At 51.1% G+C, this 115,343-nt stretch carries 100 protein-coding genes, 1 tRNA gene, 1 other RNA gene, 1 pseudogene and 1 other annotated feature (1 of these 104 running past the window's edge); of the genes and pseudogenes, 25 read left to right on the top strand and 78 right to left on the bottom strand.

The genetic code is table 11. The annotated features are described in order from the left end of the window. The 15 genes from minD to hemL form a co-directional block, all read right to left on the bottom strand. Nucleotides 1–362 carry the start of a septum site-determining protein MinD gene (gene minD, locus K0T92_RS15855; RefSeq protein ID WP_219873454.1) on the bottom strand. It extends 433 nt beyond the left edge of the window, so the window shows 362 of its 795 coding nt (coding positions 1–362); the start codon lies at nt 360–362; the stop codon falls past the left edge of the window. Nucleotides 363–441: 79 nt separating this feature from the next. Next, entirely contained in the window at nt 442–1,101 is a 660-nt protein-coding gene (locus tag K0T92_RS15850) for a septum site-determining protein MinC (protein ID WP_343223722.1), read from the bottom strand. A 153-nt stretch (nt 1,102–1,254) separates the two neighbouring features. Further along, on the bottom strand, nt 1,255–1,779 hold the full coding sequence (mreD, locus tag K0T92_RS15845; RefSeq protein WP_219873453.1) for a rod shape-determining protein MreD: 525 nt from the start codon (nt 1,777–1,779) through the stop codon (nt 1,255–1,257). After that, nucleotides 1,776–2,666 carry a rod shape-determining protein MreC gene (gene mreC, locus K0T92_RS15840; protein WP_219873452.1) on the bottom strand — a complete coding sequence of 297 codons (891 nt, stop codon included), beginning with the start codon at nt 2,664–2,666 and terminating at the stop codon, nt 1,776–1,778. The genes mreD and mreC overlap by 4 nt, the downstream gene beginning before the upstream one ends. Nucleotides 2,667–2,718: 52 nt before the next feature. After that, nucleotides 2,719–3,753: a rod shape-determining protein gene (locus K0T92_RS15835; protein ID WP_219873451.1), complete on the bottom strand. Its 1,035-nt coding sequence runs from the start codon at nt 3,751–3,753 to the stop codon at nt 2,719–2,721. 42 nt (nt 3,754–3,795) lie between these two features. Next, a complete protein-coding gene (gene radC / locus K0T92_RS15830) occupies nt 3,796–4,485 on the bottom strand; it encodes a RadC family protein (RefSeq protein ID WP_219873450.1) in 690 nt (229 codons plus the stop codon). Between the two features lie 24 nt (nt 4,486–4,509). After that, nucleotides 4,510–5,139, bottom strand: a complete 630-nt coding sequence (locus K0T92_RS15825; RefSeq protein ID WP_219873449.1) for a Maf family protein — start codon at nt 5,137–5,139, stop codon at nt 4,510–4,512. Between the two features lie 39 nt (nt 5,140–5,178). After that, entirely contained in the window at nt 5,179–5,421 is a 243-nt protein-coding gene (locus K0T92_RS15820) for a DUF4321 domain-containing protein (protein ID WP_219873448.1), read from the bottom strand. A gap of 60 nt (nt 5,422–5,481) precedes the next feature. Continuing rightward, on the bottom strand, nt 5,482–6,951 hold the full coding sequence (locus K0T92_RS15815; RefSeq protein ID WP_219873447.1) for an SPOR domain-containing protein: 1,470 nt from the start codon (nt 6,949–6,951) through the stop codon (nt 5,482–5,484). Between the two features lie 918 nt (nt 6,952–7,869). Beyond that, nucleotides 7,870–9,270 carry a UDP-N-acetylmuramate--L-alanine ligase gene (murC, locus tag K0T92_RS15810; RefSeq protein WP_219873446.1) on the bottom strand — a complete coding sequence of 467 codons (1,401 nt, stop codon included), beginning with the start codon at nt 9,268–9,270 and terminating at the stop codon, nt 7,870–7,872. Between the two features lie 7 nt (nt 9,271–9,277). After that, nucleotides 9,278–10,654 (bottom strand): bifunctional folylpolyglutamate synthase/dihydrofolate synthase, encoded by a 1,377-nt coding sequence (locus tag K0T92_RS15805; RefSeq protein WP_246628205.1) that lies wholly within the window; start codon nt 10,652–10,654, stop codon nt 9,278–9,280. Between the two features lie 55 nt (nt 10,655–10,709). Further along, on the bottom strand, nt 10,710–13,370 hold the full coding sequence (locus K0T92_RS15800) for a valine--tRNA ligase (RefSeq protein ID WP_219873445.1): 2,661 nt from the start codon (nt 13,368–13,370) through the stop codon (nt 10,710–10,712). Nucleotides 13,371–13,481: 111 nt separating this feature from the next. Further along, nucleotides 13,482–13,720: a binding site (T-box leader), on the bottom strand. 149 nt (nt 13,721–13,869) lie between these two features. Continuing rightward, nucleotides 13,870–15,309 carry a LysM peptidoglycan-binding domain-containing protein gene (locus tag K0T92_RS15795; RefSeq protein ID WP_219873444.1) on the bottom strand — a complete coding sequence of 480 codons (1,440 nt, stop codon included), beginning with the start codon at nt 15,307–15,309 and terminating at the stop codon, nt 13,870–13,872. Between the two features lie 86 nt (nt 15,310–15,395). Continuing rightward, nucleotides 15,396–16,424: an RluA family pseudouridine synthase gene (locus K0T92_RS15790; RefSeq protein WP_246628195.1), complete on the bottom strand. Its 1,029-nt coding sequence runs from the start codon at nt 16,422–16,424 to the stop codon at nt 15,396–15,398. Between the two features lie 9 nt (nt 16,425–16,433). Continuing rightward, nucleotides 16,434–17,735, bottom strand: a complete 1,302-nt coding sequence (hemL, locus tag K0T92_RS15785) for a glutamate-1-semialdehyde 2,1-aminomutase (protein WP_219873443.1) — start codon at nt 17,733–17,735, stop codon at nt 16,434–16,436. Nucleotides 17,736–17,850: 115 nt separating this feature from the next. Between hemL and K0T92_RS15780 the strand changes: the two genes are divergently transcribed. Then, complete coding sequence (locus K0T92_RS15780) at nt 17,851–18,504, top strand: Crp/Fnr family transcriptional regulator (protein WP_246628203.1); 654 nt, start codon at nt 17,851–17,853, stop codon at nt 18,502–18,504. Nucleotides 18,505–18,525: 21 nt separating this feature from the next. Here K0T92_RS15780 and hemB read toward each other — a convergent pair whose 3' ends face one another. The 18 genes from hemB to K0T92_RS15690 form a co-directional block, all read right to left on the bottom strand. Beyond that, entirely contained in the window at nt 18,526–19,521 is a 996-nt protein-coding gene (hemB, locus tag K0T92_RS15775) for a porphobilinogen synthase (protein WP_219873441.1), read from the bottom strand. Then, nucleotides 19,518–21,110 carry a uroporphyrinogen-III C-methyltransferase gene (gene cobA, locus K0T92_RS15770; RefSeq protein WP_246628194.1) on the bottom strand — a complete coding sequence of 531 codons (1,593 nt, stop codon included), beginning with the start codon at nt 21,108–21,110 and terminating at the stop codon, nt 19,518–19,520. Before cobA ends, hemB begins: the two co-directional genes overlap by 4 nt. Beyond that, complete coding sequence (gene hemC, locus K0T92_RS15765; RefSeq protein ID WP_281423156.1) at nt 21,107–22,075, bottom strand: hydroxymethylbilane synthase; 969 nt, start codon at nt 22,073–22,075, stop codon at nt 21,107–21,109. The genes cobA and hemC overlap by 4 nt, the downstream gene beginning before the upstream one ends. Next, nucleotides 22,075–22,728 carry a precorrin-2 dehydrogenase/sirohydrochlorin ferrochelatase family protein gene (locus K0T92_RS15760; RefSeq protein WP_219873440.1) on the bottom strand — a complete coding sequence of 218 codons (654 nt, stop codon included), beginning with the start codon at nt 22,726–22,728 and terminating at the stop codon, nt 22,075–22,077. Before K0T92_RS15760 ends, hemC begins: the two co-directional genes overlap by 1 nt. 68 nt (nt 22,729–22,796) lie before the next feature. Beyond that, the gene (gene ccsA / locus K0T92_RS15755) at nt 22,797–23,510 is read right to left on the bottom strand and encodes a cytochrome c biogenesis protein CcsA (RefSeq protein WP_343223721.1); all 714 of its coding nucleotides are present in this window, start codon (nt 23,508–23,510) and stop codon (nt 22,797–22,799) included. Between the two features lie 199 nt (nt 23,511–23,709). Then, complete coding sequence (hemA, locus tag K0T92_RS15750) at nt 23,710–25,122, bottom strand: glutamyl-tRNA reductase (protein WP_219873438.1); 1,413 nt, start codon at nt 25,120–25,122, stop codon at nt 23,710–23,712. A gap of 152 nt (nt 25,123–25,274) precedes the next feature. Further along, entirely contained in the window at nt 25,275–25,679 is a 405-nt protein-coding gene (gene speD / locus K0T92_RS15745) for an adenosylmethionine decarboxylase (RefSeq protein WP_219873437.1), read from the bottom strand. A 292-nt stretch (nt 25,680–25,971) separates the two neighbouring features. Then, a complete protein-coding gene (locus tag K0T92_RS15740) occupies nt 25,972–26,562 on the bottom strand; it encodes a non-ribosomal peptide synthetase module (protein ID WP_219873436.1) in 591 nt (196 codons plus the stop codon). Between the two features lie 184 nt (nt 26,563–26,746). Further along, complete coding sequence (yihA, locus tag K0T92_RS15735) at nt 26,747–27,349, bottom strand: ribosome biogenesis GTP-binding protein YihA/YsxC (RefSeq protein ID WP_219873435.1); 603 nt, start codon at nt 27,347–27,349, stop codon at nt 26,747–26,749. Between the two features lie 62 nt (nt 27,350–27,411). After that, nucleotides 27,412–29,769, bottom strand: a complete 2,358-nt coding sequence (lon, locus tag K0T92_RS15730) for an endopeptidase La (RefSeq protein WP_219873434.1) — start codon at nt 29,767–29,769, stop codon at nt 27,412–27,414. Between the two features lie 71 nt (nt 29,770–29,840). Next, nucleotides 29,841–31,544, bottom strand: a complete 1,704-nt coding sequence (gene lonB / locus K0T92_RS15725) for an ATP-dependent protease LonB (RefSeq protein WP_219873433.1) — start codon at nt 31,542–31,544, stop codon at nt 29,841–29,843. A gap of 137 nt (nt 31,545–31,681) precedes the next feature. Further along, the gene (gene ispG / locus K0T92_RS15720; RefSeq protein ID WP_219873432.1) at nt 31,682–32,797 is read right to left on the bottom strand and encodes a flavodoxin-dependent (E)-4-hydroxy-3-methylbut-2-enyl-diphosphate synthase; all 1,116 of its coding nucleotides are present in this window, start codon (nt 32,795–32,797) and stop codon (nt 31,682–31,684) included. A 98-nt stretch (nt 32,798–32,895) separates the two neighbouring features. After that, complete coding sequence (clpX, locus tag K0T92_RS15715; RefSeq protein ID WP_219873431.1) at nt 32,896–34,152, bottom strand: ATP-dependent protease ATP-binding subunit ClpX; 1,257 nt, start codon at nt 34,150–34,152, stop codon at nt 32,896–32,898. Between the two features lie 22 nt (nt 34,153–34,174). Then, nucleotides 34,175–34,762, bottom strand: coding sequence for an ATP-dependent Clp endopeptidase proteolytic subunit ClpP (clpP, locus tag K0T92_RS15710; protein WP_219873430.1), 588 nt, complete (start codon nt 34,760–34,762; stop codon nt 34,175–34,177). A gap of 482 nt (nt 34,763–35,244) precedes the next feature. After that, nucleotides 35,245–36,546: a trigger factor gene (tig, locus tag K0T92_RS15705; protein WP_219873429.1), complete on the bottom strand. Its 1,302-nt coding sequence runs from the start codon at nt 36,544–36,546 to the stop codon at nt 35,245–35,247. Between the two features lie 92 nt (nt 36,547–36,638). Then, complete coding sequence (locus K0T92_RS15700; protein WP_343223720.1) at nt 36,639–37,553, bottom strand: WbqC family protein; 915 nt, start codon at nt 37,551–37,553, stop codon at nt 36,639–36,641. A gap of 244 nt (nt 37,554–37,797) precedes the next feature. Then, nucleotides 37,798–38,697: a TetR/AcrR family transcriptional regulator gene (locus tag K0T92_RS15695; RefSeq protein WP_219873428.1), complete on the bottom strand. Its 900-nt coding sequence runs from the start codon at nt 38,695–38,697 to the stop codon at nt 37,798–37,800. 16 nt (nt 38,698–38,713) lie between these two features. After that, entirely contained in the window at nt 38,714–41,854 is a 3,141-nt protein-coding gene (locus tag K0T92_RS15690) for an efflux RND transporter permease subunit (RefSeq protein WP_219873427.1), read from the bottom strand. A 173-nt stretch (nt 41,855–42,027) separates the two neighbouring features. On the opposite strand from K0T92_RS15690, the gene K0T92_RS15685 reads away from it, so the two are divergent. Then, nucleotides 42,028–42,104: transfer RNA gene (locus tag K0T92_RS15685), tRNA-Arg, on the top strand. Between the two features lie 138 nt (nt 42,105–42,242). Here K0T92_RS15685 and K0T92_RS15680 read toward each other — a convergent pair. Continuing rightward, nucleotides 42,243–42,440, bottom strand: coding sequence for a hypothetical protein (locus K0T92_RS15680; protein WP_219873426.1), 198 nt, complete (start codon nt 42,438–42,440; stop codon nt 42,243–42,245). Nucleotides 42,441–42,697: 257 nt separating this feature from the next. On the opposite strand from K0T92_RS15680, the gene K0T92_RS15675 reads away from it, so the two are divergent. The 3 genes from K0T92_RS15675 to K0T92_RS15665 all read left to right on the top strand — a co-directional run bounded on the left by K0T92_RS15675 (nt 42,698) and on the right by K0T92_RS15665 (nt 45,495). Beyond that, nucleotides 42,698–43,159 carry a hypothetical protein gene (locus K0T92_RS15675; protein WP_219873425.1) on the top strand — a complete coding sequence of 154 codons (462 nt, stop codon included), beginning with the start codon at nt 42,698–42,700 and terminating at the stop codon, nt 43,157–43,159. Nucleotides 43,160–44,102: 943 nt separating this feature from the next. After that, nucleotides 44,103–44,270 (top strand): hypothetical protein, encoded by a 168-nt coding sequence (locus tag K0T92_RS15670; protein WP_219873424.1) that lies wholly within the window; start codon nt 44,103–44,105, stop codon nt 44,268–44,270. A gap of 211 nt (nt 44,271–44,481) precedes the next feature. Continuing rightward, nucleotides 44,482–45,495 (top strand): ATP-grasp domain-containing protein, encoded by a 1,014-nt coding sequence (locus tag K0T92_RS15665; protein ID WP_219873423.1) that lies wholly within the window; start codon nt 44,482–44,484, stop codon nt 45,493–45,495. A gap of 169 nt (nt 45,496–45,664) precedes the next feature. Here the strand turns inward: K0T92_RS15665 and K0T92_RS15660 are convergent, their stop codons facing one another. Together K0T92_RS15660 and K0T92_RS15655 are read right to left on the bottom strand one after the other, a co-directional pair. Continuing rightward, a complete protein-coding gene (locus K0T92_RS15660) occupies nt 45,665–46,009 on the bottom strand; it encodes a hypothetical protein (RefSeq protein ID WP_219873422.1) in 345 nt (114 codons plus the stop codon). Then, the gene (locus K0T92_RS15655; RefSeq protein ID WP_219873421.1) at nt 46,006–46,356 is read right to left on the bottom strand and encodes a hypothetical protein; all 351 of its coding nucleotides are present in this window, start codon (nt 46,354–46,356) and stop codon (nt 46,006–46,008) included. The genes K0T92_RS15660 and K0T92_RS15655 overlap by 4 nt, the downstream gene beginning before the upstream one ends. A 167-nt stretch (nt 46,357–46,523) precedes the next feature. On the opposite strand from K0T92_RS15655, the gene asnB reads away from it, so the two are divergent. Continuing rightward, nucleotides 46,524–48,368, top strand: a complete 1,845-nt coding sequence (asnB, locus tag K0T92_RS15650) for an asparagine synthase (glutamine-hydrolyzing) (RefSeq protein ID WP_219873420.1) — start codon at nt 46,524–46,526, stop codon at nt 48,366–48,368. Between the two features lie 426 nt (nt 48,369–48,794). Here the strand turns inward: asnB and K0T92_RS15645 are convergent, their stop codons facing one another. From K0T92_RS15645 to K0T92_RS15630, 4 genes are all read right to left on the bottom strand, one after another. Further along, entirely contained in the window at nt 48,795–49,256 is a 462-nt protein-coding gene (locus K0T92_RS15645) for a YdeI/OmpD-associated family protein (RefSeq protein WP_219873419.1), read from the bottom strand. Between the two features lie 42 nt (nt 49,257–49,298). Continuing rightward, a complete protein-coding gene (gene rdgB / locus K0T92_RS15640) occupies nt 49,299–49,952 on the bottom strand; it encodes an RdgB/HAM1 family non-canonical purine NTP pyrophosphatase (protein ID WP_219873418.1) in 654 nt (217 codons plus the stop codon). After that, nucleotides 49,949–50,695, bottom strand: a complete 747-nt coding sequence (gene rph / locus K0T92_RS15635; protein WP_219873417.1) for a ribonuclease PH — start codon at nt 50,693–50,695, stop codon at nt 49,949–49,951. The genes rdgB and rph overlap by 4 nt, the downstream gene beginning before the upstream one ends. Before the next feature lie 229 nt (nt 50,696–50,924). Next, the gene (locus tag K0T92_RS15630) at nt 50,925–51,977 is read right to left on the bottom strand and encodes a GerMN domain-containing protein (RefSeq protein WP_219873416.1); all 1,053 of its coding nucleotides are present in this window, start codon (nt 51,975–51,977) and stop codon (nt 50,925–50,927) included. A gap of 144 nt (nt 51,978–52,121) precedes the next feature. On the opposite strand from K0T92_RS15630, the gene K0T92_RS15625 reads away from it, so the two are divergent. Beyond that, nucleotides 52,122–52,661: a phosphatidylglycerophosphatase A family protein gene (locus tag K0T92_RS15625; RefSeq protein ID WP_219873415.1), complete on the top strand. Its 540-nt coding sequence runs from the start codon at nt 52,122–52,124 to the stop codon at nt 52,659–52,661. Between the two features lie 1,082 nt (nt 52,662–53,743). On the opposite strand, the gene hemG is transcribed toward K0T92_RS15625, so the two are convergent. The 3 genes from hemG to hemE are packed head-to-tail and all read right to left on the bottom strand — an operon-like array spanning nt 53,744 to nt 57,310. Further along, nucleotides 53,744–55,276 carry a protoporphyrinogen oxidase gene (gene hemG, locus K0T92_RS15620; RefSeq protein WP_219873414.1) on the bottom strand — a complete coding sequence of 511 codons (1,533 nt, stop codon included), beginning with the start codon at nt 55,274–55,276 and terminating at the stop codon, nt 53,744–53,746. A 38-nt stretch (nt 55,277–55,314) separates the two neighbouring features. Next, complete coding sequence (gene hemH, locus K0T92_RS15615; RefSeq protein WP_219873413.1) at nt 55,315–56,247, bottom strand: ferrochelatase; 933 nt, start codon at nt 56,245–56,247, stop codon at nt 55,315–55,317. Further along, on the bottom strand, nt 56,240–57,310 hold the full coding sequence (gene hemE, locus K0T92_RS15610; RefSeq protein WP_219873412.1) for a uroporphyrinogen decarboxylase: 1,071 nt from the start codon (nt 57,308–57,310) through the stop codon (nt 56,240–56,242). The genes hemH and hemE overlap by 8 nt, the downstream gene beginning before the upstream one ends. Before the next feature lie 300 nt (nt 57,311–57,610). Here hemE and K0T92_RS15605 point away from each other — a divergent pair, with 300 nt between their 5' ends. The 5 genes from K0T92_RS15605 (at nt 57,611) to K0T92_RS15585 (ending at nt 64,062) form a co-directional block, all read left to right on the top strand. Continuing rightward, entirely contained in the window at nt 57,611–59,317 is a 1,707-nt protein-coding gene (locus K0T92_RS15605) for an alkaline phosphatase (RefSeq protein WP_219873411.1), read from the top strand. An 87-nt stretch (nt 59,318–59,404) separates the two neighbouring features. After that, a complete protein-coding gene (locus tag K0T92_RS15600; protein ID WP_425517659.1) occupies nt 59,405–60,124 on the top strand; it encodes an ABC transporter ATP-binding protein in 720 nt (239 codons plus the stop codon). Beyond that, complete coding sequence (locus K0T92_RS15595; RefSeq protein ID WP_219873409.1) at nt 60,121–61,326, top strand: ABC transporter permease; 1,206 nt, start codon at nt 60,121–60,123, stop codon at nt 61,324–61,326. The genes K0T92_RS15600 and K0T92_RS15595 overlap by 4 nt, the downstream gene beginning before the upstream one ends. A 16-nt stretch (nt 61,327–61,342) precedes the next feature. Beyond that, nucleotides 61,343–62,263 carry a hypothetical protein gene (locus K0T92_RS15590; protein ID WP_219873408.1) on the top strand — a complete coding sequence of 307 codons (921 nt, stop codon included), beginning with the start codon at nt 61,343–61,345 and terminating at the stop codon, nt 62,261–62,263. A gap of 575 nt (nt 62,264–62,838) precedes the next feature. After that, the gene (locus K0T92_RS15585; RefSeq protein ID WP_219873407.1) at nt 62,839–64,062 is read left to right on the top strand and encodes an MFS transporter; all 1,224 of its coding nucleotides are present in this window, start codon (nt 62,839–62,841) and stop codon (nt 64,060–64,062) included. Nucleotides 64,063–64,118: 56 nt separating this feature from the next. Here the strand turns inward: K0T92_RS15585 and K0T92_RS15580 are convergent, their stop codons facing one another. Both K0T92_RS15580 and K0T92_RS15575 read right to left on the bottom strand, forming a co-directional pair. Then, nucleotides 64,119–64,523: a ribosomal maturation YjgA family protein gene (locus tag K0T92_RS15580; protein ID WP_219873406.1), complete on the bottom strand. Its 405-nt coding sequence runs from the start codon at nt 64,521–64,523 to the stop codon at nt 64,119–64,121. 80 nt (nt 64,524–64,603) lie between these two features. Beyond that, nucleotides 64,604–65,230, bottom strand: a complete 627-nt coding sequence (locus tag K0T92_RS15575; RefSeq protein WP_219873405.1) for an O-methyltransferase — start codon at nt 65,228–65,230, stop codon at nt 64,604–64,606. A 116-nt stretch (nt 65,231–65,346) separates the two neighbouring features. On the opposite strand from K0T92_RS15575, the gene K0T92_RS15570 reads away from it, so the two are divergent. Together K0T92_RS15570 and K0T92_RS15565 are read left to right on the top strand one after the other, a co-directional pair. Then, nucleotides 65,347–66,492, top strand: coding sequence for a THUMP domain-containing class I SAM-dependent RNA methyltransferase (locus K0T92_RS15570; protein WP_219873404.1), 1,146 nt, complete (start codon nt 65,347–65,349; stop codon nt 66,490–66,492). Between the two features lie 91 nt (nt 66,493–66,583). Continuing rightward, nucleotides 66,584–68,566 carry an LTA synthase family protein gene (locus tag K0T92_RS15565; protein ID WP_219873403.1) on the top strand — a complete coding sequence of 661 codons (1,983 nt, stop codon included), beginning with the start codon at nt 66,584–66,586 and terminating at the stop codon, nt 68,564–68,566. Nucleotides 68,567–68,666: 100 nt separating this feature from the next. Here the strand turns inward: K0T92_RS15565 and K0T92_RS15560 are convergent, their stop codons facing one another. The 11 genes from K0T92_RS15560 to K0T92_RS15510 form a co-directional block, all read right to left on the bottom strand. After that, entirely contained in the window at nt 68,667–68,891 is a 225-nt protein-coding gene (locus K0T92_RS15560) for a YuzB family protein (RefSeq protein WP_219873402.1), read from the bottom strand. A gap of 42 nt (nt 68,892–68,933) precedes the next feature. Beyond that, nucleotides 68,934–69,236, bottom strand: coding sequence for a HesB/IscA family protein (locus K0T92_RS15555; protein WP_219873401.1), 303 nt, complete (start codon nt 69,234–69,236; stop codon nt 68,934–68,936). Between the two features lie 104 nt (nt 69,237–69,340). Then, a complete protein-coding gene (locus tag K0T92_RS15550; RefSeq protein WP_219873400.1) occupies nt 69,341–69,583 on the bottom strand; it encodes a hypothetical protein in 243 nt (80 codons plus the stop codon). Between the two features lie 142 nt (nt 69,584–69,725). Then, complete coding sequence (locus K0T92_RS15545) at nt 69,726–70,940, bottom strand: M14 family metallopeptidase (protein WP_219873399.1); 1,215 nt, start codon at nt 70,938–70,940, stop codon at nt 69,726–69,728. A gap of 457 nt (nt 70,941–71,397) precedes the next feature. Beyond that, complete coding sequence (racE, locus tag K0T92_RS15540; RefSeq protein ID WP_343223719.1) at nt 71,398–72,207, bottom strand: glutamate racemase; 810 nt, start codon at nt 72,205–72,207, stop codon at nt 71,398–71,400. 183 nt (nt 72,208–72,390) lie between these two features. Continuing rightward, nucleotides 72,391–73,467 carry a copper amine oxidase N-terminal domain-containing protein gene (locus K0T92_RS15535; protein ID WP_219873397.1) on the bottom strand — a complete coding sequence of 359 codons (1,077 nt, stop codon included), beginning with the start codon at nt 73,465–73,467 and terminating at the stop codon, nt 72,391–72,393. A 199-nt stretch (nt 73,468–73,666) separates the two neighbouring features. Then, nucleotides 73,667–74,059 carry a YtxH domain-containing protein gene (locus K0T92_RS15530; protein ID WP_219873396.1) on the bottom strand — a complete coding sequence of 131 codons (393 nt, stop codon included), beginning with the start codon at nt 74,057–74,059 and terminating at the stop codon, nt 73,667–73,669. A 250-nt stretch (nt 74,060–74,309) separates the two neighbouring features. Continuing rightward, the gene (locus K0T92_RS15525; protein WP_219873395.1) at nt 74,310–74,795 is read right to left on the bottom strand and encodes a DUF948 domain-containing protein; all 486 of its coding nucleotides are present in this window, start codon (nt 74,793–74,795) and stop codon (nt 74,310–74,312) included. A 326-nt stretch (nt 74,796–75,121) separates the two neighbouring features. Then, complete coding sequence (locus tag K0T92_RS15520) at nt 75,122–75,790, bottom strand: helix-turn-helix transcriptional regulator (protein WP_246628191.1); 669 nt, start codon at nt 75,788–75,790, stop codon at nt 75,122–75,124. 148 nt (nt 75,791–75,938) lie between these two features. Further along, nucleotides 75,939–76,364 carry a DUF86 domain-containing protein gene (locus tag K0T92_RS15515; RefSeq protein WP_219873393.1) on the bottom strand — a complete coding sequence of 142 codons (426 nt, stop codon included), beginning with the start codon at nt 76,362–76,364 and terminating at the stop codon, nt 75,939–75,941. 139 nt (nt 76,365–76,503) lie between these two features. Further along, nucleotides 76,504–76,791 (bottom strand): Dabb family protein, encoded by a 288-nt coding sequence (locus K0T92_RS15510; RefSeq protein ID WP_219873392.1) that lies wholly within the window; start codon nt 76,789–76,791, stop codon nt 76,504–76,506. Nucleotides 76,792–76,923: 132 nt separating this feature from the next. Between K0T92_RS15510 and K0T92_RS15505 the strand changes: the two genes are divergently transcribed. Next, a complete protein-coding gene (locus tag K0T92_RS15505) occupies nt 76,924–77,175 on the top strand; it encodes a hypothetical protein (RefSeq protein WP_219873391.1) in 252 nt (83 codons plus the stop codon). 44 nt (nt 77,176–77,219) lie between these two features. Here K0T92_RS15505 and K0T92_RS15500 read toward each other — a convergent pair whose 3' ends face one another. The 6 genes from K0T92_RS15500 to K0T92_RS25080 form a co-directional block, all read right to left on the bottom strand. Continuing rightward, nucleotides 77,220–77,603, bottom strand: coding sequence for a cupredoxin domain-containing protein (locus K0T92_RS15500; RefSeq protein ID WP_219873390.1), 384 nt, complete (start codon nt 77,601–77,603; stop codon nt 77,220–77,222). A gap of 128 nt (nt 77,604–77,731) precedes the next feature. After that, nucleotides 77,732–78,121, bottom strand: a complete 390-nt coding sequence (locus K0T92_RS15495; protein WP_219873389.1) for a YhjD family protein — start codon at nt 78,119–78,121, stop codon at nt 77,732–77,734. Between the two features lie 164 nt (nt 78,122–78,285). Continuing rightward, nucleotides 78,286–78,681, bottom strand: a complete 396-nt coding sequence (locus K0T92_RS15490; protein WP_219873388.1) for a phage holin family protein — start codon at nt 78,679–78,681, stop codon at nt 78,286–78,288. A 79-nt stretch (nt 78,682–78,760) separates the two neighbouring features. Further along, the gene (locus tag K0T92_RS15485; RefSeq protein WP_219873387.1) at nt 78,761–79,912 is read right to left on the bottom strand and encodes a Ger(x)C family spore germination protein; all 1,152 of its coding nucleotides are present in this window, start codon (nt 79,910–79,912) and stop codon (nt 78,761–78,763) included. Nucleotides 79,913–79,916: 4 nt separating this feature from the next. Further along, nucleotides 79,917–81,320, bottom strand: a complete 1,404-nt coding sequence (locus K0T92_RS15480; RefSeq protein WP_343223718.1) for a spore germination protein — start codon at nt 81,318–81,320, stop codon at nt 79,917–79,919. Beyond that, on the bottom strand, nt 81,289–82,410 hold the full coding sequence (locus tag K0T92_RS25080; protein ID WP_246628190.1) for an endospore germination permease: 1,122 nt from the start codon (nt 82,408–82,410) through the stop codon (nt 81,289–81,291). Before K0T92_RS25080 ends, K0T92_RS15480 begins: the two co-directional genes overlap by 32 nt. A 194-nt stretch (nt 82,411–82,604) precedes the next feature. Between K0T92_RS25080 and K0T92_RS15475 the strand changes: the two genes are divergently transcribed. Beyond that, a complete protein-coding gene (locus K0T92_RS15475; protein WP_219873385.1) occupies nt 82,605–84,602 on the top strand; it encodes a Calx-beta domain-containing protein in 1,998 nt (665 codons plus the stop codon). 146 nt (nt 84,603–84,748) lie between these two features. On the opposite strand, the gene K0T92_RS15470 is transcribed toward K0T92_RS15475, so the two are convergent. From K0T92_RS15470 to K0T92_RS15455, 4 genes and pseudogenes are all read right to left on the bottom strand, one after another. Then, entirely contained in the window at nt 84,749–87,013 is a 2,265-nt protein-coding gene (locus tag K0T92_RS15470) for an alpha/beta hydrolase family protein (RefSeq protein WP_219873384.1), read from the bottom strand. A gap of 103 nt (nt 87,014–87,116) precedes the next feature. Beyond that, nucleotides 87,117–88,325, bottom strand: coding sequence for a metallophosphoesterase (locus tag K0T92_RS15465; RefSeq protein ID WP_246628189.1), 1,209 nt, complete (start codon nt 88,323–88,325; stop codon nt 87,117–87,119). Between the two features lie 230 nt (nt 88,326–88,555). Continuing rightward, nucleotides 88,556–88,837, bottom strand: a pseudogene (locus tag K0T92_RS15460) (pyridine nucleotide-disulfide oxidoreductase); the annotation flags it as partial. A 160-nt stretch (nt 88,838–88,997) separates the two neighbouring features. Then, a complete protein-coding gene (locus tag K0T92_RS15455; RefSeq protein WP_219873383.1) occupies nt 88,998–90,776 on the bottom strand; it encodes a methyl-accepting chemotaxis protein in 1,779 nt (592 codons plus the stop codon). Nucleotides 90,777–91,243: 467 nt separating this feature from the next. On the opposite strand from K0T92_RS15455, the gene pulA reads away from it, so the two are divergent. Beyond that, nucleotides 91,244–94,654: a type I pullulanase gene (gene pulA / locus K0T92_RS15450; protein WP_219873382.1), complete on the top strand. Its 3,411-nt coding sequence runs from the start codon at nt 91,244–91,246 to the stop codon at nt 94,652–94,654. A 37-nt stretch (nt 94,655–94,691) separates the two neighbouring features. Here the strand turns inward: pulA and K0T92_RS15445 are convergent, their stop codons facing one another. Then, nucleotides 94,692–96,077 carry a polysaccharide deacetylase family protein gene (locus K0T92_RS15445; RefSeq protein ID WP_246628188.1) on the bottom strand — a complete coding sequence of 462 codons (1,386 nt, stop codon included), beginning with the start codon at nt 96,075–96,077 and terminating at the stop codon, nt 94,692–94,694. A 266-nt stretch (nt 96,078–96,343) separates the two neighbouring features. Here K0T92_RS15445 and K0T92_RS15440 point away from each other — a divergent pair, with 266 nt between their 5' ends. Next, nucleotides 96,344–97,468 (top strand): AI-2E family transporter, encoded by a 1,125-nt coding sequence (locus K0T92_RS15440; protein ID WP_219873380.1) that lies wholly within the window; start codon nt 96,344–96,346, stop codon nt 97,466–97,468. A gap of 190 nt (nt 97,469–97,658) precedes the next feature. Here K0T92_RS15440 and K0T92_RS15435 read toward each other — a convergent pair whose 3' ends face one another. The 3 genes from K0T92_RS15435 to K0T92_RS15425 form a co-directional block, all read right to left on the bottom strand. Continuing rightward, nucleotides 97,659–99,434 (bottom strand): peptidoglycan D,D-transpeptidase FtsI family protein, encoded by a 1,776-nt coding sequence (locus K0T92_RS15435; RefSeq protein WP_343223717.1) that lies wholly within the window; start codon nt 99,432–99,434, stop codon nt 97,659–97,661. A 711-nt stretch (nt 99,435–100,145) separates the two neighbouring features. Beyond that, on the bottom strand, nt 100,146–101,072 hold the full coding sequence (gene gltC, locus K0T92_RS15430; protein ID WP_219873379.1) for a glutamate biosynthesis transcriptional regulator GltC: 927 nt from the start codon (nt 101,070–101,072) through the stop codon (nt 100,146–100,148). A gap of 32 nt (nt 101,073–101,104) precedes the next feature. Next, complete coding sequence (locus tag K0T92_RS15425) at nt 101,105–101,707, bottom strand: rhomboid family intramembrane serine protease (protein WP_343223716.1); 603 nt, start codon at nt 101,705–101,707, stop codon at nt 101,105–101,107. 92 nt (nt 101,708–101,799) lie between these two features. Here K0T92_RS15425 and tpx point away from each other — a divergent pair, with 92 nt between their 5' ends. Beyond that, nucleotides 101,800–102,318, top strand: coding sequence for a thiol peroxidase (gene tpx, locus K0T92_RS15420; protein WP_219873378.1), 519 nt, complete (start codon nt 101,800–101,802; stop codon nt 102,316–102,318). An 80-nt stretch (nt 102,319–102,398) separates the two neighbouring features. On the opposite strand, the gene K0T92_RS15415 is transcribed toward tpx, so the two are convergent. The 4 genes from K0T92_RS15415 to cshA all read right to left on the bottom strand — a co-directional run bounded on the left by K0T92_RS15415 (nt 102,399) and on the right by cshA (nt 105,608). Then, on the bottom strand, nt 102,399–102,791 hold the full coding sequence (locus tag K0T92_RS15415) for a hypothetical protein (protein WP_219873377.1): 393 nt from the start codon (nt 102,789–102,791) through the stop codon (nt 102,399–102,401). Between the two features lie 97 nt (nt 102,792–102,888). Beyond that, nucleotides 102,889–103,070: non-coding RNA, 6S RNA (gene ssrS, locus K0T92_RS15410), on the bottom strand. A gap of 48 nt (nt 103,071–103,118) precedes the next feature. Next, entirely contained in the window at nt 103,119–103,919 is an 801-nt protein-coding gene (locus tag K0T92_RS15405; RefSeq protein ID WP_219873376.1) for a YesL family protein, read from the bottom strand. Between the two features lie 129 nt (nt 103,920–104,048). Continuing rightward, on the bottom strand, nt 104,049–105,608 hold the full coding sequence (gene cshA / locus K0T92_RS15400; RefSeq protein ID WP_219873375.1) for a degradosome RNA helicase CshA: 1,560 nt from the start codon (nt 105,606–105,608) through the stop codon (nt 104,049–104,051). 154 nt (nt 105,609–105,762) lie between these two features. Here cshA and K0T92_RS15395 point away from each other — a divergent pair, with 154 nt between their 5' ends. From K0T92_RS15395 to K0T92_RS15385, 3 genes are all read left to right on the top strand, one after another. Next, nucleotides 105,763–106,587 carry a YitT family protein gene (locus K0T92_RS15395; RefSeq protein ID WP_343223715.1) on the top strand — a complete coding sequence of 275 codons (825 nt, stop codon included), beginning with the start codon at nt 105,763–105,765 and terminating at the stop codon, nt 106,585–106,587. Between the two features lie 175 nt (nt 106,588–106,762). After that, nucleotides 106,763–106,957, top strand: coding sequence for a hypothetical protein (locus K0T92_RS15390; RefSeq protein WP_219873374.1), 195 nt, complete (start codon nt 106,763–106,765; stop codon nt 106,955–106,957). Nucleotides 106,958–107,141: 184 nt separating this feature from the next. Next, entirely contained in the window at nt 107,142–108,326 is a 1,185-nt protein-coding gene (locus tag K0T92_RS15385; RefSeq protein WP_219873373.1) for a putative glycoside hydrolase, read from the top strand. Between the two features lie 644 nt (nt 108,327–108,970). Here the strand turns inward: K0T92_RS15385 and K0T92_RS15380 are convergent. The 4 genes from K0T92_RS15380 to K0T92_RS15365 all read right to left on the bottom strand — a co-directional run bounded on the left by K0T92_RS15380 (nt 108,971) and on the right by K0T92_RS15365 (nt 111,724). Further along, nucleotides 108,971–109,168, bottom strand: coding sequence for a DUF3906 family protein (locus K0T92_RS15380; protein WP_219873372.1), 198 nt, complete (start codon nt 109,166–109,168; stop codon nt 108,971–108,973). Between the two features lie 113 nt (nt 109,169–109,281). After that, a complete protein-coding gene (gene pfkA, locus K0T92_RS15375) occupies nt 109,282–110,250 on the bottom strand; it encodes a 6-phosphofructokinase (RefSeq protein WP_219873371.1) in 969 nt (322 codons plus the stop codon). Between the two features lie 36 nt (nt 110,251–110,286). Then, nucleotides 110,287–111,366, bottom strand: a complete 1,080-nt coding sequence (locus K0T92_RS15370) for a tetraprenyl-beta-curcumene synthase family protein (RefSeq protein ID WP_219873498.1) — start codon at nt 111,364–111,366, stop codon at nt 110,287–110,289. Between the two features lie 28 nt (nt 111,367–111,394). Then, nucleotides 111,395–111,724 carry a hypothetical protein gene (locus K0T92_RS15365; RefSeq protein ID WP_246628187.1) on the bottom strand — a complete coding sequence of 110 codons (330 nt, stop codon included), beginning with the start codon at nt 111,722–111,724 and terminating at the stop codon, nt 111,395–111,397. Between the two features lie 107 nt (nt 111,725–111,831). Here K0T92_RS15365 and K0T92_RS15360 point away from each other — a divergent pair, with 107 nt between their 5' ends. Genes K0T92_RS15360 through K0T92_RS15350 form a run of 3 tightly spaced genes read left to right on the top strand, consistent with a single transcriptional unit; the run spans nt 111,832 to nt 115,075 of the window. Further along, nucleotides 111,832–113,160: a multi antimicrobial extrusion protein MatE gene (locus K0T92_RS15360; RefSeq protein ID WP_219873369.1), complete on the top strand. Its 1,329-nt coding sequence runs from the start codon at nt 111,832–111,834 to the stop codon at nt 113,158–113,160. Between the two features lie 8 nt (nt 113,161–113,168). Beyond that, nucleotides 113,169–114,374 (top strand): MFS transporter, encoded by a 1,206-nt coding sequence (locus K0T92_RS15355; protein ID WP_219873368.1) that lies wholly within the window; start codon nt 113,169–113,171, stop codon nt 114,372–114,374. A gap of 53 nt (nt 114,375–114,427) precedes the next feature. Beyond that, nucleotides 114,428–115,075: a nitroreductase family protein gene (locus K0T92_RS15350; protein WP_219873367.1), complete on the top strand. Its 648-nt coding sequence runs from the start codon at nt 114,428–114,430 to the stop codon at nt 115,073–115,075. Nucleotides 115,076–115,343 lie beyond the last annotated feature (268 nt).

The following is a 115,343-nucleotide window of genomic DNA, read 5'->3' as shown; positions in this document are numbered from 1 at the left end:
GGGCAATCAATCACGACATAATCATATTCTTTCTTCAGCTCGAGTATGATGTCCCGTACCTGCTCCGGAGCAATATCATGCTTGTCCTTTGTCTGCGCGGCAGGAAGCATATACAGCTCATCGAACCGTTTATCCTTCACAAGCGCCTGATTCAGCCGACAGCGTCCCTCCGCTACATCGATCAGGTCATAAATAATCCGGTTCTCCAGCCCCATAACGACATCCAGATTACGCAGGCCGATATCGGTATCGACCATACATACTTTCTTGCCCAGCAAGGCAAGCGCTGTCCCCAAATTAGCCGAAGTCGTCGTTTTGCCGACCCCGCCTTTCCCCGATGTTACTACTATCGCTTCTCCCATGACTTGCCACTCCTCACTGTATCCGCTAGTTTCGATTATGAACCGACTGAGGATTACAGTCAATTGTAAGGTTGTGCAGCTATGCTTTAAAGACGACAGGCTGTATCCGCAATCGATGCAAATGTGACATCTTGTCGATCTTCATAACGCCTTCGTTCAAATAAGCAAATTCCATCGCTGCATCTCCGCTCATCCACTCATCCGGAGGACGGCTGATCACTTCACCGATCCGCAGCTGAGTCGGCCGCATAAGCGAGGCCGCAATGATGGACTCTTCCCGTCCCTGCGAGCCCGCATGCGCCAAGCCCCGCAGGGCGCCAAGCACATAAATATCACCTGTGCAGAGCAACGTTCCTCCCGGATTCAAATCGCCCATTAGAAGCAGATTCCCGTTATGCTCCAGCGTTTGGCCGGAACGGATAATTCCGGTATGCACTTTCAAATTATGCGGGTTCTCTCCCTCAGGCTCCTCCAATGCATCGCTTTCAATAGACTGCACAAGCAAATTGCCGCGCTGGCGGATTGTAGCCTTAATGCTTTCCTTCTCATCATCGCTTGCCTGGCGCGTGCCAAGTTTCACATGAACATGGACGAGCGGACCGGTCAGCAGCTGCTGATGCGACTTTTCCAATTTGAATTGCAACTCATCCAGCAGCGCAGAAAATTCGCATTTATCATCAAAGAGGAAGACAAGCCCTTCCTTGACGCCCTTTATCGTAATGTGCTGCTTGTCGGTCACGCTCGCCCCTCCTAAAAAGCTTTCTCTGCTTGTCTCTTGCACGGATTCCATATCATAAGCAGAAAGCCGCTTCATCAAGCCTGCTTCCTGCCGCATCTGTCAATTCCAATCTGCTTCTATACGATTCTTGCTAATACGAACAGATTCCTGCCGCTATTCCTCTTCTTCGTCGGATTTCTTTTTTCCACTGCTCTCAAACCAGCGGCGGATCGGCACATACAGCGCAAGAGAAAAGCCGATTTGGAGAAATAGACTGGGAAGAATGTGATGAAGCAGCGCCCATTCGAAAGTGCCATGAGTCAGCTTGAATACACTGTATATAAAATAAACAACCGTATCATACACAAGTGTAGACATGACAATCATCGACATCGCCATAAGCATGGTGCTTCTTCTGCGTTCCATTAACAGACCGGTTGTATAACCGACAAGCGCCATTGTGAAGGAATGCACCCCGATAATTTTACCGTAGAAAGCAAGATCCTGGAGAAGCCCGAATGACAGGCCAAGAATAAGTGCTGTATGGCGGTTGCGATAGATGGCGGCAAAAAGCACAAATGCCAGGATGAAGTGCGGAACTACCCGTCCCGTTAAGCTATCAGGCAGCAGCCAATAGAATATAGTACCTTCCGATAGGAAGAAGAGCAGCATGACAACGATAATGCGCTGCATGCTCATTGCTCGTTCTCCTCCATGTTGGGCATCTGAACGACGAATACATTCGTTAGTTTCTCGAAATCTGCAGCCGGTTCGATGGTAGCTGTGTGAGTCAGGCCAAAGTCACCCACCTGGCGGTTCTCGACGGTTCCAATAACCATGCCATAAGGAAACACATTGCCGCGTCCGGATGTGATAATGGTATCACCCTTCTTAAGCTTGTCTGATTCGGCTATCTTGGACATCATGAGCATTCCTGTGTCCTTATCATAGCTGTCAATGATTCCGAATGATTCCTGCTCCTCCTGTGCCGCTCCTTCTTTAAGCACGGTTGCCGCGATGCCTTTGGAATCCGGCGACCGCACATCAAGCTCGGTAATCGGCATGACGGACGAATAGAAAGGATCCACTCTGCTGATAAGCCCTACGAGACCCTTCGTCGTTACAACAACCATATTGGTGCGAATACCATCCTTTGAACCCAGATTGATGCGGATTGTCGGGTTATAAGGATCTGTGCTGGAAGAAACAACCTGTGCGATCAGATACTTGTACTTGTTGCTCCCCTTCTGCCGCTCAGTAAATTCCAGCGCTTCCATCAACTCTATATTCTTCTGCTCAATTTGATTATAATTAATTTTGTCGCGAGCATAAGCTGCGGCTGTAATCCGCAGCTGCTCGTTCTCCTTGTAGACTTCCTGCAGATTGGCCAGGTCCCCGAATAGTCCCAAGATGTACCCTGCTGGCCTGTATATCAGCTCCTGCAGGAAGCCGGTTGAGTCCATAATGAAATTCTCAGGCCATGACAGCTTCTTGCGATCACTAATGGAAAAGCCCAGCACGGCAACAAACAATATAAAAACGATCATAAGCACAAACATCCGCTTGTTACGCATCCAGTTGAACATCTAATTGTCACCCGCCCATTCCAATCATCCGTTGTTGAAGTACTAGCGGACGTTACCGTTTGGAACGAGAAACAGGGCCGCTTCTTGTTTTGAAGAGATCAATATGGTCCAATGCTCTGCCGGTTCCGATTGCAACACAATCAAGCGGATTCTCCGCCACAATGACGGGCATGCCTGTTTCGCGAGCAAGCAATTTATCCAAATTGCGCAGCAGCGCGCCGCCGCCGGTCAATACGATCCCGCGATCCATAATATCAGAGGAAAGCTCAGGCGGGCATTTCTCCAAAGTGACCTTCACCGCTTCGACAATCGCATTGACTGTATCCGTCAGCGCCTCTGTAATCTCATCAGAGGAAATAGCCAGCGTCTTGGGCAAGCCGCTTACAAGGTCACGACCGCGAATCTCAATCGTGTCCGGCTTCTCCATCATCAGAGCGGAGCCGATCTCCATCTTAAGCTGCTCAGATGTCCGCTCGCCAATCATCAGGTTGTACATCCGCTTCACGTACTGGATGATAGCCTCGTCCATTTCGTCCCCGGCTACACGGATCGACCGGCTTGTGACGATGCCTCCAAGCGAAATGACAGCTACCTCTGTCGTACCGCCGCCAATATCAACAACCATGCTTCCAGTCGGTTCCCATACCGGCAAATCCGCACCGATCGCCGCCGCGAAAGGTTCTTCTATTGTAAAAGCTTCTTTGGCCCCAGCTTGCTCAGTCGCATCCTTGACCGCTCTCTGCTCAACTGCCGTAATGCCTGAAGGAACGCAAACCATGACGTTCGGATGACGGGGAAACAGAGAACGTGTTTTTTGTGCTTGGCGAATAAAATATTTGATCATCGTTGCTGTCGTTTCAAAATCAGCAATAACGCCATCCTTCATCGGTCTTACAGCACGAATGTTGCCCGGCGTCCGTCCGATCATTTTTTTGGCGTCTTCACCGACCGCTTCAATCTTCTTCGTATCTGTACGAATCGCTACCACCGATGGCTCTCTGACTACAATGCCTTTACCTCTTAAATATACAAGGGTATTCGCCGTTCCTAGATCGATACCCAGATCCTTTGAGAATCCACCGAACATGTTAATCTTCCTTTCTCTTCTAAGACAATCCTTATTATTATATTACATGTAGCCTTGCTCCTTCAAACTTATAAAACGGTTGTCACCTATTACCAAATGATCCAGCACTTCAATGCCGACAAGCTCGCCAGCTTCCTTCAGCCGTTGTGTCAGCGACACATCCTCCGGACTTGGCGTCGGATCTCCGCTCGGGTGATTATGCAGGCAAATGATTGAAGCGCTGCTGCACTTGATGGCAGAGCGAAACACTTCACGAGGATGCACAAGCGAGGCATTCAACGTTCCGACTGACAATGTTTCCCGATAGATAACCTGATTCTTCGTGTTTAGAAACAAACAGATGAAATGCTCCTTCTTGAGATAACGGAGCTCTTCCATCATCAGGTTTGCCGCATCCGCCGGCTTGCGGATCGTAGGCATCTCGCCTTGACGGCTTTTGGACAAGCGGCGGCCAAGCTCGATTCCTGCACGCAGCTGAACGGCTTTAGCCGGACCAATTCCGCGAATGGTCGTCATTTCTTCAATGCTCATATCAACAAGACCACGCAAGCTCCCGCATTCCGTCAGAATGCGGGACGCCAGCGTGACCGCAGATTCGCGCTTCGTTCCCGTCCTTAGTAAAATCGCAAGCAATTCCGCGTGGCTAAGCGCCTCGGCCCCAACTGTCATCATGCGTTCTCTAGGTCGGTCTTCGTTAGGGACATCCCGCAACATATAGGGCTGCGTACTCATGTCCATTCCTGCTTTCTACAAGTTCTAAATAACGTCAACACCGAAGGACGACAGCATATCCGACAACAGGGAAAGCGGCAGCCCCACGACATTGAAATAACAGCCGTCAATACGGTCAACTAGTGTTGCTCCAAGCCCTTGTATGGCGTAGCTGCCGGCCTTGTCCATCGGTTCACCGGAGGCGACATAGCGATCGATGCGCCCGCGATCCAGCGGCTTCATTGTGACAAGCGTTCTCCGATGGGCGACAAGCTCTCGCGAACCGTCCGGGCTAATGCAGGCTACGCCGGAATATACCTCATGCTGCCTGCCCTGAAGGCGGCCCAGCATAGCAGCCGCTTCAGCAGTATGCTGCGGCTTGCCCATGACCTCGCCATCCAGCACAACAATCGTATCTGCACCAATAATGACTGAGCCGTCAGACTGCGTCTCGCCAAGCATAGACACAGCAGCGCGCGCCTTGCGCAGTGCAAGCTGCTCCACTATGTGTGAAGGCGCCCAATCCGCCGGTGTCCCCTCATCCGCATCCGTTGACAAAATGAGAACCGGCAAGGAAAGGTCGAGCGATGCGACCAGTTCCCGCCGGCGCGGTGAAGATGAAGCCAGCACAATCTGTCTGGCAATGAACGGCTTCGTATCCGTAGACGAACCCATTGTTTATAGCACTCCTTCTACATAGAAATCCGTTCTGCACTACATTCTGCGATATAACCATATGGCAACGATAACACCGATCATGCTCAATAGGCTTATTTGGAATCGAATTGTCAGGTCATAACTCAATACAAGCAAATCAGCGGCAGGAGACCATACGATTTTGGACGTTTTCGTCAAAAATGAAAGTCCTGGGACGGGCTCCAACCAGCGCGACAGCAGCGCACCAGTCAACAGGCCGATTATGATGAATAGCAGTAAAATCCATATATTTTTCTTCATCTTCCAACGTCCCTCGCCATATTTTGACACCGTCTTTATTATACGCGCGATAGACCTGCTTTACAATGCGTCCATCGACGCAAACCAGTCTTTCTGAACAAAAACGGCCTCCATAAGCGCCCTCTGTACGGACCAGAGATGAGCATCCGATGACTTCTTCTCATATTCTCCTGCGGCAACTGCTGCTGTATTGATCGCTTGGGCCAACTTGTGGAGCGCTGTTCGTCCCTTGCTGTCCGTTACTCCGGATTCCATTAAAGCAGCTGTTCGTGTCCAATTCTGATGAAGCTCGCTCCAACTGCCCTCTACATCGCTTGTATCATCTGTCAGCCTGGCAATTGTCATCGCATCCAGTTGGCCCGTCAGCTCCCGTGTTTGCTGGAAGAAGGTCTCTGCAACAGCAGCGTCGCCCGCAAAAGGCAGGGCGGATAAAGCAGGCAGATCAATCTGCTTCATATACACTTCCAAATTGGCCAGCTTATTTCCCAGCACAAGCGCTTTGCCGCGGTCTTGCGCCATCCCTGCATAGACTCTGTAATCCTCCCCGGTCGCGAATTGAGCAGCTGCCAAACCTTTGTCATTCAGACCGGCTAATGCTTCATCCAGCCCTTCCTTGCTGCTGAATACACCATATTGGAGCATATAATATGAGACGGCCGGGATATTGACAGCTGCGGTTGCGGCAGTTCCTTGTTCAGTGCCGATTGTCGTATCATTCCCAGCAGTTGGCAGAGCATTCATTCCTTCATTTTGTGGGGTCGTTGAAGGCAGATCGCTGCCGGAATTCGCAGCATTTGCAGCGCCCGGCATTTCTGTTGCGATGTCGGCAGCATTCAGGCCCGAGTCTCCAGCTGTGAATAATGTCAATACCAAATAACCAAATAGAGCCCCGGTTGCAACTGCTCCAACTACGGATGCCAGCACTTTGAACCATGAGGGACCTCGCGGGGAACGATAGATGGATGCTGTCTTGAACGAGCTCCGTCCGGCATGTCCCACCTCTTGATCCATTAATTCATTCGATAGTATGGAGTTGTTCCTGTCATGATCATCCCATGCCGCATCTCTGATCAAGGTGCGGGAAGTTTCATAGGCAGGCTGCGGCTTGCTGTCAAAGGGCTGACTCTCGTCTCCGAGCAGAATTTGACCGCTCCAATCGATATGGGGGTGCATAGAGGGATCAACAGAATTAGCGGGCTGCTTTGCTTCGAATGGGTCACGGATGATTGCCGCCCGCTTAATGGAAGAGGGCTTCTGCTCTTCGAATAGGGGGGCTGCTGCCGAGCGATCTCTCTGGCTGGTGGCAGAAGCATCCTTGCGCTCAGTATCACGAATCAGCTTCTCCAGCGCGCGGGCATCATCCTGAAAGGGACTGTTCCAAGCTCCAATATCAGACGTAAACTTTAGTTCTTCTTGAAAAAAAGGCACGACATTCGATTTCAAACGACGTTCTGTCTCTTCCTGCTGCGGCTCTTGTCGGGGGCCATTGGTTTTGTCGAATCGGTATGTAATGCGTGCTTTTGGATTCATGTCACTCTCTCCTTGTCCACATACTCTAATGATAGATTATGAGGAGTTTGAGAGAATTAGAACCAGGGACACCATGATACAGTTCGGAACGCAAACCATAATTAAGTCGGTAAGCACCTTCTCTGGCCCTTTCAGTACTCTTGATGGTCTCTCGTACAGTTCACCTCGCAACCGTGATTAGCCGTGCTTATTTATGAACGATTATTGATCAAAAAAAGCTTTATATTATTCACTCAAAAAGCAGGCAAAATAAAAGCGCTGTCCGAAAAATCCAATTTCCAATGCGTCAGTCTCAAATGATGTGAAGGGATGACTCCAAAACCACAAAAAGTGGACTGGAAGCATCTGTTTCATTGGATATGGGGACTCTGGACAACTCCTTCTCCAAGTGTGGCTTGAAGGGCAGCATGACGGAGTAAGAAGCCTGCGAATGTGCATGAATTTCGGTTGCAAAGAAGCCATATTGGCAAAATTCCTGCAATGAAGCATGATTTTGAGGGCAAATCGTCCTGTAAAGGGAAACGAAGGTGAGATACCTGCACTCTGGCAGGCATTTCACCTTCATGGGGCCAGAAACGAGCAAATAAATGCCATTTCGCATGTTTCGCCTATCTCGTGGCTCATAGCCCGTGGCTCGTTCGCATCTCTCGGCGTTTGAATTGCGAATCGTCCTCTGGCGAGGAGTAAGTCAGCAGTCCCATGAACGCAGGCACTCCACTTCGTACAGCTTGTTAAAGCGGGAGTTGAGCTTTCCACAAAGGACTTTCTGAACATCCCCCTTGCCCTACGCCTTCGGAGAACAAGCCAAAAAACAGAAGTGCAAGTGAAAAGCACAAACCAAAAGCGCCATTTTTGAATAAGGCAAGGCTCAAAAAAAAAGCATTCCGAATGAATTCGGAATGCCTCTTTTTTGAGCCTCTACAATCCGTGCTTGGCGCGAAGCGACTTGGCCAGGCCATCAGCAGCCTTCCAAATATCTCCCGCTCCCATTGTAATAACCAGATCACCCGGCGCTGCCTTGGCGATCAATGTATCCTGAACCTCTTCCTTAGTCGGAATATAGGTCGTATTCTTGTTGCTGTTCTTAATGATCAGCTCGACAAGCTTCTTGGAGTTGACGCCTTCGATCTGTTGTTCGCCTGCCGGTGAATAGATGTCTGTAATGATCACCTCATCAGCCTCCGAGAACGCCTTGCTGAACTGCTCAAACAGGAAATAGGTCCGTGTATAGCGCTGCGGCTGGAACACCGCGACGATGCGCTTGCCTGTCGCTTTGGCTGCACTGATCGTAGCTTGAATCTCAGTCGGATGATGCGCGTAATCATCGATGACCAGAATATCATTGATCTCGCCAAGCACTTGAAACCGGCGCTTCGCTCCGCGGAAATCAACAATCGCTGCGGCTATCGCATCAAAGGAGATGCCAGCCTCCAGACAAGTGATAACGGTCGCCATCGCATTATATACGTTATGACGGCCGGGGACGGACAGCTTGATGCGGCCAAGCGTCTCTCCCAGATGCGTCACAACAAACGACACTTGGCGGTCGCCAAGCACGATATCCTCTGCTTTATAAACAGCTTCTCCATCAATCGCGTAAGTAAGCAGTCCTGAGCTTCCCAGCGGTCCGGCTTGCAGCTGCGGCAGCAAATCTTGAATATCGTTGTCATCCGTACAGATGATCGCTTTTCCACCTGCTTTTACTTGGCTCAGGAATTGGACATAAGCGCTTTTAAGCTTGCCGAAATCACCGTCATAGTTTTCAAGATGATCCGGTTCGATATTCGTGACGATTGCAATGGCAGGATGATACTGCAGGAAAGAGCCGTCACTCTCGTCAGCTTCCGCTACGACATAATCCCCCTTGCCTGCCTTGGCATTCGTACCGACATTGACGATCTCACCGCCGATAATAAAAGTGGGGTCGAGCTTGCAGGTCTCCATGACCAGCGCAATCATCGAAGACGTTGTCGTCTTCCCATGAGCGCCCGCCACTGCTACCCCCTTACCGTTATTCATAAGCCGCGAGAGCATCTGAGCACGATGAAGGATCGGAATATTCAGCTCCTCCGCTGCTCTGCGCTCCACATTGTCGCGGGACAGTGCCGTTGAATAAACGACAAGGTCGGCACCCTTGACATGCTCTGGTTCATGACCGATATAGATGTGAGCGCCTTTGGCTGCCAGCTTCTCCGCAAGCTCCTGGCGCGCGACGTCGGAACCGCTCACCTTATATCCCATTTCCAGCATGACCCGCGCTATCGCGCTCATACCATATCCGCCGATTCCAATGAAATGAACGTGTTCTGCCGTATTCAAGAACGGATCACCAGCCTTTTTCAGATTCCGTATTGTAGAGCAAATAGGAGCGGACATCGGCAATCAAATACAGCGTGCCGGTCACCACCGCCAAATCGGCGTCACCGGTCAACTTCTGCAGCCGTTCTAACGCCTTCTTCCAGTTCGGTTCAATAATAAGCTCGAATGTACAGCCGAGCTCCTCCCGCATATCCTCCACTAGCGATGCAAGCTCGCCGGCAGGTTTGGCTTTGCGAAAGTCAGGCTCGGTCACTACGAGCGAATCCACTAGAGGTAGTATATGCCGCAATGTGTCAGGATGATTCTTATTCGCCAGCATCCCCATCATAAGATGAAGCCGCTCGTATCGGTAAGTATCGCGCAGCGCTGCAGCGAGCGACTGTGCCCCCTCTGGATTATGCGCTCCATCGAGCAGCAGGCGCGGCGATTCCACGACCATCTCAAGACGGCCAGGCCACGCAGCATCCTTCAGCCCTTGACGCAAATCCTCATCATCCATAATAAGCGCGTAATATTGACGCATCACCTCAAGCGTCATTACCGCTACCATTGCATTCGTCCGCTGATGTGCGCCGCTAAGCGTTATCGTGAGCGGCTCAATGGCACGGAACATGCCTTGGAAGGCAAAGGTCTGCTCGCGCTCACTAACCTCAAGCGTCGTTTCGGTAAACTGTTCGCCAAGCAGATAGAGAGAGCTGTTATTGTCACGGGCAGTATCCGCGACAATGGCCACTGCCTCAGGCTGGGTTACAGCACTTATTACGGGCACACCCGGCTTAATGATGCCAGCCTTCTCCCTTGTCACTTCCTCGATTGTATTGCCGAGAATATCCATATGGTCATGGCCAACATTCGTGATGACCGAGACGATTGGCGTAACAAAATTCGTAACGTCGAGTCTTCCCCCAAGCCCTGTCTCCCAAACGACAAAATCAGGATAAGATTCCCGTGCATAATAGAGTACTGCCAAAGCTGTCGATACTTCGAACATGGAAGGCGAGCCAAGCTCTGTTGCCGCAATTGCCTCAACATGGGGCTTGAGCTGATTGGCGAGCTTGAGCAGCGTTTCCTCCGGAATATCCATGCCGTTATATTGGAACCTGTTCGTAAATTTCGTAATGTAAGGGGACGTGAAGGTCCCCACATCATAACCGCTGCGAAGCAGGACACTGGTCAGATAAGCGCAGGTCGAGCCTTTGCCATTCGTTCCAGCCACATGAATAAATTTCAGCCGCCGCTGCGGATTGTCGAAGATCTCCATCAACTTCAGGATACGCTCCAAGCCGGGACGGATGCCAAAAGGGACAAGCCCTTCAATCCAATCTCTTGCCTCCTCATAGGTTGCAAGCGGAGCTTCCAAGGCTCCCTGATGCTGGTTGCTCATTCTGTCTCGCCCTTCTTCCTCTATAACCATCAATGCCAGACTGGCAAGCAGCGAATTATCCCCGCAGCTCCGCCAGTCTTGCTTGTACTTTATCGCGTTTGTCCGCATAATCAGCCATCTTGGCCTTCTCTTCCTCAATGACCTTTGCTGGCGCCTTCGATACGAAGCCGACATTGCCCAGCTTCTTCTCGACCCGCTCCACCTCTGCGTTCAGGTTCTGAATCTCTTTCTCCAGCCTTGCAATTTCCTGCTCGATATCAATGAGGCCTGCAAGCGGCAAGAACAGCTCCGCCCCAGTAATGACAGCAGTCATTGCTTTGTCCGGAGCGGCCAATTCAATGCCGATCTCCAGCTTGGACGTTCCGCAGAAGCGGCTGATAAATTCCTCATTGCGGCTCAGTATAGCAGCTACCTCTGCGCTGGATGGCTTGACGAGCAGCTCCACCTTTTTGCTCATCGGCACGTTCACTTCAGCACGAATGTTGCGAACCGCACGAATGATGCCCATCAGCAGCTCCATCTCGCGAACCGCTTCCGGCGCTTCCAGAGCAGCATCGTATTTCGGCCACTCCGCAAGCGTAATGGTCTCTCCCTCATGCGGCAAGTGTTGCCATATTTCCTCGCTAATAAACGGCATAAACGGATGAATGAGCCGCTGTGTCCGGTCAAGCACATAAGCAAGCACGGATTGCGTAGCCCGCTTCGCCTCTGCATCGCTGCCATACAAGCTCAGCTTCGCAAATTCGATATACCAGTCGCACAGATCGTCCCAAATAAAATTATTCAACAGGCGTCCGGTTTCACCGAATTCATAAGCGTCAATCAATCGCGTCACATCACGCGAGGTTTCATTAAGACGGTGCAGAATCCAGCGGTCCGATGTGCCAAGCTTGCCGCTAATATCGATATCCGTTGCCGTAAAGCCCTCCAAATTCATAAGGGCAAAACGCGAAGCATTCCATATTTTGTTAGCGAAGTTGCGAGCCTGCTCCACCTTGTCCCAGCGGAACCGCAAATCCTGGCCTGGTGTGCTGCCAGTCGAAAGCATAAAGCGCATCGCATCTGCGCCGTAGCGCTCAATAACATCGATTGGGTCAACGCCGTTGCCCAGCGACTTCGACATCTTCTGGTTATTCTCATCACGCACAAGACCGTGAGTCAGCACATCCTTGAACGGAATCTGCTCCGTAAATTCGAGCGCGGTGAAGATCATCCGGGCAACCCAGAAATAGATAATATCGTAACCCGTCACGAGCAGGCTCGTCGGGTAGAAACGTTTCAGATCTTCGGTCTCCTGCGGCCAGCCAAGCGTCGAGAACGGCCACAGCGCCGAGCTGAACCAGGTATCAAGCACATCCTCGTCCTGCCGCAGCGAAGTGCTTCCGCATTTATTGCAGGTTGTCAGATCCTCGCGCGACACATGCATCGCTTCGCATTGATCGCAATACCATGCAGGAATGCGGTGTCCCCACCACAACTGGCGGGATACACACCAATCGCGGACATTCTCAATCCAATTCAAATAGATCTTCTCGAAGCGATCCGGCACAAAGTTAACACCGTTGCCAGAACGCTGCGCTTCGATCGCCGTTTCCGCAAGCGGCTTCATGGAAACAAACCATTGTGTGGACAAATACGGCTCAATTACAGCTCCGCTGCGCTCGCTATGCCCCACCTGATGGACATGATCCTCAATCCGAATGCATACGCCCTGAGCCTGCAGATCGGCAACGATCCCCTTGCGGCAGACCGCTCTGTCCAATCCCTTGTATGGTCCGGCTTCTTCATTCATCGTGCCGCTCTCGTCCATGATGACGATTTGTGGCAGATCATGGCGCAGGCCGACCTCAAAGTCGTTAGGATCATGCGCAGGTGTTATTTTGACCGCACCTGAGCCGAAGTCTTTATCGACATACTCATCGCCAACGACAGGGATTTCGCGTCCAATAATCGGCAGAACAAGCATTTGTCCGATCAGATGCTTGTAGCGCTCATCTTCGGGATGAACGGCAACCGCCGTATCGCCAAGCATCGTCTCCGGCCGTGTCGTAGCTACAGTCAAGAAGCCGCTGCCATCCTTGAGCGGGTATTGCAAATGGTACAGATGGCCGTTGACTTCCTTATGCTCCACCTCAATATCAGAGAGCGCAGTCCGTGCGGCAGGATCCCAGTTGATGATTTTTTTGCCCCGATATATTAATCCTTTGTCATACAGACGAACGAATACTTCCCTGACCGCCTGGGACAGACCCTCGTCGAGCGTGAACCGTTCACGCGAATAGTCGAGCGAGAAGCCCATTTTGGCCCACTGCTCGTGGATATTCCCTGCATAGTGCTCTTTCCATTCCCATACCTTCTCAAGGAACTTCTCCCGTCCAAGATCATGACGCGATATCCCTTCCTCGCGGAGCTTCTGCTCCACCTTCGTCTGGGTTGCAATACCGGCATGGTCACTGCCCGGCAGCCATAATGCATCATAGCCCTGCATCCGTTTCGTACGGATCATTATATCCTGCAGCGTACAATCGAGCGCATGCCCGATATGCAGCAATCCCGTTACATTCGGCGGCGGGATAACAACCGTATACGCAGGAGCGTCCGGTCTTTTGCCTGCCTCAAAATAGTTGCCTTTCATCCAATACTCATACCAACGTGCTTCAGATGCTTTCGGATCGTACGTCGTCGGCATCTCAGTCGTCAATTGTTTCTCAGACATCGTTTCCTACCTCCAATAATTTCGCAAGCCGGCTCCCAGGCGCCCTGGGGACGCGGTCCGGATGACGTAGCAGCTTATGGAAAAACAAATAAAACCTTCCGCCCCTATACTGCAAAGGACGAAAGGTCTAGCTTCCGCGGTACCACCTTTGTTTCGCTCAGTGCGTATAACGCCAAGCGACACCTCAAACAGATAACGGCTGCGGCCGGCTTGAACTGACGAAGCAGATTCGTTTCATTCAAGCAACTCCGGGGCGACATGTCGCAACAAACAATCCTGCGGAACCTCTCAGCGTAACAGTTCCACTCTCTGAAGGCACAGCTGCCACTCTTCCCCATCAACGTCATTATAGTCAAAGTATAACCCTATATTTTCTATCATACACGTTCTTATTTGCCCGCGTCAATCCCGGCCGCATCCCGCACGCGCATCACGGCCTCTCGCACATAGCGCAATCCCCCTCGAAGACCATGCGCCTCCAAGGGGGATTGGATGATGATTATGGAATATACAGCACTTGGCCTTCCGAAATATTCTGATCCGAAAGACGATTGTATAGTGCAATTTCGCGGGGCTGGAGATGATAGCGGTCGGCAATCAGCTCCAGCGTTTCCTCCCGCTGCACGATACACATGCGCAGCTTGCGGAATGATTCATCGATGGACTGGCCGAAGAAAATGTTTTTCCATTCCATATCATCCCCGGCCGGTTTATTAGCCTCATCAGCAGCTCGCTGAGCCGATTGCTCCGCGACCGCTCTCGCCTCCTGCTCCCGCTTGCTCGATTGCAGCAACGAGCGAAAGCCGAGTCCGTTGGCAGCAGGAGCAGGATCCTCAGCCGCTGACTTGCCCATAACCGCGACGCGCATTTCCTTCTTCAGCGCATCGGGCTCCGCCGGACTGCTGACATCGCCGAAGCTTTGCGGGCTATTGAATGTGGAGGAAGAGAACGATTCCTGCTGTGCTTCATTGTGGAAGGGCTGTATGCCGGATTCCTCAATGTGCGCTGGGGCAGCCGGACGTTCAGGCTGCTGCTCATGAAGAGGCTCGGCGTGTACCGCAGGGCTGGGATTGGCTCCTCCATAACCGGATTCAATGCCGCTCTCCCTATAGAAGGCCTTCCGCTGCTCGGCCTCCTGCCTTGCAACCTCCCGCTCTAGCTCATCGCGGGCAAAAGCCTCCCGCGCCTCTGCTTGCCGTGCCTCCGCAGCATGCGCTTCCCCATCAAGCCGCCCAGCATTCCATACCTGCTCGTCGCGGCGGGGGTCTCCATCCCGGACATGCTCCTCGCGCCGGAACAGATCCCACGCCTGCTCCCCGCTCGGGACTGATTCCTGAGCCTGCGGTTCCTCCCCGGAGCGAAGCACGCTCGCCCGCGCTTCCTCTTCACGCAGCCAAGCTTCCCGCTGCAGCTCCTCCTCTGCGGCACGCTGCGCCTCTTCAGGGCTGAAGGATTGCGCCGCGCCCTCTGCAGCATGGAATGACTCCGAATCCAGCCGCTGCGCCTCTGCTTCACGTGTATGAATGACTGTGAACGGCTCCTCGCGTCTCCAGCTTTCTTGCTCCTGATGCTTTTCCAGTTCGATGCCCAGCAAGGAGAGAACACCTGTAATATTGAGCGTTCTTGATGATAACAGCTCAACATCAAAATTATCAATTTCCACAGCGATATCATCCAACCGGTTGATCCGATTCATCGGCAGCGTAATTTCTACCGGAATCCAATGCTCTAATGGCTGCTCTGCTGAAGGATCGTTCTGCGCTCGATAAACACCGGTCAAAAGCAGATGTCCTTTGAGCAGCACCTGCTCACCCTGCTGTACAATTTGGATTCGTGGAACAAGCTCAATTTCTTCCAGTTCATCGATTGCTGCCACATCATCCGGCAAATGCACTCGCTCATATACATCAAATCTTAACCCGTTCGACTGATTGGACACGCTTGTCGTCCTCCTTTCCCCTACTCGTAGCTTGATTACAGCTATCTTCCCTATTTATCTATATGGTTAGGGGGGGACGGACATGACTAAGAATTTTTGTGCGCGCCAAGCTCCTCACGGACTTTAGCGAACCATTGCGGCTCGGGAGCGGCAACCGTTACCGGTGCACCCGTCAATGGATGCGGAAAAACAAGCAGCTCGCCCCGGAGCGCCTGATGGTTCAAATAGCGGCTGCTGCCGCCATATAGCGTGTCTCCGACAAGCGGATGTCCCAAATGGCTCATATGCACCCGAATTTGATGTGTCCGTCCTGTTTCCAGTTGCAGGCGAACCAGCGATGCAGTGCGATAGGCTTCCACGACCTCATAGTGCGTTACAGCATGATCTCCTGTATTCGAAACCCGTCTGCGCGCACCGTGATGCCGGTCCTTGCCGATTGGCTCATCAATCGTACCGCGCCTGCGGAGCAGCTTTCCTTGAACGATGGCAGCATAATGCCGCTCAATCGTTTTCTGCCGCATTGCCGCATCCAGCCGCTGCTGTGCAAGGTCGTTCTTCGCATAGAGTACGGGACCTGACGTATCATCGTCCAGGCGGTGGATATGTTTCACAGACTGAGGATCGCCATTCATCAAACAATGCCGCGCCGCCGCTTCATCCAATGTCCCCCGCTGGCCTGCCGCTGAGGGATGAACCGGCATGCCCGAGGGCTTGTCCAGTACAAGGCACCAATCATCCTCGAACAAGACCGATGCCGCACGCTCAGTTGAACCAGGCGGAAGCTTGGCCAGCCGGTATATCGGCTCCTTCTCTACATCCGCATGCAGGAATGTGCGAAGACGTATAACCCCATCAACGAATTGAATGCCCCTAACAGAGAACAAACGGTTCATCCATTTCTCCGGGAACAGAGAAAGAGCCAGCAGCCATTGCCGCACATGATGCGGATGGCTCCCAGCCCGTAGTGCGGGAAGTTCAGCACTGGAATCGCGCTCTGCTTCGGATTCGGACATGCTGCTGGTTGAAGCTATTCCCTCCAGCGTCTCTAGAGGCAGCTCCAGCCATTCTCCGCTGCGCCTGAATTGTTCCCAATCGATCTTGCCGCTCTCTCTCATCCCATCAGCCTACAATCTGCGAAGCGCTTCATCATTCGCTGCAATCGTAGCATCTATCGCTGCCTCATCATGAACAGCAGAGACGAACATCCCCTCATACTGCGATGGAGCAACACTGACGCCAAGATCCAGCAGCGTGGCAAAATACGCCTTGAACCGCTCAAGATCGGCATGCTTCGCTGTATCATAATTAATGACATGCTCCTTTGTGAAGAACGGGCATACCATGGAGCCGACACGATTGATAGTCACCGGCACGCCATGCTTCGCCGCATTCGCTTCAAAGCCGCGCTGCAGGCGTACCGACAGTTTTTCCAAATGCTCGTACGTCTCTGGAGTCAACAGGCTTAATGTTGTATATCCGGCTGCCATAGCTAACGGATTGCCTGACAAGGTGCCTGCTTGATAAATCGGCCCGCTTGGCGCCATCATCTCCATAATCTCGCGTTTGCCGCCATAGGCTCCGACCGGCAAGCCGCCTCCGATTATTTTGCCAAGACAGGTCAGATCAGGGGTGACGCCATACAGCCCCTGCGCACAATGGTAATGAACCCGGAATCCGGTCATAACCTCGTCGAAAATAAGCAGGCTGCCGTATTGCTCCGTTACCTCGCGCAGTCCTTGAAGAAATCCGGGCAGCGGCGGCACGACACCCATATTGCCGGCAATAGGCTCAACAATAATACAGGCGATTTCCTCGCCGAATTTCTCGAACGCCAGCTTCACGGATTCCAGATCATTATAAGGTACCGTAATGGTATGGGAGGCTACGCTTTCCGGTACACCGGGGCTGTCCGGCAGGCCGAGCGTAGCGACCCCTGATCCTGCCTTGATCAGCAAAGAGTCGGTATGTCCATGATAGGAGCCCTCGAATTTCAGAATCTTGTTCCGTTTCGTATAGCCGCGCGCCAGACGAAGAACGCTCATTGTAGCCTCTGTGCCGGAATTGACCATCCGCACCACTTCAATAGACGGAACACGCTCGCAGACAAGCTCCGCCATAGCGGTCTCCAGCTCCGTTGGCGCACCAAAGCTTGTTCCCTTCTCCGCCGTACGCTTAATCGCTTCAATGACGTCAGGATGGGCATGTCCCATAATGAGAGGACCCCAGGATCCGACATAATCAATATAGCTGTTCCCGTCTATGTCATACACCCTGCAGCCTTCTCCACGTTCCATATAGACAGGGGTTAAACCGACAGACCGAAACGCACGCACCGGAGAATTCACACCGCCTGGAATGACTTGCTTTGCTTTGTCAAAGGCAGCCTTGGAACGTTGATCCTGTCTCTTCCGATTAATTTCGCTCAAATTCGACACTCCTACCTGTTATTTAATCGTACTCCTGTGGTACACTTCAATGAGAATCGTCATCGTTGTAATAACTGACAAACCGACATGGAAGAGGCGGATTACATTGATCGAAATGTTGAAAAAAGTGCAGCTTTTCGAAAGCTTGAACGAAGAACAGCTGCAGCATATTTTATCCATTGCCGACAAACAAATATTCTCAGCCAGCACCGTGTTGTTTCATGAGAACGATCCCGGCGATACATTCTATGTACTGCTGAAAGGCTCCATCAAAATTTTCACCCGCGGCAGCACTGGCGAAGAGAAAGTGCTGTCGATTATTGGAGCAGGAGAGAGCTTCGGCGAGCTGTCGCTGCTCGACGGACGTCCCCGCTCCGCATCCGCGCAAACGCTTGAGCCAACGACGGTATTGTCCGTTCATGCCAAGCCGTTCCTTGAGCTGCTCCGCCAGCAATTCGATATTACCCGTCATATTATGGCAGAGCTTTGCCGGCGTCTGCGCGATACCAATCAGCATGTGTATGATCTTACTTTCCTGGATGCAAGAACAAGAGTGCTGAAGAATCTCATCCTGCTTGCCAATCGTCACGGCCAGCGGTCTGGCAGCATCATAACGATTCGAATTCCGCTGAACTATGATGAGCTGGCCCAGATGGCCGGAGTGCCCAAGCAGACGCTAGCCCAAGTGCTGCGGGATCTGCAGGATCGTCTCATCCTCAACGTAGGGGCCAACGACTATACGCTTGATCTGTCACGCCTTAACGGTTAACCGTTAAGGCGTTCGCTTTCTTTATTCGCCTCTCAGCCAGCGTGCGGCATCCAGTGCATGGTAAGTGATTATCAGATCCGCCCCGGCACGCTTCATTCCTGTTAACGTCTCCAGCACCACAGCACGCTCGTCTATCCAGCCGTTGCTTGCCGCAGCCTTCACCATGGAATATTCCGCGCTCACATTGTAAGCCACCACCGGGAGATCAAAGTGCTCCTTCAGCATGCGAAGGATGTCGAGATAGGCCAGCGCCGGCTTAACCATCAGCATATCAGCGCCCTCCACAACATCCGACTCCGCTTCACGAAGCGCCTCGCGCGCATTGGCCGGGTCCATTTGATACGTCTTGCGGTCGCCGAATTGCGGTGTAGAATGGGCGGCATCCCGGAATGGACCGTAGAACGCCGAGGCGTATTTCACAGAATAAGACATGATCGGAATCATTTCGTAGCCGGCAGCATCCAAGCCATCACGGATGGCAGCTACAAAGCCGTCCATCATATTGGAGGGAGCAATAATATCCGCCCCGGCCTCAGCCTGCGAGACAGCCGCACGAACGAGCAGCTCCAGCGACGGATCATTATCCACCTCTGCAACCCCTGTATGCTTATCATGATGGATGAGGCCGCAATGCCCATGATCCGTAAATTGGCATAAGCAGGTATCTGCTACTACGACTAGCCCTGGAGCCCAACCTTTAATAGCGCGAATGGCTTGCTGGACAATCCCTTTCTCATCGTACGCTGAGGTTCCTGCCGCATCCTTGGAATCCGGCACACCAAAAACCAATACAGCCTGCACGCCTGACGCTACAACTGCATCGATTTGCGCTTTCAGCAGATCAAGCGACAGATGATAAACGCCCGGCATGGAAGGAATCTCTTCCTTCACTCCCGTTCCGTGTGTAACAAATAAAGGATAGATGAAATCATTAACCGTCAGCTGCGTCTCGCGAACCAGACTGCGAAGGGCAGAGGTTCTGCGCAGTCTGCGGTGTCTCGTAATGGGGTAGCTCATTCTTCAGGAGCCTCCTTTGCTTTCGTCCGTTGATTAGCCATTCTTGCGGCTGCAATCGCCTCTATAAGTGCGTCAATAGTTGCTTCCTCCGGTTGAATCGTAACGCGCAAGCCAGCGTCAGCAGCCGTCTTCGCTGTCAGAGGACCGATACAGGCAATATCCGCTTGCTCCAGTACGCTTTGAGGATTGTCTACCCCCATCCGCTCCATGACAGCAAGCAAATTTGTAACCGTGGAGGAGCTTGCGAATGTAATAACGTCCACCTTCTTGCTCAGGAGCAGCTCCAGCGTTTCTCTCTCCTGATCTTCAGCGATTATCGTCTCATATACATCAATCTCGACTGCCTCCAGACCCTTAGCCTCCAGCTCGCGTGGGAGCACCTCACGTGCCAGATCTCCCCGCGGCAGCAGCACGCACTGTCCTGCCTCAAGACTGCCATTCAGGCTGTCCAGCAATCCTTCCGCATGGAATTTGACAGGCAGGACATCGATCAGCAGCCCGCGCTGCTGCAGAGCTTCAGCTGTCTTGGGTCCAACAGCCGCAATTCGCGCCTTGTGGAATGCCCGGATATCAATACCCAGCTTCTTAATCCAGCCAAAGAAATATTCAACGCCATTCACACTTGTAAACATCAGCCAGTCATAGCGGGCGGCATCCCGCAATGCCGTCTCCACCGCTTCAACAACTGCCGGCTGCGACGGCTCTCTTGTCTCGATTACAGGAAATTCGCATGGCTCGCCGCCCAGCTCTTCTATACGGTCGGACAGGTCGCTGCTCTGCGCTCTGGCCCTTGTAACCATTATTCTTGTGCCGAACAACGGCTTGCGCTCGTACCATCTCAGCTTCTCCCGCTGCTTAACCACCTCTCCGACAACGATAACTGCCGGCGGCTTGAAGTTCGCCTCCGCAACAATCGCTTCTATCGTCTGGAGTGTGCCGACAACGGTGCGCTGCTCAACTCGTGTGCCCCACCGGATAAGCGCTACAGGCGTTTCCGGCGATTTGCCATGGCGGATCAGCTGCTCGGCAATATAGCCGATCTTGGCAACACCCATCAGAAAGACCAGTGTCCCCGTTGCATTCGTCACCTTATCCCAATGAATGCTGCGATCCAGCTTATCCGGGCTTTCATGTCCGGTAATGATCGACAGGGAGGAGGCAAGATCCCGATGCGTCACCGGAATGCCTGCATAGGCCGGCACTGCGATTGCCGATGTTATGCCAGGTATAATTTCGAATTCAATGCCATTGTCATACAGAAGCTCCGCTTCTTCGCCGACACGGCCGAAGATGGTTGGATCGCCGCCTTTAAGCCTGGTCACAATCTTGCCCTGGAGCGCCAGATCGACAAGAAGCTGGTTGATCTCTTCCTGCTTCATCGTGTGGCGGTCAGGAAGCTTGCCGACATAGACCTTCTCGGCTCCCGGCTTCAGAAATTTAAGCAATCGCGGACTTGCCAGACGGTCATATACAACAACATCGCATGCCTGGATGCACTCTTGTCCCCGAACTGTAATCAGCTTCGGATCTCCGGGGCCCGCACCGACGAGGTATACTTTCCCTTTCACCTTCTCCATCGTTCCGTTCATCCCCCAAATTCAACTAAGATGCGCTCTGCCCCTCTTGCCTTCAACGCATCCGCCAACCTGATTCCAAGCTGCTCAGGGTCATTCCCCTGCAGCGTTTCTTTGAGCATTACCGAGCCGTCAGGCAAGCCTACAATACCTGTGAGCTCGATCCCCTCTCCAGCATGGCCATCCAGCGGTTCAATCAAGGTCGCATAAGCGCCAATAGGGATTTGGCAGCCACCGTTCAGTGCCCCGAGAAAGCTCCGTTCAGCACGTACGGTTAATGCCGTATCCCGGTCATTCAACAGCGCAAGCAGCTCCAGCACCCCCGGGTCGTCGCCACGGCATTCGATGCCTAAAGCCCCCTGGCCCACTGCCGGAACCGAAATGTCGGCAGGCAAATAAGACGATATCTTGTCTTCCCAGCCCATCCGGTGCAGTCCCGCCGCTGCCAGCACAATGGCGTCGAAGCCTTCCGTATCCAGCTTGCGGATGCGTGAATCAATATTGCCTCTGATCGATTCGATCTGCAGATCAGCCCGCGCCCGCTTGAGCTGACAGGCTCTCCGCAAGCTGCTTGTTCCCACCTTGGCGCCATGCGGAAGCCCATCCAATGAAAGTCCGTCCTTGCTAATCAGACAATCCCGTGGATCCACACGCTTAGGGATCGCCCCATTGACCAATCCCTCCGGAAGTGCATATGGCATATCCTTCATGCTGTGTACAGCCAGATCAATCTCCCCGTCAAAGAGCGCTTGCTCGATCTCCTTCACGAAGAGTCCCTTGCCGCCTACTTTTGACAACGTTACATCGAGAATGCGGTCGCCTTTAGTTACTATTTTGCGAATCTCAAAATCATAATCCAGCCCATGCGAAGCACAAAGCGCCTTTAGCTGGTCTATCACTTGTCCCGTTTGCGTGAGCGCCAATGCGCTTTGCCGCGTTCCCACGACGATAATACGCCTTCCGTCCCTCATATATGCCATTATGTATGCCTCCCGTCGACCATTAGCTCTAATCTTGCCATCCAACCATCGATTGCATCATTCCCGAATAGTTCTGCTGGAATGCCGCCCGCCATCTCCTCAGCCGCCAATCGCAGGATGGCTTGTCTTCGCGCTTCATCCGTTTCCTGGTTCAGCACCCGCTCTCTGAGCTGACGCAGCAGAATAAGACGTTGCCCGTAATCCTCCCCGTACAACGCCTCAAGCTCGCGTTTCATACGAACTGTGAATGCAGGACTTGCGCCTCCTGTCGTCACGGCGACAAGCAGCTCACCGCGCCTTACAACAGCAGGTGTAACAAAATCACCCTGGCCAGCCTCATCCGCCACATTGACCCAGGCTCCGGCAGCTCTGCCCGCCAATGCAACCGCCTCATTGGCTTCCCTTGCATTCGTTGCCGCAATAACGAGCGACGCCCCGATCAGATCCTTATCTAGGTATTCCCTGCTCTCATGCCGGATAGACCCGGCTTCATGCAGTTGCCCCAGACCTTGCGTAATATGAGGACTGACGACCAGCAGCTCATCCGCTCCGGCTGCGAGCAGACCTCGAACTTTGCGTTCTGCTACTGCACCGCCGCCAATGACGACACATCGCTTCCCGCGAACATCAAGCATCACAGGATAGTAGCCCATTCATCCGGACCCCTTCCAAGTACAAATCGAAGATCATTGGCCGCGCACCGTCTCATTGAAAGTTCTCATCAAGACCAGTTATGAAACGAAGAGGCTTCATTAATGAGCAAATTAAACAAAAGCACCGCAAAACAAATTAAATTCCACCTCGCTGTCTTCCAGCTTGGACTGTCGAACCACCGATAATGAAGCATATTCCAAATATAAAGCACCAGAGCTACGAATGAGGCAATAACCTTCAAATCCAACAGCAGCCCGTACCGTCCTTCTACCATGATGGAGGTTACTGCCACAGCGAGCGACATCGTTAACAGAGGGGTTCCGACCAGTACGAATCGGTACATTAACCGATTGATAACATCAAGGCTTGGCAGCCGCTGAACAGACTTGCTCCAACGCTTGCTCTTCAGTCTGCCGTGAAGAAACAAATACATGCCGGAGAAGATCGCTCCGATGGTTAGAACAGCGTAAGCGCAGATCATCAGGCTGACATGGACAACGAGCATTTCTCGCGCCAGCTGCCAAGGTTCCATGGAAACTCCGGAGCGGATGCCGAACAAATTAAGTGTAAGTACCGCAAAGCCCGCAACGTTGACAAAAAAAACAATAAACTCAATACGGAAAAACCGGCTAATAACAAGCGATATCGTTACAAGCAGCCATGAGAAGAACAACATATATTCAAATAAGGACAAGAACGACAGATTGAAATGAGAAATAATCCGGTGGATGAGAAAAATAGTCTGCAGTACCCAAACGAAAATAAGGAGCCCTGTTCCCATCCGTTTTGCCTGCCGATTGCGATCAACGAAATCGGAAAAGTAAAACAGGAGGCTCAGGGCGTAAATATAAAGCATAGCATCATATAGCCAATTCTGCGTGATCATAAGCGCCTCCACGAGCATTGCATTTCGATCTCATGATAGCGAAACGGCGGCCTGTCGCCGCCTGCTTGCCGCATATGGAGCGGCTGTCTTCATCTTATGTTGTTGCACCGGCGATTGCACCCTGCACTCCCTTGGCATTCAAGCTCTTGCCGAACGCTGGAGCCGAATCAGCCGCCTGCACAGTTGGTAATTTCACTTCATGCAGCTCCGTCTTGCGCTGCTGTTCCTTCGCTTCTGCAAGCGTCTCTTCCAATGCAAATAATTTCACAAACATCTCCATTGCATCATCGCCATGCTTCTCGCCAGCAAGCTCCTTAATCCGCAGAATAGGATCCTGCATCATCTGGTTCACAATGCTCTTGGTTAGCTTGCGGATGATCTTGCGCTCCCGATCATCAAGATCCGGCAGCTTCTTGTACATGCTGTCCATCGTTTCTTCATGAATCGCTGCAGCTTTATCCTGCAGGGCACGAATGAGCGGGACAACGCCGAGCGTCTTGTACCATTGACGGAAAGCTTCCATCTCTGCAGTAATGAATGTCTCGATCTTCGCTGCTTCAAGGCGGCGCTGCTCCAGGTTGCTCTCTACAATCCCTTCCAGATCGTCAATATCATACAAGAACACATTCTCAACCGATGCGATTCCCGGATCCAGGTCACGAGGAACAGCTATATCAATCATGAAGAGCGGTCTGGATTTGCGCTTCTGCATCGCAGCAGCAACCTGCTCCCGTACCAGCACATACCCATCTGAACCGGTAGAGCTGATCACGATGTCTGTTTCATTCAGCTTGCCAACCGCCTCTGCCATTGACAGCGGTATCCCATTGAACTTGTCTGCAAGCTGAGTCGCGCGGTCATAGGTTCGATTAACGACGAAGACACGATCAACGCCGTTCGAGTACAGATGCTTCGCTGTAAGCTCGCTCATCTTCCCTGCGCCCACAATCATAACCGTCTTCCCGCCAAAATGTCCAAAGATCCGTTTGCCGAGCTCAACGGCCGCATAACTGACCGAGACGGCCGCTTCGCCGATAGAAGTTTCCGAATGGGCCCGCTTGGCCAATGTAACAGCTTGCTTGAACAAGGTGTTAAAAAGTGTGCCCGTCGTCTTCTGCTCCTGCGCCAGCAGGAACGAGTTGCGGACTTGTCCGAGAATTTGCGTCTCGCCGATTACCATAGAATCCAATCCGCATGTGACGCGGAACAGATGGTCAATGGCCTTCTCATCCTCGTACATATATAAATGATTCGTGAACTGCTCTCTCGGCAGCTTGAACCATTGCTCCATGAAGTTGCGAATGTAGTGGCCGCATAGATGAGGCCGATCGACAACGGCATATAGCTCAGTGCGATTACAGGTCGCCACTATGACACATTCCATGATGCTTTTCGTATGCTGAAGCTGCCTAAGAGCTTCCGGCAAATCCCGATCAGCAAACGTAAACCGTTCCCTGACTTCGACGGGAGCTGTCCGGTAGTTCAATCCGACAACAATAATGTGCATGCGCGTTCACCTGCCTCTGCGATCATTTTTCAACATTTAGTATAGCACAGTTCGACATCATGTACCCCTGCAAATATGAAAATTATTTGAAAATAGCCATGCATATAAAAAAATGACCCGGATTTCTCCAAGTCATTTTGAAATTGGTTTATTTAGCTTTTAACAAGCTCAGCTTGTTTCATATCTGGTTCGACGACTTGCAGCTCTCCCATACCGCGAACAAGCTTCTTGGCATGAGTTGTCGTTGGTTTCAATACAGAAATCATGTAGTCGATCGCGAGTTGCGGATCCACTGTTTCTCCACACGTATAACAGTCAAGAGCAGCGAAGCCTCTTTCTGGATACGTATGAATCGAGAGATGACTTTCCGACAGCATTACGAGCACAGTTGCTCCTTGTGGCTCAAATTGCTTGGCTTGCACAGAGAGTACGGTAGCGCCGCATGCTTCTGCAGCCTCCACCATATGGGCTTGCAAAAATTCCGCGTTGTTGAGCAGGTCGAAATCTACACCCCATGTATCAACAGCAACGTGTCTTCCGAAAGTTGAGTATTCCATCTTTCGGTTCCCCCTTCCTAGGAATAAAATGTTTGAAAAATTTCATCCGCTAGGACCTACGTCATTCACTGCCCGAGGGAATAATCTCTCGCAACATTACATGTCCTGAGTGAATCCTGGTTCCTATTATTCATTTCAACGAAAATAAAAATAACATCTATCGCGAAGAAATGCAACAGTTATTTTTTGTACCTTGACTGTAATTGTTTTTTTAACGGGCCGCAGCTTTTGTTCCAATTGAAAAAGCCGCCAATTAAGCGGCTTTAACACCTAGTATATGCTCAGTCTCGAGTTATGCTTCACGTACAAACAACTGTTTTGTCTGTTCCTTGAGCCGCTCGTCAATGATGGCAATTTGGGTGCGGTCACTGCACTGATTGCGCATATCAAGCAGTTCGTTGATGGTGTTCTGGATAGCGCCAATCTCACGCTCCACCTCATTGCTGCGGAACTGCGCTTCCAGCTGCCCAATCGTATTCTTGTACTGGAATACAACTCTTGTTTCCCCGTTTGTATTCTCATGAATCGAGCGTACAGCGCCTTGCTCATAATGATAGGTCATCGTATAAGTCGGATAAATGCGATTCACAATTGCATCCCCTCGGAATGTCGATATCGCTTTGCGCATCGCATTCGTTAGCTTAGGATGCATCAACCGGCAGGACATCTCACACACATACCGATCCTGCTGACGCTTGAACGTTAAGCGGATTTCTTCCCGCCCTGCGTCGTCCTCAAGAAACATTTCGTGATTGCCGTTATCGAGCACCCGCACCTGCTGTCTAATATGCTGGTCTTCAAAAAATCGGACAAATCCCGCCATCTCTTCAGCCGTTAATTCTAGAGAAGCTTTGACATACTCCGTGGCTATCCGCTGAGCCATAAAAATCTCCTCAATTCTTTAAACTAACACCTGTGTTAACATTCTGTTTAAGTATATTATACCCGATCGGAGCTCTTTATTCCTGCCCGCTGCTCGTGATATTCTCGCATATTTCTGAAAAATCCGTGAGATTTTACGATGAGTGCTTGCTTTTATGCGTTATCCTCACTATTGTAACGGAACTTCACACGCTTTCTTCTCCATCCTCAATCGCTTTAAGAATAACGTCCCATAATTGCTCCCGTCCAAGTCCCGTCTCGGAGGAGAAGAGGACAAACGTATCACGGGGATCTGCTTCCAGCGCTGTTTTAACCATTTTGACATGCTTATCCCATTTGCTGCGCGGAATTTTATCGGCCTTCGTCACAACGACACACACGGGTATATCATAGTGCTTGAGCCAATTGTACATCAGGCAGTCATCCTTGGAAGGAGGATGCCTGACATCAATAATAAGAAGCAGCAGCTTGAGCGGCTCCCGCTCCCGGATATACAGCTCTATCATATCTCCCCATTGCTGGCGCTGTACCTTGGATACCTTCGCATAGCCATAGCCGGGAAAGTCGACAAAATAGATCTGCTCATTAATGCGATAATAATTGAGCTGCTGCGTTTTCCCTGGCTGCGAGCTGGTTCTGGCTAAGCTTTTGCGTTGAATCATCTTGTTGATCAGCGACGATTTGCCTACATTGGAACGCCCTGCCAGAGCGATCTCTGGCAAGGCGTCCTCAGGATATTGATGAGGCTTCACGGCGCTTATAATAAATTCGGCTTGAGTAATGTTCATAACGGTGGTTAACCTGCTTTCTTAGCGTCCCTGAGGCACTTCCCGGCCTTATAAGGAGGACACTAGTGCGTATGCGACGTTGTTTCTTCGATAGGTGTTTTGGCCAGCGCATGCGACAGCACTTCATCCATACTACCTACCGGTATAAAATTCAAATCATTCTTCACACTCTCCGGAATATCGCGCAAATCCCGCTCGTTGTCCTTCGGGAGCAGCACGGTCTTGATACCGGCGCGGTGGGCCGCAAGCGATTTCTCTTTGAGTCCCCCGATTGGCAGGACGCGGCCGCGCAGCGTGATCTCACCCGTCATTGCTACTTCCCTGGAGACAAGCCTTCCGGTCAAGGCTGAGATTAGTGCAGTAGCCATAGTAATCCCCGCTGACGGTCCATCTTTGGGAATTGCACCTTCCGGTATATGGATATGAATATCGTTCTTCTCATGGAAGTCAGGCTCGATATTCAGCTCTTTGGATCTCGAGCGTGTATAGCTGAAGGCCGCCTGGGCTGATTCCTTCATCACGTCGCCTAATTGGCCGGTAAGTGTCAGCTTCCCGCTGCCCGGCAACACGGTTACCTCGATAACAAGCGTATCGCCGCCCACTTCCGTCCAAGCAAGTCCCGTTACGGCTCCAACCTGATCCTCCAGCTCCGCCATGCCATAGCGGAATTTAGGTGGCCCCAACCATTCTTTAACCTTGGCTGCATCGACTTGAATCGTGCCTTCTGCCTCATTAGAGACAATAGCTTTGGCAGCCTTCCTGCAGATGGCGGCAACCTGCTGCTCCAAATTCCGCACGCCTGATTCGCGCGTGTACTCGCGGATAAGCCCAAGCAGCGCCTCATCTTGAAACTCCAGCTGCCCCTCTTCAAGCCCGTGCTCACGCTTCTGCTTAGGCAGCAGATAACGGCCTGCAATTTGCGTTTTCTCAAGCTCGGTATAGCCTGGAATATACAGCACTTCCATCCTGTCGAGAAGCGGGCGGGGAATATTGTGAATGGCATTGGCAGTCGTAATGAACATCACATTGGAGAGATCGAACGGCACCTCGATGAAATGATCACTGAATGTGCTGTTCTGTTCCGGATCCAATACCTCCAGGAGTGCAGATGCAGGATCTCCACGGAAGTCCATCGCCATCTTGTCTATCTCATCCAGCAGAAACACCGGATTGCCGGTACCTGCTGTCTTCATCCCTTGTATGATGCGTCCGGGCATAGCGCCGACATAGGTGCGCCGATGCCCCCGAATTTCGGCTTCATCCCGAACACCGCCAAGCGATATGCGAACAAATTGGCGCCCCAGCGACTTGGCGATGGAGCGGGCCATCGATGTTTTACCCACTCCCGGCGGGCCTACAAGGCAGAGAATAGGTCCTTTGAGCTTCTTCACGAGCTGTTGTACCGCCAAGTATTCCAGCACACGCTCCTTAGGCTTCTCCAATCCGTAATGATCCTCATTCAGGATCGCCTCGGCCTTGGCTACACTGAGATCATCCTCTGTATTCTTGCTCCAGGGGAGAGATAACAACCAATCGATATAATTGCGGATAACGCCGCCCTCGGCTGAGGTTGACGGCATCTTCTCGAGCCGGTCGATTTCTTTCTCGACCTTCTCTCTTACTTTGTCCGGCAATTCAGATTCTGCCAGCTGGGAGCGCAGCTCCTCCACTTCCCCGGCACGGCCTTCCTTCTCGCCCAGTTCCTTCTGAATGGCCTTCATCTGTTCGCGCAAATAATATTCCTTCTGCGTCTTCTCCATCTGCTTCTTGACGCGCTGGCTTATTTTGCGTTCCAATTCCAGCACTTCACGCTCATTGTTCAGAATATCAAGCAGCTTCTCCAGCCGCGCCCGGACATCGATCGTCTCCAGAATGTCCTGCTTATCCTTGATCTTAAGCGACAGATGGCTTGTAATCACATCCGCCAATCGTCCTGGCTCATCGATATCAGAGACAGCCGCATGAGTCTCCGGTGTCACTTTCTTCGACAAATTAATATAATGCTCGAACTGATTCAACACCGTTCGCATGAGCGCATCGATCTCGGGATCTGTAGACTCGGTCTCCGGAAGCTCCTTTACAGTTACTTCGTAGAAGTCCTCGGTCGGCAAATAATTCATCACCTCTGCGCGGACAACACCCTCCACCAGCACGCGAATAGTTCCATTCGGCAGCTTGAGCATCTGTCTGACACGAGCGATTGTACCTACGCGATATATATCTTCTTGCGTCGGTTCTTCAATATTGACCTCCGATTGTGAACAAAGCAGAATCATATGATCGTCAAGCATTGCACGGTCTAACGCGCGTACGGACTTTTCCCTACCCACATCAAGGTGGAGCACCATGCTGGGGTATACAAGGAGCCCTCTGAGCGGCAGAAGGGGCAGCCGACGGCCTTTCCATTTAGCAGGTCCCATAACCAGCACCTCCATCGTTGAAGTTTACCTGCCATTATGTGTGCGGCAAACCTCTTATAATTACTATTTTATCACTCAACGGAATCAGCCTGCAAATAAGGGAGGCCAGTCGCTATAAAGACATCGCTGCCGACAGCCGGTCCAATCGCCGAAATATGCGATTCCTGCGCGGCAAACACATGCTTGAACACCTCATCAATATGCTCAACCGGGATAACTTGCAGCCCTTTCAAGTCAGCGAATATTGCCTGCCAGTTCTCTCGCGGGATAATTACAGTCTCAGCCCCGGCTTGAAAAGCAGCCTCTACCTTAGCCAGTACTCCGCCTACCGGTTTCACATTGCCATGGATTCCGACCTCTCCGGTCATTGCCAGCTTATTGTCGACAGGCTCATCCTTAATAGCCGAAGTGATTGCCGTCGCCATCGCGATACCGGCGGAAGGACCGTCAATGGGCGTTCCTCCCGGGAAGTTAATATGCAGATCGAAGTTTTCCGGCTTGAGCCCGCTCCGTCTTAATACAGTAAGAACATTCTCCACTGAACCCTTCGCCATACTTTTGCGCCTTAATGTTCTGTTCCCGCCGCCGAGCTCTTCTTCATCGACGACTCCTGTAATCGTAAACTGGCCTCTTCCGGCTTTGGTCGGAATGGCACTGACTTCAATCTCCAGCAGCGTCCCCATATTAGGTCCATAAACAGCCAGGCCGTTAACAAAACCGACTTGTGGAGAAGCAGGTATCTTCCGGTCAGGACGCGGAGGGATTTGGCTGCTGTTCGCAACCCATTCAATATCCGCCGCTGCAACCGTATCCCGTTTCTCGGACAAGGCGAGGCCAGCAGCCAATTGGATCATATTAACGGCTTCGCGGCCATTGGTCGCATAGCGCTTCACAACATCGATCGCCTCCTGGCATGGCGGCAGCCCGATTTTTTTGAGCGCGTTCACAGCGATTTGACCGATCTCGTCCGCAAGAAGCGGCCGGAAGTAAATTTCCATGCAACGCGACCTGAGCGCTGGCGGCAGCTCCTGCGGAGAGCGGGTTGTCGCACCTACAAGACGGAAGTCCGCAGGCAGACCATTCTGAAAAATATCGTGGATATACATCGGAACGTTGGAATCCTCCGAGCTGTAATAAGCGCTCTCCAGATACACCTTGCGATCCTCAAGCACCTTGAGCAGCTTATTCATCTGTGTGGGATGAAGCTCTCCGATCTCGTCAATAAAGAGCATGCCGCCATGCGCTTTGGTCACCGCACCAGGCTTGGGCTGTGGAATGCCAGCTACACCCATCGCTCCCGCACCTTGATAAATGGGATCGTGAACAGATCCAATAAGCGGATCGGCAATTCCGCGCTCATCGAACCGCGCTGTCGTAGCATCGATCTCCGTAAACTTCGCATCGGCTTGAAACGGGGATGACGGGTTCTTCTTCGCCTCCTCCAGCACAACCCGGGCTGCAGCTGTCTTGCCGACTCCTGGAGGGCCATAAATAATGACATGCTGAGGGTTCGCGCTGCATAAAGCAGCTTTAAGCGCACGCAATCCGTCAATCTGGCCAATGATATCTTGAATCGATTGCGGCCTAGTTTTCTCCGATAACGGCTTGGTTAGCGAGACCGAGCGCAGCTTGCGGAGCTTGTCCATCTCCTTGCGCGACTCTCTGTCAACCGCTGTTCGGTTCGTCTTCTGATTGCGCAGCAAATTCCAAAAATACAGACCGATCACAATAGCAAAAAAAACTTGAATCAGCATCAAAATCAAACTTAAATTCATCGCGATTACGCTCCTCTCAAAGAAAAAAGCTGTTAAACAAAAACATCCGGCTTAACAGGACTCATACTTGTCAGTATTGCCCCTTGCCGGATGGAATAATCGCATTATGAATGTAAAGTTTGAAGTCTATGCTTTATTTATGAAGAGGGTATGGAATGCTGCTGGCGGCCAGGAATTTCTCCTGTTGCCTCGAATACCCGAACGATTTCGTCGATCTCCTTCTTCAGCTCTGACAGCAGATCCGCCTCTGGCACCTTCCGGATCATCTCTCCGTATCGGAACAGCATGCCCTCGCCCCGTGCGCCTGCAATTCCGATGTCGGCCTCACGCGCCTCTCCAGGACCATTCACCGCACAGCCAAGCACGGATACTTTGATCGGCACTTTGATCTTGCTGATATACTCCTCCACCTCATTGGCAATGGAGAACAGATCAATATCAAGACGCCCGCAAGTCGGACAGGATACCAAGGTTGCCGCATTCGTAATAAGTCCGAAGCATTTGAGAAGCTCGCGCGCAACTTTCACCTCTTCAACAGGGTCAGCGCTCAGGCTGATGCGGACCGTATTGCCGATACCCATCGACAACAGGGCACCGATGCCGGCAGAGCTCTTGATCGTTCCTGAATGCAGTGTACCCGCTTCTGTAATGCCAAGATGCAGCGGGTAGCGGATTTGCTCGGCAGCCATACGGTAGGCAGCAATCGCCATAGGAACATCGGATGCTTTGAGCGATACGATAATATCGTGAAAATCAAGCTCTTCCAAGATGCCGATATGGAACAGGGCGCTTTCAACCATTGCTTCAGGAGTCGGATACCCGTACTTCTCCAGCAAATGATTCTCCAGCGATCCCGCATTAACTCCAATACGAATCGGTATTCCCTTCTCTTTGCAAGCCTTCACAACAGCTTCTACCTTCTCGCGGCGTCCGATGTTGCCCGGATTGATCCGCACCTTGTCGATGCCGTTCTCAATGGCAAGCAGAGCAAGGCGGTGGTCAAAGTGAATATCCGCGACTAGCGGGATATGAATGCGCTTCTTGATTTCCTTGATTGCTTCGGCTGCTTCCACATTGTTCACAGTTACGCGGACAACTTGACAGCCGGCTTCTTCAAGACGCAGTATCTCCGCAACCGTGGCTTCGACATCTGCTGTCTTGGTCGTGCACATGCTCTGAATGATGACTTCGTCGCTGCCGCCTATAGTCAGCGGCCCTACCTTTACCGGTACGGTATCTTTTCTTGAATACATCAGGTAACCTCTCCCATGAACGTCAAAGTCCACCCCTGCGGAAGCGGCTATTATAGCCGCTTATTGGCAAAGGTGGATATTTAACCGTGTGTATTGGTTCAGGCGCTTTCTTCCTTCTTCTTGCCTTTCTTCGCAGACAATTCAGGCATAATCCGCTCCTGCACAACCTTCTCGGTAATCAGGCAGGTATTGACGTCATCGCGCGAAGGAACTTCGTACATGACATCCAGCATGATCCCTTCGATAATCGCCCGCAAGCCGCGCGCGCCCGTATTTCGCTTGATTGCTTCTTTAGCTATTGCATCAAGAGCAGCAGGCTCAAACTCAAGCTTGACGTTATCCATCTCCAGCAGCTTCTGATATTGCTTCATCAGCGCATTCTTAGGCTCGGAGAGAATACGCACAAGCGCTGGCTCGTCAAGCGGCTCCAATGTCGAGATAACCGGCAGACGGCCCACAAACTCGGGAATCAAGCCGAATTTGAGCAGATCCTCAGGCAGCACCATGGACAGATACTCCCCGGCTTTCAGATCCTTCGTATTGTCGCCACCGATGTTAAAACCGATGACCTTCTTGCCGATCCGGCGCTTAATAAGCTGTTCAAGTCCGTCAAAAGCACCGCCGCAAATGAACAGAATATTCGTCGTATCGATTTGGATAAACTCCTGGTGGGGATGCTTGCGCCCGCCCTGAGGCGGAACAGATGCAACCGTGCCCTCCAAAATTTTGAGCAGCGCCTGTTGAACGCCCTCGCCTGAAACATCACGGGTAATGGATGGGTTCTCCGATTTGCGCGCTACTTTATCAATCTCGTCTATATAGATAATGCCGCGCTCGGCTTTCTCCACATCATAATCAGCCGCTTGAATCAGCTTCAGCAGAATGTTCTCAACGTCCTCGCCGACATAACCCGCTTCTGTGAGCGAGGTTGCGTCCGCAATCGCAAACGGAACGTTCAGAATTTTGGCCATTGTCTGGGCAAGCAGCGTCTTACCGGATCCCGTCGGGCCTACTAGAAGAATATTACTCTTCTGCAGCTCCACATCCTCCAGCTTGTTCTGGGAATTGATCCGCTTGTAATGGTTGTATACAGCAACGGCAAGCGACTTCTTCGCTTGATCCTGGCCAATGACATACGAGTCAAGAATATTGCGGATATCCATCGGCTTCGGAATATCCTTGAGATCCAGCTCCTCCTCGTGGCCAAGCTCCTCTTCAACGATTTCTGTGCACAGCTCGATGCACTCATCACATATATAGACGCCTGGACCAGCAACAAGCTTCCGCACTTGATCTTGCGACTTGCCGCAGAAAGAACATTTCAACTGGCCCTTCTCGTCGTTAAATTTGAACATGGGATCACCCCTTCGTTATTCGTTACAGGACATTCGACGTGACGACTCTGTCGATAAGGCCGTAATTCAATGCCTCTTCGGCACTCATGAAGAAGTCACGGTCCGTATCGCGGTCGATCTTCTCATAAGGCTGTCCCGTACGATCCACATAAATGTTATTCAGCTTCTGCTTTGTCTTCAGGATCCAGTCTGCATGGATCTTGATATCTGATGCTTGACCGCGTACGCCGCCTAGCGGCTGATGGATCATAACCTCGCTGTTAGGAAGCGAGAGACGCTTGCCCTTCGCGCCCGCTGTCAGCAGGAGCGAGCCCATGCTGGCTGCCAGGCCGACGCAAATCGTCGATACATCCGGCTTAATGAATTGCATTGTATCATAAATACCCATGCCTGCGGTTACTGAACCGCCCGGTGAGTTGATGTACAGATGGATATCCTTCTCAGGATCGTCCGCTGCCAAGAAGAGCAGCTGTGCGATGATGGAATTCGCAACATCGTCGTCGATCGCACTTCCCAGAAAGATAATCCGATCCTTCAAAAGACGGGAGTAAATATCGTAAGACCGTTCTCCCCGATTCGTCTGTTCAACGACTATAGGCACCAGATTCATGCGACCAACCTCCTAGGATAAGTGATACCCTCAATCCCTGCACGGCAAGCTCCGGAATCCATTCTTCTCCGTAGCATCCCATCAAGGGTTCCTCAAGGGCTCCCGCCCCTTCCGACAACCGTCTGAAATTAGCGGTGAAGTCGCAAAGGCGCGTCATATTGCAAGAGTTGCTTCTGCTTGCTTCTTTCCCTTGCGGGTGCAACAGCCGGGTCACTTTAACTGCTTTAGCGGTTTAAAGGGACTTAGACCATTATTTTATCATGTTCCGGATGCAATGTCATTTTTCTGCAATAGTACATTATACGGCTTTGATCAATCGATATGTATGGGGCGGACCCCGAATGTGAAACTGTGCTATGTATGTGGGTAAGCGCTATCTATAAACTTCGTTCCGTCCAACCATTTTGTTAAAAACAAGGCACGTAAAAGTACGTGCCTCGCTTGATGAAGAAACGAGCCGTCACTTGGACGGCCGCGTATCCTTATGCTACTTCTGTAGCTGCTTTGCTGTTGTCGAGCAGGAATTTGATCGTTTTGCGAAGGACAAGGTCTTCCTTGATGTTGTCCAGGTTGCCATTAGCAGTGAAGATCTCGCGAAGCTCTTCAACTGTACGGCTGTATTGCTTGGAGAGGTTCTCCAGCTCATCATTCAGGTCTTGATCATTTACTTCAATGCTCTCATTCTTCGCGATTTGCTCGAGCACCAGGTTGTTGCGGACACGCTTGAGCGCATCGCCGTTCATTTGAGCGCGAAGCGCTGCTTCATCTTGGCCTGAGAACTGGTAGTACAGGTCAAGGTTCATGCCCTGCATGCGAAGACGGTTCTCGAAATCGCGAAGCATGAAGTTCGTCTCGGAGTCAATCATCGCCTGAGGGATATCGATCTCCGCCGCTTCAGCCACTTTGTCCACGACTGCTACTTCGCGAGCCTGCTCGTTTTCTTTCTCCTTGCGCTCTGCCAGCTTGCCGGACAGATCCTGTTTGAACTCCTCAAGCGTATCGAACTCGCTTACGTCCTTAGCAAATTCATCATCAAGCGCCGGAAGGCTCTTGCGTTTGATTTCGTGCAGCTTCACCTTGAATACGACAGGCTTGCCAGCAAGATTCTCTGCATGGTAGCTCTCAGGGAAGGTTACTTCGATATCCTTGAAATCCCCCGTTTGCATGCCTGCTACTTGATCCTCGAAGCCCGGGATAAAGGAGCCTGAGCCCAGCTCCAGCGAGTAACGCTCGCTCTTGCCGCCTTCGAACGGCTCGCCATCCAGGTAGCCGTCGAAATCGATAACCGTTACATCGCCCAGCTCAGCTGCGCCCTCGTCAATGACGACCAGCTCAGCTTGACGCTGTTGCAGACGCTCCAGCTCAGCTGCGATCTCCTCTTCGCCAATGGTTACATCGGCTGCCGGAACTTCAACACCCTTGTACTCGCCAAGCTGTACTTCAGGCTTTACCGTTACTTTAGCTTTGAATTTGAACTCCTGGCCCTTGCTGAATTGCTCAATCTCGATATCAGGGCGGTCAACCGGCTCAACGCCTGTTTCCTTCAGCGCTGCGGAATAAACCTCTGGGAGCAGAATGTCGATTGCATCCTGATACAAGCTCTCCACGCCGAAACGGGATTCGAAAATGCCCCGAGGCACTTTGCCTTTGCGGAATCCAGGCACGTTCACTTTAAGAACGACTTTCTTAAATGCCTTGTCCAATGCTTCTGTTACTTGCTCTGCGCCTACCTCTACATCAAGCGCTACAAGATTCTTGTCTATCTTTTCCCAAGTTGCTTTCATGCTATACTTTCCCCTCCAAATTAAATAACGCTACCAGCGTCCGGTTTCACGTTTAATAAACCACTATATTATAATCAACATCCTCTAGAATATCAAGGCTCCTCTCCTTCACCGCGATCTTGCATCTCAACAACGTGTCGAAGTGTCCGGCAAGCCTGCTCATACCGAAACCTCAGCGAATCTGTAATCCCGTATGTATCACGTATGTCGTCGTCATCCGCTCTGCCGTACAAGGTCAGCTCCAGAGACTGGTGCAGCGCCGCAGCGTAGCAATCAATTGTCTCCTCGTCATCCTTCATTCGGACATAGGCGGATGTGCCGTAGAAGCACTGTATGCATTCTTTCCAAAGCTCTCTTGCAAAATGCGGCATGGTAGCATCTATAACCTCTGTTATCGATTCTACCCTTTCTACTACCTTTGTAACCACGGGAGGAAAATCATCCATCGACAGTGGTGTCCCGTCCAGCTCAAGCTCGACCTGCTCGCCCAGCCGATTGAGCCGGATCGTACCCGTGTGGCCGCGTCTGCGCAAGCATTGCAGTGCTTTGAATTGCAGTGCCGGATGGATGTCACTTCCGTCAAGCCAGGATAGTATCGTCTCGTCCACAACCGGATTATCGAGATGCGCAGCCCGCTCCAATGCCAGAATTTGTTGATCGGCTATTGGATGGTTCTGCATAATATACAGCACCTGCGCCACATAATCGTCATCCTGACGGTCTGATACGAGCGCCTGCTTGCGCAAAGCATCCTCATTGTCCTCCGCCTCGCCTTGGGGACTGGCCTGATCCATGGGAACGAAGCCGTGCTGCTCTGCCTCATAGGACGGAAATGCCATCTCCAGCCAGGTTAACAAATTTCCCCATTCCTCATAGTGACGCTTGTCCTCGCCTTGACACTGAAGCAGAAAATTCAATAGTCCCTTAGCTTCCCTATACTGTTCAGCTTCAAGCATTCTTGTCAACTGAATCTGATATTGATCCAGCATCCGGGGGAACAAATACACATTATCCTTATGGTCGTCCTTAGGGGGATTGGATGTCGAGATAGAATCACCGCCTTGTCTATGTAACCGCCGCTGTTCACAGGACATCATTGGAGTTTTGAGTACGATTATAACACTACCTGTTGTTGATTACCATCACCGGGATGAAGTGAAGCACCTCTTCCTGCCCCTTGCTTCTTTCCTGCATAAAAAGGACAGCTCTGCACGGCTTGCAAGCGATGCAGAACTGCCCCTTCCACGTTCTTCAACCTATCAGATCTTTAATGTCTTGCTCAAGCTTTGGGAGATGCTTCTTCAGCTCATTAACTTTCATGCTCTTGATCAGTGACAGCATGCCCTTAATGACGATCGGCTGCGGCTCCACCTTCTCGAATTCGGTCTCCATCACCTGAAGCGAGGAGATGATCTCGCCCAACTGCTCTTCCGGGAGGCTCGCTTGCTCCAGCGCGGCACGAATGGCAGCTATACCGCCCATCACACCGACTTTCTCGCCTTGACTGCCGCCCGCAGCAGAAGCTTCCCATTCCATCAGCGCTTCCTCGCCCAGAATCGTCGCTGCTTCGCTGGTAATCATGCCGAACACGATCTCATCTGTTCTTTTCATGACAAAATCCGCTAATTTATCGACATCATAGGATCTCTTCTCCATAATGCACAAACTTAGATAGCCGTCTATCAAGGAATGGAACAGGAAAGCCGCATCACATGCATACGGCTCCACCTCCTGGCCATAGATCTTGCAAATCAGGCGCTGGCTGCACAGCAGCCCTTGTCTTCTGGCTTTAATCATCAGCTCATGAATCTCTTCATTGAGTTCGAACCGCTCCTGCATAAGAATTACGATGAAGCTCTTATGCTCTTCATATTGCCTGAACCCCTGAGACACCATTTCCCTCAGCTTCTCCCGCGGCGACAAATTCGGAATATGCTCGATATGGGAAATATACTTCCCCAGATGCTCCAGATAATATTTGCAAATGGAATGGAGCAAATCTTCCTTCGATTTGAAATAGAAGTACATGGAGCCCTTGGCAATTCCAAGCGTATCGGCAATATCCTGAATCGATGTGCCCCGATACCCTTTCTCGGAGAAGCACTTGATGGCTGTCTCAATAATTTGTTGCTTCTTGCCTGTACCTTCCACGACTGCACCGCCCTCCTTACTCTTGGTTAGCGGATTTTCTGCGGAATTTCGCCAGGAACTCATATACGATTGGCACGATCAACAAGGTAAGCAGCGTCGAGCTTGTCAGACCGCCGATAACCGTAATACCCAGCCCCTTGGAGATCAGACCGCCGCTGCCGCCTTCGAAGCCAAGCACAAGCGGGAGCAGAGCGCCAATCGTAGCGAGCGCGGTCATCAGAATTGGACGAAGTCTCGTACCTGCTGCCTCCAGCAGCGCCTCACGGGTGGATAGTCCTTCCTTCTCCATATGCAGCACACGGTCAATGAGAACGATAGCATTGGTTACAACGATACCGATCAGCATGAGCGCTCCCATCATCGCCGGAGCACTGATCGTTTCACCAGCAAGATACAAGCCGACCAATGCGCCAATGATGGTGAACGGCAGCGAGAATAAGATGGCGAATGGTGTCAATGCGCCGCCGAAAGTAATAACGAGCAGCAGATAGACAATCGCAATTGCAGCCAGCATAGCGAGTCCGAGCTGTGTCATTGTATCGTTAAGCTGCTCCGTTACTCCGCCAAAATCAACCTTTACAGACGCAGGCAGTTCCAGCTTGTCAACTTCTTTCTGGATAGCGGTGGATACGGACCCTACATCCTTCGAGGTCACTTTGGCCGACACTTCAATGAACAGCTTGCCGTCCTTGCGTGTAATGGTGTTCGCTGTTGTTCCTTCTTCTACCTTCACAACATCCTTGAGCGGTACGGAAATGCCCAGCTTCGAAGTTATGGTTTCATTCTCAATGTCAGCAATCGTATTGTATTGCTTCTTATCGACTTCCACATATACGTTATATTGTTTGCCTTCCACCTCTACCTGCGTCAGTACCGGACGCTCGCGCATCGGACTTAGCTTCATGGCGATCTCTCCGGCAGTCAAGCCGTATTGGCTCAGCTTCTGCTGGTCTGCCACGAGTGTATACTGCTCATATTGTTTGGATAGAGATGACTCGACTTTCTCCAGCGATTCATTGCCCTTCATAATCTCTTCCACTTGCCCGACGACTGGCTTAATATCTTCGATGGTGTCGCCATAGATAGACAAGCTCATTTTGCTGCCGCCAAGACCTCCGCCAAAATCCATCTCGGCCCATTTGCCTGTCGGCTCGACCGTGGACATCGCTTCAATAAGCGCAGCCTTCTCATCATTGAAATCCTTTGTATCGCTCTCGTACTGCACATAGAACAGCGCATTCTTATTCGGGCCAAAGCTGAGCGGATTCTCGCCGCCGACGGAATACTGCAGATTCGTGACGCCTTCACGGGCCATAATCAGCTTCTCCGCTTCCAGTGCTGTTTGCTCAACATCGCCGATCAATTTCCCTGGACCAGGCGTGTACGTAACCATTGCATACTTCTCCGGCTCTTCCGGAAGGAAGCTGAAGCCGACCTTGGGAACCAGAACGAAGCTTCCGCCAAGCAGAACAATTGCCAGCAGGAAGGTAATAATTTTGTGATTCAAGGACCAGTTGAGAACTTGACGGTATTTCAGCGCCAGCTTGCCTGCCTTCTCCTCATGCTTTTGCTTGTCCTTGAGACCATTGCGGAACATGAGATGTGTCATCATCGGCACAATCGTAATCGCTACAAGCAGTGAAGCCAGCAGCGCGAACACCATCGTCAAAGCAAATGGCATAAAGATCTCGCCGATTGGCCCGCTAACCGTTCCGAGCGGTACGAATACAGCAATCGTAACAAGCGTTGACGAAAGAATCGGGATAAACATTTCTCGCGTTGCTTCGGTAATAAGCTCCTTGCCCTTCAGCTTCTCCGTGCGAAGCGACATTCGGCGGTAGCTGTTCTCGATAACGACAATCGAGTCGTCAACTACCCGTCCAATCGCTACCGTCATCGCGCCAAGCGTCATAATATTGAGCGTAATATCCATCTGCTTCAAGATCAATATTGCAATAACAAGCGACAGCGGGATGGAAACAATGGATATAATGGTCGTGCGGATGTTTCTCAAGAAGAGCATAATAACAATGACGGCGAATAATGCGCCAAACAATGCTTTATCAAACATCGTACTGACTGAATCCTCAATCGGCTTGCCCTGATCAAGCAGGACGATGATTTCAAGACCCTTATGATCCTGTTCGAAATTATCAGCTATTTCCTTTACCGCATTTACAACATCAACCGTATTGGCATCGGAAGCCTTCGTAATGTTAATTCCGATGGACTCCTGGCCGTTCGTGCGGGAGATCGACTCCGCCTTGCCTTCCAGCTTGATATCCGCAATATCCGACAGCTTGATCGTCGGGATGCCCTGCATCGGCCCGCCTGCTGCCAGCTGCTGCTCCTGTCCCATGCCTGCCTGTACCTGGCCGATTGCTCCCGCACCTGCACCTGACCCTACCCCGGATGGAATAACAGGAACCGCGAGGTTCTTAAGCTGCTCTAGTGTCGTAATATTGCCGTCAACTACAATAGCCTTCTCCGTCTTGTCCAATTCGAACAAGCCAAGCGGAGCTTTGATCGCCGACGCTCCAACGATGGCCCGGACTGTCTCTTCACTCAGGCCGAGCTCCTGCATCTTGACCTTGTCAAAGGTCAGCAGCACTTCCTTGAGATGCTGTCCCGCAATTGCTACCGTCCCGATCCCGTCGATGCCTTCAAGCGATGGTTTAATTTCATTCTCGATCAGCTTGGTCACATCTTCGAGCGACAAGGCTTTGTCCGTTACGCTAAGCGAGACGACTGGAAAATCATTCAGGCTTAGCTTGGAGATTTGCGGCGATTGAGCGCCTTCTGGAGCTTCAAACCCGTCCAGCACAGCACTCAGCTCGCTCTCCGCCTCCTTCATATCCTTGCTGTAGTCATATTCCAGAACGATGGAAGAAACATTCTCTCTCGAAGTGGAGTTGTAGGCTGTAATGCCGCTCAGGTTCTTGACCCTCGTCTCCAGCAGCTTCGTAAGGTTGTCCGCAACTTCCTCTGGTGCAGCACCGGGATAAACGGTATTCACCATTAGAATCGGCACTTCAATGTTAGGAATTGTTTCCTGCTTCATGTTAAGTCCAGCGTACAAACCGCCGATAGTAATAATGATGGTCATGAGCCATATCGCAAACTTATTATTGATCGAAAAACCAATAATCCCTTTCACAAATCCACTCCCAATCTGTCTCGATATTTTTTTGAACTTTGTTCAACTATACTGAAATACTATTTGAACTTTGTTCAAAAGTCAAATTGATTGACCGGTCAGTCACATAAAAAACAAATTTTCAATTCCCTCTTGCGCAAACCCAAAAACGCATGCTATAATATCCATTACGTGTCCCAGTAGCTCAGCTGGATAGAGCAACGCCCTTCTAAGGCGTTGGTCGGGGGTTCGAATCCCTCCTGGGACGCCATTATAATTAAGATGAGTCAGGTTCAATATATAGATAAAATCCTCAAACCCAGTGACATCAAGGGTTTGAGGATTTTTTTGTTGCCCAGGCATTCTTCTGGGAACGCGATAGAAATCGATAGTTCATTTCATAAGCCAGTTATTCTCTATGGGATATCGCGTCTGAAATATATCCGCCCGGCAATTCTAACAGCCGTTCTACAATTAACAGCTCTATGGTGCACTCACCCGCATCCTCATAAATCACACTATCCGCGAATGCCTGACAAATCGCACTTTGCTCCTTTTTGGTGAGCAAGGTTAGTTCACTAATCATTTCGCTTATTAGCTCCAGCATGCTCATCTCAACCTTTAATTGAATAATGGATTTCATATATCTATTGTTAAATGATCATGCGGTTGCTGTAAATACGGTTTGAACAGGATGAAACTTATCCCCGTACCGCCAAATTTTATGTTATAATCTTCCTCCATTTTTTGGACGGTACATGAACAGAGCCTATTTCATATTTTGTGGGCAATTAACGTTTCTATTTGAATGCTGTCCCATATAATATAGCAATGCTTGTACTAGGAGAGAGGAGATGAGTGTTTATGTCAATTGTTTTTCTGGACGAACGAATTTCCATTCATTCGAACAACAGCAACGGGACGGATCCTTTATCGACTACTCCACTGTTAATAGGCGATATCGGCCTTCAGACGGGAGGTGCCATTCATTCGGGAAATGCGGCTAATGTAAGGATTGCGCTTGAAGGAACTGTCGGGTTAACGGTTGATACTGAAGCAGAACCTGTAATAACTTTAACAATCGAAAGGAATGGGTCAAGTACAGCCGGAACCGGAGTGTTGATTCACCAGCAGGTGTTCGATACTGATTTTATCCGGGTATTCAGTCCGCTTAGTATAACTGCGGGTGATTTCCCGCCAGCAGCAGCAGTTTTGGCAGGTGAGATCAGATATACGCTATTTATTTCATCCACATCGGATGCCATCATCTTGTCCGGACCTGTCGCATTTAACGGCTCCGCTTCTGCTGGAACGACAACGTCCTGACCAACAATCGGTGTCCCAAAGGAGTTGTCCCGAAGTCCATGTTGGTAATCTCAGCTCCAATTTTAAGAAGCTGTACGATGTGGACGGACTGCCTGCGATCACGGGACTGTTGACTTGACTTACTCCTCGCCAGAGGACGAGCTGTCATTCAAACACCGCCGGGAGGCGTGCACGGTACGGAAAAAGAGATATGCGAGATGCGAACTACGCTGGGCAAAACCTGCGAAACGGCAGTTATTTTCTCATTTTTGACCCTTTGAAGGTGGAATGCCTGCCAGCGTGCAGGTATTTCACCTTCGTTTGCCCATATCGGCCGATTATTTCTCAAATTCATGCTTCATCACAGGAATGTTACCGTTATGGCGTCTTGTAACCAAAATTCATGCACATTCGCAGGCTTCTTACTCCGTCGCTCTGCCTGCACTCCAAACTTGGATAAAGGGGAAGGCAGCGCTGGGAAATCTCCCAGCCCCTGCAGGTTATGACGGCGGAGAGAATGAATGCTATCTGGAAGAGCAAGTCTCCCATATGCAATGAAAAAGATGCTTCCAGCTCACTTTTTAGTGGTTTTGGAGGCATCTTTTTCACATCATTGGGGACTGACTCAGTGGATATTGGACTTTTCGGACACCTCTCTTGTTGTTTACATATCTAATTTCAAGAAGCAAAAGGAATATTGCAATCTGCATTCATCTTAATAAGTCCCGGAGAGCTATCTTGTTATGTTGCATAGGCTACGCCGAATGAATAGACAATTTTTGTTACGATGGATAATCATGGCTTGTATGGTCGAAGTTTTAGTTAATAGGACCCTAACGGACTTAAATAAAGCGCTCTCATTTATGACTTTTGGCCGGATTTCTAGGCATTGGACTGTCTGGTATAATTTAGATCGGGGCAAAGGTACCTCCCACTCTCATTCAGCAAGGAGGTGAATACAACAATGGACAACCAACGTATGTTCATCACGGAGCTGGAAACCCGCAAATCCAATGCAGCGCTGTTCGCTAATTCCGAAGCGCGCGACCGGATCTACACGACACTTGCGATTGGAGAAGAAGGCGGAGACATTTTTACAACGATGGCTATTGGAGAAGAAGGCGGATGCTAACCAGCTAGCTGGTTCTTGCATCTCCGCTGCAGATTTCAAGGCATCATTCCATATAAAAACGATTGATAATCGTACTGAACCGAATCTTGCACGATCTGAACTGTAAGGATGGTAGGGAAGAACGGCCGCAGAAAAGGCTGCCCGCGTGACCTCGCACCCCCTCAGCGGCCGTTCAATCCGTTCAACCTGCAATTTTATGGGAGGAATCCATATGTCAAGCGATATTACGGTAGCCATTGTCGGTGCAGCAGGAGAGCGTCATTGTCTTTATTTGAAGGATGAGCTTAACAAGCAAGGAGCAGCAGCTGTTATTCTCGATACTGTCGCAATGCCATCATTCCCTCTGGCACTCAGATCCGGCAGCAGGCTGGGAATTGAAGCTGCTATGGATAATAACAGCTGCCTGTCAGGCTATGAATCAGGATACAACGGGCAGCCGCTTCATCCTGTTCATGTGTTTTTTCTAAGGGCGCTGTTTCTTCCTACACCCAGCTTCGATGCCGGGGAGATCCAGGAGCAGATCGAGCGTGAAGGTTATATCGCTTATGCTGCGCAGCGCGAGCGCTATGCAACCTGGCTGTCCTGGCTCAAGTGCCTGACACTTCACGGCAAGCTGCTTATTAACCCCGTCGATACGCTGCTGCTTCATTTTGCCAAGCCCTATCAGATAGAGATGCTGCGCATGGCCGGCATTCCCGTCCCGGATACACTTGTGACCGGCAATGGCGATGATGTACTGAGCTTTTCCCGTTATCGGGATGTCATCTACAAACCCGTCGCCGGAGGAGCACACTGCCATTTGTTGAAGGAAGAGGACAAGCAGCCTGAACGATTGAAGACGCTGGAATACGCACCGGCTCTGTTTCAAGAATATGTATCTGGCAAGGATATTCGTGTGTTTGTGCTGGATGGCCGCATTCTCGGCGCGTTCCAGCTGGAGGGCGAAGGGGTTGATTACCGAGCAGGACAAGCAGCCGTAACGCCGATTGCCATCAGCGAAACGGTCGCAGAGCTATGTATTCGTGCATGCAGGACCGTAGGACTGCTGTTCAGCGGCGTAGATCTGAAGATGCGGAAGGATGGCTCTTTCGTCATGCTGGAATGCAATCCGAGCCCAATGTTCGAAGGATTCGATCGGACTGCGCCGATCTCCATCGTCTCGCAGCTGGCCGCTTACATGATCGATCAGGCTCATGCCCGCCGGCAGATTGCCATACCGCGCTAACTCCCCTCTTGTCCCTTGTGCCTTCTGCCCCCTGCACATTCCGGTCAAGACACATACGCTTTAAGCTGTCGATGCAACTCCGGTATCGGCAGCCGTACCCGCCTCCCCCATGACGCAACCAATTGACTCGCAGCTCGCATTCTTCATACTACCGCTTAAGCATTAGTGTTCAACGATCGAGCAATCGTGCGATATCCGCCCTTACCCCGGGGTAAGACAGCACCTGCTCCTTGAATGTCTCGCGCCTGCCCCAGTCGGTCTTCATCGTTGAAGTCTGGAACAGACTGATGCTGACATCAGAGAAAGCCTGATGCAGATTATTATCGTACCAATCCACCTCCCGATTCGCATCATTGTTGACAACCGCCAGCATATCGAAGTCGTTATCACGAGACGGGCCGAAAAATGCGAGCAGCTCCGGCGCAGCCGGATCATCTGTCCGCACCTCTACCTCACAGCAGTGAATGCCCTCGCGGTCAGTCGCCCGTCTTACATGCGCTTCCGTCACGTTCATGTCAAGCTCCCTTCCGGAAATAGTCCCATCGATGCAATATGCCTTCTTGTCTCCGATGTGCCGAGCTGATAGAGCAGCTTATAAATATCTTCAAGAAATCCGTCAACGCCCGCATTCATCTGCCCGTCAGACGCCGTTTCGTAAGGGCTTTTAAGAAAATGAAACGTCTGCGCCTCATCCATCGAAACCAGCTCCTCGAACAACTCCTGCAGCTTGTTTAATTCCTCTTCATTGGCATGGATGACCAGTTCATATGCCGCTGCGCCAGGATCCTCCAAAATAGAGCCCGCCTGAACAGATACATAATAGGTTTTGCGCTCATAGTAAGCGTTGGTATCATCAACCATTCCCTCTAACTCCTTTCACGGCAATGTTCTCCGAGAAACATAAAGCTCCGTCATGATGTCGTTTTCACTCTGTTAGCATCCCCTTCCGGACAGACATTTTATCCGCCGTAAACGCATAACCATTTTAGTATCGCTGTTTAAGCCCCGCTTAGAGAGGAATGAGAACCATGTGTGGATTCACGGGCTGGATCGATTGGACTGATGACCTGACGAAACAATATTCGATATTGGAAAAGATGACCGAAACGCTGGCCGCACGCGGTCCGGACGCTTCAGGAACCTGGATCTCCCCGAATTGCGCGCTTGGCCACAGAAGGCTCTCTGTCATCGATCCCGTGGGCGGCGCTCAGCCGATGGTGCGCACTGCCGGTGACGATCCGTTCGTCATTGTCTATAATGGCGAGCTGTATAATGCGCCGGAGCTGAAGCGGGAGCTGGAGGGCCGGGGAAGGCAATTCCTTACGACCTGCGATACAGAGGTGCTGTTAGTCGCCTTTATGGAATGGGGTCCCTCTTGTGTCGAGAAGCTGAATGGCATATTTGCCTTTGCGATCTGGGATTCTGCCGAGCATAAGCTGTTTTTGGCGCGGGATCGGCTTGGCGTAAAACCATTATTCATCTCCAGGCAGCTCGGACGCTTCGTATTCGGCTCTGAGCCCAAAGCATTGCTGGCTCATCCGTCCGTCAAGCCGGAGATCGGGCCAGAGGGATTGGCGGAGATTTTCATTGTTGGTCCTGCAAGAACACCGGGGAATGGCGTATACCGCGATATAACGGAGCTGCTGCCAGGGCATTGTGCTGTCGTGAGCCGGGCGGGCGTTTCGGTGACGCAATATTGGAAGCTGGAAAGCCGGCCTCATACGGATGATGCCGCGGCAACGGCAGCACAGGTAGGCGAGCTGCTGCGGGATACGGTGGAGCGGCAGCTCGTCTCCGATGTGCCTCTGTGCACCTTATTATCCGGCGGCCTCGACTCCAGCGCACTCACCGCCCTTGCTGTCCGCTATTATGAGCGGACCGGGCAAGGCGCTGTTCATACCTTCTCTGTCGATTATGTCGATAACGACAAGCATTTCAAGGCGCATGACTTCCAGCCCAATGCCGATGCGCCCTGGATAGCAAGAATGAGCAGCTATCTGCATACGGTGCATCATCCTGTTACCTTTGATACGCCGGAGCTTGTGAACGCACTTCGTGAAGCGATGCTGGCGCGGGATTTGCCGGGAATGGCGGATGTGGACGCTTCTCTGCTGCTTTTCTGCCGGGAGATCAAGAAGGAAGCGACGGTTGCCCTGTCTGGCGAGGCAGCAGATGAAATATTCGGCGGTTACCCCTGGTTCCATCGGGAGGATGCGATGAATGCCGGCACCTTCCCTTGGTCGCTTGCTGCCGGCATGCGCGCTGAGCTTCTGGCCGAGGATGTTGCCGCATGGATTAGGCCGCTGGATTATCTCGGAGACCGTTATTTGGACGCCATCGGAGAAGTTCCGAGACTGGCCGGGGAGGATGACGCGGCAAGGAGAATGCGCGAGATGTCCTATCTGAACATTACCCGGTTTATGCCTACACTGCTGGATCGCAAGGATCGGATGAGCATGGCTGTCGGGCTTGAGGTGCGCGTACCGTATTGCGATCACCGTCTGGTCGATTATGTGTTCAACATTCCTTGGGAGATCAAGACAGCAGGCGAGCGTGAAAAAGGCATTTTGCGGCATTCGCTTGAAGGCGTGCTCCCCAGCGATGTGCTTTACCGGAAGAAAAGTCCCTACCCCAAGACACATAATCCGAGCTATCTGGGAGCCGTCCGCCAAAAATTGCTGGAAGTGCTGAGCGATGGCACCTCCCCCCTTCTTCCACTCATTAATGTGAAGAAAATACGCCAGCTCGCCGAATCCGATACTGCCAGCTCCAATCTGCCCTGGTTCGGCCAATTGATGTCAGGTCCGCAGCTGTTTGCTTACCTGCTGCAGGTTGACATGTGGCTGCGCCACTATAAGGTTGCTGTGAGATAAAAGAGATGTGAGCCAGGCGAAACCTGCGAAACGGCATTTATTTGTTCGTTTCTGGCCCCATGAAGGTGAAATGCCTGCCAGCGGGCAGGTATTTCACCTTCGTTTCCCCTTAACGGCCGATTTTTGCTCAAAATCATGCATGATCGCAGGCATTCTACCATTATGGCCTCTTGCAACCGAAATTCATGCACATTCGCAGGCTTCTCGCCCCGTCACTCTAGCTGCAAAACAGTTGGAGATGGAGTTATCCAGAAAGTGGTTTGATGATTTCAGAGTCCCTGCTAAGTCCGCCATATAAAATGAAAAAGATGCTTCCAGTCCACTTTTTAGCGGTTTGGAGGCATCTTTTCACATCATTTTGGACTGACTTGAACTTTTCAGTCAGCCTCTTCTCGGGACTTTCAGCGACTTTTATAGCGTATTCGCTTAGGGATGCTTCACGCCATCCTCCAGCATGGCAATCGTTCGTTCCAAACGGTTGCGGCGGGTATCCTCCCGCTTCGCGCTTGTCAGCCAGCTGATATATTTCCGCTTATTGGAATGGGACAGCCCTTCGAATGTCTTCCCTGCAGAGGGATGATGCATCAGCTCGGCTTGGAGCAGCTCGGGCACCTCAATCATTCGCGGTTCCGCATCCCGCTCTATCGTAACATGAACGCTGTCGCCGCCTTGCTTGCCGATCGACTGGCGCACCGCTTTGGTAAGCCCGATGCAATGGCAGGACAGGCCCATCTTGGCAAGGATGCCCCGATATTCATAGCCGTCGAAGGTTGCCTTCACCTTCACTTGACCGCGGACACCGTACAACGCCTCCACATCAAACGGAAATTCGATATAAGCAGCGTCCATCCCCTCATGCATGTTGATGACGGCTGTAAACTCTACCATTCCCGGTCTCCCCTTCTTCAGCGCAAGGCAAAGGCAAGCGGATCATCCATTGCCTGCAAGCTCCATTCTCCCAAGCAGCTGTTGAAGCGCTTGACCGCGATGGCTGATCGCTTGCTTCTCCTCGGTCGTCAATTCAGCCATTGCCCGGCCGTACTGCGGAAGCCAGAACAGAGGATCGTAGCCGAAGCCGCCGCTGCCTCTAGGCTTGTCAATAATACGGCCAGGCACATATCCCTCTGCTTCCGTGTACAGCCCTGAGGCTGGATCATAAAGCGCCAGTGCGCATACAAACCGCGCATCGCTCAGCAGTCTCGCTCCATCAGCCAGCTTCTCGATGGACTCCGGACTTGTATCTGCCGCTGCGGATAATGCTGCCACCAGCTTCGCGTTATTGCGCTCATCCGTTGCTCCATCGCCTGAATAACGTGCTGAGTATACGCCGGGTGCTCCGCCCAGCGCAGCAACCTCAAGACCGGAGTCATCCGCCAGAACAGGGTGGCCGAGCGCATCCGCAATCGTCTTTGCCTTCTTCCTGGCATTGTCAGCAAAGGTAAGGCCGTCCTCTTCCACATCAGGCAGATTCGGATAATCGAACATGCTGACTACCTTCAAGCCAAGCTTGCCGAATGCATGTGCAAATTCACGCACTTTGCCCGCATTCTTCGTTGCTACGACGACGGTATCGCCTTGCCTCATATTGTGGTCACTCCAATGCGGCTGCCCATCGCTCCCAGCGCCTCGCGCTGCTTGCCGATCAGCGAAAGGATGCCCCCCTCCGCCGTTCCCAGCAGCTCGTCCAGCTCCTGCCGGCTGAATGGCGCTTCTTCACCGGTGCCCTGGACCTCCACGAATTTCCCTGAGCCGGTCATAACGACATTCATATCGACCTTCGCCTTGGAATCCTCCTCATAGTTAAGGTCGAGCAGCGTCCGCTCCCCGATAACGCCAACACTGACGGAAGCCATATAATCCGTAATCGGATATTTGGCAAAATCAACTGTTCTCGACAGCTTGTTCACCGCAAGCGCAAGGGCTACGAAAGCGCCCGTAATTGAAGTTGTGCGCGTGCCTCCGTCAGCTTGCAGAACATCACAATCCAGCGTAATTGTCCGCTCTCCCAACGCTTGCAGATCTACGACAGACCGCAGCGCGCGGCCGATCAGCCGTTGAATTTCCATCGTGCGCCCGGTCAGCTTGCCTCTGGCCGATTCCCGGTGATTGCGCACCTGCGTCGCACGGGGAAGCATCGAATACTCGGCTGTTATCCAGCCCTTGCCCTGTCCCTTCATGAATGGCGGCACCCGCTCTTCCACCGAAGCTGTGCACAGCACCTTCGTGTCGCCAAACTCAATCAGTACAGAGCCCTCCGCATATTTATTAGCATTCATCGTTATCGTTACAGGTCGTAGCTCATTCCACTGTCTACCGTCAGTTCTCATGCTCTGTAATCCTCCATATTCTACATGCTTGCTATAGCTTAATCGCCAATCACACTATTTTACCAAAGACAGCCGCGAAAAGCATCCACTCCATCCCACTGTCGGCAAAATCAAATGGCAAATCAAAGCCATAAGTCCCGCTGCAAAAAAATGCCCCTACGTCATAGAATGACATAAGGGCGGCAATGGAGTTCCGGCCAGTACTGAGCCTGACCTATCCGAATATGCGTTACGATTTGAATGCGTTCATATGCTGGGGCCTGCTTACAGGCTCGCTGTACGATTGATTATTCGTATCTTTCACATTCGATTTTCCGTTGATTTTGATTTGAACTTTCTTTAAGCCCGTATTCTCAGTCATCGCCAGAACGACCGCCTGCATCATTTCCGCCGGAGCCTGCTGCCCTTCCTCATAACCGCTGTACTCCAGCTCCACCGTCGCAATGTCATTCTTCTTCGTCACGTTCTTCACAATAACATCCGGAGTCATGACCGCCTCAAGCTCCTTGCTGCTTAGCGGACCGCTGATCAGCTGCTCAATCGCCGCCTTCGCCCGATTATCTGTACGGTTGATCAGACGGGTAACAGGCACATAATAGGTCTCATTATTCGGCGTGACGGCAGAGAAATACAGTGTGACCGGTGTCGATTGGCTGTAATTAATCCCGTCCTGCGCCTCCAGATTGATGCCGACAGCACGCGTGATCGTATCGTCGAGCGGCATACCGTCTACAGGCATTTCATCCAGCTTCTCGCCCTCCACCCAAATTTGAACCTGCTCGATGCCCTCCATGCCGGTCAAAGTCCAGGTTACCGCTTCAACAAGACTCCGCTCATCCATAGCGTTATAGTCGGTAAACGACTTGGAGAAATCAACGATAGCCAGTTTCTGATCGGCTATCACATCGAAGCCCTTCACTTGCGTTCCTTGCGGAAGAACAGCTTGAAAGCCTTCCGGGATCTCATTTGAGAGCGGGCCGCCGTCCACCATCATCTCCAGCGCTTTCTGTCCCCATTTCTCCTCACTGCCGATCTCAGCCAAGACAGTAATAGGCGCCAGCTTTCCATTGCGATCCTTAAAATAAACTGTCATCTGTGTCCCTTCGCCCTGCTGCGCAGCCTTGGCACTATCCTCCCAGCTCGTGGCGTTCCCGGTATTGTCTTGCGGCGGGTCAATTGATTGACTCGCCTCCTGCGAGAACAAGCCGCACCCCGTTGTCAGAACAGGCAGTACGAGCGCTCCGACCAGCGCAGCCCTGCGAAACAAGCGATAATGATTCATATCATTCTTCCTCCCCGATGGTTAGTCTGGCAATCATGTGCAATAGGATTGGTACAAGTTCCACTTTTGTAGTAATATGTATACGAGCCTTTCGGGGCAAATAGACCTGTTTTGTCCTACAACTACAGACAAGAGGTGAGAGGAATGTCCAAGTCCAAATTGTATAGCCTTAATAGTGAAAAAGTAGCTGCTGCCACCAAGGAATGGCTCCTCAAGCGCGGTGTTACAACGACCCAGATTGCCGAGCTTGTTATGTTTTTGCAGCAATCTTATTTCCCCGGCCTCACCATTGAGCGCTGTGAGCAGAATGTGGAGGCCGTGTTGTCCAAGCGCGAGGTTCAGAACGCTGTTCTCACCGGAATTCAGCTCGATATATTGGCAGAGGAAGGGAAGCTGCTCTCTCCGCTGCAGGAGATGATAGAGAATGATGAAGGACTCTACGGCTGCGACGAAATTCTTGCCCTCTCCATCGTTAATGTATATGGCAGTATCGGCTTTACCAATTTCGGTTATGTAGACAAGCTGAAGCCAGGCATCCTGAAGAAGCTTAACGATAAAGAGGACGAGCAATGCCATACTTTCCTCGACGATATTGTCGGAGCGATAGCTGCTTCGGCCAGCAGCCGGATCGCCCACCGCTATCAAGCGGAACGCGAAGGCAGCTTCAATCCTCCGCTTGACTAGCGGATTAGAGACGCGAAGGCAGCTTCTGTGCTTCGCTCGACTTGCGAATCAGGAGCGTGAAGGCAGCTTCTGCCCTTTGCTCGACTTGCGAATCAGGAGCGTGAAGGCAGCTTCTGCCCTTTGCTCGACTTGCGAATCAGGAGCGTGAAGGCAGCTTCTGTGCTTCGCTCGACTTGCGAATCAGGAGCGTGAAGGCAGTCTCGGCCCTTTGCTCGACTTGCGAATCAGGGGCGTGAAGGCAGCTTCTGTGCTTCGCTCGACTTGCGAATCAGGAGCGTGAAGGCAGTCTCGGCCCTTTGCTCGGAAAGAGGCTTCGATGTACGAGAGGCTGCAGAGAGTGATCACAATTACGGCGAACAAGCGAATATGCCTGCACAAATGCAGGTTTTCTCTCAAATCAGCCTGCTAAAGATAAAATGCCTGCCAAAGAGCAGGCATTTTATCTTTTTTGCCTCTAGTCGGCCCGTTCTGCCTCTAATGCCTGCTTCCTCGCAGGCATTTTGCCTTCCAGGGCTACTTTTTACCGAAATCCCTGCACTTTCGCAGGTTTTTTATTATACTGTGTTGTGGATGTGTTGTGCTGTATTGTGTTGTGCTGTATTGTGTTGTGCTTTATTCTGCTGAATTGTACTGTGTTGTATTGTGCTGTGCTGTGTTACTCTGTTCTTTACTGTTCTTTACTGTTCTTTACTGCTCTGTTCGCTCTTGTTTATTCCATACTTTTGTCCTCTTGACTGTTCAATTCTGCTCTTTTGTGCGGTGTTGTCCTCTGCTATGTCCGATGCCCGCTCCACCGTCCTCATGCACCATATAGTGCGGAAATTTGTTATCAGCGAAATGCGATCGGCGAGAGGTAATGAGAGAGAGATGATCAGAGAGATGCCATCGAGATGTTATGAGCGGGAAAATCAAGCGTTGACTCAAGCGGGAACACTAATTCGTCGACGCGTGCATATGAACAAAAAGCGCGAGTGCAGGGGCAAAATCCCCCTGCACTCGCGCTTCTCACTAATAGCAATACGATAGAAATCCACTGATGTGGAATGAACGTTCACCCGCAATGTTCACGAGCAAACTAGCCATTAAAGCTTCTCATACACACGGATCGCCGCTTCCTTGCCTTGGCGGATACAGTCGGGCAAGCCGACCCCATCAAAGGCCGCGCCTGTTACCCATACACCGGGCAGCACTGATTCCAGCTCCTTGCGCATGGCAGCGGTATGCTGCAGATGCCCTACCGGATATTGCGGCATGGAGCGGTGCAACCGCGTAATCTCCGTAAAGAGCGGAACGGCTGTAATGCCCATTATCTCGCGCATATCATGCCTTACCGCTTCGGCCAGCTGGTCATCAGGAAGATCAACGATCTCCTCATCGCCTGACCGGCCGACATAACAGCGCAGCAGCACTTTATCTCCCGGACTGGTATGCAGCCATTTGGCCGATGTCCATGTGCAGGCTGTAATCGTCGTCCCTTCCGAACGGGGGACTACGAAGCCCGATCCATCGAATTGACGGCCGAGCGCCGCCTTATCGAAGGCCATAACGACATTAGCAACCGAAACATACCGTACAGCCTCCAGCGCTTCTGTATTGACGTGAGAGCCCAATAATTCCGCCGCATCATAAGCAGGCGTCGTAACGACAATCCCGTCCGCTTCCAGTGTCTCGCCATTGCTGAGCACCACTTCATAGCGCGGGCCTGCTCCAGCTACATAAGCATCCCCTGCAGCTTCCTCACCAACTGGCTTTGCATATCCGCTCGGAAGCGCACCCGCTTCTTGGGACTGCCGCTGCGCCCGATCAACAATCTCCACCGCTTTAACGCCAAGCTTCCGCTCAGCACCCGATAACGCTTCATCCAGAGCGGCAACGATCGTAGACAGTCCGCCCTTGAACGTCAGAAATACACTTTTGCCTGCGGCACCAGGCAGCGAGCTTGGAGCAGCGGCCGTATTCGCGCCTGCCCGCCTGCTCGCGCGCATGCCCCGAATCAGGCTGCCGCGCTTGCGCTCTGCTTCGCCGAATTGCGGGAACGTCGCCTGCAGGCTCAATCTGCGCAAATCTCCCGCATAAATTCCGGCAAGCAGCGGCTCCGCGATACGCTCCATCACTTCTGTACCGAGCCGCCGCTCCAGAAATCCTCCCAGCGACTCATCTCCCGTCTCCTTGCGCGCTGGAAGCACAAAGTCCATCAAGGCGCGAAGCTTGCCGCCCCAAGTGAGCAGGCTCGTCTTGGCGAACGGCGCGATCTCTGTAGGTATGCCAAGTACAAGTCCCGGCGGCATAGGATGCAGTTTGCCCCGATGAAGGATATAGGTCTTCTTCGCTTCCGGATTCGTTCCGGTAAGCTCATACTCAATGCCCAGTTCACGCGCCAGATCAATCATCGGCTGCTTGCGGGCAAGGAAGGAATCCGGTCCGCGCTCGATAACGAAGCCGTCCCGCTTCAGCGTATTGATCTTCCCGCCTAATCGCGGTGCTGGATCGACAATCGTCACATGCGCTTGCCGACCGCGCGCCTGCGCCTGCGCAAGCAAATAAAAAGCGGAGCTCAGTCCGCTGATCCCGCCGCCAATGACGACTAACGAATCCTGCTCTCTTGATCTCCGCATTTCATTCATCTCCTCTGTCTATCATGGGATGCGATATTCTATATCTCATTCTGCCATTCATCCTGAGAAACGACCGATTCCGCCAATGTCTCCATATATAGGATATCGGTATTAAGCATCTCGATACGTTCGAGCACCATGCCAAGCTCCTTCGCTGCAGCCTTTGCCTCGATATCAAGGTCATAGAGCACTTCCAAGTGATCGGATACGAATCCGACCGGAGCCACCAGCACCCCCCGGTATCCCTTCTCCTTCACTTCCTGAAGCGTATCCAGAATATCAGGGCCGAGCCACGGTTCGCGCGTTCGTCCCGCGCTCTGCCAAGTGAACTGCCAGTCCACAAAGCCGACACCCGCCGCAACTGCAGCCGATGTGGCCAGTAGCTGCTCCTCATATGGATCATTCATTTCCCGGATCCGCTCCGGCAGACTGTGCGCACTGAACAGCAGCTTGACTGGCCGGGCATAGCTCACTGCTTCCAGCCCGCTGCCCACGCGTTCAGTCAGTGCGGCAATCAGCTTGGGATGAAGGTGATAGCTCTCCACGAAACGCATCGCAATCCCGAGCGCCTCCGCTTTCTCGCGAGCCCGCTTCACATAGCTGCCGACACTCATAACGGAATAATGCGGCGCCAATACAATGCCGACCGCCTCCGTAATACCGTCGGCTGCCATCGCCTCGACCCCATCTTCAATATAGGGCCGTGCATGCTTCAGGCCCTGGTAGCAAGCATAGCGCCCGGGAACCGTCCGGTCCAGCGCAGCCTGCAGGCCCGCCACCTGGCGGTTTGTATTCTCGCGAAGCGGGAACACGCCGCCAACTACGGCATCATACCGCTCTGTAAGCTCGGCCAGCTGCTCGGGCGTTGGAGCATGGCCTCTGCGAATATGGGTGTAGTATTCCTCAATGCCGTCCATGCTCTCCGGTGTCCCGTAGGACATGACGAGCACTCCAATCGTCCGCTTAGGCATGACGGGCCTCCTTGATCGCCGATTGCTGGATCACTTCTTCCGAATATTCATGGACAAATTCCGTCAGCTCGCGCAGCTTGTCCAGCGAGGCTTCCGGGAACAGCCCATGGCCCAGATTAAAGATAAAGCCCGGCTGCCCCGCACCCTCTTCAATAATGGGCTTCGCATACGATTTCACGACATCCATCGGTGCTGTCAGCACATAGGGATCAAGATTGCCCTGCACGGCAAACGCGCCGCCAAGCCGGCGCCGTCCCTCTGCAATGGACACGCGCCAATCTAGCCCGATAACATCGGCCTGGACATTCCCGAGATCCGGCAGAAGCTCGCCTGACGCCACACCAGGGAAGTAGATCTTCGGCTGCTCCAGATCCGACAGCTCTGCGAATATCCGCTCAATGGTCGGTAGCACGAATTTCCGGAAGTCTGCGGGCGCGAGCGCCCCTACCCAACTGTCGAACAATTGGAATGCCTTGCCGCCTGCAGCCATATGCGCACGCAAATAGGTGATTACCATATCGCCAAGCTTGTCCATCAGCTGGAACCAGATGGCCGGTTCACTGTACATAAGCGTCTTCGTACGAATATAGGACTTGGATGGACGTCCTTCAATAAGATAGCTCGCAATGGTGAACGGCGCGCCTGCGAACGTAATTAGCGGCACATCAAGCTCTCGGTCAAGAATGCGAATCGTTTCCAGAACATGGGACAGATCACCCTCCACATCGATCGGCTTCAGCTTCGCCACATCAGCCGCCGAGCGAATGGGATTGTCTATAACAGGTCCGACGTTCGCCACGATATCGAAATCAATCCCGATCGAAGCGACCGGATTCATAATATCGGAATATAGAATAGCCGCGTCAACGCCCAGCTTTTTGACCGGCATCAACGTAACTTCAGCAGCCAGCTCAGGCTGTTTGCAAATCTCTAGCAGCGAATACTTCTCTTTTATTTGACGGTATTCGGGATCATATCGTCCCGCCTGCCGCATATACCATACGGGTAGCTTATCGATAGGCTCCTTCCGGCATGCCCGGATGAAACGGTCGTTGTAGCTCATTCACGTTCCCCATTTCTATCGTTTTCCCTTCGTTTCCATATTCATTATGCCCTTTTTGCCGCAGTGTAACAACCGCCAAGGATCGACGATCATTGACAATCGTATGACAAATGCCCTGTTCCAGCTATATCCTACCCTTTCATAGACATTGCCTGCTGTGCAAAAAATCACTGCACTTCCACGCAGCGCGAGGGAACGCTCTTTGCAAATTCACAACAATTCAATGATACTCCCTTAATCTATGACCCGTACAATTCGGATTGAAGATAGAAGACTTCTTAATTATTTGGAGGGAATTTTGTGAAGAAATCATTCAAAGCACTTTTATTGACAGGACTCGCACTCACGATCGTCTCCTCTGGCTCACTGGTTACAGCCAAAGAATCGACGGCGAAAAAACCGCAGTCCAAAAACCTGATCGTATTGATCGGTGACGGCATGGGTCCCGCGCAAGTGACAGCTGCAAGGCTTTACTCCAAGACAGTTCTCGGCAAACCGAGCCTGGCTCTTGATCAATTCTATATCGGACAAGCCACCACGTTCGCAGACCGCGGCGAGGACGGCGGGAAAATTGTCTCCGGCGCAGTAACAGATTCCGCCTCTGCGGGCACTGCTTTTGCAACAGGCAACAAAACCTACAATGCAGGCATCAGCGTATCCAACGAGGATGTATCCAAGCCTTACGCATCCGTTATTGAAGCAGCAGAATTAAGCGGCAAAGCAACCGGACTAGTATCGACGGCAAGAATTACGCATGCGACTCCAGCCGTGTACGCTTCTCATGTCCGCAGCCGAGATAACGAGAGCGCGATTGCTTCGCAATATTTGGAGAGCGGGGTTGATGTTCTGTTCGGCGGCGGCGAGCAATTCTTTCTCAGCAAGGATGAGAAGGGCAAACGCAGCGACAAATCGATCCTGAACGACTTTACTTCCAAAGGCTACAAGATTGTAAGAGACGGAGCTTCTTTAAAAGCTTTGAACAGCAAAACCTCCAAGGCGCTCGGCTTCTTCGGCTCCTCCCATATCGCCTATACCACTGATCGGGATGCCAATACGCCTAATCTGGCGACGATGACAGGCAAAGCGTTGGAGCTTCTATCGGCAGATAAAGATGGCTTCGCGATCATGATCGAAGGCGGCCGTATCGACCATGCCAGCCATGCGAATGATTTCCCGACAACAATCAAGGAAATGCTGGATTTCGATGCAGCGGTTAAAGTTGCAATGGATTTCGCCAAGAAAGACGGCAACACCTCTGTTGTTATTACAGCTGACCATGAGACCGGCGGTCTGTCGCTCTCCCGTGATAATATCTATGAGCTGAACATCGATCAATGGGGCAAGCAGAAGCATTCCTCCGAGTCGATTGTCAATGCTTTGAAGGAAGCGGCATCGATTGATGATATCAAGAAAATTGTTGCCTCCAATACAGCGATTACTGATCTCAGCGATGAGGAAGCACAGCAAATTCTCGATGGAGACGGCTCCTCCTATGGTCGCGAGGGCGGCTATAACGCAGTAGTTTCCAAGCGGTTGCTGGTAGGCTGGGCTGGCCATGGACACTCTGCCGTCGATGTCGGCGTATGGGGTTACGGTCCAATTACAAGCCTTCTTAAAGGCCAAATCGACAATACCCGGGTTGCACAGGCATCTGCACAAATTATCGGCGTTGATCTGAAGAAAGCAACCGAGAAGCTGCAAGCCAAGCATCTGTATCCGAAGTTCAAAGTAACACGCGACAACGCAGTGCTATATCCTGCTCAAGCGCTAGCTGAGGCGCTTGGCGGCAAGTATAAAGCGGATGCGAATGCTGTTATCATTTCCAAAGCTAACAAGCTCGTAACGATTAACCTGAGCACGCTGGCTGTGAAGCATAATGGCACCGAAGCGGCTTACAAGGCGGATCTCGACAACGGCAAGCTGTACCTGCCATTGTCAGCCTTCAACCATCTGACGGGCAAAACGTTGAAGTGGGACTCCCTGTCCGAGCGCATTGTTCTGCAATAAGCAAGCACAGTGAGACCGTATAGCTATATTTTTGAATAGGCCGAACAAACAGGGGAACCAGGTTCTCCTGTTTTTCCATTGGGGGTGATGAGATTGATACAACTTGATCAAGTGGCAAAAGGCTTCCGGGTAAACGGCAAGTCGCTTCCCATTCTAAATATTCCAAGCTGGGAAGTAGCCGCCGGAGAGAAAATTGCCATTATCGGCCCGAGCGGCTCAGGCAAGAGCACACTTCTGCATCTGCTCGGGGGCATTATGGGGCCTGACAGCGGAGGGATTTATGTCCAGTCCCACTCCCTGCACGAAATGTCGCAATCCCGGCGTGATCAATACCGAGCAGCCAATGTCGGCTATATTATGCAGGAGTTCCACCTTATCCCTTCGCTTACGGCAGGGCAGAATGTAGAGCTGGTTATGCCTGTGGCAGGACGCTCCAGGAAACAGCGCAACGACCTGCTTCATCAATGGTTTCATAAGGTGGGACTAGAGGAGCGCATCCATCATCTCCCTGCACAGCTGTCCAGAGGGCAACAGCAGCGGGTAGCTATCATACGGGCGCTGATCAACAATCCCCCGCTCGTTCTCGCAGACGAGCCGACTGGCAGTTTGGACTGGGAGACAGCGGGTGAGCTGACCGAGCTATTATTGAAGATATGCATGACGTCGGGAATGACATTGATAACCGTGACACATGATCTCAATCTCGCGCAGCGCTTCACAAAATGTCTGCATATCAGCGATCTGAACAAGGCGCACCGGACTGGCAAATCAACCTCCGTCCAACCGTATAAGGAGCATATGTTATGAAACTGGCTGCATTCGTTGTCCGGAATATTTTGCACCGCAAATTTCTTTCGCTGCTGACCGTCTCCACTGTCGCTGTAACCGTGGGCCTGATCGTATTCTTGATCCTTATGCAGGAGAGCGTGGAAGAGGGGGCGGCCAAGGGCTACGGCCCCTTCGATCTCGTAGTTGGCGCAGAGGGAAGCGAGACACAGCTTGTCCTGAACACCTTCTATCATGTCGGGGCGCCTGTAGGCAACATTTCACTCGATGTGCTGGATGCTCTGCAGAAGCATAACGGAGTAGATAAGGCATACGGGATGACAACGGGCGACAATTACAACGGGTATCCGATCGTGGGAATTGATCCGGAATATTTTGCAACCCGCTATGGCAATCAGAAGCTGTCCGCAGGCAATCTCTACGGAAGTCTGGGCGAGGTCGTAATCGGCTCTCATGCCGCTCGGGCGCTGGGCGTCTCGGTCGGGGACACGTTCAAGGGCGGCCATGGTTTAGTTGAGGAGGCCGGTCATTCCTTCGACGCCGTGGAGGAGCATCATGATGAGCATGAGGAGTTTCAATATAAAATTGTCGGTATTCTTCCCCCGCTGCATACACCCGATGACCGCGCTGTCTTCACAACGATGGATTACGCCTGGGCCGTTCATGAGGAATCGGGCGAGCATCGGGAAGTTACCGCAGTGCTGGTCAAGCCGCGATCCATTGGGGGCGTACAGGAGATCAAGCTCCAATATGATGGGGAGAACGGCGTTCAAGCTGCGTATACGAGCAAAGCCGTCGCAGATGTACTGGAGGTTGTCGATCTTGGCTCTGAAATGATCGGACTCGTCACGATGCTGTGCATTCTGCTCGCTGCGTCCTCCCTCCTATTATCGTTAACAGCAGCTGCGAACGAGCGCAAGAAGGATGTCGGGCTGCTGAGATTGATCGGCAAATCAAGAGGATATGTCTTCATGACCTTCATCGGCGAAGGCATGGCTTTGGTCATCTGCGGATTAATTGCGGGCATCGGCATAGGCCATCTGGGCGGGTATCTGTTTCAGGACTTGCTGTTCGACTACACCGGAATCAAGATCAACGCGCTGCTGGCGGGCCCGAGCCACCTGCTTCTCATTCTTGGAACGATTGTTCTGGGCGGCTTGGCGATGATGATCCCTTCCTTCAAAATGTACCGGCTGGACCCGCTTCAATTATTCAAAGCATAAAGGCAGGCGAGCGCAGATGAGAAAAATAAAATGGTTTATATTGCTGGCATTCCTTCTTATTCTAGGGTGCGGCAATACTTCGAGTAAAGAGACTGAAGCCGGCTCCTTCGTTGTGGAGAGCGCGGCAGACAGTGTTGGCGATGGAGCGGCTTCTCCGCAAGAAGCGGAGAGTGAAGCTGCGGCAGGCGTCGATGCAGAAACACGATCAAACGCAGCCACTGGGAGCAATAGTGCTGCATCCCAAGCGCCTGCCACGGAGCAAGCAACACCCAAGGAAGCCACGGCGGAGCAGCCCGTCAACAAGCTGTCCGCGCAAGGGCAGACAGCACAAGCAGACGAGATGCCTGCGGCCTCCGCTGCAGACGGTAACGTCAGCGGCAAGCCAGCAGATAAGAATGCTCGACCAGACAAGAAGGCTGAGCCCGCCGGAGTCACTTCCGCAAAGGAGGATGCTTCGGCGGAACCCCGGAACAGTTCATCCAAGGATAGCAAGGGGACGCAGAACAGTACGAATGCAGCCCAGCCTGCTGCCAAAGCGCCAGCTAAGCCAGGGAAGGATAGTACGAACGGGATCAGCACCATCTCCTGGTCCGGATTCTTCGATAATGAGGATCAGACCACACCGTCTGACCAATTCTGGGATTTGAGCGGCAGCCAGGTTGCTATTAACGGCTATATGGGCGAGATTTTGTCCTTTGATAAAAACTGGTTTTTGCTTATTCCGGCACCGGGAGCGGAGTGTCCGTTCGACAACGGCGATGAGACGTACTGGAACAAAATAATGATTGTCTACGTGCCAGCAGATTCGAATCTCAGACATCATAAAGGTCCGCTGAAAGTATCCGGCAGGCTCGATGTAGGCATCAAAGTGGATGAGTCGGGCTATAAAACGATGTTCCGCATCTACGATGCCGAATTTGAAGAAATCACGGAATAACCATTGAGCAGGATACCCCGGCCTGGGGACACCGATTCCATAAACATCGACGCTGCCTGCAATCATCAGGCTGCCCGCGAAAGTCCCGGTAGGCTCCCCGTCAACTAGGTGGTGACATCCGTACCGCGCAGTTCCCATCTCGCCGGGAATCGCGCACACTCCAAACGTGTACGAGCGAATGGCTAAAACAGATCCGGTTCGCAGTTCGAAGGTATAGGGAAGCCTGCGTAAGCGCAGGAATTTCGGCTAAAAGAATGCTTTGCGGGCAGAATGCCTGCCTAAGTGCAGGAATATATAGCGGATTGGGCCAATATTGGGCGAACACCGCGAAATGCCTGCACTTTGGCAGGCATTTCATCTATAGACAAGCCGAAACGAGTAAAAAACTGCCTCCCAGCAGGAATGTTCGCTGATCAAGTGCGCGCGCATACGCAGATTCCCTTCTCCCCAAATGAAGATGAACTCATTCGCCGACCACCATATAATCCCTCCCTACAGATGGCATCGCTCCCCTTTATGATATACTTACTCTATTGTGTTTACATACATCTCAGTCATGACGGGAGCGCGATACGATGGAGCAGTGGAAAAAGAATTTGATTGTGCTGTGGTTCGGACAGTTTCTTGTATTGGCTGGCATGACAATGATTATCCCGTTCCTGTCGCTGTACTTGCAGAGCGATCTGGGATTAAGCGATCCGCATGAGATCGCAACTTGGGCCGGCATTATTTTTGCGGGCAACTTTGTTACGGCCTTTCTGTTTCAGCCTCTGTGGGGCAAGCTGTCGGATCGATATGGACGCAAAATTATGCTCCTGCGATCCGGCTTCGGCATGGCTATCGTCATGGTTTGCATGGGCTTCGCGGTTTCGCCATGGCATCTGCTCGCGCTGCGGCTTATTAACGGTACGATATCCGGCTTTAGCCCGGCATCGATATCGCTCATCTCTGCAACAACGCCCAAGAGCCGGATGGGCTTCGCAATGGGAACGCTGCAATCCGGCGCGATCGCGGGTACTATACTAGGGCCGCTTATGGGTGGTTTATTGGCGGATTGGATCGGCTTCCGGTCCATCTTCTATGTGACCGGAACCTTCATCTTCCTGGCTTCGCTGCTCGCTTTGTTCGTAGTGAAGGAGAGCTTCGACCGGAAGGAAGCCGCCGCCAAGCCGAATGTGTCGCTCATCGAAGGCTTTCGGCAGCTCAGCCGCATCCCTCAATTGACCTCGCTGTTCGCGGTTACCTTCCTGATCCAATTCGCCATGATCGGCCCCATGCCGCTTATGCCCCTCTATGTACAGGAGCTGCACGGAACTTCGGCCAATCTTGCATTCTGGGCAGGCTTTGTCGGCTCAGCGGCGGGCTTGTCCAATATGTTTGCCGCGCCACTGCTCGGCAAGCTTAGTGACCGAATCGGTCAGGAATGGGTACTCGGCGTCTCTCTTATCGGCGCCGCCGTGCTCTTCATTCCGCAAGCCATGTCCACTACAGTATGGCAGCTTCTGTTGTTCCGCTTTTTGCAGGGGATTTTTCTCGGAGGGCTCATACCTTCAGTCAATGCGCTTATCCGCAAGTTTACTCCCGATGGCATGGAGGGCCGCTCCTTCAGTATGAACAGCAGCACGCTCAGCATCGGCAACATGATCGGGCCTATTGTCGGAGGCTTCATCTCCGGCTGGATCGGCATAGAGGGTGTCTTCCTTACCTCCTCTGCGCTCTTCTTCATTAATGCCATATGGGTGCGGCAGACGCTCGTTGCCAGAAGCAAGACCGGGCGCGGAAGAGAACAGCTGGAATGAATCTAGTGCCGGTTCTCAGCCGAACGGTTGAGGGCCCGCCCGGCAAGGATGCTGCACTATTGTGCCGCCCATTTCTTATGCAAGGGGAGAAAGCCGTAACGATCCACCAGGCAGGAAACGAGAATGCCGACGCTATATCTAATTAAATCCATGGTCAGGTAGCCTTTGCCGAGTATAAGTGCACCGAGGGTCGTCGCTCGAATGTCGTTGATCCAGTCGGCCTGATAGAGCTGGCTGAATTCAATTCCGAAGCACAACATGACGCCAAGTCCGGCGGCCATCCCTAATGTCCGATTTATAAATACTATGCGTATAGCAAAATAAATCATCCCCGCCCACAATGCATCGCCAAAATGATCAGCAATAAATGCGGGCAGTTCATCTGCAAAGGCTCTGCTGCTCAAGCCAAGCACAATAACGACGATGACCATAATGAAGTAGCCTAATCTGGCTCTCAACATGACGGTATGTCCTCTCTCATAGTGTCCTCTCTCTCAAAGTATCCCTCTCAAAGTACCACTCTCTCATAGCTGCATGCCCGTTATTTCACAGTAGCAATAGTAAGTCCGTCATAGGCGGGCAGCAGCGTCCCCGTCAATCGTTCATCCCGCAGCATCAGCTCATTAAATCGCCGCATCGCCAGGACAGAAGGGCCATTCTTGGCAGGATCAATCGTTCTGCCATGCAGAAGCGCGTTATCTCCGATAATGACTGCACCCGGATTGGCAAGCTGTATCGCCCACTCCAGATAGACAGGGTAATTCTCTTTGTCAGCATCTATAAAGAAGAAGTCAAACTTGCGCCCCTTATCCGCTAGTATAGACAGGCTGGCCTTGGCATCGCCAATAATGTAATCCACACGCTCCCCATATCCGGCCGCTTTCAGGTTCGTCCATGCCACATCGGCGAATTGGGCCTTGATCTCCAGCGAGGTCAGCCTGCCGTCCTCCGGCAATCCCCGCATGAGACAAATTCCGCTGTAGCCGCCTAATGCGCCGATTTCGAGCACATGCTTCGCGCCTGACATTGTCACCAGCATCGACAGCAGCCTCCCGTAGCCCGGGGCGACCGATATCTCCGGCATCCCATGCTCGCTGATCGATTTCTTCACTCGTTCCAAATCGGCATCCTCGCCAAGTAGCTGCTCTACATATTGTTCTGTTGTCATCTCAATCTGCCTCCGTAATTACGGTTTGTAATTAAACCACTGTTTGTCCTATACTTGATTGTATGATTTTGCGAGACCGGACACAACCGGAGCTGCTCGAAAGTGAGTGAATATGTATGGGTAAATTACAGTTAATTGCAACAGCGCCAATGGGCTTGGAAGCCATCGTTGCGCGTGAATTGAAGGATCTCGGCTATAGTGATATGCAGGTCGGGAATGGGCGTGTTACTTTCTCCGGCGATTATGCCGACATATGCAGGACGAATCTATGGCTGCGCACTTCAGACCGCGTCTTGGTGAAGATGGCGGAGTTCCCTGCACGTACATTCGATGAATTATTCGAAGGAACCAAGGCGCTGGACTGGTCTCATTGGATACCGGAGGACGGCGAATTCCCTGTCGAGGGGCGCTCTCATAAATCGCAGCTCTCCAGTGTGCCCGCATGCCAGAGCATTGTGAAGAAAGCTGTAGTTGAGAAAATGAAGGCGGCCTACGGGACGGAATGGTTCCACGAGGACGGCGCCAGATATGTGATTGAAGTGGCGCTGCTGAACGATATGGCGCTCATTACGCTGGATACGACTGGACCCGGCCTTCACAAAAGAGGTTACCGCAAGCTCGTGACCGAAGCGCCGCTGAAGGAAACGATGGCAGCAGCTCTGGTGCTGCTCAGCCGCTGGCGTCCGGAACGGCCGCTGTATGATCCGTTCTGCGGCTCTGGCACCATTCCCATCGAAGCCGCTCTGATCGGCTGGAATATAGCACCTGGACTGCGCCGCACATTCAATAGCGAAGGCTGGCCCGTCATTCCGCAGCGGCTGTGGGATGATGCACGCGACGAGGCTTACGATTCCGTGAAGGATGACTTCCCGCTGATGATCTCCGGCTCGGATATCGATCCGTCCGCGATTGAAGTGGCCCAGGCTGCCATCAAGAAAGCAGGCTTGGGGCAGGAGATCAAGCTCAGCGTATTGCCCGTAACGAAAGCAAAGCCTGAGGGAGATTATGGCTGCATCATTACGAATCCGCCTTACGGCACCCGTCTGGGCGACGATGAAGAGGCGGAGAAAGCGATTCGCCAGCTTGGCTTCACTGCGGCAACGCTGCCGACCTGGTCCTTCTTTGCACTCAGTCCTGCCAAATCTTTCGAACACTATCTCGGACGCCCGGCGGATAAGAAGCGCAAATTATATAACGGCCGGATTGAATGCGCCCTTTACCAATTTTTCGGGCCTCTTCCTCCATTTCGCAGCCAGGAATAACGTTCCGGTAGCTTGAATTGAATGCGAACTGTACTATAATGAGAGAAGATATTATGAATGAATTGTAAAAAATGAAAGGAATTCCTCTACAATGATAGGAACGTTTCTAAAAGCCGCTCAGCGTGGCGCAGCCGGTTCCATTGATGCTGCTAAACGGCTGAAGGGTGTTGATCTGCTGCTTTTTTTCGTACTAATGATGTTGAAGCTTGTCATGTTCGACCGTTTCATTCATGTTCCCAATATGGCGATGAGCGTGGATGATGTCTTTACCGGACTCGGGGCGCTGGCGCTTGTGTCCTTCTGGACATTGTGGCTGCCGCTTCGCGGCCGAATTGCCGCGCTTGCTCTGTTGAATGTACTGCTGACAGCCATTATTTATGCCGATCTTGTATATTTCCGATATTTTCAGGATCTGATCTCTGTACCGGTATTAACACAAGCAGGGCAAGTAAGCTCGCTTGGCGATAGTATCGGGTCTCTGCTTTTTTGGATTGATATTTGGTTTTTCATAGACTGGCTCTTTATAATTCCCATTGCTCTCTACGTTCTGTTCCGCAGAAGAGAGCCTCGGGCGACACTCTCCTTCGTCAAGCAGAAACGGTGGCGGCGGATACTGCTGCGCTTCTCTATTAGCCTGATCGTTTTTGCAACGGGTCTGACGCTCGTATTCGTTCCCGTGAACATTGCCAAGCGGACATGGGCGCAAGGACTGTTCGTCGGCAACTGGTGGAATCTGTCGCTCTACAATGTAACAGGTGTAATCGGGTTTCACGGATATGATATTTACCGTTATGCGAATCAGCATTGGTTCGATGACAAGACGGTTCCGCCAGAGCAGATCGATGCTGCGAAGCAATGGTTTGCCGAGCGCGGAAGCCTGCGGGAAGGTCTTCAATCCGATGGCATGTTCGGCAAGTATAAGGGCAAGAACGTCATTATGATTCAGGCGGAAGCCTTCCAGAACTTCGTAATCGGCCAATCGCTGAACGGCGTAGAGGTCACGCCCAATATGAACAAAGTGCTTGAAGAGAGCATGTATTTCAGCAATTTCTATCATCAGACGTCACAAGGACGGACATCGGATGCTGATCTGGCCGCCAATATTTCGCTTCAACCGCTGCCTACCGGATCGGTGTTCATCCGCTATGCCCAGCATCAATTCGACAGCCTTCCCTCGGTGCTGAAGGATAGCGGCTACAGCACTTCCGTCTATCATGCCTATGATGGCGGGTTCTGGAACCGGAATGCCATGTATCATAATATGAAATATGATACCTTTTTCAATAAGAAGAACTATACGATAGACGAACCGCTCGGCTGGTCGCTTGGCGATGACTCGTTCTTCAGGCAATCGATCGACGAGATTGCGAAGCAGAAGCAGCCTTTCTACTCCTTCTTGATTACATTGTCCAGCCACCACCCCTATGCGCTGCCGGAAAGCTATCAAACTCTCGACCTCGGCGAATATAAGGGAACGATGTTTGGTGATTACCTGCAGTCGATTCATTATGTCGATACTGCGTTCGGGCATATGGTAGACCGATTGAAGGCCGAAGGGCTGTGGGATGAATCCATCCTGCTGTTCTACGGGGATCATGACAATTCCATACGGGATTGGGAGCCTTTCGAGAAGTTCCTCGGCAAGCCGCTTAGCGACCTGGATCGGCTGAAGATTCTGAAGCAGGTGCCATTATTGGTTCATCTTCCGGATGGGGACAAAGCAGGACGATATGAGGAGCCGGGCGGACAGCTAGATTTGACGCCTACAATACTGCATTTGCTAGGCATATCAACCGCTGACAAGTATATGATTGGCACACCGCTTGTGCTGGACAAGCCGCTGGAAGGCAAAACGATGGTGCTTCGCAACGGTGCTTACACAGACGGAAAAGTGTTCTATATTCCGGCGGAAGACGGCTTGCCCGAGCATAGCCAATGTCTCGATGCGGCAAGCGGCACGCCGCAGGATCGCAGCCTCTGTACAGAGGGAGCTGCCGATGCCCGCAAGGAGCTTGTCACCTCCGATCTTGTTGTCGAGAATGATCTGATTAAAGCGTTTCGGGAGAAGGAGTAGCGTGGACACGCGCGGACACTTCTTATTCTGGCATCGCCTCTAGTATAGGCAAAGCATAGAAAGAACCCGCCCCAGCAAACAATGCCGGAGCGGGTTTCTATTATTTCTTTACATATTTGCGTGCCTTCTCTATCACTTCATCCTCTGTAGGCGCAGTTACATAGCGTCCATTGATGAATATAAATGCAAAACGCGAGCATGGCCCGCAGTATGACTTGCAGCCTACGCGGATTTCCGTGCCCGGCGCCATCTTCTCCAGCTTGGGCAGCATCGTCTTGATTCGTGTATGCTTGCATTTGTCACATATTCGGATATCGTTAGCCATCGTCAGTCTCCCCGCTCCACTTTCCTTGCCGCCCCTCGCCGATTAGTGATCGCCGTGGTTGCCTTTGGTCGGATTCGATATGACGAAGCCTTCCTTGGGCAAGTAGTGATAATCAATCTTGACCCCGTCCAGCAGATCAACGCCTTGCTCCAGCACGACGGTGATGCCCTTATCGGTCTCGATCACCTCATCGTTAGCCCCTGCATCATCCAAACGCATACCATAGTGCGCATGATCTCCATGCGAATGGGTGACATAAATACGCAGCAGCTTGCCTTCATTCTCAGCCTTGTCCAGCTCCTGGCGGAGGATCTTCGCTGCATTGCGGGTTATTTTGCAATTCATAATCGTATTCCATCTCCTTCATGTCAAGCTTGCCCTATACGGCAGCCTGTCCCTCTTCATCTGTCCTTCCTATTGTAAAGAAACAACCCGCAATGTTCAACCTGTTATTGTCGGATTCTCCCTGCATACTTGCGTTCCATATACCTTGTATACCACTCAGCCACAATCATCGTAAAGGCAATATCATCAATTGGAAGAAAAGGAAGCAGATCGGGCATCACCCAATAAAGAATAACCGGAACCACATAAAGAAGCTTGTCCAATAAGCGGACTTCTCTTGCGGCCAGCAAACGAAAGATTCGTACAAACACATGACGCCAATGGCGAAGAGACAATAGTTTGCGCATGGTGGCAGCCTCCTTTTCCCCATTATAGCATAGCGGCGCCTCTGGCGCTCTTGCCTCTCATATAAACAAAGAACCGTTCCAATGTCCTTATTGGGACATCGGAACGGCTCATCCGATTATAGACAGCAGCCGCGGCGGCTTTTCATTTCCGATTCGCAGCCGACTCCATAGCAGCGATAAGCAGTGGACACACCTCATCATACAGATCAGGGAATGACTCCACGGGCAGCGGATTGCATCCATTGCCGACCTCGACCGTAAATCCCGGCTTGCGATAATCATGAATGAACCAATCTTTATATCCGGCATCGCTGCCGCGCAGCTTGATCGGCTTGTAGCCGCTCACCTTCGCCAGCTTATAAGCAATGCGTTCCGACTCCGGCGGCTCATAACCTCGATAGTTCCAGTAGATCTCCTGACCCTGCGTATGAAGCGCCACAACAAGATCAAACTGCTCCCTCTGCGTTAGCTCCGCCAATGCCAGCGCCTCCGGTTCTGTCAATGGCGCTTCGCCGGGATAGTCCCTCGGGCCCGGTCCAGTTGCCGCTCTGCGCTCCACTTCCTCTTCCCAGAAAGCAGGGAATTGATCATTCAGATCGACCCCCCGCACATTGGCCTTCCACTTGACGAAACGGGATGATTGGCGGTTCATCTGAAGCAGCGCTTGATAATGGGGATGATCGCGGCGCAGTCCCTCCTGCGCCAGCTCGACACCGTCCGGGTTGACTAGCGGGACGAACCAGACTGACACTTCCTTCAGAAGCGTGCGCATGTCCGTTCCGCACAGCTTCTCGCCCAGCGAGCAGGCTTGAGCGGCATCCTCCGCGAATGTCATCAGCAGCGGCGCCGTGATCCACTCATTGGCATGCATCGCAGCATTGAAATGAACTTTGCGCGCTCCTTCTCCCAGCCGCAGCGAATAGATCGGTTTCCCCATGACGCTATGTCCGATAACCGTCTTCGTCAGAAATGGATATTCGCGCTGAAGCGCATCCATATCCGCTGTGAGCTCCCTATGTCCATACTCCGCCCTTGCATCCACGATGCGGTGATAACCGCCGGCAGGCACAGTCAGCAGCTGCCCCGGCACAAGCTGCCTGGGGTCCACGCCGGGATTGGCGGCAACAAGCGCTTGAATCGACACCGAGAAAGCTCCAGCCACTCTAATGACAGTATCTCCTGGCTGTACGCAATAGACCGCGACCGTTTGCAGCGGTATAGATAGCAGCAAGCCAGGCATAAGCTGTAATTCGGAAGATATCCGCGGATTGGCCGCGGTCAGAGAAGCCGCATTCACCTCGAACCTTCGGGCAATGCGCAGCAGCGTATCGCCTGGCTGCACGACGTAAGGGAGCATGAGCCAACCTCCTTTAAGCAGGCGCTAATCCTGCCTTCTTCTCCTTCATGTCACATGCTATGCGAACGTCACGGGAGGCATTCCATTTTGTAGCTGATAGCAAATAGATAAAGGAACAGCTTGAGGCTGTCCCATATCTTCCGACTTCCCAGCGTAGCCTGTCCCCTTTTCCAACTGTGGTTTGAAGGCAGCGTGACGGAGAGTAAGAAGCCTGCGAATGAGCATGAATTTCGGTTACAAGATGCCATAATGGTAACATTCCTGCGATTATGCATGATTTGGAGGGGGGAATCGGCCGATAAGGGGAAACGAAAGTAAAATGCCTGCACGCTGGCAGGCATTTTACCTTTATGGGGTCAGAAACGAGATAAATAATGCCGCTTCGCATGTTTCGCCGTGGGAGTTGAAATTACCACAAAGGAGTTTCGGAACAGCTGCAAGCCGCTCCCTGGGGCTATCAAACAATATTGGGCACCTGCCAGACAACCGGTGTCAGCTCGATCTGCTCGCCAAGCCACTGCTGGGTAATCGACTTGAACATGCGCGGTTCGCCGCTGCAGAAAAATTGATGTACAGGCTGATCGTCACTTCTCGCCATCCGGTTGCGGTCATACAGTATGGTGCTGATCTCTCTGGCTGTCTCATCAGCCGAGCTGATTAACGTGATCTCCTTGCCCATAACCTCAGCGATAGTCTCTGCAAGGAAGGGGTAATGTGTACATCCTAATATAAGCGTGTCCAGCTTGCGCTGCTTCAGCGATTCCAGCGATTCACTTACTGCTGCATAGGTTTCGTCAGAACGGAAATTGCCCTGTTCAACGAGCGGGACGAATCTTGGACAAGCGAGGCTTATCACTTCAACTGATGGTGAAAGCTGCTTTAATGCTTGCTCGTATGCTCCGCTTCGGATCGTGCCTTCTGTGCCGATAACACCAATAATCCCTCTCTGCGTGCGGCCATTGGCAGCACGTGCGCCCGGATGAATAACGCCTACGACAGGAATAGAAACGCGGGAACGAATGTCCTCCAGCGCAACTGCAGTGGCTGTATTGCAAGCGATGACAAGCATTTTAGGCCGGTATTGAATCAAGTAGTCCACTATTTCCCGGGTGAATCGGGTTACTTCTTCTGCTGGACGTGGTCCATATGGTGCGCGGGCCGTATCGCCGAAGTAAATAATTTTCTCACGTGGAAGCTGGCGCATAACTTCTTTGACAACGGTTAAGCCGCCTACGCCGGAATCCAGAATTGCGATCGGTTGTTGCACAGACACACCGCTTTCTTGATCGTTTTGTCAGAACTTCAATAGAATATGAATGCAGGAATGAAAATGTACCTACATCTTAGCGCAATTCTGGACAAGGTTCAATAAAGATAACAAAGAGCAAAGCGCCGTTTATGAAAGGATTACGGCACTTTGCTCTGCCCAATTACAGTCTATTGCTGTGCATTAGCGGACGGGTGGATTTTCGGGTATCTCCGAAGTCTCCGTATCCGGCATAACAATGATTTTCCATGCATTCCCTTGCGGCGGCAGACTCTTCGTCAGCATTGGATTGTAGAATCCTATTGCAGCAGAGCCTTTAACCAGCTTAGCTGCTTCCAGCTTGGAACCGTCAGCTGCTGCAACAATTGTCTCTGGCAGCAGATTAAGCCTCACTTCCGCCGGAGAACGGTCACTCAGCCCTTCGCCTTTGATCAGTACCGATATTGTACCGTCATCGCCAGTCATAACTTCTTCAATCGTCCCTGCTGTACCGAGAATCTCTTTCTCCGCAGTCTTCGTCTTAACCTTCAACTCATAAAGCGGTGTTTGAGGAGGAAGGCTTAATGTTGAGAAAATCGCGTGAACAGCCTCCACATCCATGCCAAGAAGCAAGGATTCCCAAGTCAGCTCCTTCCCGTCCTCATCGGTAATCTTCGTTGATGAGTCGACGTTCAGCACGAGTCCGGCAGTGCCGGCTCCATTAATATGGATCTGGCCCTTCCCGTCCTTTATCGCTATGCCGGTCACGAACCCCTGTGTCGTCATCGTCTTTTTCTCCTCCTGCACTACATTCACCTGTTTGCCGTCACGCGTTACATCCGCTTGCAGCACTTGGGAGGCGAAGGATTCCGGCACATACACTTTGCCGCCGATGGATTGCGGGGCAATGCCAAGCTTGATCAGCATTTTGGCGAATGAATACTGATCCTCTCCTACTTTCACACTTGTCCATTGTGCGCCTCTGGTCAGCTCCGCTGACTTGGTCTCCCCATTCCACGCAATCTTGTACCCTAATGCTTCGACAAGCGCGCGAAGCGGCAGCATAACGGTCTTGCCATCCTTATGTAAGTAGCCGGTCTCTGTCGACAGCACCCCATTAATTGCAACCGGATAGTTCAGCTTGACTGCCGAGGCCCCATCCATATTGATCGCAACAGTAGCCTTAGCCTGATCTGAATCACCATAAACGAAACTTGATGCGCCTGAGATCATCATCGCGGCAGCAAGCGCCGTTATACCCAGCCGAGTTGTTCTTTTCATCTTGTATCATACCTCCTGATGTCTTATTCTCACGTTGTTGCATGATTCTAGACGCAATATTTCATGAAAAAGGTTGCAGTCGGGGACAGGAAAAACTTTCCTTCCAGTAACTTTTGCGCCGCCAGCAGCAGTACAAAGAGCCTTATCTAGGTTCGATCTGCGATAAGGCTCTTTGTCCATGTAAGCACGCTTTACATCATCACGAGCGAGACGATTGAAGCTCTGCTTCTCTCTTGGCCTCTATTGGGGACTCATTAACCGCCGCCGTCTCCTCAGCAACAGCTTCTGTATCCCATTCATTCTTGCTGCTGCGCCAGCTGCGCACACTGCCAATCATACTGTCAGCGGAATCCTTCACTTTCGTAGCAAGCGAAGTTGCTCCGCTGCCTACCTGCTTCGCGATCCGCGTTGTCGTTCCGCCGACCTGCCCTGCAATTCGCACCGTATGGCCGCTAACTTGCTGAGCCCCTTGCGAAATATCGCTTCTAATCTCGCGGCCGGATTTCGGTGCCAGCATCAGCGCGGTAATCGAACCGACAATACCTCCGGCCAGCACGCCAAACAAGAAATCTTTTTGCCTGTTCCTTGCCATTCCCTTCGCTCCTTTCACTGCAACCGTTAGCCGCCGGGTTGAGTCGGCTCGGTTGTCAGGTCCACTGCAACCGCTAGCCGCCAAGTTTTGAGTCGGCTCGGTTGTCAGGTTCACTGCAACCGCTAGCCGCCAGGTTTGAGTCGGCTCGGTTGTCAGGTTCACTGCAACCGCTAGCCGCCAAGTTTTGAGTCGGCTCGGTTGTCAGGTTCACTGCAACCGCTAGTCGCCAAGTTTTGAGTCGGCTCGGTTGTCAGTAGTTAGTATCGTGCCCTTCGTCATGCCTTGAGCATGCAGAGGAATGGCTATCTCTTCGTTTGGATTGCCAGAATTGCCAAGCTGCAAGCCCAACCTCTGCCCAGTCCATCGCATCTGCAATCCGATGGCGATATTTGCCTCCAGCCTGCTCAACATGGCGCGAAGCGGTTTCGTTCAGCAGCTCGGTCATTCGGCACAGTGTATCCGATGCATCTGCCGCAGCATCGCCTACGCGTCGGGCAGCATCGAAGATGCGTGCTGTCTGATCAAGCTGACGCTGTACGATACGCGCTGATTCCGTTGCAGGCTGAACAAACTCGCATACCTGGGCAGCTGTCGTCCCCACGCTTCGCTCCATCGACTGGGCAGCTTCAAGCAAGAGTGCGAGCTTGCGATCAGCAGCTCGCAGCCAAATAAGGATGCCCGCAACTAGCAATATAAAACCCGCAACCAAGGCAGCCTCCAACCAAACATGAACCATAGTCTCATTCCTCCTTCTGCCGTCATAGCTAGAAGTGTGGTACACCCACCTCTTAGACGAATGCCCAATTCGTATTGTCATTATAAGCAGCATGGGCTTGACCTGACACTCCAGACCAAATAAATAACATGAAACCTCTCCTGCTAAGCTGCCGGGAATATCGAAACGCAACAGAAGCAGGATGCTGACACCGCTCGCGCTGATTCCCAATGCAGCCGTACCACTATGGCTAGCTTGACAAAAAAAAATCGCCCACCACCTGGCCAAGCTGGCCGGTTAGCGGGCGATCTTATTTGCATTTCTATGTCAAGCAGTGGATTGTCAATCTATTGAGCTCCAGCAATCAGGTAGCTGCACTTGCCGCCGCCCTTGGCCAGACATTCCGTCCGTTCCACCGTCGTGCCAAGCAGCTGCTCGAACAGCGCCAATTCGCACTGGCAAGCTTGCTGATAGAGATTGGCCACCTGAGCGATCGGACAATTGTACTCATGCAGGACAAGCCCGTTCTCCCCATCCTCCAGCTTCACCATATAACCGCCGTCATTCTGTATGGCTGCAAGCTCAGACACTTTCTCCTTCAGCGACTTGCCCTCCATACGGGAGGCATAACGCTCCAGCAGCTTCCGCTTGCGCCCTTCAAACATACGGTCAACCAAAACGGCAGTTTCAGGGTCGTCAGCCAGCTCTTCCAGCAGATCAAGCGCAAGAACATGATAATTTTTAGGAAATAAATGCTCCGCCTGCTCGGTTAACCCATACTTGTGTGTAGGCCTGCCTACGGCTTGCCTGACAAGCGTTGGACGAATGTATCCGTCACGTTCCAGCGTACTTAGATGACGACGTACAGCCATCTCTGTAATTTGCAGCTTCTTGGCCAGCTCCCCGGCATTCATCTGGCCTTTGGTCTTGAACAGCGTCAAAATCGTCTGGCGCGTTGACCCCTCTTGTCTGGATGAAAGCTCCTGCTTGACACCCGGATTGTCTATTTGTTCCAACCTCATCACCACCTAGCGCGTTGGCATGGCTCGGGTCAAGCGATGCATGCGAATGTACTAGCGTCATTGTATCGCATTTTGTCCTTTTCGTAAATCGACATTAACAAGCAGCGGCAGAAGCGTCAACGCTCCTGCCGCTGCTAATACGCTAAGCGTCCAGTTCTCTTGCCATATAAGCTTCTACTGATGCTTGGAATGCTTCGAGTGTCTCAGGTGTGGATAATGTGAAGGGATGCAGCTCATTCCTCGGCCATTCATAATAATCCTGGACAAGCGGCCTCCGCAATCTCACAAGCCCGAGCAAGGGCTCATGAAGCTCTGCCGGAAAAACACCCTCGCCTCCGATAATTTCGATGATGTCCTCGTAACTGCTGGCATCCCGCATAATAAAGCCGTCAATGATGCAGCTCCCCACATCGGTCACGATCTCAATCGCCATATGTAGTGCGCGCTCCTGGGCCAGCCCTTGAAGCAGGCTGCCGTCCCAATGCTCCGCAATATAACGGAGGGCATCCGTAAGATCAGAGATGACATTCAATCTCGCTGATATTTGATCGCGATTAACGTAGTACATGTTCTTCGCTCCCGCCTTGTCTACTGTTTCTTCTTGCGCGCCTTACGCTTCAGCCACATCACCATTACTACACTGCTAATAAGAATGACGAGCAAATAAGTAAACATTTCATATACATCACGCATGCTGCAACCGTCCTCTAACTCTCGTAATCAACACTGAATGATGACTCACGCACTTGTGTCATATGCTCGATAACTTTCTTGTGAACCGGGTGTACTTGATATGCGGCTAACGCGTCCATGGAATCAAATTTCGTCACAAGTGCTATATCGTATGAGCGCTCCGAATGAAGAATATCGGTTCCCACCTCAAGATGTCTCAGCTCATCGATCTTGCCCTCCATATTGTTCAGCACCTGAACGGTTGCGGCAATACTCTCCGGCGTGCGATCCTTCAGCTTAAATAAAACAATGTGTGTAATCATCCAATCATTCTCTCCTTTTCCATAATGAATAATCGACGTATTGTTCCCACTCGCATGATGAACGTCCTTTTGTCACATAATAACCTAAGCAGCCGCCACTCGGCAATCTTCTTGCGAAGGGGATAGTTATCGATGCGCTACCCGGTTACGATTGTTGCTACGCTTATCGGCCTTGCTCTGTGTCTTTATAACTATACAGGCTACGATCCGCATAACTTTGTGTTCTTCATGTTCAGCGTTCCCGGCTGGTTTGTCGATTTCTTTATTGACACACATGAGGTTAACGTTATTCTGATGTATGTGCTGACCATTGCCAGCTATGCGCTGATCGGATTGTTCTGCGACTGGATGATCGCAAGGAGCAGACGGCGCAGCCATTCTTAGCATCCGAATGAAAAAGGAGCCTATTCAAGGCTCCTTCTCTCTATTTATTCAACAATCAGCACTGTTTTCATCTCAGCGTGACCTGTACCGCAAGCTACTGAGCAATGGATCTCGTAGGTTCCAGCCTCTTTGAACTCTACCTCTTGCTCCAACACGTCGCCTTGAAGATCGATATCAAGTTCAGGAATAGCCAGTCCGTGCATGCCGCTCTTGTTCACGAGCTTGAGCTTCACTTTATCGCCTTTCTTTACCTTGTATTCCTGCTTGTCGAAGGTGAAATCAGCATTCGCTTCCACTTTCAGCAGCGTTACGCCCGGTGGCAATGATGCCGCTTCATCGATCGGTTTCTCCGGAAGCTGGGTTGCCAACAAATATATACCCAGTACCGATGCTGCAGTGAAAACAAGAAACATAAGCCATTTATGCATTGCTACTTCGCTCCCTTTTTTGCCTTCATAATGTCTACCTCTTATTTTACCTAAGATCGTCCGATTTTCTCAACCTTAAACTGAGCAAAGCGATAAACTTTTTTCGTTTTATGACAAAACGATGAACGTTATTTCGACATATAGACTTTAAGAAGCCGCTCTGCTTCCGCCTTGACAAAGCTCCAAATCATGGAGAAATTGTGATAGTAGCCCCGGCAAACATATTGTGCGGTCAATCCGTCACGGCCGCTCTTCTCCTCAATAACCCGAATGCCGCTGACACGAAACTGCTTCCGGATCGAAGCAAGCTCAAGCAGCACCCTGTCCTGAAGGCCGCGCAGCATTCCCTCATATAATGTGGGCAGCTTCGTTCCCGCCGCTCCGACAATCCGGATATCATGATCAAGTATCCGCATGACGATACCAAGCAGCACATAATGCTTGACCAGCTCTAATTCCTTGCCGATTCCAACGGATCTTCCCCATTGTGCTTCCATGGATTCCACGTCCACGGCCATAGTATACCCCTCCATAACCAATCTTACTTCTATCTCTTCATACATCGAACAAACAAGAACATTTGTTCTCATTATAACGGAAGATATTCCGGGATGCAACTGCTCTGTTCAACAAAAAAGAGGGCGCCCTCTAACCCGGACGACCTCTCGCATATGACCCCGTCTCAGCTCTTCCCCTTATCCTTCAATATTTCAATGATCTGGCGAAGCCGGTCAGGCAGCGGAACTCCGATCCGCCCAAGGTTCTCCGTAATCGAAATCAGCTCATTTGCGATATAGAAATAGATAGCCGCCCCCATAGCAACCGTTTCCAATTTCAAAAGAATGTCAATCCGATGGGCGAGCAGAACAACGAGCAGTATAATCCCCTTTTTGGCCAAACCCCAGGCACCAACCACACTGCTCAAGCCTTGCTTCTCTCTCACAGCAGCTGTAACACCGGTAATATAATCGATTGCGATCACAACAAGCAGAAATGTAAGCGATTCGGGCCACATGCCGTAAGCGAATGTCAGAACCGAACCGAATACGGCTGATGCTGCGCATACCACAAATTGCATGGCGATCCCTCCTATCAATGATGCATATTACACTATATGCAAGTGATAGGAGCGGTATCCGCACATTTGCACCAGAGCATCAGTCCATAATAAAGCTGCCGGAATGCTTCAGCACGCAATGAACATCTACGCGAAGCTCGCCAGGCTGAGGATGCCAGCCGCCTTTCTCCGCAAGCTTCTTCCACTCCTTGTGATGATAGCGAAACAGCCTCTCATCCAGATTCAACAGATCAACCCCTTGCTTGACTCCAGCCGCATACACCTGCAGCACTTCTTCTTGAACCCGCTTCTCCAGTCCTGCAATAATATTATGGAATGTGATCTGCCCGTCCGTCTCAGCCAATTCTCCCTGGAGCTTCATACGTATTGTAAATATAGGCTTGCCCTGCTTAAACGATACATCCACCTTCGATTTCGACTTCACCACCATAACTGTCGCATGTTTGCCCGATTCATCCTTAATGGCCAGCAAGTGTCGGCTGAACCTGGGGTTAAACCAACGGATTCCGGTAATTAGATCGCGGTCATAATATTGTTTTTTCTTAGCCTTGAAGGCAAACAGTCCATCAATCATGCCCACTTTGATTCTGGATTCGTTCTCGTGCCACGTTTGTTCGGTCGCCAGAATGGATGGCAGCAGCGCGGTTACTGCCTTCTCCGTGAACTGTGCCACGAATTTCTGCATATTAAGCGGCTGTACAAAAGTATTGCTCTTCATCTGCTGTTGCGGGTTATAGAGCAGGCTGTGCAGCTGGGAGCGCTCCAGCACGAGACTGGCATTGAAAATATCCATCATCCTGCCTCTTGTCCCGAACATCCACGAGGTGTAGCGGGCTACCCGGACTCGGTTAAGAGCATCCAGAATTTCCGTCATGAAGTCCATCGCATGCTCGTGTACGACAACAACTTTTAGCTGCTCCAGACTGATCTCTGATTGCGCGCTCCTTAGAAGCTTTGAATAGGCATCATAAATCGTAATGCCCTCTCCTCTTCCGATCCAGTTTGGAATTTTGTCCTTTTTAGCCCCCCCTTCCGTCTTGGCAATCGTCGAAAGATCTATGAGCTGCGCGTAAAATATAAATTTCTCCTCCTGCCGGTCGATTCCGATGGCCGTTATATATTCCAGATTCTCCAGATTCGATGAATCCCAGCAGCCAGACAGCACCGGAGAAATCGTGGCGATAAGAAGCAGCAGCTTAACCTTAGCCCTTATTAGTGGCATATACTTCATCGCTTCAATCTCCTTGCTTCGCGCGAAATTTCCATGGGAGCTGCAGCAGCGCGGTTAATAGCTGGCGGGGCTTGAATGGCGCGACAGGAGCGAGATAGGGCTGGCCGAACGATTCCAGCCTGCATAGATACAGAAAGACAGAAAACAAGGAGATGAAGAACCCGAACAAACCCAGTATGGATGACACAAACAGAATATAGATACGAATAACAGTTACCGTCCCATTCAGAGATTGATTGACGAGCGTGAAGGTCGCTACAGCTGTCACCGCTGATACAACAAGCATCGTCGGCGAAGTAAGACCTGCACGTATCGCCGCATCACCCACGATCAGGCCGCCAACAACAGTAACGGTCTGTCCCACAGCCCGAGGCAGCCGAACACCCGCTTCACGGAAAAGCTCAAACATCATAATCATAATAAAAAGCTCCATCTGGGAGCCCAGCGGCAATCCCATTCTCGACATGATGACTGTCGCAAGCAATGGAAGCGGCACCTGATCACTATTAAAAGCAAGCAGTGATATCCAGAACCCGGGCAGAGCAATGGCGAGCAGAAAGCCAAGCAATCTAAGAAGCCGCTCGAAGGAGACAAAATAGTACGGCAAATGCGCATCCTCCGGCGATTTAATAAGCATCGCCAAATTGGCAGGCGCAATAAGGGCAGACGGCGAACCATCGACCAGCAGCGCGAATCGGCCGTTAAGCAAGGATTGCACGACAAAATCCGGCCGACCGACGTAATTGACTAACGGGAATAACGATAAGGAGCGGTCAGATATAATTTCTTCAAGCTCAGCCGCTGTTTGAAGCGCCTCAATATGAATCCGTTTGAGCCTGCCTCTCGCTTCATGAATAATTTCCGGACAAGCTGTATCCTTCAAATACAGCAGCTGCACCTGTGTCTGGGAGGAGGAGCCGATGATGAAGCTCTCTATCTGCAGCTTTGTCGTGCGAAGCCGTTTGCGGATAAGCGCACAATTCACATCGATCTGCTCGATAAAGCCGTCTCTGGGCCCTTTAAGAGACACCTCCATCGTAGACTCCTCCGGCGCTCTTCCCGGATTGTCGGCTGTATCGCATACATAGACACGGTTGTCCTCCTGGAGCCAAATAACAAGCCGACCGGAGAATACATGGTTGAACAGCTGCAACCCGTTCTCTCCCGGATCGAATTCAGAGACAAGCGGGTTGTTCAGTATCTCTTCCTTTTTTCCATCCGATGTTGTAAACAGCAATGTCTGCATCGACGTTCGATCGATCAGACCCGTACAATAAATGAGCGTCATCAATGAAGAATCGCCCGATTCACCACGATTGCTGCGCATTTCCGTCAGGGCCACATCTCCACAGCCGCTAACCTCCCCATCCAGCCATTCACGGGTGACTTGGAATGTGCTCTCGTTCACAGCTCTCCCCCTCCCCGCTTGAAGCTCGTCTGAATGACAGCAGCCAAATAGTGAGTATGACCAGGGTGATAACAATGATGCTGGCAATGAAGACATTCACCGCTACCGATTGGTGCAGCACCAAATGGTTCAACAGCCATAGAGTGCCAAAGACATAACTCAAGCTGATAAGCAGCAGAAGGATCAGCTTCTTGCCTGCTTTGCGCACAGGCAGCAGATCCATCATAATAATAAGCGCGAGTGAAGTGCGTACAAATGAACCTGAGAGCCACTGAAAGATAGCGAAAAAATCAACATGCTCGATATAATCGCCAACTGTAACAAGACGCCATTGGGCAAAGGCGGGGTAACGAAGCTTCGCTGCTTGTTCAGGACCAAATTCGGTAAGCGCTCCGACTGTCGGGCCAAGTGTCAACAACGCCAGAAAGAACAGGAGCAGCACCAATTGCCATCTTGCCATTCGGATTTTCATATTGTGTTGGATAAATACAATGAAAGAGAGCTCGATCAAGCCTCCCCCTGCGTATAAAGAGCCGTTCAGCAGCGAGCGGAATCCATTCTCCATAATAGGGAGCAGCAATTCGTAGTTTTTATCCGGCGTATTCACACTCATGACAAAATCGCCAAGCAGAACGACCGGAGGCAGCAGCAAGCAGGACATATAGACGACAGCCCGCAGCCCTGACCATACAGCGAATGCCACAAGTGCCATCAGCATGAGACTGATAACTACAATCGGGGTCTTGGGCAAATAAGTCCTTGATGTCCAGGCAATTGTATCTGCGAAGGTCTGAAAGCCGTGAACGTACAGCAGCAGCATGACGGGAATCAATACGATCCATGCAACTATTGGCGGCAGCCTGTGATGAAGCCAATCCGCGATGCGAGCTGGCTGGGTCCGTTTCATAATACCGTGAACAATAACAATCATCCAGGGAATCAGCACAGCCAGCGCCGGAAAAATGCACAGCCAAGCATCGCGTCTGGCAGTAACCAGCAGTGCAGGAAGGACGAACACATGATTGGCAAGCCCGACTGACAGCATCAGCATCATGCCGATCGACCAAATGCCCAACTTTTTACTATTCATCGCTTACTCCTCCGTAATGGGTCCTTTACCAAATGTTGCCCAAACGGCCCCCCGGCAATTCACAATGTTTAATAAATGTTGCTGATTCTCCCTCACGATAGAGGCCATAGCCAGAGGAAATATAATTTCATAAAAAATGATACAAAACGTATCTATTATTGTATAATATGGGCACCATTAAAAGGAGGTTTTGTATGATTTTATTAAATTGTAAATCTACTCCTGTTCAAAGTCGGTTAACTCCTCTTGTCCTTGCGTTTTTACTTGTGCTTTTCTTTCATGCGTCCTTTTTGCAGGAATCTGCTTATGCCGATGGGGGCAATAGCCCCTCCATGGTGGAGTCAGCGGGTATTCTGCAATTCTCCTCCGCCCATTATGACGTTTATGAGAACGAAAAAACGCTGGGCCTTACTATAACCCGAACGAACGGGTCAGAGGGCACGGTTTCAGTCAACTACAGCTTCAATGACGGTACCGCCGCCTATGGTTTGGATTATAGCCATTCCAGTACGAACAGAACCTTAGTGTTTGCTGATGGGGAGCTGCGCAAAACATTTGAAGTATCCATCATTCGTGATCTTAAGGACGAGGAGGATGAGTATTTCACCGTTCGGTTGACTAATGCGACAGGAGGGGCTTCTATAGGAACCATCAATAGCAGCACAATTAAAATACTCGCGAATCAAAGTACCAGCAGCGACCCTAATCGGTGCAGCTTCACAAGCGATGATATTACCATCTCGGAGGGGAAGTATGGGATCGGCATTCCCATTAAATGTTCCTTTACAACTACTAACAATAAAGCTACCATTTACACCCAGCTCGTTAAAGGGCCGGGAGTCAGTATAGATGATATCGATCCTATGGATCTTTCCCGCCCCTTTAATATTTACTCGTTCTCGCCCACTGCAATAGTATTCGTAACCATGGTTGATGATGAGGTCATAGAGGGGGATGAAACCTTCACCGTTTCCATCCTGGATCCGGCAGCGCCCGGAACAGCAATCGGTGCAATACGTACTGCAAAAGTGACGATTATTGATGATGACTTTAGTCCGGACATACAAGGTGAGCTGCAATTCAGCGCTTCCGATTACACTATAGCTGAGAACGGCAGAGTGGTTATCTTAACCATTACCCGAACTAACGGATCCCGAGGACAACTTGTCGGGTTTGACTGCTCCGTTATCCCCGGAACTGCAACTGAGGATTCGGATTACAGGTCAGTATTTACTACCTGCCTATCGCCGATGTATTTTAATAAAGGAGAAACATCGAAAAGAATATCGGTAAGAATCATTGATGATATCATCAATGAAGGTGTGGAGTATTTTACAGTGAAACTCTCCAATCCTACTAAAGGAGCAATTCTCGGAGCGCAATCAAGCGCCAGAGTATCCATTATCGATGATGACCAGAAAAATGCCCCTGTAACCAGCGTCGAATTAAACCATACAGAACTTCATACAAGAGAAGACATAGCCAAAGAGTTGAAAGCCACTGTGCTCCCCCTTCATGCACCGCAGCAATTGACATGGGAAAGCAGTTCAGGGGCGGTGATCGTATTAAATGGGGTTATCTACCCCCAGCATATTGGTAAAGCAAGAGTTACAGTGAGAACCTACGACGGAAAGACAGCCAGCTGCCTAGTCATCGTCTCCGAGAGAGGAGGGGTCGATCATTTGGAACTGGTCGAGGAACAGCTTATGGTCCAGCCGAATAAATCCGAGCCACTTTATTTATTTGCCGTATATGAGAATAACGAACGCAAGAATGTGACGAATGACCCGGAGACAGTTTATTCGAGCAGTTCTCCCTCTACTGCCACTTTCACGCACGGTGTCATTAAAGCCGGCAGTACGAATGGAACAGCAATAATTACTGCTGTCTATAAGGGCCATAAAGCAGAAGCATATGTATCGGTTACCCCAGCCAAAATAAAAAGCCTGACTCCGTCAATACGAAATGTAACCTTGCATCCAGGGAAAAAGCAAATTTATGTCCGGTTACTGGCTACCTATTACGATGGCACAACAAGGTACGTCAATGCCACAGCAAAATGGGCATCCAATAATACAAAAATCGTTACCGTAGACAAAGGTACCATTACTGTAAGCAATCATAGCGGAAGAACTGCGGTAACTGCCATTTGTGATGGGGTAGTCGTGTATATCCCTGTCTACGTCGTTTAGTTTAGCTTAACAAAGTAAAGGACCGTTATCCCTAGAAGGTGGTGATGCAGCTCATCGAGCCACATCTCGTACTAGGGGATAACGGTTCTATTCATGCGCAGAGCGTGAGGTATCACCCTATGCGCCGCCTATTGTACATCAACACATCAATCGGTTATTCCAATATCGTCAAGCATGACCTTCCCCCGGGTACCGCCAAAATAAAACGTAACCCGCGTAATCCCGGAAGGGTCAAACTTCGAATTAGCTTGCTTGAAATGTCCAAGCGGCAGCAGGAAGGTCTGGAATACCGGCTCTGTCGCCTCCTTATACTTGCCGTTCTTGACTCGCTCTTCCATCCAGGAATAAAGCGTGAAATCCGTTCGCGGCAGCGGAAGAACCGGCATAAAATGTGCCAAAGGCAGCCGCACGGACTCCCCATTGCCGCTCTCCAGCTCAATTTCTATAGCGGGCGCCGTCCATTCCGCCTCCTGTTCCTCCGCCCCCTCAAGCTCATGCTCCAGACTGGTCAGCGCAAAGGTCAAACTTGAGCTTGCGCTCGTTCGAAGAATGGAACTTCGGAGCTCAGGTATGTGAAGCGTATAACTGCCCCGATCTTCCCACTCCAGCTGCAGTCCTCTTGTTCCTTTGCTATTGCCGTCACGGTCTTCGGCCTTCTGCTCTGACCACTTCAATCCGCTCGCTTCTGCCGTTACGCCTCTGGTTCCGGTAGTTCCATTCCTATCCTCATCAAACCGGGCAATTGCTCGAAAGCTGTTATTCTCGAAACGGTTGAAATAGGTTGCCTCAGGCAGCCAAGCCAGTCCTGTCCGATAGTCGCGGAATAAGGCGGTATATTCCTTCTTGCCGTGAAGGGCCGTTTCAAGGAAGGCCGATATATAGACTTTAGCCACCTGGCGCTGCTCTTCAGGCTCCAGCATTCCTTCCCGATTAAGCAGCAGGCCTCCCGGCAAGCTATCGTCCATGGAACCCCACTCCGTATTGAACTGGCTGTGATTCGCTTCCCCAATATAGAGCGTTGCCTTGAATTTGTCCGATGAGGAAGTAAAGGATGTGCGCAAATATTGGCGCTCGCCATAGAAATTGTTCACATCGCCATCCATCGCCCCCTGCAGCGACAAATAATGGACATTCCGCAGAGCAGCGGATTGCTTATTAACGGACTTGTCTGTCGGTGCAATCGCAACGACAGCCTGAATGCGTACGGTCTTGTCGAGCCCCTGGAACGACCGGTCCCCTGTAAACCATCGATTGCGGTCAGCTGCCATAGCTACAGCCTGCCCGCCTCTGGAATGCCCGATCAAAGCGACTTGATCCAGGTTCACCCGATTGAAGAAGGGAGTGCCGCTCTGATTGTTGAATGCGGCGATCTGCTGCAAATGCTTCAGCAGCATCCAGGCCCGAACCTTCATATCATCATCGGGAATGTTCTGCCATACGGAATAATTGAGGAAGTTCTCATCCACCGATACTGCGATATAACCTCTGCTGGCCAGCATTTCACCCAAATAAGCATACCCTTCGTCAGAGAACTGCTCCATTAAGTGGTTGCCGTGCACCATCAATACAAGCGGGTAAGGCCCTTCTCCCTCCGGCATCCATACACGTCCATTAACCGGAAGCTCCTTCTGGTCGAAGCCCCAATAAAAGGCACGCAGCTTCGACCAGTTGTCAATGTATGCGGAGGCATCCACAGAGTCGCTGATCAAGCTGGCTTCGTCAGCAAACTCCGCCCGGTGCCTGTCCTCGCCGCTGCCGTAAGCAAATACCGAATACCGGTAGCTGCCCTGCTCGGCAGGATTAGCCGCTTGTATCGAATTGACCGCTTCTATAATCCGATCATCGCTAGTATCCGCGGCTGTCAGCGCTTCATTCGACAGCACTGGCCAGTACGTATAAGCCAGGACTGACGCCATAACAGCCAGTACGCATGCTGCCTTGACATTTCTGGACACTCTGCGGCTGATCAGCAGCGCGATTGTCAACCCGCTGACAATGCCATAGATCGTCAGGAATCCCGTCAATATTGCGGATAGGAGAATTCCTGTATTGGCATAATAGAACACGATAAATACAACAGATGAAACATAGATCACCCCACCAGTATAAAGTCTGGGGAGCGGAAGATAAGCAACCGCCAGCAGAAATGCAGCCATTGGCGCAATGATGGCCATTCCGATTGTTCCGAGCACGATTGCGAGAATGCTGTCGATAACAGCCCCCATGCCCGTCGGCATGCCCAGGCTCGCAATAACAAGAAGCGTACAGCTAACGAGCCATAAGCCGATCAAAGAGGTTCGCCAGAATGGCGTATCATTGCGCAATGCAGCTCTTTTTCGTGAAAGCAGCCATGATCGTATTCGAGAGGATCGTTTTGTTAGGATGGGGGTAATATTCGTTTCTGTTTCCATAGTCAACTCCCCGGATTAATAAGCGGTCTCCTAATAAATTATAAGCTGAAAGGAGGAGGAGACCAATACGAAGTTGTTGGATGCCGCCTGCTTCAAGCACGGTCTATGAGCCCTGCTGCGACACAAAGCGAATCGTAATGTCCAGAATTTCCGAACGGCTTCCGATCCGAATCGGCGGTCCCCAGCTACCGTAGCCTGAGGAAACAAAAGCATGCAGATTCCCTTTGCGAAGATACCCCCAATCAAGCTCGAAAATTCGGCGGGTAATCCAATGGTTCGGCGCCATCTGCCCACGATGGGTATGTCCATGGAGTGATAAGTCGATGCCATTATCCGCTGCTTCCTGCAGCGCTGAAGGCTGATGATCCATCAAGATAAGCGGCATGGAATGATCAAGTCCGGCCGTCAGCTCGCCAATCGGCAAACGCCCGCCAGGCAGCCTCTGGGCCGTTTTGTCCTTGCGTCCGATTATGTAGAAGCTATCCGCGATTGCAACAGATTCGTCCAGCAGCACAGCAATGCCCGCTTGTTTCATCAGCGCAACGAACTCCTCGATGTGCCCGCCAAAATACTCATGATTGCCTAGAACAGCATATGTCCCGTAACGTGATTTCAAGCCGCTTAACAGACTGCCATATTGAAGACGCTTGAACGGCTCAATATCATCATCGATAACATCGCCCGGCAGCAGGACGAGATCCGGCTCAATCGCATTCACACGATTGACAAGCAATCGCAGATAGCTTCTTCCGACAATCGTGCCGAGATGCAGATCAGAAGCTACTGCGATACGCAGCTCCTTCACGGCCCCTGCCGTTTTAGGTACCTCTATCGTATACTGGCGAGTAATCGGCTTCCATGCATTCCAGGAGCCCCTTGTCAGAATCGCAAGCAGAATAAGGATAACGGTTGAGCCTGTCGCCAGAATGATAGTCTCCATAGGTACGGCAGACAGATGCAGCACCCATGCCGCCAGATCGGCGATTGGCAGGAGCAGCACACTATACTGCAGAATAGCGAACCAGTAAGACCCCACCCACTTGAGTCCCCTTGCAATCCTGCCCTTGACTGCTCTCTCAAGCAATCTGGATACCAGATAGGACATGGCAATAATCCAGAAGCATATCCAGTACATAACGCCCGGAACACCATCAAACCAGGTTTGCAGAAACAGCTTCAAATGCCACCCCACATAATATTGCAGACCCAGTATAAGTACAACAAAAAAAACAGTACTTGCGATCATTCGAACTGCTCGCATGAATGAAACCTCACCCTTCTCTCTATATGGCGTTCTATTATCTTCCTTCATTATACTTCCTGGCTCTTCCAAGTTCTACTGGCCTCTATCCGCCCGGGGAGACGGCTCTGTTTGAAAGCTTTGATTGATTGATTGATTGATTGATTGAATGCACTCCACCACTTCGTCACCTACGCTACTACGCCACCTTCGCACCTTCACAACAAAGCATCCACACCACTTCGAACTTCGAACATGGTATTGGATGCTTTTAGGGTTGTCTATGGTAAATAATAATCAAACTACGACTTCAATACATCGTGATCGACGTAACGCTCGCCATTCAGCTCACTGATGAGATTAATCGCTACTTTAGCGCCGTCTCCGGCGGTGATAATGGTATGCATGCTGACACCAGCACAGGTGCCTGCCGCCCATACACCTTCAATATTTGTTCTACCCGCTGCATCCACTTCGAGTACCGTCTTGATGCGCGGCTCTGTTCCAGGCTTGGTGGCAGCCCCCATCGTCTCGGCAAGATCTACAAACAAGCCAGTCGCCAGAATAATATGCTTGGCTTCATACCTTCAAAACAATGCATATATATACTTTACATACTTTTTTGTTCATTAATATATCATATACGGTCAATTTTCAATCCATGTCCATACATAGAACAAAGCGGACTCTCATACACGTGTATAGATGATGTGTATAAGAAGCCCGCTATATGGCACTGCTATGTTAGAGCTTGAAGGAGTCCGTCTTCTCGCGCAGCCGCTGGGAGGCGTCCTTCAATGATCCGGCCATGTCCATCAAATTATCGGAAATCTTGAATTGCTCATTCGTCAACCCTTCCATCTGGCCCATTCGATCATTCACTTCTGTGGAGGATTCCGCCAGCCATTCTACTGATGTAACGATTGTTGTCATCCCTGTCGCAATCTCTCCGATCGCTACTGTGATCTCATTCATCTGCTCTGCCAACAAGCCGCTTTGATCCTTCAATTCATTAAAGGTCACGTTAGAGGTTTGAGAGATCGCTTTGGTCCGCGTAATAAGCAAGGAGAACGAATCCAACGTCTTCTCGCACTGCTTCAGATCATTATGAATTTGCTTCAAATCTGATGCGATCGCACGCGAGAGGCCATCCGTCTTCCCGGACAGCTTGCGAATTTCGCCCGCCACAACTGCAAAGCCGCTACCATGCTCGCCCGCTCTTGCAGCTTCAATGGAAGCGTTAAGCGACAACAGGCCGGTCTGGCTCGTAATCTCATTAATGTTATCGAGGAAACGGGCAACATTGCTGTAACGCTCTGTCATCACGCGAAGCACGCCAGACAGCTCGTTGAACTGCTGCGATGTTTCATCAACAAGCCCGACGATCTCCTGCATCTTCTCCATGCCTTCGTTCGAAGAATGGTGCATCCGCTTCATATCATTGTTTATATAATCACTGGATGCCGATATTTGTTCCGAGCTAGCGGACACCTCTTCCGTTACTGCCGAAATCGATGCATTGGAATCATTCTGGGAAGAGATCAGCTTCTTGCTGTGCGCCACTTCTTTCTTTACCGTCTCGGATGCTTCTTTATTAATCGTCAGCATGGATGACATCCGCTGCGAGACATCCAGCACCTGCTCGCTCACTGCAACCGTCGATGCCAGCGTTTCCCGCAATTTGCCGCCCATATCGGTCAGCATATTATCGATCATGCCGAATTCATCCCTCGACTGCAGCTTGACATCATAAGTGAAATCGTTATTCTTGTAAGCTTCGATATGCTTCGTAATGCCGGCCAAGTTTCTTCTAATGGAACGGATCAAGCCGGTCATGACAAGAGCCGGGAAGATCGCCATCACAATAATATTAATAATGACAATATTGTTCGACCATGAGACAGCGGCGCTAAGCGCTACGCCTCTTTCCTCTACAGCTTTGGCGAATCTGCTCTGCGAATCATTATTCGTCTTGCTTAATACGTCCCAGTAATTGGCTACGACGTCACGGCGCATAACCCGCTTCGTTTCATCATCCAAAATAATATCGTAGGCGTCATATTGTGTTTTAATCTCGTTATATCCCGTCTGTACCCTGATAACAAGCGCGCTGTATGAATCACGGAAATCTTTGGTCGGATATTCCTCATCCAGCTCCTTGAGCACCTTCTCCAACTCAACAATCTGGGTCGCCGCAGCGGCCATATTGTCATCGACAGTCTGCTTCTTCGTCGCCGCAAATCCTTCCAGCAAATCTACAAACATAATTGTTGACGCTTCCAAATTTTTCGCGATGTCATTGTACTTCTTCTGAGCGTCCTGCAGCTGATCGGATTTATCCATTTCAGTTTGTACGACATTATTCTGATAGAGGATAATTCCGCCTGCGCCAATGTTCACGATCGTCAGTACGACTAGCAAAAGGATCATGCGATGCGTCAGCTTCAAATTCCTCAGACCATTCGCAAAATTTGACAAAAACTTGCTGCTTGGCTTAAATGACTTGATTGTTGGTTTTTTCATATGTACCACGCCCCTCTACTGCTTTATTCTCTTTCATCTCTTGTTGTTTCTCATAATTCTAATGACTAATTACAGTATATACTATTTTTTGAAATTCCGAATCCCCTTTTCAGCAGTTTTAATACGATATTTAAAATATTGTGTCGCACATACCTCATTCTTTGGTTTGTCTAATAATTGGGCAGCGAATAGCTCAATATTAGCGATATGTACAGAATCATTCACTTGACAGCGGCTTGAACCAGAACTATAGCCCTACTGCAATAGTAGATCAAATTTCCTGTACTTGCTAGTCTGAAATCCATTACTTTTTTTCCATCTCTATGAAACTCAAACATTGTATATGAAACCGGTTTCCTTTATTGTGTGGGCATGTTATTATTTATGTCGAAAGGATTCAGGGCATACAGAGATTGTCAGTCGCCTCTGAAATCCAGAACATACCAACCAGGAGGGGGATTAACGTTATGCACTTAGGAAGAAGTAAGGCTTTACGGACACTTCCGCTGCTTGTAGCATTCGCTCTAATCGTCAGCACGCTTTTTTCGCCGACTTTAGTGAAAACGTTTGCACAAGGGAAAACAACATTGATTGTACATTATAAGGAGGATCCTAATACAGACAAGGACTGGAACATCTGGGCGTTTCCTGATGGCGGTGAAGGGCAAGCCTTCCCCTTTACCGGAAATGATGATTTCGGCCGGGTGGCTCAGATTGAGCTGGAGGGCGACCTGGAGAAGGTCGGCTTCATTGTTCGCACAGATGATTGGGACAAAGACGGAGAGGATCGCTTTGTGGATGTCGTTGATGGCAAAGCAGAGGCTTGGGTTGTAGCCGGCAATGGCACTACCTTCGCTTCAGCGGCGGAAGCCAGCGGCGGCGCAAAGCCGGCAGCTGAAGGAGCAGCAGCATCTGCAAGCTCTGCAGTGTCGGTTTCCCCCGTACCAGGCAAAACAAAGGCGATCGTTCACTATAAGAAAGATCCGAGCAGCAAGGAATCCTGGAATCTGTGGGGTTGGCCTGAAGGCGGCGATGGCGCTGTATACCAATTCAACAGCGAGGATGCCTGGGGGCAGGTAGGCGAAATTCTGCTCGATGGAGATGTGAAGCGAGTCGGCTTCATCGTTCGTACCGACGAATGGAAGAAGGACGGCGATCAGGACCGATACGTCGAGATTAAAGGCGGTGTAGGCGAGGTCTGGATCAAGGGCGGCGACGGCACGGTATACACAAGCCCTCCTGATGGCGAATACCGGACAGTCAGATCGCATGAGAATCTGTCGGTGACGATTCACTATTCCCGCTATGATAATCAATATGACGGCTGGAACCTGTTGATGTGGCCGGGGGACAAAGAAGGCCAGCAAGTTAACTTCACAGGCGAAGACGATTACGGCAAGATCGCGAAGGCAGAGTTCAAGGGAGCCAACGCATCGCAGATCGGCTTTACCGTCCGCAAGAGCGTGGCAGGCAATGATAATGCCGACAAAGAATTCAGCGACCGCTTCATTACCACGTTCGACGAGAAGGGCAATGCAGAGATCTGGATCGCACAAGGCCAAGAGAAGGTTTATAACGAGCGTCCGCCTGGGGATGATATCAAACCGAGGTTCAAATCTGCAAAAATCGATGACCTGAACCTTCTTACGGTTGAAACCAACTATGTTTTCGATGCCAAGGCTGCTAATAATGCCGACATTACAATCGAAGGCATGACCGTGAAGAGCGTTGAGCCGGTCGATCAGGGACATGGCAGCATGAGCAATATTGTTAAAGTCACTACAGAGGAAAACTTCGAATTGACCAAGTCATACAAGCTCAGCAAGCCGCTCTTCGGCGATGCTACCGTATCGATCGGCGATGTCGTTCGTTCCGATGGATTCGATGAGCTGTTCTATTATGACGGCAATGACCTCGGCAATACCTACACGAAGGAAGAGACCAAATTCCGCGTATGGGCGCCGACAGCCGGAGAAGCGAAGCTCGTTACGTACGAGAAATGGGATAGCGAGACAGGTACAGAAACCGCAATGGAAAGAAGCGATAAAGGCACCTGGACAGCTGCTTTGAAGGGCGATCAGAAAGGCGTTATTTACACGTACAAAGTAAAAATCGGCGACCATTGGAATGAAGCTGTCGATCCATACGCTCGCGCAGTTACAGTCAATGGTGACCGCGGAGCGATCGTAGACTTGGCCGAAACCAATCCGAAAGATTTTAAAGCAACGAAAAAAGCGGAGTTCGTTAAAGCTGAGGATGCTATCATCTATGAGCTTCATGTACGCGATGCCACCATCCATCCTGAAAGCGGCGTCGATGCTGACAAACGGGGCAAATACCTCGGTCTTACCCAGAAGGGCACCAAAGGACCAAACGGAATCAGCACAGGTCTTGACTATCTGAAAGAGCTTGGCATCACCCATGTGCAATTGATGCCATCCTATGATTACAGCAGTGTTGATGAGACGAAGCTGGACACCCCGCAGTTCAACTGGGGTTATGATCCTAAGAATTTCAACACGCCAGAGGGCTCCTATTCCAGTGATCCCTATGAGCCGACCGCACGTATTAAAGAAATGAAGCAAATGATTCAAGCAATGCATGAGAACGGCTTGCGCGTGACGATGGACGTCGTGTACAACCATATGTATGCGGTCAATCCATCCAACTTCGAGAATCTTGTGCCAGGCTACTACTTCCGTTACAACGAAGAAGGCAAGCTGTCCAACGGAACAGGTGTCGGCAATGATACCGCTTCTGATCACAAAATGATGCGCAAATTCATTATTGATTCGACGCAATACTGGGTAAATGAATACAATATTGACGGCTTCCGTTTCGACCTGATGGGCATTCATGATGTAGAAACGATGAATCAGGTGCGTGACGCATTGCTGAAGATTGATCCTACACTGCTTCTGATCGGCGAAGGCTGGGATCTTCCAACCGCGCTTGATCCGGAAATTAAAGCCAAACAAAGCAATGCAGCCAAATTCATGGGCATTGGCCAGTTTAACGATGGCGTGCGCGACGGCTTGAAGGGCAGCATCTTTATCTTTGAAGAGCAAGGATTCGTTAACGGCAATGTTGAGGCTACTCTTGCCGCCAAGCAAGGTATTGTTGGGGCAATTGAATACAATGATGAGATCACATCCTGGGCCAAGGATCCGCAGCAATCCGTAACCTATGCGGAAGCGCATGACAACCATACGATTTGGGATAAGCTGCAAATATCCAACCCGGATGCGAATGATGCGGATCGCAGCAAAATGCACCGCATGATCTCTTCCATTATTATGACCTCCCAAGGTATCGCGTTCCTGCATGCAGGTCAAGAATTCATGCGGACTAAGGGCGGAGATGACAACAGCTACAAATCCAGTGACGCCGTCAACCAGCTCGACTGGCAGCGCCGTCTGGACCGCAGCGCAGATGTCGATTATATGAAGGGACTCATTCAGCTGCGCAAAACCCATCCGGCATTCCGCATGGCGACAGCAGATGAAATCCGTTCCAATCTGAAGTTTATACCTTCGCCTGAGAGCACGATTGTATACGAGCTGAACGGAGACGCCGTTCAGGATTCCTCCGAACAAATCATCGTAGCGCATAATGCGAACGCGAAGGAAGTCACTGTTGATCTTCCGAAAGCCGGCAAATGGAATCTTGTCGTCAATGGCGAGAAAGCGGGCTTAGAAACGATTCAAACCGTTGAAGGCAGCAAGTTTACATTGCCTGCGCTCAGCACCTATGTACTTATTACAGAGCCTCAAAGCGACAATAGCACGCTCTGGATCGGTATCGGAATAGCTGCGGCTGTTCTTGTTGTCGGAAGCGGCTCATGGCTCATGTACCGCAGATTTCGTAAAGCAGCTTAACGTGCTTTGGCACTAATAAAGCAGAAAAAAAATACCGCTAGGGAGTAAACTCCCTGGCGGTATTTGCATTATCGTAAGCAGAATGTGAAATCGCGGCTTTACCTGCCGGCTGTAGCGCCCCATCATAAGCGGATCTCTTATTCCACACGGGCTTCAGATCGCCTCTTGTGCTGTAACGCTTAAACAGCTCCTCCATGGACATCGCAATAATTCGTGGAGAAAGCCGGCTGTTCTCGCCCCTTACCCGTTTCTTCCCTGAAGGATGCAGGACGAACATAAGCAGTTTCAAGTAAAAGCGGGTCAAGCGATCAAACAAGCCAGGCTGCAGCTCCAGTACGGTAAACCCGAACTGCGCAGCTCCTCTGTTGATCATGCTGATGCCATACAAGCCGCGTACGTTCGCATATTCTTCTTTGCCGGCAAACTGCTCGGCAAGCTTAGGCATCGCCTTCTCCACTTCACGAATGAGCAGAATGGCTACATGCATGAGCGAGCGCGATTCCATCATCATCCGGAACAGCATGCTGTTGTCAAGATGAAGCTCAATGACCTCATCCCCGTCTTCAATCGTTCTGCCTTCAGAAAGCTGAAGTGCTTTTCCCCGGTATTTCCGCTTGCGATAATGAAAAATGGAGTCCGTTCCGCCTTCTTGGATGCGGAATAATACGTGAAAAATCCGTTCCCACACTAACCAGCATGCAACTATCATTCTTTTGAACAAGCTTAATGAGCGGTTAGACGCCCTGGCACGATCCGTAACGGCGATCATCTCGGCAATGTGCACGAACTGGAAGCCGCGCCGCTTGCCTTCGATCAGAAAAGGCTCCAATGCGGCAAGCATATTCGCAGGGGCATCATAATCAGCGCCGAAGGTAGAGCCGCAGTCATGCAGCAGCAGCACTTCGCCCGGGCGAAGCTTCTTCAGCATCCGCTTCAAGAGCCGTTCCGCCCCAACCCGCTTGCGCCAATCACCGAACAGGGTTGACCATAGAATAATTTGCAGATAGCCCAAATTAGAGAAATCAAACAGATTCACAATCCCCCATGGCGGCCGATAATAGGCTGCACGAACACCGGTTGCTTTCTTGATAATATCCGAGGTCCGGTGGATCTGGCGCTTGACTGAGCTTGGCCGCATGAACCAATTCGTCTTGTGTACGTAATTATGAATGCCGATAATATGACCTTCGTCGCGCATTCTTTGAAGCAGCTCAGGATGCTTCTCCGCATGGACGCCAACAACGAAGAAGGTGGCTTTGGCGTCATGCCGCTTCAAGAGATCCAGCAGCAGCGGCGTATATTTCGGATCTGGCCCGTCATCGAATGTAAGCGCAATTTCGTTCTTGGCGCGGCCTCGTTTAAAGACGCGGAATCCGAATGTCCGGCTTACAAGTCCTGGGAGAAAAGCATAGAAGGTTAACATGTAAAAACCCCAAAGCAGCAAGTTCTCCATTCTCTATTTCCTCACCACCCTAGTTTCGATCCCCTATCCATTACTTGGAAGGCGGAGCACTATTGATGCCTCCAATCATTGTAACATAACGCAGATGAAAAGGGGTATGATTGTTCATATGTTGAAATCAAATTGCTGTAAAGGGATGGATGGCAAAAAGAAAAGTTAGGAAAGCTTTCAAACTTATAGTACAATCGTGATGATAGTAAGATACATACGAGCAAAGGAGTTAGAACATGCTTTCCTTTTACCGTAAATATTGGCGAACTGCTTTTGACATTGCTTTAATCGTCTTGACCGTCTATTTGATTATGTTTGCGTTCAGTTATTTATACCGGATCGCAACGCCGATTTTCCTTTCCTTCATTATTTTCCTGTTTATTGACCCGCCTGCACGCTGGCTGACAAGGCTGGGGATGAAGAAATCCATCTCGGCAGGCATCTCTGTGCTCGTATTCACCTTAATTATCGTCGGGGCATTCGTTGGCGCCGGATTCGTCATGACGTCTCAAATTACCGGGCTTGCCGAGAAGCTTCCCGCTTATCAGAAAGTGTTTACCGAGCAATTCCAGGAAAACTCGACCTTTTTGCATGATAAAATTGTAGATCTGGGACTGCCCAAGGGTGTCTTGGAGAACGCCAATAATGCCATCAGCTACATAACGGACTGGTTTCAGAAGATTGCCGCTTCGTTCCTGACATCGCTGGGCGGTTATCTCATGTCGTTCTCCACCTTTATTTTCAACTTCTCCATCGGTATTATACTGGCATATTTTCTTAGCCTTGAGATTAATGAGTGGAAAACAACGGCTAAAGAAAAGACGCCCCGAACGTTTAAGAAAGCCTTTTTCTTTCTGAAGGATAATGTCTTCTCTGGTATTGCCGTGTATTTGAAGGCGCAGATGAAGCTGATATCCATTACATTTGTCGTCATCTTTGTCGCGCTGCTGCTGCTCGGGGTAGACAATGCCTTCTCGATCTCCCTGCTGTCCGCTGTGTTCGACGTACTCCCGCTCCTGGGGGTAGGAACCGTGTTTATCCCGTGGATCATCTATCTGTTCATCGTCGGCAAGACGTCACTGGCAATTTGGCTCACGGTGCTGTTTCTCTTCGTCGTCTTGACGCGCCAAATTCTTGAGCCCAAGATTACAGGTGATACGCTTGGTGTGTCCGCCTTTACGATGCTGGCCTTTATGATTATCTCCCTTTCATTATTCGGCGTGGCAGGCGTCATCCTGTCGCCTATTCTGATGATTCTGATCAAGGCGTTGTACGATCAGCGATACTTCCACCGCTGGATTCGTCCGCCTAAGGGTGAATACGAGACAGCAAACCAAGAGCCGCAGCCGCCAGCCATTTAACCTATCCGTTCATGCCGCCTTTCGGGTGAGCGACGGTCTGAAGCAGGCGCCTCCGGCAAATAGATAGGCGAAAAATCGTTCCCCTTGTGTGAATGGATAGTTAATTCCATTGCAGGGAACGATTTTTTTTGTGTTAATGCGGTGATCCTTGCATCAAGCGGATATCTATGTCAGTGAGAAAGACGGTGGCTCATTGATGTGCGGCGAGCAGATCCATAATACCGCGAAATAGCGCCGCAGCTTTGTTCACTGTGCCTGGCGGACGATACTCCGCCAGAACGGCAACGGCATAGCGAGGCGCTTTTACCGGTCCGTAGCCTACAAACCACTGGTGGTTGCGGGGAATTCCGGAGCGCATCGTTTCAGCTGTGCCGGATTTCCCGGCGACCGTCCAAGTTCCTTGGCGGATTGATCGCCCGGTTCCATCGGCGACGACCGCCATCATGCCGCGCAGCAGTGTACGCGCGGTCTCCGGCGCAATGCGCCCGTACTTCGAGGGCGATGTTTGCCGCGGCAGCTCTGCCATTCGTTGACCGTTGGCGTAGCGGATCTCGCTCACAAGGCGCGGCTTGATGACACGCCCTTCGTGCAGCAAAGTCACAATCAAATTCGCCGCTTGCAGCGGCGTTATTCTAACATCCCGCTGCCCTATTCCGGTTTGGGCCAGCAGCCCTCCATCCCGACGAATAGGAGCCGCAACAAACAGCCTGCCCGCTTCCTCCTCTTCCAGCAGCCTCAAGGGTTGGCCAAGCGGCGCGAACATATCGGGCTCGTTCCAGCCGATAAGGCGGCCAATGCCAAGCTTATCTGCTGTTATCGCCAATTGCTGCGCCTCCAGCCGCTCTGCAATCGTTGCGAAAGCGATATTGCAGGATTGCCCCAATGCTTCGCGCAGCGTAATCCGTCCGTGCCCGCCCTTTTTCCAGCAGTGAAGTCCGTAATGACCATAATCACCATTGCAATGGAACAGCTCATCTTCCTCAGTGAGACCTGCTTCAAGCGCAGCGGCAGCCGTAACAAGCTTGAAGACAGAGCCTGGAGTAGCCGCACGGATCGCATGATTAGCCGAATCTGTCCCGTTTGCCGTCAGAGAGAAAACGGACATCCGCGGCCGCGACACCATAGCGATTACATCGCCAGATGCGGCGTCAAGCACCACTACTGCCCCCTCACGCAAACCATTAGCATCTACATATGTCTCGATGGCATTGTGCAAATTCCGATCAAGCGTAGTCACAACCTGCAGCGGATAATACGGATTATTCGGCCCCGTCAACCGCATATCCAGCCCATTGAGCGGCCCCTTCTCACCATCCGTATAATAAGATACTGCAGTAGGACCAGCCCCTCGAAGCAATCGGTCCAGTGACCGTTCGAGGCCGGCTCCGCCGATTACATCAGACAATTGCACCCTTCCGGCAGACAGCTCATTGGCGTACAATGCACGAATCCGTTCAGGATGCTGACTTACATATCCAAGTGCATGCTTTGCCTGTAAAGACAGCGGATAGTGGCTGTGAAACGGCAGTATGCGCACACCGCCTATATGAATGCCCTTCATAGATTCAAGCTGCTGATCCGTTAAGCGATGAGGAGCCTGCTCACCTGTCCCCTTCCAGAAGGAGGGGCTCTGAAGAGAAGCCATCCATCGCTCCAGCTCTTGAGTTGGAACATGAAGAACAGCAGCAAGCTTGGCCAAATCAGACACCGCTCCCCGTTTGCCGGATTGAAGCGGAAAAACAGCCAGCGCCTTATAAGTTTCGCCTGTCAGGGGCAGGCCGTGACGATCTACAAAATCACCGCGACCGGTATCCAGCACAATCGTATTCTCCCGTTGAGCCACGGCTTCGCGACGCAGTGCGGCACCAACAGAAGCCGCTGGAGCAGCGGGTGCCAGCTGCAGCCAGCCAAGCCTGAGCAGGAAGAGGATAAAAACAGCGCTCATTCCGAGCAAAGCCGCAAACACACGCCGCTGCCTCCCCCATCTCCGTCCGCTGCCTCCAGCACGATCATAACCAGCCTCCGGAGCCTCGCTAGATTCCCTAGCCTTTTTCGACTCCCTAAGCTCTCTAAACTTTATAGGCTCTCTAAGCTCTATATGCTCTTTAAGCTCTATATGCTTTATAAGCTCTTTAAGCTCTATATTCTCCTTAGAGTCCTTAGAGTCCTTAGAGTCCTTAGAGTCCTTAGAGTCCTTAGAGTCCTTAGAGTCCTTAGAGTCCTTAGAGTCCTTAGAGTCCTTAGAGTCTATACTCTCCTCAGACTCCCTTGACTCCTTGCTCTTCTGAGAATTGGCTGAATGACGACAAAATGAATCAGTAGTATTCGTCTCAGGGGGTATCATATAGGCCTCCTAATATAGGCAGTTCTAATAGCAGTATTTTCATTTGCCTACATAATCACACACATTATTCCCTGCGCAGCAAAAATAAATAAGCCAATTGCGGCAGAACAGGCCGCAATTGGCTTCAAATATTGCACTTATTATAGAGGTGATAAGAGAGAAACGGAGAGGGGGGATTGGAGGTGGAGAAGCGGTAGCGTTCGCCTTTGTCACTGGATTTCCACAGCTGAATCAGTAATACAATGAAGAAATCCAGAGACAACAGCGATCGAAACCCCAATCCCCCTGCGCAGTTTCCTTACTATTATCCTCCGCCGCGCAGTTTCCTTACTATTATCCTCCGCCGCGCAGTTTCCCCTCATTACCTTTTCCACTACACTCAAAAAATTCAAGTAAAAACTTCTGAAAAACCTTCGCTACCAGCGGCAGCTTCTCATTCGGCCTGTGAATAAGGCCAATTGTACGCATCACTCGCGGTGAACGCACCGCTACCTTCACTGGCTGCAATGGCCCTGTTGCATAAAGCGCCATCTCAGGCAACAGGCTTACCCCCATGCCTGCAGCTACAAGACCACGGATCGTATCCGTCTCCTCGCCCTCGAAGCCGATATTCGGAGTAAATCCGGCTTCCAAGCAGGCGTCCCAAACGATGGGGCGAAGCGAATAGCCGGGACTGAACATGACGAATGTCTCGTCCTTTAATTGAATCAAATCAATGGCATCGACACCGGCAAGCGGATGGTTCGGCGGAAGAATAGCGAACAGTTCCTCTGTCAATACCTTCTCCCCGGTAATATGATCATGCTCCTCAGGAAAGGGCGAGACGAAAGCAAGATCAACTTCGCCTCGCATCACATCTTTAATAAGCGAAGGATACATGCCCTGCTTGAAGCGAAACTTCACGTTGGGATGGAGCTTGCGAAAAGCGGATACGACATTAGGAATAAGCGAAATGCCCAGGCTATGCGGGAATCCGAGGCGAATCTCCCCTTTTTCCGGGTCAAGAAATTCATGAACCTCCATGATCGCCCGCTCCAAATCCGCCAATATTGCTTCCGCCCGTCTCATGAACAGCTGTCCGACAGGTGTAAGCTGGAGATTGCGCCCCTTCTGAAGGAAGAGCTTAGCGCCAAGCTCCTCTTCCAGCTGATGGATTTGCCGGCTCACCGCAGACTGTGCTACATGCAGTTCCTCTGCCGCTTGTGTTACATGTTCTTTCTTTGCTACCTTTACAAAATAATATAATTGCCGAAGCTCCATGTCGTCCCCCTTTTCTATCCCAATTGATAAAGTTATCGTTTTTTCATTAAGTACCAGTCGTATCCGTAAGCAAACAGGAATCCTGCGAACAATCCGCCTATATGGCCCCAGAAGCCGATTCCAGGGATGAGAACAGACATAATAAGCCCAATTATCAGAATCATGTAGACGGTCTTTCTTGAGGCAGGATCAAGCGCTTTCTTCATAATAGCCAAGTAAAAATATGCGCCGTACAAACCGTAGATGCCGCCTGAGGCGCCTACGCCACCTGTAATTGGCTCGACAATTCCGCTGAGCAAGAAGCCCGCCATTCCACTGGCGATGAAGAACACTCCGTACCTCACATGGCCCAGCATCCGTTCAAGCGGGGGAGCAAAGATCAGTATGGCAATCATATTAAAGAACAGATGCTCGAAGCCTTGGTGCAGGAACACAGCCGTTATATACCGCCAAGGCTCTGACATGCCATATGGATTATACTCCGGATGGCTGTAGAACAACCCTTTATCCAGAAGCGTATGACCGCTGAGCAAATCGATAATGAACACCAGAATGTTAACGGCAATCAATGCAGCTGTTACAGGAAATTGCTTCAGATATTCACGAAAACTTTCGTATCTTAAGAAAATCATCATATCACTCTCCTTGCCATGATTGGACAATCGCATTTCATAACGATTATAATGAATTTGGTAATCACCATATTATTAAGGAGGCTGTATTCCCAATGTCACAAGAACGCACAGGAGTTGCCACACTGAAGGGCAACCCGATTACACTAATCGGACCAGAATTGAAGAAAGGTGATCAAGCACCAGACTTTCAACTCAGCAAATCGCTTGTAGAAAGCGTATCGCTGAAAGACTTCGCAGGCAAAGTGAAGCTCGTTAGCGTCGTACCTTCGATCGATACCGGTGTTTGCGATGCCCAGACCCGCCGTTTCAACGAAGAGGCTGGCAAGTTTGGTGACAATGTTGTTGTTCTCACTGTCAGCGCTGATCTTCCATTCGCTCAAGCTCGCTGGTGCGGCGCAGCAGGTATCGACAAGGTTACCTTGCTATCTGACTACAAAACGAACAGCTTCGGCGCAGCTTACGGCGTACTGATCAAAGACCTGCACCTCGACATGCGCTCCATCTTCGTCATTGATGCGAATGACACGATTCAATACGTTGAAGTATTGAGCGAAATGACAGAGCACCCTAATTACGAGAATGCTCTGAATGCGGTAAAAGAACTCGTCTAAGCTACATACGTAAACAGACGGCATTCCGTGCCGTCATACAAAAAGCGAGAGAAGGTTAGCCTTCCTCGCTTTTTGTATTATTATGAGCTGGCGATCTTGTAAGCAGCCAGCTTCTTATCAAGTGTACGATAGATGCTCAATATAATGCGGTAATTAGAACCAAGGTCACCAAATGAACCGCGCGAAGCCGAATAAATATCGACTGCTGTAATAACCGGATTAACTGCAATGACAGATACCGTAATATCCATGGTACGGCCTGTCACTGTCCGTTTCTCGAGCACAATCTCGCCGACATTCGGAACTTCATGCAGCACTTTAATGCCTTGTATTTTTTTTAATGTGGAGACGATTTCTACCCATGCTTTCTCTCTGGATAGTTTATAAAAATGGGATTTAAGCAATGGATCTTTTGCTTTATCGCCAGTCAGTTCATGACTGCGCAGCAACCCAATTAGGGTGCGCTTCAACAAAGTTGATCTCCCCCTCCGACTTCTATGTACACTAAGAGATATCATACCATATCCCGTCATATAAAAAAAAGGGGTTGCCCCCTTTTCTTGTTGTGGTTAGAAACCCGCTAATGCCGTCCGACTTCATTGTTTCTGAACCCGCTCTCGCAGGTGGGTGACCGCAGGTACGTTTTTGAGATCCCTTTTCGAGGGCATGTCAGCTGCGTTCCGATATTGATCTCCCGTGAAACAGCCATTGGTTCAAAACAGCGTTAGCCGTAACGAACATCGCAGGATGTATTGTTATTATAGACGTATTGCAGCCAAAAGTAAACGTGAAACAGCCCGCTATTTACTGGAATCCTGTTCCTCGTTCTCCTTCGTCAGAACCACCTCTTGAACTGCCCCTTCATGCTCCAGCCGCTCCGCTTCCGCCGCAGCCTCAGCCGCTTTCTCAGCCTGCAATTGCAGTTTAAGGTAGACGCCGTAGAAATTCCAGAAGGCAATTACCGCTACAATGCTGCCGGAGAAGAACGGAATGATAAACATTAATTTGGGCGAGCTGAAGCTAATGAATACAATAATACCACACATGATGATCGTGGATAATGTTCGGATCGGCCGGCCAATTGTAAGCAGTACGGCATTCTTCAGCAATTGGACTGTCTTCATATGATAATGAACGACCATAGAGAAGAAATTGATAAGCGATACCGTCAACAAGATCAGCAATCCGATAAACAGATAAGAGACAAGCTTGAAGGACTGCAGTTCATTCCAGTATACCTTCAAATCTGCAATTAGAACGACGAACAAGATCACATAGATGATCCCGCCAAACATGCTCTGCTTGTAGTTCTCCTTATAATTGCGGAAGAATGTGCGCAGAAGCGGAACATCAGTCTCTCCCATTACCCATTTGCGAGCTACAGAGAACATCGCTGCCGTAGCGGGAAACAAGGTGAATGGAGCAACGATGCTGGAGAGGATCAGAGGAATCACTTGTGCATCCGGCTCAGACCAAAAAACAGGACTCAACAGAAAGATATACGGTATCGAGCATAATATCCATAACACATTGATGACAAATAATCGCATGATCCATTCGGATATTTTGTAAAGCCCACCCATCATTCCTCTCATTTCCATTGTTCCTGTTCCTCCTCAATATTAATGAAGCAAACGATTACATCTTTTTCCCTCACAAGCCGATTCTCAAAAAAACCGGGGTACCCCAGCTGATGCTCAGCTGCAGGACTACCCCGGCACTTCATTTATTTATTCCGGACGGGGACGACGCACTTCACTGCGGCCTTCTCCGCGTCCTCTGCCTTGTCCGTCACGATCACGGTCACGATTGTACCCGCCACCGCTTGAACCGCTGCCGCTGCGGTTGTATCCGCCACGGTTGCCGTCGCTGCGTCCGCGAGGACCGCCGCCACTGCGATTGCCGCTGCCGAATGGTCCGCCGGAGAAACGACGGCCGTTCGTACGTACATCCGGTCTGCGTTTCTTCGCACGAATCGGATCTTCCGGAGTCAGTTCAATATTGACATCCTTCTTCTCGCCAGTAATGAGCTTGATCGCAGAAGCGAGCAAATTGACGGAGTCATATTGCTCCAGCAATTGAATGGCAATCGCTTTGTATTCATTAATTGTTTCGTTCTGAACAAGCTCAATGAGACGTTCAGCTGTTACACGCTGCTTGCCTTCAATCGCTTCCGCGATGCTAGGCAGCGGCTTCTTGGAAATCTTCTGGCGTGTAACCTTCTCGATGAAATGAAGGTGATCGATTTCACGAGGCGTTACGAAAGACCATGCGGTTCCTTCTTTGCCCGCACGTCCAGTACGGCCGATACGGTGAACATAGCTCTCAGGATCCTGAGGAAGGTCAAAGTTGATAACATGCGTTACGCCCGATACATCAAGGCCGCGTGCCGCAACATCTGTTGCGACCAATACGTCAATGCTGCCATCGCGGAATTTGCGCATTACATTATCACGTTGGTTCTGAGAGAGATCGCCATGCAGTCCGTCAGCTGTGTAGCCGCGCTTCTGCAGCGCTTCACTCAGCTCATCAACCCGGCGCTTCGTGCGACCGAAAATAATTGCAAGCTCCGGCGACTCCATGTCCAGCAAACGGCTTAGCGCATCGAACTTCTGACGCTCATGCACTTCGATGTAGGCTTGGTCAATCAATGGCGCGGTTACTTGCTTAGGAATAACTGACACATGCTCCGGATTTTTCAGGAACTGCTGTGCCAGCTTCTGGATATTTGGAGGCATTGTAGCCGAGAACAGCATCGTCTGACGCGCTTCTGGCACGAGCGACAGGATGGATGTAATGTCATCCATGAAGCCCATATCCAACATTTCGTCTGCTTCATCCAATACAACCGTAGCTACATCGTCAAGACGAATCGTCTTACGGTTAATGTGGTCAAGCAAACGTCCAGGTGTACCGATAATGATTTGCGGCTTCTTTTTCAGTGCGCGGATTTGACGGCCGATCTCTTGCCCGCCGTAAATCGGCAATGAACGAAGTCCTTTGAATCGTGTAAGCTTCCCGATCTCTTCCGCAACTTGAATCGCAAGCTCGCGGGTTGGCGTCATGATAAGCGCGACAATACGTTCCTCGGTAACCGGAATCTTGTTGATAAGCGGTATTCCGAAAGCTGCCGTCTTACCTGTCCCCGTTTGTGCTTGACCGATCAAATCCGAGCCGGTGAGCGCAATTGGAATGGACTTGTCTTGGATTGGAGTGGATTCTTCGAATCCCAACTCCGTGATGGCTTGCAGCACTTTGGCTTCCAAGCCGAATTCAGCAAATGTTTTCAAACTTCTTCAAACTCCTTCTATCTGCATCCTACAGAAAAATATACAGTTCATTATAGCACAGTTACCTTTCCGAATACCAGTAAGCTTAAAGTAGCCATACTATTTCAATCCGCTTCTAGTTACAGGTTAACCACAAATATCGAGGTGAAACCCCGTGAGACAAGCTCTAACGACAATTATTATGCTTATTAGCGCGGTGCTGATTGCATTTGGATTCAACCAGTTAATTATCCCCCACGGAATGATTAGCGGAGGAATATCCGGTGTAACCATGATCATCGGCTACGCTACCGGCTTCCACATCAGCTGGCTCTATTTGCTGCTCAACATCCCCGTTCTAGTATGGGGATGGCGTTCGCTTGGCATTCACTTCGTCGGCTGGAGCATTATGTCCGTCGTGGCAACTACTGTCGCTATGGCGCTCATTCCCGTCTCTGCGCTGGTATCCGATCTTGCGCTTGGCGCCATATTCGGAGGCGTGGTGGTAGGTGCCGGCAGCGGTCTGGCGCTCCGCCAAGGCGCCTCTACAGGCGGGGTCGATATTATCGCCTCCATATTAACACGCAAGCGCGACCTCTCTGTCGGGATGCTGATCTTCGTGCTGAACGGGAGCATCATTGCACTGCTTGGCTTTATGACAGGCGACTGGGATATCGCCCTCTATTCGCTATTGTCCATCTTCACAGCAAGCAAGGTTATCGATCTGCTTCATATCCGCCATGTCAAAATAACGGCCTTCATCGTCACCACCCGATCCCAGGCTCTGCGTACTGCGCTGCTCCCCCTTCAGCGGGGAATTACCGTTATACGAACCCGCGGAGCTTATTCCGAGGTCGAGAATGACATGCTGATGACCGTCACAACCCGCTATGAATTGGCTGAGCTGCGCAGAATCGTGTCTCGTACAGACCCCACTGCCTTCGTTAACATCGTTGAAACGGTAGGCATTATGGGTGATTTTCGCCGGCCTTCACTCTAAGGCATCCCGCGGGGGGGGGGGGGGGGGGCGGCAAACCGGGCATGCAGGCTGCCATGGATTTTTTGCTAAGCCCTAGGTTTTTTCGGCTGCTACTGCTATAATAAAACTGTCCCGAGGTTACAAGTTTCATGCCATACGTTTTTTACCCTCCATTACGATGAAAGGGTGATGCAACATGGATATGGAAACCGTTAAACTATCGCGGATCGTAGAAAAGCTGGTTCCCGAGCTTGTGCCCTTTCTGACGCAGCGGGAGTTGGATCTTACAATCGTGCTGCGGGATGGACTGGGTTTACTGGAGCCACAAGATGCGATGGAGATTGTGCAGCACAGTATTTGCGAGTATCAAAAAGAAGTGCTTATGCAATAGTCATAATGAGGATAGAGCGAGGACGGATAACGTTCTCGCTCTTCTTATTTTGCCATCTTTCCCCACTTCGCTGATTCCATGTTTCTCCGGCTGGCTTTCTGTGTAAAATCCTACAAAATACCTCTGTGCCTCCTCACCTAACTGCTTTATAATCAGAGTACAGAGCTAACGGGGAGAGAACAGAATGGAATTTATACTATCAGTCATGTTGTTATTGTTTCAATCCATCACCGGTATTGATCTTGCAAGTGGCGGCGGGAACGCGCTGCCCGTGAAGCCTCCCGCCGTTCAGCAGCCTGCTGGCACTGCACCTGCCGCCCCAGGCGGAGAGAAGACCCCGGCTGAAGGTACTGCAGCGGTCAAGAAGGACCCTCAGCCCGATGCGCCCAAGGTCAAAGGCATTTATGTCACGGCCCACAGCGCAGGAGGCTCCCGCATGGAGTCCTTGCTCAAACTGCTGGATGACACTGCATTGAACAGCATGGTTATCGATGTCAAGGATGATTACGGTTACATTACCTACCCTACTGAGAACGCTGAGATGCTGAAGCTCGGCGAGCCCAAGAAGTACATTAAGGATGTCAACGCTCTAATGGAACGGCTGAAGAAGCATGAAGTTTACCCGATCGCCAGAATCGTTGTGTTCAAAGACACGGTACTGGCCCGCAAGCATCCGGAGTTATCCTTTACCCGCAAGGATGGTTCAGTGTGGCAGAACGGGAAGAAGGACAGCTTTGTTAATCCCTACCGAAAGGAAGTGTGGGATTACAACATCGCAGTCGCCAAGGAAGCTGCCAAGCTTGGATTCAAGGAGATCCAGTTTGACTATGTCAGATTCCCCGAAGGCTTCGAGAAGAAAGCGGACTCCCTCGTGTTCAACAAGACAGAGGAAAGCCGTGTAGATGCGGTTAGCGGTTTTGTCAAATATGCGAAGGAGCAATTGGAGCCGCTCGGTGTACGTGTCTCGGTCGATATATTCGGCTATGCGGCATCCGTCCCGGCCGCTGAAGGAATCGGACAGGATTTTGTGAAAATTTCCAAGCATGTCGATGTTATTAGTCCAATGGTGTATCCTAGCCATTACAGCACCGGCTGGTTCGACGTCAAGGATCCCGACAAGGATCCATACGCGACAATCAAGGGCTCCATGATTGACACGCATAAGAAGCTTGATCCAATAGGCTCTTACAAGCCGGTCGTCCGGCCATGGATTCAGGACTTCACCGCCAAGTGGCTGGGCAAAGGCCATTACATCCCATATGGCAAAGCCGAAGTAGATGCTCAAATCAAAGCGCTGCGCGACACCAAGATCGAGGAATACTTACTCTGGAATGCAGGCAACAAATATACAACAGGCGTCAACTTTTAAGCCCCTTCCTGCTGTGCAGTTCCAACCATACGAACTTATATCATGCCTTATCTAGTCAAACAAAACGCCCAGCAAGCCAAAGCCGATCAATCGGCATCTTGCTGGGCGTTTGTTTATGTACGAACAGGTCTCTCCGCTCCCTGGGGAGCGTTCTAACCATTGGTGTTGTTCCCGCTGAAGGCGAGCTTTAAGCTGCTTCTGGCGGAATTCCCGAACCACCCTCTCTTACCTGGAGCAGTGGTTTCCGCACCGCGCGCGCCTCACGGCGCTCGGTGCCATTGCGGCATGCGGTGCTCGGTTACACGTCGGCGGTCAAACCTCCCTGAACGTTGAACATTCCTGCGAAAATACAGCTTTTTCCCCGTTTCGGCCTAATAAAGATGAAATGCCTGCCAAAGCGCAGGAATTTTCTAGTATTTGTCCTTTTCGGTTACTTCCACCCTCATATTCATGCGTAATCGAGGGAATTCAAGCGCCTACAGCTGCTTTATAGCGGAAAGCCTGCACTTACGCATGCTTGCCTTTATCCCTTCACATAACTGGGGGAGGGGAGGTTGCTTGCAGTGAAACGGAATGTTCACGTGTCTCCATTGCAGTCAGGTTCAGCATTAGCCGGCATGTTCAGGGGAATCCGACTTCAATATCTACACGATGAAATATCCCGCGCCAAGCTCAGGGCGCTTCTTCTCAATAATAGCCGCTGATTTCACTACCGGCATCTTGATGAAATGACGCGCTACATGGCTCTCAACGACTGAGAAAGCTTTCTCGTCGGTATCCGCAAGCAGGATTAGGTGCGCCATTTGGTCTTCCAGCTCGATTTCGATTTTGTATAGAAACATATTCGTTCTCACCTGCCCCTTCACTAAGCAAATCTATGATGAAAGCCTCATGCCGACAGGGTGCAGACTGCTCACACACCGTACCAACATAAGGCTTCTCGCTTCTTATTGCATTATTGCGATAAACGCAATGCCAAGTTATAGAGATCCATATTGAATGGCTTCTTCGTGCTGACAACTTTATCGATATCGGTAGCAACCAGTTCCCCGCGGATAATGCCGCATGATTTGCTGGATTGTCCCTCCATCAGCATCCGTACAGCAAAATCGCCCAATTGACTGGCAAGAATCCGGTCATTATGGGTTGGATTGCCGCCACGCTGAATATGTCCAAGCACCGTTACACGCGGTTCAATACCGCTGCGCTCCGTTATGCCTCTTGTAATATCTTCGCCCCTGCCAGCGCCTTCAGCTACTACAATGATACTGTGGCGTTTGCCCGATTGGAAATTCTCCTGCATACGACTCGCTACTTGATCAAGATCAAACGGAACCTCAGGCACGAGAATCGTTTCTGCACCGCTCGCCAGACCCGCATATAACGCAATATCTCCACAATGGCGACCCATAACTTCGACAACCGAGGAACGCTCGTGAGATGTCATCGTATCACGAAGCTTGTTGATCGCGTCCACAACGATGCTGACAGCCGTATCGAAGCCGATTGTAAAATCAGTAAACGGAATATCGTTATCGATCGTGCCCGGCAAGCCCATCGTCTTAATGCCAAGCTTGCTCAGCTTGTTTGCTCCCTGATAGGAACCGTCGCCGCCTATGACGACCAGACCGTCAATACCGCGCTCGCGCAGCACATCAGCGCCCTTCTGCTGGCCTTCCGCTGTTATAAACTCCTTGCAGCGCGCCGTCTGCAGAATCGTTCCTCCACGCTGAATAATATCGCCTACGCTTCTAAGATCCATTGGGCGCAAATCATTGTTGATCAGGCCTTGATAGCCCCGTTGAACGCCATATACCTCAAGACCGTGATACAAAGCACTGCGAACAACTGCCCGAACAGCTGCATTCATACCTTGTGAATCTCCGCCGCTCGTTAGTACGGCTATTGATTTAACCTCTGACATCTAAACCACTCCTTATGTTGGCTCAAGCTCACTATGTTAAGATTTGTGCATCCGAATCCAGACACTATTACCCCAGAAGAACAATCTCGTCAGCGGGCTTCCCCGCATCAATTTCCTCGATACGCGTTTGACATCCGCCTGCATGCGCACCTTGGGATCGGACAAGTACAGGGCAAGCAGACCCTCAATAATCATCCGGTGAAAACGCCAATGGGGGAGCGTTTGCACATCCCTGCGCGCCCCATATACGATATCCCCGATTCTCTCTACCATCGCAGATTGATCACTGTAATAATTACAGAAATTCAAATCCCCGCCTATCCGGTCTTCCTCTTGATCAATGAGATAATCCAGCATGATATGCAGACCGCACACATGTGGAAAATAGGCATCGCGAATCGCCAGCGCAGCTTCATCCGACAGCCCCTCATCGCTTGCCGCCACAAAGAGCATGAACATAGCCAGCGTAGAACCCGTCGCTGCCGCAAATTCATTCCATTGCAGCCCAGGGTAGCGGTGGCGATATTGCTCCCACCATGCCAGCAGCTGCGGCTCCCGCCTCTCGGAGACGATATGCTTGTACACCTGCAAATCCCGATAGAGACCGACTAGCTCTGCCACATCGTTCTGCACCTTGTCATAGGAGGGCAGCGATCGAACACAGGTCTGGCAGGTCGAAACAAGCTCATGCAAATATCCGCCATCATCCCGTTCGGTCCGCAATGCGTAGTAGTCACGCAGCGGAGCGTCTGGATGAACCGCATCCAGCATCGATTGATGCAGCAAGCGGAAATCATCCTCATCAAGAGAAGTGCTGCGATCACACAGATTATCCAAGTAATCGCTTATCGTCTGCAGGGAGACAATGAGTGGTATCAGCAGATGGCGCTCCTTCAGATTAGCAGCGGCATATACGCCTCCGCCCTCGCAGTGAAACTGCTTGCCGTTCATACTATCTAGCGCCTGCGCTCTTAGTTCCGGGTCCGGGATGCCTTCTGCAATGACACGCAGCCGATTAAGCTCTGCTCGAACTTCCGGCAAAATATATTTATAAACTCGGAACATCAGCCTGACAGGCGTCTTGGGCACAAGGCCCGACAAGTGGGACACTCTCATCATGCGGGCGCCTCCTCGTATGAAACCATCAGGAATGTCGCCGTGTTTCAATCTCTTGATTGATCCGGTACCAAATATGCAGATCATTGATTCGGCTCGCAAGCTCAGCAATGTCCGAGTTCAATAGACAAGACATCTCGAAATCATCCTCATCGAACAATTCCGCCTGCTTCTTGTTGATCTCTCTCTCGAACAGAAATACCCGATCCGGAATAGCTCCCCGAATGATTTCCCATTGCGTTACAATCGCTGCACGGTCACTTTCGCTGTAGCCTTCCCACTCAAGTTCAAGCTTCGGCAACGCGATACCAAGCCGTTCGTCAAATACGAAAAGTTGAAGCACATCCAAAACCTCCATCCACTAATGTACCATTTTAGACCGCATAATTCCATAGCGAAATCATGTTCGCGCTTGCAATTTCCGTGATATACTGGTGTACAAATGGCTCCCAAGGAGATTGTGCGATGAATCAACAGTCAGGCACCGTGTCAATGAAGCAGCTTTGGAGATTCTTTTTACCGCTCGGCATCTCGGCCAGTCTTGTCACCATCTCTCATGTTATCATTAACAGCACGCTGTCCCAGGGCGAGCATCCTGAACAGATCCTTGCCAGCTATGCGATTGCGATGAGCCTGCTCGTCATCACCGAACGGCCCGCCTTGCTTCTGCGGCAGACAAGCTCTGTGCTTGTGCGCGACAAGCGATCCTTCCGCGCGATGCTTCAGGTGAGCCAGCTGATCTTCTTCGCCATTATGGCACTCGGTTTTCTAATTTGCTACACGCCGCTTGGGAATTTTATCTTCAGCGGCCTATTCGGCTTGGAGCATTCACTGGTGCCTGATGTCATCGATGTGTACCGGGTGCTCATGTTCGTAAGCCTCTTCTCCGGCATCCGCTGTCTCTATCAAGGCATCATTATTTATAATTTGCGTACCAGGTGGCTCACGATCGGCATGATCGTCCGTCTGATCGGCATGTATTTGCTGTCGCTTTATTTTATACATTCAGGGGTGAAGGACGCCACTGTCGGCGCTTATATCTTCCTTGCCGGCATGATAATAGAAGCGGCGATGAGCTATGGGGAAGGACGGCTGCTCGTCCGGCGCATGCCGGATGTCGTCCCGGAGCATGAGATCGTTAAGCCCAGGCAGGTATTCTCATTCTACCGTCCGCTTCTGTTATCGACGTTCGTCGCCGTATGGATCGGGCCAGTCATTAATGCTATGCTTGGCAAAACAACGGAAGTCGCGCTCGCAATTGCATCCTTTGCGCTGGCAGGCAGCATTGTGCAGCTCGTCGTCAGCTTCTTCACCTATTTTCATCAGATTGTTCTGAATTTCTATAAAATCGATCGCGAGGCCGTTCGCCGCTTCACCCTGTTGTTCGGCTTCATTCCAGCCCTTCTGGTTAGCATGCTTGCCTTCACGCCGATTGGGGAATACTTCGTCGGTACCATTATGGGTGTGGATGGCAAGCTCGCAATCGAGACATTAAAGGCACTGAAGCCATTCGTATTGCTTGCTCTGATCATGCCATGGCTGGATGTGTTCAATGGAATTATTATGGTCCGGGGACATACACGGGTCATGCTCGGCTCACAGATATCCAATCTGTCCTTCACCGCACTTGCCCTGCTGCTGCTCGTACTTGTTACGCCAGGCTGGAACGGCACAATCGGTGCATGGGCACAATCGCTGGGCCTTGCCGCCGAATGCGGATTTGTGGCCTACGCAATCAGACGGGGAAACCGGATTAACCGTATTATAGCAGGTAAAGTAACCGACATGGAGTGACCTACATCATGAATGCAAACTCAGATTCCAGATCCGGGCAGCCAGCACTGCCCTTGAAATCGGCAACAGCAGCGAGAGAAACAAACTTTCTCCGCATGTTCAACTTTTCTTCCTATATGACTTCGGCAATCATTGTTTCCTTCTTCCCTCTCTACTTTATGGACGAGGGCTATACAGCATCCCAGATCGGCATCCTGTATTCCACAGGTCCGCTTATTTCCATCTTCGCCAACCTGCTGCTAGGCATCGTCAGCGATAAATACCGGACGATCAAGAAGCTGCTGACCCTGCTGCTGATCGGCCAGCTGATTATGGTGTCGCTGCTGTTCACTACAGATTCCTTCATCATCATTTGTTTCATCATGCTGGCCTTCTACTTCTTCCAGACGCCGATTAACCCGCTAAGTGACAGCTTAATTCTGCTGTCCAGCCAATATACGGGAACACCATACGCTCTTGTGCGAATTTTCGGCTCGCTGGGCTTTGCCTTCTCTGCACTCGCTGTCGGACAACTGCTCAGGGGGACAGGCTCATCCATGACTCCGGTCATTTGCCTTATAAGCATCGGAATCGCAATTGTGCTGTCCTTCACCTTGAAGGATTACCAGGGAGCACTGCGCAAGATGGAATTCTCCGGCTTTTTCAAGCTGCTCCGCAAGCCGCAGATCGTCTCCTTCTTCGTTCTTGTTCTGATCATCTCCATTTCTCACCGCATGTACGAAAGCTTTCTTGCGGTTTCGCTGCGGCAGTTGGGCTCCAGCGACTCCTTCGTTGGCGTTGCCTGGCTTACATCAGCAATCAGTGAAATTCCGATCTTCTACTTGCTGGGCAAATACGGACATAAGTTCAAGGAGCTCCCCATGCTGGCGATCGCCAGCCTCATGTATGCTGTACGGCTGCTGCTCATGAGCTTGATCACCGAACCGATCTGGGCTATTCCGATACAGGCGATGCATAGTATTACGTTCGGCATCTATTTCATTACGGCGCTTCGCTATATATCTACCATTATTCCCGATGAATACAGAGCCTCGGGACAAGCGGTATACGCCGTTGTGTTCGTCGGCTTCTCCGGTCTGATTAGCGGACTCGTTGGCGGCAGCGTTTATGAGCATTTTGGCAAGGCAACCTTTTTCCAGCTCGCAATGCTGCTCGCGTTGACAGCTTCTGCAGGCTTTCTGGCCAAACATTTCATGAGCCGATCCAACGGTTAATGTTGCAAAAACGGGACGGTCTACTATAATGGGAAAGGGAGTGATAACGGAAAATGAACTATGAATCAGTGAAGCAACTCATCCATGAACGGCGCAGTGTCCGCAAATTTACGGACGAGCCCGTCTCTGTCGAGCAAATACGGGAATTAATCGATTGCGCAAGATATGCGCCCAGTGATACGAACTCGCAGACGTGGGCTTTCATCGTCATCACGAATAAAGAGAAAATTAAAGCAATTGAAGAGATTACGTGGGCAGAGCTGCATCGCCGCGCCGAGCGGGCCGAAGCCGAGGGACTATCCAAGGAAGCCCGCCTGCTGGTGAAATCATTCGGCCCTTATGCGACCGCATTCTCTGATGCACCGGCGTTAATTATCTGCCTGGCGACTCCTTATGCCTCCAAATTCCGTGACCGCATATTCGATCCCATCGGACTGGTCGGTGACGAAGTATGGCGCGAGGAAGGCATCAAGAGCAGCTGCCTGGCGTCCCAGAATCTGATGCTGGCCGCCCATGCCATGGGGCTGGCAACTTGCCCGATGACAGGCCCGGTATTGCTTGCAGAGCACCAGCTCAAGCAGTATCTGGAGATCGAGGAGCATCTTGATGTCAACATGGTCATCGCTCTTGGCCATCCGGCAGAGACACCTGGCAAGCTCCCGCGCAAAGCGATCGATGATATCTTGACAATTATCGAATAATTTCTCTACTTGCACAGCCCCCTGAGGCCTACAGCAGGACAAAAAAGGAGCTGTCCGACAAGTCCAATGAATAAGTTCCGAATGATGTGAAAAGATGCCTCCAAAACCACCGAAAAGCCGAAAAGTGGGACTGGAAGCATCTTTCGTATTATTAGGTCAGCCAGAGAATTCTGGTTGGCCTATTTTTGTAAGTGTTATACGATGGTGGTAGCCGGGAAAACGAAGCATCTTTAGGGACGCAGATCCCGTCGATGAAACTGTTCTCCCC

It is taken from the genome of Paenibacillus oenotherae (assembly GCF_019443105.1).
Lineage (GTDB): Bacteria > Bacillota > Bacilli > Paenibacillales > Paenibacillaceae > Paenibacillus_Z > Paenibacillus_Z oenotherae.
Note: the sequence above shows the minus strand (reverse complement) of the source record. Positions and strands in the feature narration are given on the sequence as shown.

What these genes read in the sequence shown, in the direction of transcription:
- clpP (WP_219873430.1), bottom strand. Translation starts at nt 34,762, where the DNA reads ATGAATCTGGTGCCTATAGTCGTTGAACAGACGAATCGGGGAGAACGG.
- K0T92_RS15535 (WP_219873397.1), bottom strand. Translation starts at nt 73,467, where the DNA reads ATGAAAAGAACAACTCGGCTGGGTATAACGGCGCTTGCTGCCGCGATG.
- K0T92_RS15505 (WP_219873391.1), top strand. Translation starts at nt 76,924, where the DNA reads ATGCGCTACCCGGTTACGATTGTTGCTACGCTTATCGGCCTTGCTCTG.
- K0T92_RS15805 (WP_246628205.1), bottom strand. Translation starts at nt 10,654, where the DNA reads ATGAGCAACCAGCATCAGGGAGCCTTGGAAGCTCCGCTTGCAACCTAT.
- K0T92_RS15495 (WP_219873389.1), bottom strand. Translation starts at nt 78,121, where the DNA reads ATGGCCGTGGACGTGGAATCCATGGAAGCACAATGGGGAAGATCCGTT.
- cobA (WP_246628194.1), bottom strand. Translation starts at nt 21,110, where the DNA reads ATGAACGGAACGATGGAGAAGGTGAAAGGGAAAGTATACCTCGTCGGT.
- K0T92_RS15665 (WP_219873423.1), top strand. Translation starts at nt 44,482, where the DNA reads ATGTCAAGCGATATTACGGTAGCCATTGTCGGTGCAGCAGGAGAGCGT.
- rph (WP_219873417.1), bottom strand. Translation starts at nt 50,695, where the DNA reads ATGAGAACTGACGGTAGACAGTGGAATGAGCTACGACCTGTAACGATA.
- K0T92_RS15800 (WP_219873445.1), bottom strand. Translation starts at nt 13,370, where the DNA reads ATGTCTGAGAAACAATTGACGACTGAGATGCCGACGACGTACGATCCG.
- K0T92_RS15350 (WP_219873367.1), top strand. Translation starts at nt 114,428, where the DNA reads ATGAACTATGAATCAGTGAAGCAACTCATCCATGAACGGCGCAGTGTC.
- lon (WP_219873434.1), bottom strand. Translation starts at nt 29,769, where the DNA reads ATGGGACCTGCTAAATGGAAAGGCCGTCGGCTGCCCCTTCTGCCGCTC.
- K0T92_RS15740 (WP_219873436.1), bottom strand. Translation starts at nt 26,562, where the DNA reads ATGGCTCAGCGGATAGCCACGGAGTATGTCAAAGCTTCTCTAGAATTA.
- K0T92_RS15380 (WP_219873372.1), bottom strand. Translation starts at nt 109,168, where the DNA reads ATGTTTCTATACAAAATCGAAATCGAGCTGGAAGACCAAATGGCGCAC.
- K0T92_RS15530 (WP_219873396.1), bottom strand. Translation starts at nt 74,059, where the DNA reads ATGGCAAGGAACAGGCAAAAAGATTTCTTGTTTGGCGTGCTGGCCGGA.
- K0T92_RS15560 (WP_219873402.1), bottom strand. Translation starts at nt 68,891, where the DNA reads ATGGCTAACGATATCCGAATATGTGACAAATGCAAGCATACACGAATC.
- K0T92_RS15835 (WP_219873451.1), bottom strand. Translation starts at nt 3,753, where the DNA reads ATGTTCGGTGGATTCTCAAAGGATCTGGGTATCGATCTAGGAACGGCG.
- radC (WP_219873450.1), bottom strand. Translation starts at nt 4,485, where the DNA reads ATGAGTACGCAGCCCTATATGTTGCGGGATGTCCCTAACGAAGACCGA.
- K0T92_RS15825 (WP_219873449.1), bottom strand. Translation starts at nt 5,139, where the DNA reads ATGGGTTCGTCTACGGATACGAAGCCGTTCATTGCCAGACAGATTGTG.
- speD (WP_219873437.1), bottom strand. Translation starts at nt 25,679, where the DNA reads ATGGAATACTCAACTTTCGGAAGACACGTTGCTGTTGATACATGGGGT.
- K0T92_RS15445 (WP_246628188.1), bottom strand. Translation starts at nt 96,077, where the DNA reads ATGTTAACCTTCTATGCTTTTCTCCCAGGACTTGTAAGCCGGACATTC.
- yihA (WP_219873435.1), bottom strand. Translation starts at nt 27,349, where the DNA reads ATGAACATTACTCAAGCCGAATTTATTATAAGCGCCGTGAAGCCTCAT.
- gltC (WP_219873379.1), bottom strand. Translation starts at nt 101,072, where the DNA reads ATGGAGCTTCGGCAATTATATTATTTTGTAAAGGTAGCAAAGAAAGAA.
- K0T92_RS15760 (WP_219873440.1), bottom strand. Translation starts at nt 22,728, where the DNA reads ATGGGCTACTATCCTGTGATGCTTGATGTTCGCGGGAAGCGATGTGTC.
- hemH (WP_219873413.1), bottom strand. Translation starts at nt 56,247, where the DNA reads ATGCCTAAGCGGACGATTGGAGTGCTCGTCATGTCCTACGGGACACCG.
- hemB (WP_219873441.1), bottom strand. Translation starts at nt 19,521, where the DNA reads ATGAGCTACCCCATTACGAGACACCGCAGACTGCGCAGAACCTCTGCC.
- mreC (WP_219873452.1), bottom strand. Translation starts at nt 2,666, where the DNA reads ATGTTCAACTGGATGCGTAACAAGCGGATGTTTGTGCTTATGATCGTT.
- asnB (WP_219873420.1), top strand. Translation starts at nt 46,524, where the DNA reads ATGTGTGGATTCACGGGCTGGATCGATTGGACTGATGACCTGACGAAA.
- K0T92_RS15780 (WP_246628203.1), top strand. Translation starts at nt 17,851, where the DNA reads ATGTTGAAAAAAGTGCAGCTTTTCGAAAGCTTGAACGAAGAACAGCTG.
- ispG (WP_219873432.1), bottom strand. Translation starts at nt 32,797, where the DNA reads ATGTATTCAAGAAAAGATACCGTACCGGTAAAGGTAGGGCCGCTGACT.
- K0T92_RS15625 (WP_219873415.1), top strand. Translation starts at nt 52,122, where the DNA reads ATGTCCAAGTCCAAATTGTATAGCCTTAATAGTGAAAAAGTAGCTGCT.
- K0T92_RS15525 (WP_219873395.1), bottom strand. Translation starts at nt 74,795, where the DNA reads ATGGTTCATGTTTGGTTGGAGGCTGCCTTGGTTGCGGGTTTTATATTG.
- K0T92_RS15390 (WP_219873374.1), top strand. Translation starts at nt 106,763, where the DNA reads ATGGATATGGAAACCGTTAAACTATCGCGGATCGTAGAAAAGCTGGTT.
- K0T92_RS15425 (WP_343223716.1), bottom strand. Translation starts at nt 101,707, where the DNA reads ATGATGATTTTCTTAAGATACGAAAGTTTTCGTGAATATCTGAAGCAA.
- K0T92_RS15550 (WP_219873400.1), bottom strand. Translation starts at nt 69,583, where the DNA reads ATGCGCAAACTATTGTCTCTTCGCCATTGGCGTCATGTGTTTGTACGA.
- K0T92_RS25080 (WP_246628190.1), bottom strand. Translation starts at nt 82,410, where the DNA reads ATGAATAGTAAAAAGTTGGGCATTTGGTCGATCGGCATGATGCTGATG.
- K0T92_RS15490 (WP_219873388.1), bottom strand. Translation starts at nt 78,681, where the DNA reads ATGCAATTTGTGGTATGCGCAGCATCAGCCGTATTCGGTTCGGTTCTG.
- K0T92_RS15565 (WP_219873403.1), top strand. Translation starts at nt 66,584, where the DNA reads ATGATAGGAACGTTTCTAAAAGCCGCTCAGCGTGGCGCAGCCGGTTCC.
- K0T92_RS15630 (WP_219873416.1), bottom strand. Translation starts at nt 51,977, where the DNA reads ATGAATCATTATCGCTTGTTTCGCAGGGCTGCGCTGGTCGGAGCGCTC.
- K0T92_RS15510 (WP_219873392.1), bottom strand. Translation starts at nt 76,791, where the DNA reads ATGATTACACACATTGTTTTATTTAAGCTGAAGGATCGCACGCCGGAG.
- K0T92_RS15385 (WP_219873373.1), top strand. Translation starts at nt 107,142, where the DNA reads ATGGAATTTATACTATCAGTCATGTTGTTATTGTTTCAATCCATCACC.
- K0T92_RS15815 (WP_219873447.1), bottom strand. Translation starts at nt 6,951, where the DNA reads ATGAATCCAAAAGCACGCATTACATACCGATTCGACAAAACCAATGGC.
- K0T92_RS15515 (WP_219873393.1), bottom strand. Translation starts at nt 76,364, where the DNA reads ATGTACTACGTTAATCGCGATCAAATATCAGCGAGATTGAATGTCATC.
- K0T92_RS15590 (WP_219873408.1), top strand. Translation starts at nt 61,343, where the DNA reads ATGAGAAAAATAAAATGGTTTATATTGCTGGCATTCCTTCTTATTCTA.
- K0T92_RS15670 (WP_219873424.1), top strand. Translation starts at nt 44,103, where the DNA reads ATGGACAACCAACGTATGTTCATCACGGAGCTGGAAACCCGCAAATCC.
- K0T92_RS15440 (WP_219873380.1), top strand. Translation starts at nt 96,344, where the DNA reads ATGCTTTCCTTTTACCGTAAATATTGGCGAACTGCTTTTGACATTGCT.
- K0T92_RS15680 (WP_219873426.1), bottom strand. Translation starts at nt 42,440, where the DNA reads ATGCTGGAGCTAATAAGCGAAATGATTAGTGAACTAACCTTGCTCACC.
- K0T92_RS15500 (WP_219873390.1), bottom strand. Translation starts at nt 77,603, where the DNA reads ATGCATAAATGGCTTATGTTTCTTGTTTTCACTGCAGCATCGGTACTG.
- pulA (WP_219873382.1), top strand. Translation starts at nt 91,244, where the DNA reads ATGCACTTAGGAAGAAGTAAGGCTTTACGGACACTTCCGCTGCTTGTA.
- hemA (WP_219873438.1), bottom strand. Translation starts at nt 25,122, where the DNA reads ATGCACATTATTGTTGTCGGATTGAACTACCGGACAGCTCCCGTCGAA.
- rdgB (WP_219873418.1), bottom strand. Translation starts at nt 49,952, where the DNA reads ATGAGGCAAGGCGATACCGTCGTCGTAGCAACGAAGAATGCGGGCAAA.
- K0T92_RS15370 (WP_219873498.1), bottom strand. Translation starts at nt 111,366, where the DNA reads ATGAGAGTGTCCCACTTGTCGGGCCTTGTGCCCAAGACGCCTGTCAGG.
- K0T92_RS15465 (WP_246628189.1), bottom strand. Translation starts at nt 88,325, where the DNA reads ATGAAGGAAGATAATAGAACGCCATATAGAGAGAAGGGTGAGGTTTCA.
- K0T92_RS15555 (WP_219873401.1), bottom strand. Translation starts at nt 69,236, where the DNA reads ATGAATTGCAAAATAACCCGCAATGCAGCGAAGATCCTCCGCCAGGAG.
- tig (WP_219873429.1), bottom strand. Translation starts at nt 36,546, where the DNA reads ATGAAAGCAACTTGGGAAAAGATAGACAAGAATCTTGTAGCGCTTGAT.
- K0T92_RS15405 (WP_219873376.1), bottom strand. Translation starts at nt 103,919, where the DNA reads ATGGAAATGAGAGGAATGATGGGTGGGCTTTACAAAATATCCGAATGG.
- hemE (WP_219873412.1), bottom strand. Translation starts at nt 57,310, where the DNA reads ATGAGCTACAACGACCGTTTCATCCGGGCATGCCGGAAGGAGCCTATC.
- K0T92_RS15600 (WP_425517659.1), top strand. Translation starts at nt 59,405, where the DNA reads ATGAGATTGATACAACTTGATCAAGTGGCAAAAGGCTTCCGGGTAAAC.
- lonB (WP_219873433.1), bottom strand. Translation starts at nt 31,544, where the DNA reads ATGAATTTAAGTTTGATTTTGATGCTGATTCAAGTTTTTTTTGCTATT.
- K0T92_RS15660 (WP_219873422.1), bottom strand. Translation starts at nt 46,009, where the DNA reads ATGAACGTGACGGAAGCGCATGTAAGACGGGCGACTGACCGCGAGGGC.
- K0T92_RS15675 (WP_219873425.1), top strand. Translation starts at nt 42,698, where the DNA reads ATGTCAATTGTTTTTCTGGACGAACGAATTTCCATTCATTCGAACAAC.
- clpX (WP_219873431.1), bottom strand. Translation starts at nt 34,152, where the DNA reads ATGTTCAAATTTAACGACGAGAAGGGCCAGTTGAAATGTTCTTTCTGC.
- K0T92_RS15595 (WP_219873409.1), top strand. Translation starts at nt 60,121, where the DNA reads ATGAAACTGGCTGCATTCGTTGTCCGGAATATTTTGCACCGCAAATTT.
- K0T92_RS15570 (WP_219873404.1), top strand. Translation starts at nt 65,347, where the DNA reads ATGGGTAAATTACAGTTAATTGCAACAGCGCCAATGGGCTTGGAAGCC.
- K0T92_RS15545 (WP_219873399.1), bottom strand. Translation starts at nt 70,940, where the DNA reads ATGCTCCCTTACGTCGTGCAGCCAGGCGATACGCTGCTGCGCATTGCC.
- mreD (WP_219873453.1), bottom strand. Translation starts at nt 1,779, where the DNA reads ATGAGCATGCAGCGCATTATCGTTGTCATGCTGCTCTTCTTCCTATCG.
- K0T92_RS15475 (WP_219873385.1), top strand. Translation starts at nt 82,605, where the DNA reads ATGATTTTATTAAATTGTAAATCTACTCCTGTTCAAAGTCGGTTAACT.
- K0T92_RS15455 (WP_219873383.1), bottom strand. Translation starts at nt 90,776, where the DNA reads ATGAAAAAACCAACAATCAAGTCATTTAAGCCAAGCAGCAAGTTTTTG.
- K0T92_RS15355 (WP_219873368.1), top strand. Translation starts at nt 113,169, where the DNA reads ATGAATGCAAACTCAGATTCCAGATCCGGGCAGCCAGCACTGCCCTTG.
- hemC (WP_281423156.1), bottom strand. Translation starts at nt 22,075, where the DNA reads ATGGCATATATGAGGGACGGAAGGCGTATTATCGTCGTGGGAACGCGG.
- K0T92_RS15820 (WP_219873448.1), bottom strand. Translation starts at nt 5,421, where the DNA reads ATGAAGAAAAATATATGGATTTTACTGCTATTCATCATAATCGGCCTG.
- pfkA (WP_219873371.1), bottom strand. Translation starts at nt 110,250, where the DNA reads ATGTCAGAGGTTAAATCAATAGCCGTACTAACGAGCGGCGGAGATTCA.
- hemG (WP_219873414.1), bottom strand. Translation starts at nt 55,276, where the DNA reads ATGCGGAGATCAAGAGAGCAGGATTCGTTAGTCGTCATTGGCGGCGGG.
- K0T92_RS15580 (WP_219873406.1), bottom strand. Translation starts at nt 64,523, where the DNA reads ATGTTGAGAGCCAGATTAGGCTACTTCATTATGGTCATCGTCGTTATT.
- ccsA (WP_343223721.1), bottom strand. Translation starts at nt 23,510, where the DNA reads ATGGGAACAGGGCTCCTTATTTTCGTTTGGGTACTGCAGACTATTTTT.
- K0T92_RS15575 (WP_219873405.1), bottom strand. Translation starts at nt 65,230, where the DNA reads ATGACAACAGAACAATATGTAGAGCAGCTACTTGGCGAGGATGCCGAT.
- K0T92_RS15790 (WP_246628195.1), bottom strand. Translation starts at nt 16,424, where the DNA reads ATGAGAGAGAGCGGCAAGATCGATTGGGAACAATTCAGGCGCAGCGGA.
- K0T92_RS15655 (WP_219873421.1), bottom strand. Translation starts at nt 46,356, where the DNA reads ATGGTTGATGATACCAACGCTTACTATGAGCGCAAAACCTATTATGTA.
- tpx (WP_219873378.1), top strand. Translation starts at nt 101,800, where the DNA reads ATGTCACAAGAACGCACAGGAGTTGCCACACTGAAGGGCAACCCGATT.
- K0T92_RS15645 (WP_219873419.1), bottom strand. Translation starts at nt 49,256, where the DNA reads ATGGTAGAGTTTACAGCCGTCATCAACATGCATGAGGGGATGGACGCT.
- K0T92_RS15360 (WP_219873369.1), top strand. Translation starts at nt 111,832, where the DNA reads ATGAATCAACAGTCAGGCACCGTGTCAATGAAGCAGCTTTGGAGATTC.
- K0T92_RS15585 (WP_219873407.1), top strand. Translation starts at nt 62,839, where the DNA reads ATGGAGCAGTGGAAAAAGAATTTGATTGTGCTGTGGTTCGGACAGTTT.
- K0T92_RS15365 (WP_246628187.1), bottom strand. Translation starts at nt 111,724, where the DNA reads ATGGAGGTTTTGGATGTGCTTCAACTTTTCGTATTTGACGAACGGCTT.
- K0T92_RS15485 (WP_219873387.1), bottom strand. Translation starts at nt 79,912, where the DNA reads ATGAAGTATATGCCACTAATAAGGGCTAAGGTTAAGCTGCTGCTTCTT.
- K0T92_RS15470 (WP_219873384.1), bottom strand. Translation starts at nt 87,013, where the DNA reads ATGGAAACAGAAACGAATATTACCCCCATCCTAACAAAACGATCCTCT.